This is a genomic window from Acidimicrobiales bacterium, assembly GCA_036378675.1.
GTDB lineage: Bacteria > Actinomycetota > Acidimicrobiia > Acidimicrobiales > Palsa-688 > DASUWA01.
In genome coordinates this window covers 57,672-173,014 of record DASUWA010000027.1, presented here as the reverse complement: position 1 = coordinate 173,014, position 115,343 = coordinate 57,672, and the positions used below count along the sequence as shown (strand labels likewise).

Annotated in this window: 115 protein-coding genes (2 of these 115 cut by a window edge); 51 read left to right on the top strand and 64 right to left on the bottom strand. The window is 64.6% G+C overall.

From position 1 onward, the window contains the following. The 18 genes from mftF to VFZ97_10625 all read right to left on the bottom strand — a co-directional run. Positions 1–569 carry the 5' end (the start) of a mycofactocin biosynthesis glycosyltransferase MftF gene (gene mftF / locus VFZ97_10710; protein HEX6393907.1) on the bottom strand. 853 nt of this gene lie to the left of the window's left edge, so 569 of the gene's 1,422 nt are visible here — the first part of the coding sequence; it begins with the start codon at positions 567–569; its stop codon lies off the left edge, out of view. Then, positions 566–1,369 carry a mycofactocin-coupled SDR family oxidoreductase gene (locus VFZ97_10705; GenBank protein ID HEX6393906.1) on the bottom strand — a complete coding sequence of 268 codons (804 nt, stop codon included), beginning with the start codon at positions 1,367–1,369 and terminating at the stop codon, positions 566–568. Before VFZ97_10705 ends, mftF begins: the two co-directional genes overlap by 4 nt. Next, on the bottom strand, positions 1,366–2,067 hold the full coding sequence (mftE, locus tag VFZ97_10700) for a mycofactocin biosynthesis peptidyl-dipeptidase MftE (GenBank protein HEX6393905.1): 702 nt from the start codon (positions 2,065–2,067) through the stop codon (positions 1,366–1,368). The genes VFZ97_10705 and mftE overlap by 4 nt, the downstream gene beginning before the upstream one ends. Next, entirely contained in the window at positions 2,067–3,245 is a 1,179-nt protein-coding gene (mftD, locus tag VFZ97_10695; protein ID HEX6393904.1) for a pre-mycofactocin synthase MftD, read from the bottom strand. Before mftD ends, mftE begins: the two co-directional genes overlap by 1 nt. Before the next feature lie 9 nt (positions 3,246–3,254). Further along, complete coding sequence (locus VFZ97_10690; protein ID HEX6393903.1) at positions 3,255–4,085, bottom strand: mycofactocin-coupled SDR family oxidoreductase; 831 nt, start codon at positions 4,083–4,085, stop codon at positions 3,255–3,257. A gap of 33 nt (positions 4,086–4,118) precedes the next feature. Next, positions 4,119–5,318 carry a mycofactocin radical SAM maturase gene (mftC, locus tag VFZ97_10685; protein HEX6393902.1) on the bottom strand — a complete coding sequence of 400 codons (1,200 nt, stop codon included), beginning with the start codon at positions 5,316–5,318 and terminating at the stop codon, positions 4,119–4,121. After that, complete coding sequence (gene mftB / locus VFZ97_10680) at positions 5,315–5,605, bottom strand: mycofactocin biosynthesis chaperone MftB (protein HEX6393901.1); 291 nt, start codon at positions 5,603–5,605, stop codon at positions 5,315–5,317. The genes mftC and mftB overlap by 4 nt, the downstream gene beginning before the upstream one ends. After that, positions 5,595–5,732 (bottom strand): mycofactocin precursor MftA, encoded by a 138-nt coding sequence (gene mftA / locus VFZ97_10675; protein HEX6393900.1) that lies wholly within the window; start codon positions 5,730–5,732, stop codon positions 5,595–5,597. Before mftA ends, mftB begins: the two co-directional genes overlap by 11 nt. A 181-nt stretch (positions 5,733–5,913) precedes the next feature. Further along, on the bottom strand, positions 5,914–6,084 hold the full coding sequence (locus VFZ97_10670; GenBank protein HEX6393899.1) for a hypothetical protein: 171 nt from the start codon (positions 6,082–6,084) through the stop codon (positions 5,914–5,916). Positions 6,085–6,275: 191 nt separating this feature from the next. Next, a complete protein-coding gene (locus tag VFZ97_10665) occupies positions 6,276–6,797 on the bottom strand; it encodes a hemerythrin domain-containing protein (protein ID HEX6393898.1) in 522 nt (173 codons plus the stop codon). 353 nt (positions 6,798–7,150) lie between these two features. Then, a complete protein-coding gene (locus VFZ97_10660) occupies positions 7,151–7,996 on the bottom strand; it encodes a mycofactocin-coupled SDR family oxidoreductase (protein ID HEX6393897.1) in 846 nt (281 codons plus the stop codon). Between the two features lie 35 nt (positions 7,997–8,031). Next, positions 8,032–8,628 carry a hypothetical protein gene (locus VFZ97_10655; protein ID HEX6393896.1) on the bottom strand — a complete coding sequence of 199 codons (597 nt, stop codon included), beginning with the start codon at positions 8,626–8,628 and terminating at the stop codon, positions 8,032–8,034. Beyond that, positions 8,625–8,966 carry a nuclear transport factor 2 family protein gene (locus tag VFZ97_10650; protein ID HEX6393895.1) on the bottom strand — a complete coding sequence of 114 codons (342 nt, stop codon included), beginning with the start codon at positions 8,964–8,966 and terminating at the stop codon, positions 8,625–8,627. The genes VFZ97_10655 and VFZ97_10650 overlap by 4 nt, the downstream gene beginning before the upstream one ends. Positions 8,967–9,595: 629 nt before the next feature. Next, on the bottom strand, positions 9,596–10,285 hold the full coding sequence (locus VFZ97_10645; protein HEX6393894.1) for a DUF1345 domain-containing protein: 690 nt from the start codon (positions 10,283–10,285) through the stop codon (positions 9,596–9,598). Between the two features lie 16 nt (positions 10,286–10,301). Beyond that, the gene (locus tag VFZ97_10640) at positions 10,302–10,481 is read right to left on the bottom strand and encodes a hypothetical protein (GenBank protein ID HEX6393893.1); all 180 of its coding nucleotides are present in this window, start codon (positions 10,479–10,481) and stop codon (positions 10,302–10,304) included. A gap of 65 nt (positions 10,482–10,546) precedes the next feature. Next, on the bottom strand, positions 10,547–11,416 hold the full coding sequence (locus VFZ97_10635) for a DegV family protein (protein ID HEX6393892.1): 870 nt from the start codon (positions 11,414–11,416) through the stop codon (positions 10,547–10,549). Then, complete coding sequence (locus tag VFZ97_10630) at positions 11,413–12,318, bottom strand: patatin-like phospholipase family protein (GenBank protein HEX6393891.1); 906 nt, start codon at positions 12,316–12,318, stop codon at positions 11,413–11,415. Before VFZ97_10630 ends, VFZ97_10635 begins: the two co-directional genes overlap by 4 nt. Positions 12,319–12,813: 495 nt before the next feature. Continuing rightward, a complete protein-coding gene (locus VFZ97_10625) occupies positions 12,814–13,239 on the bottom strand; it encodes a hypothetical protein (protein ID HEX6393890.1) in 426 nt (141 codons plus the stop codon). 845 nt (positions 13,240–14,084) lie between these two features. Here VFZ97_10625 and VFZ97_10620 point away from each other — a divergent pair. Continuing rightward, positions 14,085–14,996 (top strand): DMT family transporter, encoded by a 912-nt coding sequence (locus tag VFZ97_10620; protein HEX6393889.1) that lies wholly within the window; start codon positions 14,085–14,087, stop codon positions 14,994–14,996. 42 nt (positions 14,997–15,038) lie between these two features. Here the strand turns inward: VFZ97_10620 and VFZ97_10615 are convergent, their stop codons facing one another. The 4 genes from VFZ97_10615 to VFZ97_10600 form a co-directional block, all read right to left on the bottom strand. Beyond that, positions 15,039–17,276: an FUSC family protein gene (locus VFZ97_10615; protein ID HEX6393888.1), complete on the bottom strand. Its 2,238-nt coding sequence runs from the start codon at positions 17,274–17,276 to the stop codon at positions 15,039–15,041. 124 nt (positions 17,277–17,400) lie between these two features. Continuing rightward, a complete protein-coding gene (locus tag VFZ97_10610; GenBank protein HEX6393887.1) occupies positions 17,401–19,008 on the bottom strand; it encodes a GMC family oxidoreductase N-terminal domain-containing protein in 1,608 nt (535 codons plus the stop codon). Positions 19,009–19,307: 299 nt separating this feature from the next. Further along, on the bottom strand, positions 19,308–19,685 hold the full coding sequence (locus VFZ97_10605) for a hypothetical protein (protein HEX6393886.1): 378 nt from the start codon (positions 19,683–19,685) through the stop codon (positions 19,308–19,310). Positions 19,686–20,024: 339 nt separating this feature from the next. After that, the gene (locus VFZ97_10600) at positions 20,025–21,827 is read right to left on the bottom strand and encodes a multicopper oxidase family protein (GenBank protein ID HEX6393885.1); all 1,803 of its coding nucleotides are present in this window, start codon (positions 21,825–21,827) and stop codon (positions 20,025–20,027) included. Between the two features lie 287 nt (positions 21,828–22,114). Here VFZ97_10600 and VFZ97_10595 point away from each other — a divergent pair, with 287 nt between their 5' ends. Continuing rightward, positions 22,115–24,832, top strand: coding sequence for an AAA family ATPase (locus VFZ97_10595; protein HEX6393884.1), 2,718 nt, complete (start codon positions 22,115–22,117; stop codon positions 24,830–24,832). Between the two features lie 186 nt (positions 24,833–25,018). Here VFZ97_10595 and VFZ97_10590 read toward each other — a convergent pair whose 3' ends face one another. The 8 genes from VFZ97_10590 to VFZ97_10555 form a co-directional block, all read right to left on the bottom strand. Beyond that, positions 25,019–27,778: an AAA family ATPase gene (locus tag VFZ97_10590; protein HEX6393883.1), complete on the bottom strand. Its 2,760-nt coding sequence runs from the start codon at positions 27,776–27,778 to the stop codon at positions 25,019–25,021. A gap of 125 nt (positions 27,779–27,903) precedes the next feature. Beyond that, positions 27,904–28,089, bottom strand: a complete 186-nt coding sequence (locus VFZ97_10585) for a hypothetical protein (protein HEX6393882.1) — start codon at positions 28,087–28,089, stop codon at positions 27,904–27,906. Positions 28,090–28,135: 46 nt separating this feature from the next. Then, positions 28,136–29,023 (bottom strand): hypothetical protein, encoded by an 888-nt coding sequence (locus tag VFZ97_10580; protein HEX6393881.1) that lies wholly within the window; start codon positions 29,021–29,023, stop codon positions 28,136–28,138. A gap of 412 nt (positions 29,024–29,435) precedes the next feature. Beyond that, entirely contained in the window at positions 29,436–29,873 is a 438-nt protein-coding gene (locus tag VFZ97_10575) for an Hsp20/alpha crystallin family protein (protein ID HEX6393880.1), read from the bottom strand. A gap of 535 nt (positions 29,874–30,408) precedes the next feature. Next, positions 30,409–30,816: an SHOCT domain-containing protein gene (locus VFZ97_10570; protein HEX6393879.1), complete on the bottom strand. Its 408-nt coding sequence runs from the start codon at positions 30,814–30,816 to the stop codon at positions 30,409–30,411. A 179-nt stretch (positions 30,817–30,995) separates the two neighbouring features. Next, the gene (locus VFZ97_10565) at positions 30,996–31,916 is read right to left on the bottom strand and encodes a hypothetical protein (protein ID HEX6393878.1); all 921 of its coding nucleotides are present in this window, start codon (positions 31,914–31,916) and stop codon (positions 30,996–30,998) included. Positions 31,917–31,940: 24 nt separating this feature from the next. Continuing rightward, the gene (locus VFZ97_10560; GenBank protein HEX6393877.1) at positions 31,941–33,122 is read right to left on the bottom strand and encodes a cupin-like domain-containing protein; all 1,182 of its coding nucleotides are present in this window, start codon (positions 33,120–33,122) and stop codon (positions 31,941–31,943) included. Positions 33,123–33,383: 261 nt separating this feature from the next. Further along, positions 33,384–33,650 (bottom strand): hypothetical protein, encoded by a 267-nt coding sequence (locus VFZ97_10555; GenBank protein ID HEX6393876.1) that lies wholly within the window; start codon positions 33,648–33,650, stop codon positions 33,384–33,386. Positions 33,651–33,906: 256 nt separating this feature from the next. Here VFZ97_10555 and VFZ97_10550 point away from each other — a divergent pair, with 256 nt between their 5' ends. After that, positions 33,907–34,878 (top strand): alpha/beta hydrolase, encoded by a 972-nt coding sequence (locus VFZ97_10550; GenBank protein HEX6393875.1) that lies wholly within the window; start codon positions 33,907–33,909, stop codon positions 34,876–34,878. Positions 34,879–34,935: 57 nt separating this feature from the next. Here the strand turns inward: VFZ97_10550 and VFZ97_10545 are convergent, their stop codons facing one another. The 3 genes from VFZ97_10545 to VFZ97_10535 form a co-directional block, all read right to left on the bottom strand. After that, positions 34,936–35,304, bottom strand: coding sequence for an STAS domain-containing protein (locus VFZ97_10545; GenBank protein ID HEX6393874.1), 369 nt, complete (start codon positions 35,302–35,304; stop codon positions 34,936–34,938). 190 nt (positions 35,305–35,494) lie between these two features. Further along, positions 35,495–35,683, bottom strand: coding sequence for a hypothetical protein (locus tag VFZ97_10540; protein HEX6393873.1), 189 nt, complete (start codon positions 35,681–35,683; stop codon positions 35,495–35,497). A gap of 628 nt (positions 35,684–36,311) precedes the next feature. Continuing rightward, positions 36,312–39,065: an AAA family ATPase gene (locus tag VFZ97_10535; protein HEX6393872.1), complete on the bottom strand. Its 2,754-nt coding sequence runs from the start codon at positions 39,063–39,065 to the stop codon at positions 36,312–36,314. A 150-nt stretch (positions 39,066–39,215) separates the two neighbouring features. On the opposite strand from VFZ97_10535, the gene VFZ97_10530 reads away from it, so the two are divergent. The 4 genes from VFZ97_10530 (at position 39,216) to VFZ97_10515 (ending at position 42,737) form a co-directional block, all read left to right on the top strand. Beyond that, positions 39,216–39,656: a MarR family transcriptional regulator gene (locus VFZ97_10530; GenBank protein ID HEX6393871.1), complete on the top strand. Its 441-nt coding sequence runs from the start codon at positions 39,216–39,218 to the stop codon at positions 39,654–39,656. Next, positions 39,653–41,362 (top strand): MFS transporter, encoded by a 1,710-nt coding sequence (locus VFZ97_10525; protein HEX6393870.1) that lies wholly within the window; start codon positions 39,653–39,655, stop codon positions 41,360–41,362. The genes VFZ97_10530 and VFZ97_10525 overlap by 4 nt, the downstream gene beginning before the upstream one ends. A gap of 83 nt (positions 41,363–41,445) precedes the next feature. Continuing rightward, the gene (locus VFZ97_10520; GenBank protein HEX6393869.1) at positions 41,446–41,877 is read left to right on the top strand and encodes a universal stress protein; all 432 of its coding nucleotides are present in this window, start codon (positions 41,446–41,448) and stop codon (positions 41,875–41,877) included. A gap of 119 nt (positions 41,878–41,996) precedes the next feature. Beyond that, on the top strand, positions 41,997–42,737 hold the full coding sequence (locus VFZ97_10515; protein ID HEX6393868.1) for a dienelactone hydrolase family protein: 741 nt from the start codon (positions 41,997–41,999) through the stop codon (positions 42,735–42,737). Positions 42,738–42,917: 180 nt separating this feature from the next. Here the strand turns inward: VFZ97_10515 and VFZ97_10510 are convergent, their stop codons facing one another. Then, positions 42,918–43,076, bottom strand: a complete 159-nt coding sequence (locus VFZ97_10510; GenBank protein HEX6393867.1) for a hypothetical protein — start codon at positions 43,074–43,076, stop codon at positions 42,918–42,920. A gap of 89 nt (positions 43,077–43,165) precedes the next feature. Here VFZ97_10510 and VFZ97_10505 point away from each other — a divergent pair, with 89 nt between their 5' ends. The 5 genes from VFZ97_10505 (at position 43,166) to VFZ97_10485 (ending at position 45,974) form a co-directional block, all read left to right on the top strand. Further along, the gene (locus tag VFZ97_10505) at positions 43,166–43,552 is read left to right on the top strand and encodes a nuclear transport factor 2 family protein (GenBank protein ID HEX6393866.1); all 387 of its coding nucleotides are present in this window, start codon (positions 43,166–43,168) and stop codon (positions 43,550–43,552) included. Positions 43,553–43,616: 64 nt separating this feature from the next. Then, positions 43,617–44,276, top strand: a complete 660-nt coding sequence (locus tag VFZ97_10500) for an NAD(P)H-dependent oxidoreductase (protein ID HEX6393865.1) — start codon at positions 43,617–43,619, stop codon at positions 44,274–44,276. 32 nt (positions 44,277–44,308) lie between these two features. Continuing rightward, positions 44,309–45,079, top strand: coding sequence for an NAD(P)-binding domain-containing protein (locus VFZ97_10495; protein ID HEX6393864.1), 771 nt, complete (start codon positions 44,309–44,311; stop codon positions 45,077–45,079). A 332-nt stretch (positions 45,080–45,411) separates the two neighbouring features. Continuing rightward, complete coding sequence (locus VFZ97_10490) at positions 45,412–45,657, top strand: ribbon-helix-helix protein, CopG family (GenBank protein HEX6393863.1); 246 nt, start codon at positions 45,412–45,414, stop codon at positions 45,655–45,657. Further along, positions 45,651–45,974: a type II toxin-antitoxin system PemK/MazF family toxin gene (locus VFZ97_10485; protein ID HEX6393862.1), complete on the top strand. Its 324-nt coding sequence runs from the start codon at positions 45,651–45,653 to the stop codon at positions 45,972–45,974. Before VFZ97_10490 ends, VFZ97_10485 begins: the two co-directional genes overlap by 7 nt. A 153-nt stretch (positions 45,975–46,127) precedes the next feature. On the opposite strand, the gene VFZ97_10480 is transcribed toward VFZ97_10485, so the two are convergent. Beyond that, positions 46,128–47,327, bottom strand: coding sequence for a cytochrome P450 (locus VFZ97_10480; GenBank protein HEX6393861.1), 1,200 nt, complete (start codon positions 47,325–47,327; stop codon positions 46,128–46,130). A gap of 45 nt (positions 47,328–47,372) precedes the next feature. Between VFZ97_10480 and VFZ97_10475 the strand changes: the two genes are divergently transcribed. Then, positions 47,373–48,188, top strand: a complete 816-nt coding sequence (locus VFZ97_10475; GenBank protein HEX6393860.1) for an enoyl-CoA hydratase/isomerase family protein — start codon at positions 47,373–47,375, stop codon at positions 48,186–48,188. 55 nt (positions 48,189–48,243) lie between these two features. Here the strand turns inward: VFZ97_10475 and VFZ97_10470 are convergent, their stop codons facing one another. Next, positions 48,244–49,446, bottom strand: coding sequence for a CoA transferase (locus tag VFZ97_10470; GenBank protein ID HEX6393859.1), 1,203 nt, complete (start codon positions 49,444–49,446; stop codon positions 48,244–48,246). An 82-nt stretch (positions 49,447–49,528) separates the two neighbouring features. Here VFZ97_10470 and VFZ97_10465 point away from each other — a divergent pair, with 82 nt between their 5' ends. The 7 genes from VFZ97_10465 (at position 49,529) to VFZ97_10435 (ending at position 56,324) form a co-directional block, all read left to right on the top strand. Next, complete coding sequence (locus VFZ97_10465; protein HEX6393858.1) at positions 49,529–50,746, top strand: cytochrome P450; 1,218 nt, start codon at positions 49,529–49,531, stop codon at positions 50,744–50,746. 40 nt (positions 50,747–50,786) lie between these two features. Beyond that, the gene (locus tag VFZ97_10460) at positions 50,787–52,256 is read left to right on the top strand and encodes an aldehyde dehydrogenase family protein (protein ID HEX6393857.1); all 1,470 of its coding nucleotides are present in this window, start codon (positions 50,787–50,789) and stop codon (positions 52,254–52,256) included. A 115-nt stretch (positions 52,257–52,371) separates the two neighbouring features. Continuing rightward, positions 52,372–53,418 (top strand): phosphotransferase family protein, encoded by a 1,047-nt coding sequence (locus tag VFZ97_10455; protein HEX6393856.1) that lies wholly within the window; start codon positions 52,372–52,374, stop codon positions 53,416–53,418. After that, positions 53,415–53,873, top strand: coding sequence for a hypothetical protein (locus VFZ97_10450; protein HEX6393855.1), 459 nt, complete (start codon positions 53,415–53,417; stop codon positions 53,871–53,873). Before VFZ97_10455 ends, VFZ97_10450 begins: the two co-directional genes overlap by 4 nt. Then, positions 53,870–54,655, top strand: a complete 786-nt coding sequence (locus tag VFZ97_10445) for an SDR family oxidoreductase (protein ID HEX6393854.1) — start codon at positions 53,870–53,872, stop codon at positions 54,653–54,655. Before VFZ97_10450 ends, VFZ97_10445 begins: the two co-directional genes overlap by 4 nt. After that, positions 54,652–55,152, top strand: coding sequence for an OB-fold domain-containing protein (locus tag VFZ97_10440; protein ID HEX6393853.1), 501 nt, complete (start codon positions 54,652–54,654; stop codon positions 55,150–55,152). Before VFZ97_10445 ends, VFZ97_10440 begins: the two co-directional genes overlap by 4 nt. Continuing rightward, the gene (locus VFZ97_10435) at positions 55,149–56,324 is read left to right on the top strand and encodes a thiolase family protein (GenBank protein HEX6393852.1); all 1,176 of its coding nucleotides are present in this window, start codon (positions 55,149–55,151) and stop codon (positions 56,322–56,324) included. The genes VFZ97_10440 and VFZ97_10435 overlap by 4 nt, the downstream gene beginning before the upstream one ends. A gap of 66 nt (positions 56,325–56,390) precedes the next feature. Here the strand turns inward: VFZ97_10435 and VFZ97_10430 are convergent, their stop codons facing one another. From VFZ97_10430 to VFZ97_10410, 5 genes are read right to left on the bottom strand one after another with little or no spacing between them, the layout of a single operon-like run. After that, positions 56,391–57,407, bottom strand: a complete 1,017-nt coding sequence (locus tag VFZ97_10430) for a TIGR03617 family F420-dependent LLM class oxidoreductase (GenBank protein HEX6393851.1) — start codon at positions 57,405–57,407, stop codon at positions 56,391–56,393. Next, a complete protein-coding gene (locus tag VFZ97_10425) occupies positions 57,407–58,189 on the bottom strand; it encodes an SDR family oxidoreductase (GenBank protein ID HEX6393850.1) in 783 nt (260 codons plus the stop codon). Before VFZ97_10425 ends, VFZ97_10430 begins: the two co-directional genes overlap by 1 nt. Before the next feature lie 9 nt (positions 58,190–58,198). Then, positions 58,199–59,713: a class I adenylate-forming enzyme family protein gene (locus VFZ97_10420; protein HEX6393849.1), complete on the bottom strand. Its 1,515-nt coding sequence runs from the start codon at positions 59,711–59,713 to the stop codon at positions 58,199–58,201. Then, positions 59,710–61,194 (bottom strand): aldehyde dehydrogenase family protein, encoded by a 1,485-nt coding sequence (locus VFZ97_10415; protein ID HEX6393848.1) that lies wholly within the window; start codon positions 61,192–61,194, stop codon positions 59,710–59,712. The genes VFZ97_10420 and VFZ97_10415 overlap by 4 nt, the downstream gene beginning before the upstream one ends. Then, positions 61,182–62,432, bottom strand: coding sequence for a MaoC family dehydratase N-terminal domain-containing protein (locus tag VFZ97_10410; GenBank protein HEX6393847.1), 1,251 nt, complete (start codon positions 62,430–62,432; stop codon positions 61,182–61,184). Before VFZ97_10410 ends, VFZ97_10415 begins: the two co-directional genes overlap by 13 nt. 158 nt (positions 62,433–62,590) lie before the next feature. Between VFZ97_10410 and VFZ97_10405 the strand changes: the two genes are divergently transcribed. The 12 genes from VFZ97_10405 (at position 62,591) to VFZ97_10350 (ending at position 77,688) form a co-directional block, all read left to right on the top strand. Next, positions 62,591–65,299 carry a branched-chain amino acid ABC transporter permease/ATP-binding protein gene (locus VFZ97_10405; GenBank protein ID HEX6393846.1) on the top strand — a complete coding sequence of 903 codons (2,709 nt, stop codon included), beginning with the start codon at positions 62,591–62,593 and terminating at the stop codon, positions 65,297–65,299. Then, positions 65,296–66,018 (top strand): ABC transporter ATP-binding protein, encoded by a 723-nt coding sequence (locus tag VFZ97_10400; protein HEX6393845.1) that lies wholly within the window; start codon positions 65,296–65,298, stop codon positions 66,016–66,018. The genes VFZ97_10405 and VFZ97_10400 overlap by 4 nt, the downstream gene beginning before the upstream one ends. Positions 66,019–66,039: 21 nt before the next feature. Continuing rightward, the gene (locus tag VFZ97_10395) at positions 66,040–67,311 is read left to right on the top strand and encodes an ABC transporter substrate-binding protein (GenBank protein HEX6393844.1); all 1,272 of its coding nucleotides are present in this window, start codon (positions 66,040–66,042) and stop codon (positions 67,309–67,311) included. A 4-nt stretch (positions 67,312–67,315) separates the two neighbouring features. After that, entirely contained in the window at positions 67,316–68,572 is a 1,257-nt protein-coding gene (locus VFZ97_10390; protein ID HEX6393843.1) for an acyl-CoA dehydrogenase family protein, read from the top strand. After that, the gene (locus tag VFZ97_10385) at positions 68,569–70,608 is read left to right on the top strand and encodes a molybdopterin-dependent oxidoreductase (protein ID HEX6393842.1); all 2,040 of its coding nucleotides are present in this window, start codon (positions 68,569–68,571) and stop codon (positions 70,606–70,608) included. Before VFZ97_10390 ends, VFZ97_10385 begins: the two co-directional genes overlap by 4 nt. Before the next feature lie 97 nt (positions 70,609–70,705). Further along, a complete protein-coding gene (locus VFZ97_10380; GenBank protein ID HEX6393841.1) occupies positions 70,706–72,187 on the top strand; it encodes an ABC transporter substrate-binding protein in 1,482 nt (493 codons plus the stop codon). Continuing rightward, positions 72,175–73,518: a hypothetical protein gene (locus VFZ97_10375; GenBank protein HEX6393840.1), complete on the top strand. Its 1,344-nt coding sequence runs from the start codon at positions 72,175–72,177 to the stop codon at positions 73,516–73,518. The genes VFZ97_10380 and VFZ97_10375 overlap by 13 nt, the downstream gene beginning before the upstream one ends. Beyond that, on the top strand, positions 73,497–73,841 hold the full coding sequence (locus VFZ97_10370; protein ID HEX6393839.1) for a hypothetical protein: 345 nt from the start codon (positions 73,497–73,499) through the stop codon (positions 73,839–73,841). The genes VFZ97_10375 and VFZ97_10370 overlap by 22 nt, the downstream gene beginning before the upstream one ends. Further along, complete coding sequence (locus VFZ97_10365; protein ID HEX6393838.1) at positions 73,834–74,292, top strand: hypothetical protein; 459 nt, start codon at positions 73,834–73,836, stop codon at positions 74,290–74,292. The genes VFZ97_10370 and VFZ97_10365 overlap by 8 nt, the downstream gene beginning before the upstream one ends. Then, positions 74,289–76,181, top strand: a complete 1,893-nt coding sequence (locus VFZ97_10360) for an ABC transporter permease (protein HEX6393837.1) — start codon at positions 74,289–74,291, stop codon at positions 76,179–76,181. The genes VFZ97_10365 and VFZ97_10360 overlap by 4 nt, the downstream gene beginning before the upstream one ends. Continuing rightward, positions 76,178–76,960, top strand: coding sequence for an ABC transporter ATP-binding protein (locus VFZ97_10355; GenBank protein HEX6393836.1), 783 nt, complete (start codon positions 76,178–76,180; stop codon positions 76,958–76,960). Before VFZ97_10360 ends, VFZ97_10355 begins: the two co-directional genes overlap by 4 nt. Next, a complete protein-coding gene (locus VFZ97_10350; GenBank protein HEX6393835.1) occupies positions 76,957–77,688 on the top strand; it encodes an ABC transporter ATP-binding protein in 732 nt (243 codons plus the stop codon). The genes VFZ97_10355 and VFZ97_10350 overlap by 4 nt, the downstream gene beginning before the upstream one ends. On the opposite strand, the gene VFZ97_10345 is transcribed toward VFZ97_10350, so the two are convergent. Beyond that, on the bottom strand, positions 77,642–78,481 hold the full coding sequence (locus tag VFZ97_10345; GenBank protein HEX6393834.1) for a mycofactocin-coupled SDR family oxidoreductase: 840 nt from the start codon (positions 78,479–78,481) through the stop codon (positions 77,642–77,644). The genes VFZ97_10350 and VFZ97_10345 overlap by 47 nt on opposite strands. A 103-nt stretch (positions 78,482–78,584) precedes the next feature. Between VFZ97_10345 and VFZ97_10340 the strand changes: the two genes are divergently transcribed. From VFZ97_10340 to VFZ97_10330, 3 genes are all read left to right on the top strand, one after another. Continuing rightward, complete coding sequence (locus VFZ97_10340) at positions 78,585–79,766, top strand: amidohydrolase family protein (protein ID HEX6393833.1); 1,182 nt, start codon at positions 78,585–78,587, stop codon at positions 79,764–79,766. A 10-nt stretch (positions 79,767–79,776) separates the two neighbouring features. Then, a complete protein-coding gene (locus tag VFZ97_10335) occupies positions 79,777–80,580 on the top strand; it encodes an SDR family NAD(P)-dependent oxidoreductase (GenBank protein ID HEX6393832.1) in 804 nt (267 codons plus the stop codon). An 86-nt stretch (positions 80,581–80,666) separates the two neighbouring features. Beyond that, positions 80,667–81,440: a GntR family transcriptional regulator gene (locus VFZ97_10330; GenBank protein HEX6393831.1), complete on the top strand. Its 774-nt coding sequence runs from the start codon at positions 80,667–80,669 to the stop codon at positions 81,438–81,440. Here VFZ97_10330 and VFZ97_10325 read toward each other — a convergent pair. The 4 genes from VFZ97_10325 to VFZ97_10310 are packed head-to-tail and all read right to left on the bottom strand — an operon-like array spanning position 81,435 to position 84,877. Continuing rightward, positions 81,435–82,259, bottom strand: coding sequence for an enoyl-CoA hydratase-related protein (locus VFZ97_10325; GenBank protein HEX6393830.1), 825 nt, complete (start codon positions 82,257–82,259; stop codon positions 81,435–81,437). The two genes, VFZ97_10330 and VFZ97_10325, sit on opposite strands and share 6 nt — an antisense overlap. Beyond that, a complete protein-coding gene (locus VFZ97_10320; protein ID HEX6393829.1) occupies positions 82,256–83,047 on the bottom strand; it encodes an enoyl-CoA hydratase/isomerase family protein in 792 nt (263 codons plus the stop codon). Before VFZ97_10320 ends, VFZ97_10325 begins: the two co-directional genes overlap by 4 nt. Positions 83,048–83,069: 22 nt before the next feature. Further along, on the bottom strand, positions 83,070–84,266 hold the full coding sequence (locus VFZ97_10315; GenBank protein HEX6393828.1) for an acyl-CoA dehydrogenase family protein: 1,197 nt from the start codon (positions 84,264–84,266) through the stop codon (positions 83,070–83,072). Then, positions 84,263–84,877 carry an HAD family phosphatase gene (locus VFZ97_10310; GenBank protein HEX6393827.1) on the bottom strand — a complete coding sequence of 205 codons (615 nt, stop codon included), beginning with the start codon at positions 84,875–84,877 and terminating at the stop codon, positions 84,263–84,265. Before VFZ97_10310 ends, VFZ97_10315 begins: the two co-directional genes overlap by 4 nt. Positions 84,878–85,035: 158 nt before the next feature. Here VFZ97_10310 and VFZ97_10305 point away from each other — a divergent pair, with 158 nt between their 5' ends. Both VFZ97_10305 and VFZ97_10300 read left to right on the top strand, forming a co-directional pair. Further along, complete coding sequence (locus VFZ97_10305; protein HEX6393826.1) at positions 85,036–85,830, top strand: FCD domain-containing protein; 795 nt, start codon at positions 85,036–85,038, stop codon at positions 85,828–85,830. Between the two features lie 103 nt (positions 85,831–85,933). Next, entirely contained in the window at positions 85,934–86,689 is a 756-nt protein-coding gene (locus VFZ97_10300) for an SDR family NAD(P)-dependent oxidoreductase (protein HEX6393825.1), read from the top strand. Positions 86,690–86,740: 51 nt separating this feature from the next. Here the strand turns inward: VFZ97_10300 and VFZ97_10295 are convergent, their stop codons facing one another. Both VFZ97_10295 and VFZ97_10290 read right to left on the bottom strand, forming a co-directional pair. After that, on the bottom strand, positions 86,741–87,892 hold the full coding sequence (locus tag VFZ97_10295; GenBank protein ID HEX6393824.1) for a low temperature requirement protein A: 1,152 nt from the start codon (positions 87,890–87,892) through the stop codon (positions 86,741–86,743). Positions 87,893–87,946: 54 nt separating this feature from the next. After that, a complete protein-coding gene (locus tag VFZ97_10290) occupies positions 87,947–88,438 on the bottom strand; it encodes a hypothetical protein (GenBank protein ID HEX6393823.1) in 492 nt (163 codons plus the stop codon). Positions 88,439–88,575: 137 nt separating this feature from the next. On the opposite strand from VFZ97_10290, the gene VFZ97_10285 reads away from it, so the two are divergent. After that, positions 88,576–89,130, top strand: coding sequence for a hypothetical protein (locus VFZ97_10285; protein HEX6393822.1), 555 nt, complete (start codon positions 88,576–88,578; stop codon positions 89,128–89,130). A gap of 62 nt (positions 89,131–89,192) precedes the next feature. Then, the gene (locus VFZ97_10280; protein ID HEX6393821.1) at positions 89,193–90,029 is read left to right on the top strand and encodes an oxidoreductase; all 837 of its coding nucleotides are present in this window, start codon (positions 89,193–89,195) and stop codon (positions 90,027–90,029) included. A 59-nt stretch (positions 90,030–90,088) separates the two neighbouring features. Here VFZ97_10280 and VFZ97_10275 read toward each other — a convergent pair whose 3' ends face one another. Both VFZ97_10275 and VFZ97_10270 read right to left on the bottom strand, forming a co-directional pair. Beyond that, a complete protein-coding gene (locus VFZ97_10275; GenBank protein ID HEX6393820.1) occupies positions 90,089–90,739 on the bottom strand; it encodes a hypothetical protein in 651 nt (216 codons plus the stop codon). Next, positions 90,736–91,251, bottom strand: coding sequence for a sigma-70 family RNA polymerase sigma factor (locus VFZ97_10270; protein HEX6393819.1), 516 nt, complete (start codon positions 91,249–91,251; stop codon positions 90,736–90,738). The genes VFZ97_10275 and VFZ97_10270 overlap by 4 nt, the downstream gene beginning before the upstream one ends. A 252-nt stretch (positions 91,252–91,503) precedes the next feature. Between VFZ97_10270 and VFZ97_10265 the strand changes: the two genes are divergently transcribed. Continuing rightward, positions 91,504–91,740: a hypothetical protein gene (locus VFZ97_10265; protein ID HEX6393818.1), complete on the top strand. Its 237-nt coding sequence runs from the start codon at positions 91,504–91,506 to the stop codon at positions 91,738–91,740. Here the strand turns inward: VFZ97_10265 and VFZ97_10260 are convergent. The 4 genes from VFZ97_10260 to VFZ97_10245 form a co-directional block, all read right to left on the bottom strand. Then, entirely contained in the window at positions 91,737–92,459 is a 723-nt protein-coding gene (locus VFZ97_10260; protein HEX6393817.1) for a hypothetical protein, read from the bottom strand. The two genes, VFZ97_10265 and VFZ97_10260, sit on opposite strands and share 4 nt — an antisense overlap. Further along, positions 92,456–93,055 carry an RNA polymerase sigma factor gene (locus VFZ97_10255; GenBank protein ID HEX6393816.1) on the bottom strand — a complete coding sequence of 200 codons (600 nt, stop codon included), beginning with the start codon at positions 93,053–93,055 and terminating at the stop codon, positions 92,456–92,458. The genes VFZ97_10260 and VFZ97_10255 overlap by 4 nt, the downstream gene beginning before the upstream one ends. A gap of 67 nt (positions 93,056–93,122) precedes the next feature. Continuing rightward, positions 93,123–94,553, bottom strand: coding sequence for an AarF/ABC1/UbiB kinase family protein (locus tag VFZ97_10250; GenBank protein HEX6393815.1), 1,431 nt, complete (start codon positions 94,551–94,553; stop codon positions 93,123–93,125). Between the two features lie 407 nt (positions 94,554–94,960). Further along, on the bottom strand, positions 94,961–95,131 hold the full coding sequence (locus VFZ97_10245) for a hypothetical protein (GenBank protein HEX6393814.1): 171 nt from the start codon (positions 95,129–95,131) through the stop codon (positions 94,961–94,963). 191 nt (positions 95,132–95,322) lie between these two features. On the opposite strand from VFZ97_10245, the gene VFZ97_10240 reads away from it, so the two are divergent. Continuing rightward, positions 95,323–96,459, top strand: coding sequence for a TIGR03118 family protein (locus tag VFZ97_10240; GenBank protein ID HEX6393813.1), 1,137 nt, complete (start codon positions 95,323–95,325; stop codon positions 96,457–96,459). Between the two features lie 100 nt (positions 96,460–96,559). Further along, positions 96,560–97,903: a vanadium-dependent haloperoxidase gene (locus tag VFZ97_10235; protein ID HEX6393812.1), complete on the top strand. Its 1,344-nt coding sequence runs from the start codon at positions 96,560–96,562 to the stop codon at positions 97,901–97,903. 120 nt (positions 97,904–98,023) lie between these two features. Here VFZ97_10235 and VFZ97_10230 read toward each other — a convergent pair whose 3' ends face one another. From VFZ97_10230 to VFZ97_10215, 4 genes are all read right to left on the bottom strand, one after another. Next, positions 98,024–98,242 carry a hypothetical protein gene (locus VFZ97_10230; protein ID HEX6393811.1) on the bottom strand — a complete coding sequence of 73 codons (219 nt, stop codon included), beginning with the start codon at positions 98,240–98,242 and terminating at the stop codon, positions 98,024–98,026. Then, positions 98,239–98,904 carry a sigma-70 family RNA polymerase sigma factor gene (locus VFZ97_10225; protein ID HEX6393810.1) on the bottom strand — a complete coding sequence of 222 codons (666 nt, stop codon included), beginning with the start codon at positions 98,902–98,904 and terminating at the stop codon, positions 98,239–98,241. The genes VFZ97_10230 and VFZ97_10225 overlap by 4 nt, the downstream gene beginning before the upstream one ends. A gap of 169 nt (positions 98,905–99,073) precedes the next feature. Continuing rightward, positions 99,074–99,307 (bottom strand): zf-HC2 domain-containing protein, encoded by a 234-nt coding sequence (locus tag VFZ97_10220; GenBank protein HEX6393809.1) that lies wholly within the window; start codon positions 99,305–99,307, stop codon positions 99,074–99,076. Positions 99,308–99,336: 29 nt separating this feature from the next. Further along, a complete protein-coding gene (locus VFZ97_10215) occupies positions 99,337–99,993 on the bottom strand; it encodes an RNA polymerase sigma factor (GenBank protein HEX6393808.1) in 657 nt (218 codons plus the stop codon). A 295-nt stretch (positions 99,994–100,288) separates the two neighbouring features. Between VFZ97_10215 and VFZ97_10210 the strand changes: the two genes are divergently transcribed. Beyond that, a complete protein-coding gene (locus tag VFZ97_10210) occupies positions 100,289–101,656 on the top strand; it encodes a hypothetical protein (GenBank protein ID HEX6393807.1) in 1,368 nt (455 codons plus the stop codon). A gap of 260 nt (positions 101,657–101,916) precedes the next feature. Beyond that, positions 101,917–102,900, top strand: coding sequence for a hypothetical protein (locus VFZ97_10205; GenBank protein HEX6393806.1), 984 nt, complete (start codon positions 101,917–101,919; stop codon positions 102,898–102,900). A gap of 32 nt (positions 102,901–102,932) precedes the next feature. Here VFZ97_10205 and VFZ97_10200 read toward each other — a convergent pair whose 3' ends face one another. Continuing rightward, positions 102,933–103,376 (bottom strand): ester cyclase, encoded by a 444-nt coding sequence (locus VFZ97_10200; GenBank protein ID HEX6393805.1) that lies wholly within the window; start codon positions 103,374–103,376, stop codon positions 102,933–102,935. Positions 103,377–103,615: 239 nt separating this feature from the next. On the opposite strand from VFZ97_10200, the gene VFZ97_10195 reads away from it, so the two are divergent. From VFZ97_10195 to VFZ97_10180, 4 genes are all read left to right on the top strand, one after another. Further along, complete coding sequence (locus VFZ97_10195) at positions 103,616–104,212, top strand: MFS transporter (GenBank protein ID HEX6393804.1); 597 nt, start codon at positions 103,616–103,618, stop codon at positions 104,210–104,212. A gap of 286 nt (positions 104,213–104,498) precedes the next feature. Then, positions 104,499–104,801: a GNAT family N-acetyltransferase gene (locus VFZ97_10190; protein ID HEX6393803.1), complete on the top strand. Its 303-nt coding sequence runs from the start codon at positions 104,499–104,501 to the stop codon at positions 104,799–104,801. Between the two features lie 28 nt (positions 104,802–104,829). Then, positions 104,830–105,756, top strand: a complete 927-nt coding sequence (locus VFZ97_10185; protein HEX6393802.1) for a pirin family protein — start codon at positions 104,830–104,832, stop codon at positions 105,754–105,756. Positions 105,757–105,788: 32 nt separating this feature from the next. Further along, positions 105,789–105,923, top strand: a complete 135-nt coding sequence (locus VFZ97_10180) for a hypothetical protein (GenBank protein ID HEX6393801.1) — start codon at positions 105,789–105,791, stop codon at positions 105,921–105,923. Positions 105,924–105,929: 6 nt separating this feature from the next. Here the strand turns inward: VFZ97_10180 and VFZ97_10175 are convergent, their stop codons facing one another. From VFZ97_10175 to VFZ97_10160, 4 genes are all read right to left on the bottom strand, one after another. Beyond that, a complete protein-coding gene (locus tag VFZ97_10175; GenBank protein ID HEX6393800.1) occupies positions 105,930–106,301 on the bottom strand; it encodes an STAS domain-containing protein in 372 nt (123 codons plus the stop codon). A 5-nt stretch (positions 106,302–106,306) separates the two neighbouring features. Then, the gene (locus tag VFZ97_10170; GenBank protein ID HEX6393799.1) at positions 106,307–107,890 is read right to left on the bottom strand and encodes an MFS transporter; all 1,584 of its coding nucleotides are present in this window, start codon (positions 107,888–107,890) and stop codon (positions 106,307–106,309) included. A gap of 140 nt (positions 107,891–108,030) precedes the next feature. Beyond that, positions 108,031–108,237, bottom strand: a complete 207-nt coding sequence (locus VFZ97_10165; GenBank protein HEX6393798.1) for a hypothetical protein — start codon at positions 108,235–108,237, stop codon at positions 108,031–108,033. Between the two features lie 83 nt (positions 108,238–108,320). Continuing rightward, the gene (locus tag VFZ97_10160; protein ID HEX6393797.1) at positions 108,321–111,026 is read right to left on the bottom strand and encodes a LuxR C-terminal-related transcriptional regulator; all 2,706 of its coding nucleotides are present in this window, start codon (positions 111,024–111,026) and stop codon (positions 108,321–108,323) included. 818 nt (positions 111,027–111,844) lie between these two features. On the opposite strand from VFZ97_10160, the gene VFZ97_10155 reads away from it, so the two are divergent. The 3 genes from VFZ97_10155 to VFZ97_10145 all read left to right on the top strand — a co-directional run bounded on the left by VFZ97_10155 (position 111,845) and on the right by VFZ97_10145 (position 114,920). Further along, a complete protein-coding gene (locus VFZ97_10155) occupies positions 111,845–112,015 on the top strand; it encodes a hypothetical protein (GenBank protein HEX6393796.1) in 171 nt (56 codons plus the stop codon). A 155-nt stretch (positions 112,016–112,170) separates the two neighbouring features. Continuing rightward, positions 112,171–112,842: an ATP-binding protein gene (locus VFZ97_10150; GenBank protein HEX6393795.1), complete on the top strand. Its 672-nt coding sequence runs from the start codon at positions 112,171–112,173 to the stop codon at positions 112,840–112,842. Next, complete coding sequence (locus VFZ97_10145; protein HEX6393794.1) at positions 112,788–114,920, top strand: LuxR C-terminal-related transcriptional regulator; 2,133 nt, start codon at positions 112,788–112,790, stop codon at positions 114,918–114,920. The genes VFZ97_10150 and VFZ97_10145 overlap by 55 nt, the downstream gene beginning before the upstream one ends. Positions 114,921–114,945: 25 nt before the next feature. Here the strand turns inward: VFZ97_10145 and VFZ97_10140 are convergent, their stop codons facing one another. Beyond that, positions 114,946–115,343 carry the 3' portion of a limonene-1,2-epoxide hydrolase family protein gene (locus VFZ97_10140; GenBank protein ID HEX6393793.1) on the bottom strand. 4 nt of this gene lie beyond the right edge of the window, so 398 of the gene's 402 nt are visible here — the last part of the coding sequence; its start codon lies beyond the right edge, outside the window; its stop codon occupies positions 114,946–114,948.

Genomic DNA, 115,343 nt, shown 5'->3' with positions numbered 1-115,343 from the left:
ACGAGGTCGGCGAGCCAGCCGTCTGGCACCACGCAGTCGCTGTCCACGAAGGCGACCAGGTCGGTCCGGGCTGCCGCGGCGCCCGTGTTGCGCGCCGCTGCCGGGCCGCCGGAGCCCGACCGCCTGATCAACCTGGCGCCGTGGGCAATGCAAACCTGCTCGATGCCAGCAGCGTCCGCCGAATGGTCGTCGACGACGACCACATCTTTCCCTGCATCCAGCGAACGCAGGCAGTCGTCGAGATGGCGGGAACAATTGCGAGCCGGAACAACGAACGTGACACTCGGCGTTCTGTCGACGGGATGCGGCAGAGGGTGGGCGAGGCCGGCATCCGTCAGACGCCGAGCGAGGTTGGCGCCTGCAGGAGAGCACGCCGGGCCTAAGCGCAGTTCGTCGAGAGCTTCGACCCCCTTGTCACTCAGCCAAATCAGTCGCGCCGGGTTGCCGCCGAACAGGAAGTTAGGTGCGAGCTCTTTGGTCGCGTGCCCGAATGAGACCACCGTCCCCGTGGGCATCGGCAACGTCGCGGCGACGCCGAGCGCTTCGGGTGGGACAACCTTCTGGTTCATAATGAATGCCCTCCGTCAACCGCCACGCTCGTCCCCGTCATGGCGCTAACCTCGTCGCTCGCCAGAAACGCGAAGACCGTTGCGATCTCCTCGGGCTCAACGAGCCGTTCGATCGGGACTTGACGGGCGAAGGACTCGGCGTCGGTGAGACCGTAAAAGCGAGCACTCTCCTTCAAGCCAGCCGTTCGCGTGGGGCCCGGGCTGACGGTGTTGGCGGTAACGCCAGTGCCGCGCAGGTCGCTCGCCAGCGACCGCACGAAACCAGTGACGCCGGCTTTTGCCGCGCCGTACGCGGCCAGTCCCGGGAAACCGCGAGTCGCCGCGGCGGAGACTGTGGCAAGGAACCGGCCTCGCCTTGGTTCCGGACGGCGGAGCAGCGCGGGTATCGCGACTCTGGCGAGGTTAAGCACACCGCCGAGATTCACCTCGAGCACGGCGCGCTCTTGGTCGGGGGGCAGCTCCCACGCGGCCATCCCTCCGGCGATTACGCCCGCACAAGCGATCGCCGCGTCGAGTCCTCCCCAACTCCCCTCGACCTGTGCAACGGCTTCGCCGAGCGCGGCCGCGTCCCGTACATCGGCCTCGAGAGCCATGATGCGGTTAGGCTCCCTCCACACGAACGCCTCAAGGTCCTCTGCGCGTGCGAGGCTGTACGGAAGCGCTGGATCGTCGGCGTAACGGTCGACGGCGCCCACGTACCACCCCTGGTCCAGCAAGGCCGACGCCGTCGCCGCGCCGATTCCACGGGCCGCCCCCGTTACCAACGCCACCCGGCGGTCGCCCAAGCCAGGTGCCGTCATCTGATGGCTCCGAGCCACGACGAGACGGTTTGGACCAGGTCCGCGAGCAGCGAGCCCAAGAGCCGTCGTCCTTCGTCTGCCGTCGCCCCGGCGGGGTCACCGAGCACGCCGTTCTGGCTGACCGCCTTTAGCGAGGTCGCCCGGACCGTCGGCAGGATCTCCGCGAGGTCGCGGGTGTCGCCGGCTTCGGCGTCGCCAAGCCGCACGCTGTCCGGGTGGAGCGCGAGCTGCACCGACGTCTCTGTTCTTCCCGCGTGCGCGTCGCCTTGCAAGCGCGGCCGCCAGGCGAGGATCCGGCGGGATTCGTCGGACAAAGTACGCCGGGCTCGGTGAAGCGGCTCGGCGTTGCCTCCGTGCGTGCAGACCAGCACGACTCCGTCAAAGGTCAACAGCGCGGATCGGCACAGCTCCACGAGCACCGCCTCGAGCGCCTGCTGGCCGATCGACAATGTTCCGGCGAATCCTTCGTGCTCGCCGCTCGAACCGTAAGGAAGCGGCGGGGCGATGAGCACGTCGCTCCGAAACGTGGCGAGTGCCGCGCAGAGCCAGATGGCCAGGTCCGTATCGGTGGACAGCGGCAGGTGGGGGCCATGCTGCTCGGTGCTCGCCACCGGCACCGCCAGGATCGACCCTTCCTCCGCGAAGGCCGCAGTCTCGGGCCACGTCAACGCCGCGAGCGCTGGCCCGGTCCGTGGCATTACGCGGCAGAGCCGAGCTCGCGGCTGAACCCAGGCGGAATCACGAGGTCGTCGACGGTTACGTCGTGCACCGACGCTCGCCCCAGGCCGAGCAACGCCGAATCGATGCCGGAGCGCAGGATGTCGAGCACGTTCTCCACCCCGGCCTGGCCATTGGCCGCCAGGCCCCACAGATAGGGCCGGCCGATCATCACGGCCCGGGCGCCGAGGGCGAGGGCCTTGACGACGTCACCGCCGCGGCGAATCCCACCGTCGAGCAGCACCTCTGCGTCGTCGCCGACCGCGGCGGCGACCGCTGGCAGCGCTCGGATCGTGGCTGGCGTGCCGTCCAGGTCGTTGCCGCCGTGGTTGGAAACCGAGATGGCAGTCGCCCCCGCCTCGACGGCCCGTTTGGCGTCGTCCTCCCGCGTGACGCCTTTGACCATGAACGGCCCGCCCCATTGCTGACGCAGCCAGGCCACGTCCTCCCACGACGGAGGCGGCGTGGCCATCCACTGGCCGTAGGCGCCGAAGAAGGTCGGCGCGGGCAAGCCGGCGCGCACCATGTTCGGCACCGTCAGGTCCGGCGGGCGCAGCGTCCGGGCGTATCGGGCTAGCCACCGCGGCCGCACGATCGCCTGTGGCAGGTAGCGCACGATGGCCTCGAAGTTCAGCCGCTCGGGGATCCAGGGGCTACCCCAGTCGCGGCCATTGGCGAACGTCCAGTCGAGGGTGAGGATCAGCCCAGCTGCCCCCGCGGCGCGGGCCCGTTCGACCCGCGCCGCCATCTCGTCGCGGTCGCCGATCCAGTACATCTGGAACAGGGTCTTGGGGTTGGCCGCCGTGACTTCCTCGATCGGTTTGCTGCCGAACGAGCTCAACCCCACGGCCGTACCCTTGTTCGCGGCAGCCCGGGCGACGGCGACCTCCCCGTCGGGGTGCACGGCCTGCACGCCCGTCGGCGAGCACACCACGGGCATCGACACCGACAGGCCCATCACAGTGGTGGACAGGTCGCGCTTGGCTGGCTGCCCGGCTACGTGTGGGGCGAACCCCAGCTCGGTGAACGCCTCCACGTTGCCCGCCAGAGTCACCCCCTTCTCGGAACCAGCGTAAACGGCCCAGTACACCCCCCTTGGCAGTGTCTTCTTGGCCCGCCGCTCCGCTTCGGCCACCGACTCGAACCACTTGTTGCGCATTGACGCCTCCTATTTGATGTTTGCGCCGGCGTCGACGGACAGCGCCACTCCGGTCACGTAACGGGACTCATCCGAGGCCAGCCACAGGACGGCGTTGCTTATGTCTGCGGGCTCGACCCAAGGGATCGGTAGCGTGTTCGACGCTTGCGCAGCTACGGCCATGTCGTCGGCGGTCGGGTGCGCCAGGTCCGGGCGAAACAGCGCGTAAGTGGCGTCGTTCATGACCATGTCGGTGTCGACCATGGTGGGATGCACGCTGTTGACCCGAATCATGTCCGGACTCAGCTCGAGGGCAAGGGAGCGCATAAGTCCCACTACGCCGTGTTTGGCCGCCACGTAATGGCCGATGTTCTGCGCTGGCTTCAACCCCTGGAGGGAGCTGGTCAGGATCATCGACCCGCCTCCCCCGGCCCGCAGGTGCGGGATCGCCGCCTTGGCGGTATGCCAGACGCCGGTGAGATCAGTGTCGATCACGTCCTGCCAGGTCTGTTCCGGGATCTGATCGAGCGTCCCGATGCTGAAGATGCCGGCGTTGGCGCTGACGATGTCCAACCGGCCCAGTTGCGCCACGCCGTCGTCGAGCGCCTGCTTCACCGCGTTGTAGTCCCGCACGTCTGCCTTGGTGGCGACAATCCGCCGGTCGAGCGCCTCGACCTCCTTGACCGTGCGCTCCATGTCACCGGGAGCCGACATCGGATAGGGCACCGACTCGATCTGTCCCTCGATGTCGATCGCGATGATGTCGGCCCCTTCTCGCGCAAGGGTGATGGCGTGGCTGCGGCCCTGACCGCGAGCCGCCCCGGTAATGAAGGCAACCTTGCCTCCGACTCGTCCTGTCATTGTTCCTATTCCTTTCATTGAGAGATCAGATTTTCATTTGCTGTTCAGATCGAGGCCGGCGAGCGGGTTGGCGTCGCACGTGCGGGCCAGGGGTTGGCGTCGAGTCAGATTGACCGGCACCGGCTCCGACCGCCGTGGACGGCGGGAATGATCGGCGGTGGCACGCGGTACCTGAGGCGCGTCGCGGCTTCGCAACGCGGTCTCGCCGTGGCCTTGCGCGCATTCGGGGTCGGGGCCGTCCAGTGGCAACCCCGTAAAGAACTTGGCGGCCATGCACCCGCCTCGGCAAGTGCCGTAGAACTGGCAGGAGGAGCACGAGCCCCCCGTCGTGGGTTGGCGCAGTTCCTTGAACAGGTTCGCGTCGCGCCACACGCGCTCGAAGCCGCCGGGCTGGCGGACGTTGCCGGCTCGGAACTCGTGGTGGATCATGAACGGGCAGGCGTACACGTCGCCGACGGGATCGATAAGGCAGACCACTCGACCAGCCCCGCACATCCCCAGCCCGGGCAGTGGCTCGCCGTATGGGGCCAGGTGGAAGAACGAGTCCCCGGTAAGCACCTGCTCGCCGCGTGCGGCCAGCCAGTCGTACAGCTGGCGCTGCTGACTGGCCGTCGGATGCAGCTCGTGCCAGGTGTCCGCGCCGCGACCCGATGGGCGCAGCCGGGTCAGACGCAGCTGGGCGCCGTAGTGGTCGGCCAGCGCCTTGAGATCGTCCAGCTGGCCGATGTTGTGTCGGGTCATGACCACCGAGAGCTTGAAACCGGCAAAACCGGCCTCCGCCAGGTGGTCCATGGCTCGGAGCGCCGTGTCGTATGAGCCGGCGCCGCGCACGGCGTCGTTGACGGCGGCGGTCGCGCCGTCAACAGAGATCTGCACGTCGACGTAGTTGCTGTCCGCCAGCCGTTTCGCCGCGGTGGCGTCGATCCTGCTGCCGTTGGTCGAGAACTTCACTCCCACCTGGTGGCCGGTGGCGTAGTCGAGTAGCTCCCAGAAGTCGGAACGAACGGTGGGCTCGCCGCCGCCGACGTTGACGTAGAACACCTGCATTTGCTGCAGCGTGTCGATGATCTGCTTGCACTCGGCGGTATCGAGCTCGTTGGGATCACGTCGCCCAGAGCTGGACAGGCAGTGCACGCACGCCAGATTGCAGGCGTAGGTCAGTTCCCACGTCAGGCAGATGGGCGAGTTGAGGCCGAGCTCGAACAGATCGACGAGGGGCGTCGCCGCAGTCACGGCTTCGGCCCACGGGTGATGAACTTCGACGCGGCGAGCGAAGCCAGCGCCTGCTCGTAGGCAGGCAAGGCGCCGTCGGCGACGCCGACCGCCCGGCAGGCAGAACGGGCGCTGGGATGCTCGCCCATGCACTGGAGCACTGCGAGAGCGGTCGTGTCCTTCACGAAGGACAGCCGACGGGTGCCGAAGTGGTACAGCAGCCCCCCGAAGGGCTCGGGCCGAACCGCGACCTGGTTGTCAAGCCGCCAGGGATGGTCGAGGTCGAAGCCCTGCGCATCAATAGACACCGCACATCCCGTCGATCGAGATCTCTTCGACCACAAGCTCGTCGTCGACAAGTACCTCGTCCCCGTCGGCGCCCGCCTGTTCTGCCTGATCGATAGCCTCTTGGCCTTGCCGTATTTCGGAATTCACGGTGATTCCTCCGTTCACTCGGGCGTCTTCACGCTTAAGAGTGCGGCCGGAGGGGGCGCGTTCGCATCAGGGGACTGCCCAGCCCAACTGCCCAGTCCGCGCCTACCAGGGCTGGTATCTTTTGCCCGGTTACTCGCAGAGGGGCTGCATGCTGCGCCGCGTAGCGGTCGAATGGGTGGAACTAGATCGTGTGCTCCGGCCGGGCGAGCCAGGTCAGAGCGCCGCCGACGTCGTCGCGCAGGGTGAGCCCTTGAGAGGCTCCTCCGAGCGGCGGTGCTAAGAGTTCGAGACCGCGTTCGGGAAGGCGACCGGCCTTGCCGCGCTCGCCTCCCCTCGTAAGACCAAGCGGCACTGTGTTGACGACCGGGTGATCCGCCGATGAAACGGGTCAAGATGCGACTGCGGTTACCGGCATTAACTCCTGAAGCTCAAGACAGATCCAAGTTTGTCGGTGCGATTCCAGGGAGCCTCGATGAGCCCCTGAAGATCGTGCACACAGACTCCCCGGCGCTTCATGCAGCCGGTTAAGACGGCCTGTGGACTCTAGGGTCGCGCATGCTCAGCCTGTTGTACGTACTCGGCGGGATCACGATCCACGGGATCGACTCCCAGGTAGTGGCGTGTTTCGAAGCCGATGAACTCAACCGCCAGGTCATGGCGCAACTGAAGGCTGCCTGTCTGTCGCAAGGCCGTAAGACCCTCACGTTCCTCCTCCGCCATGTGGTTGCCGTTCGCCCGGTTTACCGCAAAGACAGCTTGGTGCCATCCAGGAGTCCCGACGATGTGATGTCCGACCTGCGCGATTGCATCGCGGATCTCATTGTGATCCTTGACAGCGTCAAGAGTTTCTTCCTCGGCGCTCGTCGCATGGCCGCTGCGGAGACCCATTCGTAGTAGGGCAGGGTAGAAGATCTCCTCCTCAGTTGCCGCGTGGATCTCAAGGAACGCGGACAATCGCGACCAGACGTCGCGGAGTATGACGTTGTCGGTTCCGATCTGCTCCAGGATTGCGAACAACCGACGTTGCTCGTAGTGATCATCGAGGATCAGCTGGGTGACGTCCATTTCGCCTCCAAATGGTCATGTTCGGTTTGCTTTCAACCATTGTTGGACCCCAGGGCGCGGTTTCGCATCAGGGTGTCCCCTAGCACAAGTGCTGGGTTCTCCTCGTGCATCTGTGCGCGCTGAGACACCCGGGACCACCTAAACCAGAAGGCGCGTTTCAAGCCGTGCGCCTCTCGCGGCCGATCTAGTCGCCTGTTGATGTGTGAGGACTTGCTCAACCCTCAGCCTGAGCGATGGCCCACGCCGCGTTGACCAAGCCATCACCAAACGTGAGATCAGCGTCCTTGGTCACGTCGTCGAGCCAGTACATCTGTAACAACGTGTTGGTGAGGCCAGCGGTCTTTCCCCTGCGGCTATTTGATGGCGGCGCCGGCGTCGACGGGGAGCACTGCGCCTGTGATGTAGCGGGCTTCGTCGGAAGCGAGGAATAGGACTGCGTTGCTGATGTCGACTGGTTCGACCCAGGGGATCGGTAGGACGTTTAACGCTTGGGATGGGGGGGCCATGTCTTCGGCTGTCGGGTTCTCCATGTCGGGACGGAAGAGGCGGTAGCCGGCGGGGTTCATGAGCATCGGGGTGTCGACTTGGGTGGGCGCGATTGCGTTCACGCGGATGGCGTCGTCAGCGAGTTCTAGCGCGAGGGTTCTCATCAGGCCGATGACGCCGTGCTTGGCGACCGTGTAGTGTCCGGCGTTCTGAAAGGGTTTTAGGCCGGCGTCGGAGCTGGTGAGGATCATCGACCCGCCGCCGCTAGCCCGCAGGTGGGGGATTGCCGTCTTGGCGGTGTGCCAGACGCCTGTGAGGTTGGTGTCGATCACGTCCTGCCAGGTCTGTTCCGGCAGGTCGCCGATCTGTCCGGCGCTGAAGATGCCGGCGTTGGCGCTGACGATGTCGAGCCGACCGAGCTGGGCGACGCCGTCGTCGAGCGCATGCTTCACCGAGTCGTAGTCGCGTACGTCGGCTTTGGTGGCGACGATTCGCTGGTCGAGCGCCTCGACTTCTTTGACGGTGCGTTCCATGTCTTCGGGGGTGGACATCGGGTAGGGAGCTGAGCCGATTTGTCCTTCGATGTCGATGGCGATGATGTCGGCGCCCTCTCTGGCCAGGGTGATGGCGTGGCTGCGCCCTTGGCCGCGTGCCGCCCCGGTGATGAAGGCGACCTTGCCTTCGACTCGTCCTGTCATTTTTCGTTGTGCCATTTGTCTTGAGTCCTTTCTCGCTCGGTGTGTTGCGTTCAGTGAGAGGTGTTTGTGAGTAGAGTCCTCAGCCCGCGACCGACCTGCCGATGAGGGCGTCCGACGCGGTCATGGCCGCGCCGTGTGATCCGCGTCAGTGGTTCGAAGCTGGCAAAGCTCAGGCCGAGTGTGGCGCCGTAAACCAGGTGGGCTGTCAGGTCGTCGGCGAGCGTCTTGATGTCGTATTGCCAGATCGGCTTGTACACGCCGGCGAGGGGCAAGACGATGTAGTCGGTGAGCCAAACGGCAGTCCCGAAGCCCAAAGATCTCTTCCAGTTGCTCCGCCCGGTCAGCTCAGAGATGAGCGCGTATTGGACTCCCCATCCCGCGCCGGTGGTCCAGTGCACCAGGTTCGTGATCGGGCGGGCCCACTCGTCTGGAAGGTCATGCCCGACAACCGCGTGCAGGACCTTTCGACCGATCTGGCCGGGTGCCGAGGCGTCATCCCATTTTCCGACATTCTTCGAGGTTTCCCACGCGAAGAGGCCCTCGTGGCCGCCGCCTCGCCGGTATCTGAAGAACCAGACGAGGTCCATCGCAGCGGTTCCTACAACGCCAGCGACAGCACCCTCGACGGCGGCGCGTGTGGGTTTCACTGCGCGGTCTCGTAAAGAGTGTGCCGCGTCGATCGAAGTAACCCGTCAGAGGTCCGATACAGGCTCAGTCCTCTTCCGATCGGGGTGCCCTTGACCCTGCCGGTCCAGTCGGCCGCGACCACGTCGCCGTCGACAACGAGTGCGTCGATCGTGTAGCCGATGACCTCGCCGGCGACCTTGACAGCGTTCTGATAATCGGCTCGGGCTCCGTCCGGTCCACGACCAGGTGGTGTGTGACCGTAGTCGACGTAGTCAGACGCTACGACCTCGTCGAAGTCGTCTGGACGGCCGTTGGTATAGCAGTCAAAGAACTTGCGGATAACTTCTTCGGGATTCACTTAACTGTTCCTTTCTCCTGTGGGTCACAAACTGGTCCGGCTCCCCGGCAAACGACACCCCGCTACCAACCACCCAAAATGCGATCGGGTGGCCAGCACCGAACTTGTGGCTCTGGGCCCGACGCCGATGTAGTCGAAATCTGGTTCACGACCTGGCTTCCCTATCCGGTATGGCGTTCATTGTCAGGTCGCAAAGTCGGGATCGCATCAGGGTGTCCCCTAGCGCAACTGCCGGGTCGTTGTGCGGCGCGCACGCATCCGCTAAGCCGACGTCACCGGGCTGGCTTTTCAGCGATGTCTCGGACCACAGCGCGACACGAACTAAAGGGCGGCGGTCAATACGAATCTGCGAGCCGTCTCGGAAACACCGACCTTGTTCGTCAGGAGCCAGCGTCGCAGAGGAGGAGAAGGATGTTGCCCGTATGAGATAATGGGTACTACGACGACGGAAGAGCCCGACCTGGGCCGGGTAACGCTGTCGCTGAGACGTGCACCCCCCCGCCCCCCCCGGCGAGTTGTGCCTGCCGGATTAGCGGCGCAACGAAGCGACGCGGTCGTCTCCGCGCTTGCCAGCCATGCCTCGATGAAGAAGGGGAGCTAACGACATGCACGGTGAGGCGAGCTGAGTGTCAGCCGAAGAGATTCGCGATGACGTTGACACCGGTCGCCACAATAACCACGCCGAAGAAATAGGAAAGAATGGCGTGGTAGAGGACCGTTCGGCGGAGCCGTCGGTCGCGCAGCGCAGTGTCGGAAACCTGATAGGTCATGCCGATAGTGAACGCAAGGTAGGCGAAATCCAGATAGTTGGGTGGCCCGTCCTCCGGGTCGTATCCGAAGTTGATGCCGCCCTTCCCGTCGTTGGCTGACCGGTAAAAGAGATCGGCATAGCGCAACGTGAAGACCGAGTTAACGACGGTCCACGAGAAGATTATGGTCACGATTCCGATCGTCACGATCAGGGCTCGGCGGCCCCCCGATTCGTGCCTGGCAACACCAAGTGCCAGCGCGACGGATACCAGGCTGGCAGCGCACGAGGCTTGGACAAGCAGGCTCGCCGTGTCGCGTGTCTCGTCCTCGCGCATCGCGACACGCTTGGTTCGGGCTCCGTCCGCTCGAGCGATAACGGGCAAGACAGTGACCAGGAAGGTCAGCCCCGCCGCGTCCCAACCGACGAGAAGAGCCAGCGGCCAAATGACGAAGGGCGCGATTGCCAGGGCCACGATCACACCAATCACAGCATCGGAAATCAGTCGGCGAAGCGCAGGAGCACTTGCGCTTATCCAGTGGTGGTACAGCCGATGCGGTCCGGTAGCCATGCCAATGACTTGAGTCCTACCTGGCTTTGCCTCGCTGGACGTTGACCGCAGCCACTCGCTCGAGGCGCTGCAAGACAGAGCGGAGTTCGGCAGTGTCCTTCTCAAGCGCTCCTTGCTCCATTCCTTCAGGCGAGAGGTCGTGGACTATGGCTGACAGACGCGCCTTGATCTCTTCGAGCACTCGCCGTATATCCATCCCTGAACATGTTCCGGGCTGCACTCTCGATAGCCGCCGCTTGCGTCCGCCTTCGGTCACGGTTCTTACGCGGCGAGCTTGCTGTAGCCCGAAAGATCTCTTGAATCGTCTCGCCACCAGGCCGCCCCGACGACCCCGGGGCCGGTGTGAGCCACCATGACGGAACTGAAGGGTGAGATGAACAACTCAGCTTCAATATTGGCGCTTCGAATGCGGTTTGCTAGGCGCTCGGCGACGCCGATTGCCTGCGCGTGCAACACTGCAATCCTGAGAATGCCCTCGCCGGGGCAAGGACGTTCGATGCTTCGAACGATTCTGTCCAGGGCGGCCTTCTGTCCTACCGAGGGCCGAAGCGGTAATGGTTCTCCATTCGAAAACTCGAACAAAGCGCGCATCCCAATCGTGTTCGCCGCCCAAGCGGTTACCGCGGGTACCCGTCCGCTGCGTGCGAGAAACTGGAAGTTCTCGATGGAAGCGACGAGACGTACCTTCCTGGCCGCGTACTCGGCGGCCGCGATCACTTCGTCGAGGCTCGCCCCGGATGCTGCCGCCTCAGCGGCGGCCAATATGACAAGCCCTTGTGCGCCGGCGGCGGTTCGGCTATCGACGACGTGCACCTGCCCGTCACGGAAGTACCGGCTGGCGAGCATCGCCGAGTGGTAACTGGAGCTCATTGTGGAGGCCACGGTGATGAGCACTGTTCCGTCGCCGATCCCATGGTCGTCGATCGCCTTTGCAAACTCTCCCGGACTGGGACAGGAGGTGCTCATCTGCCTATCACCGGCTGCTGCTATGACCTCGTCGGACCGCAATTCTCCATCTCGGTAGGCGACGCCGTCCAGGATTAGGTTGAACGGAACAACCGAAATCCCCAGCCGAATCACTTCACCGGATGGCAGCGAGGCGGCGGAATCGGTGACGACGGAGACTGTCATGCCACCGCCTCTTGTCGGGGTTCGGGCCTGGCTGTCGCGACGCCACCTATCCCTTGGATGGCGCGGTGAGCTTTCCGCGCTCCGTCCGTTTCCAGGCAGTTGCGGGCCAGTTCGTAGGCTTCAGATATGAGACGTCGCGTGGAGTTGAAATCGATGCCGGAGATCTGACCGGCTACTTCTGGTGCCGGTATAACGTGCACGGCCCGACGAGTGGCTGCTTCAGCAAGGACCCGACGCTGTTCTTGCTGGAACGATAGGGTCATAGCCCTCTGTAGAGTCCCAAGGGCGTTCGCCGGAGGTCCCGAGCCACGGGCGGGCATTGTGCAAAGCACGTAGATGTCTGAGGGGTTCAGTTCCTCGGCCTGGCCGACCGGTGTGTTCGCGACCATCGCACCGTCCACCAGAGTCCTTCCACCAATTTGCACGGTAGGGAAGATGCCTGGAATCGCCGAACTGGCGAGAAGAGCGGGGACGATTTCGCCCCTTCGTAGCACCACCGGCTCGCCTGTTTCGAGATCAGTGGCGATCACCCGCAGGGGAATGGGCGCCTCCTCGAGACGTTCGAAACCGAGGTTTGCGCGCGCGAGAAGATTGCGTAGACCTGTCGTCTCGACCAGAGACCTCTGATTGCCGGTCACGATACGCAGCAACGACCCCATGCCAAATGGGAACACGTCACCGCGGCGAATCGACATCCACAGGTCTCCTAGCTTCTCGACGCCGGCGAGGTCGCAATGGCCCGACAGAAATGCGCCGTTCAGTGCTCCCACCGATGTCCCGACCAGGGCATTCGGTCGCACTCCCGACTCGATAAGCGCTTGAAGCATTCCTACCTGAACGGCGCCCAAGTTTCCACCGCCGCTTAACACGAAGACCGTTCTGCTCTCCGTTAGCGAACGCACTGCTGCCTCCTTACTCATGGTGATCCCGCATGGATGCCTTGCCGAGGGCTCCGATGACAAGGGTCACGAACTCCCCCGGAGTACGTGGTGCCCGAAGGTCACCGTTAAGGAGCGCTAGTTCCAGCGGCAGTAATACGGTCCGCTGTATCAAAGCGGTCTCTTGGGCCTTCCGTTTACTGAGGCCCAGCAGTTCGATCGCCAGGTAGGCCACTGCGGCGTCCCAGCCATTCCGAGGAATATAGCCGTCGGATTTGAACAAACTCCTGAGGCGTCCCACCGAGGCGTGGGTCAAAAGGTTCAGCCGAGCCCACGCTCGCACACCCTCCCCTGATTCACGTAACAGGTCGACGGCTTCACCTCTCAAGAACCGCATTCCCGCAGTAGCGACTCGCTCACCACGCTTTCCGTGTCGCTCACGAGGCCACATAACTCCTCCTATTCGTGCAACTCGAACGGACGCAAAACGAAGTTGAATCAGGGCAGGGTTGACGCGATTTATGCTGCGAGGCTGTCGGGCCGTCGGGTCGCGTCGGAAACGGACCGCTCTTGCGGGAGCCATCGCAACGCACCGAGTTGGTGTGCGAACCGCCAGTTCGAAATCTCATGAAGCGTGAGACCAGCAAACGCCAAGCCGACGACTCCGAGCGAGAAGGCAAAGGACAGCCAGATCACGGCTCTTCCCGACGCCGCGAAGCCAAACGCCATCATGAGCCCCGCGACGGCGACGGTCGCCGCGTCGAGAGCCCGTTGAATGGCTCCCCTCGACCGGTCCAATTGCGCTAGAACGGCCACGGCAATGATCGCGATAGCGACACCGAATGCGATCCAGCCCACTGGGACCGGGTGGAATGCTCGGGTCGCGACTACGACGAAGCCACCGAGAATTACTGAGATGACTCCTGTGATGTATTGACTACTCATTGGGATTGTTCCTCCTTTTTGGGTTATGACGAAAGACTTCTAACGGGTTGGGTTCTCTCGGGGAAGGGTGGCAAACCGGTCACCGGGGGCCTTGTGCCACCGCATCGCGCGGGAAGAGCAGATGTCGCTGATGGCTCGGTCGAGCCCCCCCATAGCAGCATCGGCATCGATGGCGCCTGAATGCCAAGCACGCCGCAGCTGGCAGGCGATCAGCGCCAAACGAAGCGAATGGGAGATGACTTCACGATCATCTGCCAGCGGCTCCGCGGCCGCCGCACGTAGGGGGGCATCACAGCCAGCTGGTCCCCGCCATCTTGAGTCCGTGGTCCCTAGGGTGTCTTCGAGTTCCTTCATATATCGGTAAGCATCTTCGAGCAGTGAAGGCTGGTGTCGCATCCGGGTGTTCCCTAGTAGAGGTCCGCAGTCCCTCGGCCCACAGCCCGCGCATGGTCCCTTGGTGAGGGTGCTCTGCGGACCTTGAGGAACAGCCTGCACGGAAGGTGTCGGTGACGTGACGTGGAGCTCCACGAAAGCCGTGGCCAGATACCGCCGATGGCTCGAGAACCGCGGATACACGGGCGACCAGAGAAGTTCCTGGATCCGGTTCCGTTACCGTCTGACTCCGTCGTGGTCGAAGGGACTCGTGTGTGGGCTAGGGACATGACGGATGTGAGTCGTCGGGAGGGTCCATAGGTTGGGCTGTTGTTGGACCAGTTGCTGATTGTTGAAATGGGAGGCCAGATGGGTTCCGCTTTCTGGTCTGGCTGTCGTGCAGGATCGGTGCAGTGTGTTACCGCCTCATTTCGTCTAGTGCCTAATGGGACAATTGCTGGAGAGTCAGCCCTTTGAGCGGCAAATGGACGTTCGCGGTAGCTCTCGCATTGGGAGCCGCCCTCTGCTACGCGGGGGCCAACGTTTCGCAGGCCATATCGGTGCGCCGCCAACCCCATCGCGACCGGATCGACTTGTCGCTCGTCGTTCGCATGCTGCGCCAACCCCTGTGGTTGGCGGGGCTAGGCGCCTCCGTCGTCGGCTTTGCCCTCGAAGCGACCGCTTTGGGATTGGCCCCCGTGGTCCTTGTTCAGCCTCTGGTTGTCGCCGAACTGCTTTTTGCGCTTCCTCTGGCAGCTCTAGCTACCGGCAGTCGGCTCGGTCGGCGCGAGAGAATTGGAGCGCTTCTAGTAGGGCTTGGATTGGCCGCCTTCGCGTTGGTCGTCAACCCCACGAATCCTAAGTTCACCGCAGGATCTGGGACCTGGGTGGTCCTTCTCGGCGTAGTAGCCGCGGCTGTGGGAGTGATGTTGCTCATCGCGTTCCGCAAGCGAGGGATAGTCCGAACCAGTGCGACTGCTGTCGCGGCGGCGGTCGTATTCGGCCTTCTTGCCGTACTCACCAAAACATGCGCCCGCGATTTCGCTGCGCACGGCGTGGCCGCGCTTGCGACATGGCAGCCCTGGGCGGTAGCCGGGACCGGCATCATTGGCGAGACCCTGGCCCAAAATGCCTTCGCAGCCGGCCCGTTGGCTATTTCGTTACCGCTGATCGACATCGGCGAGCCGCTTGTCGCGTCGATCATCTCGATAGTGGTCTTCGGAGAACGGATTTCCGGGCTGACACAGTCCTCGCTTGCGGCCATTCTTATAGCCGCCGCTGCAACCACGGCGGGAGTGATCGCCCTGGACACCTCACCGCTCGTTCAGGCGGCTCAACGGGACTTCGCCAACAACAGCACAGAGACCTCCCCCATTACCGACTGATTCGACGATCATCCTGCGGCCTCGCGTCGGCTTAGCGATACGTCATAGGGTTACTTCATCGCCAGCCGTGGCGTGAGCTAGTTGGAGCATGGCAAACTGGATCTGGTTGAGATGGCGCTCCGCTAGTTCCAATCGGCGGCGCTCGGCCGGCTGGACCGGCAGCCTGGCGATGGTGCGCTCGATGTCGGCAGTGAGATCGTCTGACGGCACCAGCGACGCAGGGGCGCGCCGCTCGATGGCCTCGATGACCAAGCCGATATTGTCGAAAGTTCGGAGGGCCGCGTCTTCCAGCGCTTGGGCGGCCGCTTGGTCGCCGACGGGAATGGCGACGCGGGCGAGGCCGCGGGCGGCATGGTCGCAGATGTCAAGAACCCTAAGTACCCATCGAGCTCCGCTGCGGTATCGCAGCCCAAGAATTCCTTTGGTCAGCGGCTCGACATTGGTGCGGACAGCGACTAGCTGTAGGTCGAGCTCCCTGACAGCGCGGAGGAGGTCGTAGTGACCCTGGCCGGTTAGCTGCCGGCCCGTCATCGCGACTAGGTCAGCCAGGTGCTGAAGGAAGGACCTGATGCCGTCGCGGACGGCGGTCGTGGTCCTTATCGGTAGAATAAGGAACGCTGCGGCAATGCCAATGGCGGCTCCGACGGCGGTTTCCTCGACCCGGCTGAGAAGGAGGTCGATGCTGAAGTCCCCGACCAGCCCGAACAGCAGCGCGAGCATGGTGGTGACACAGGTGATCGCTACCGCGTAGGAGACTCTCCAGAGGTAGAAGCCTATGAAAAGGGCCACGAAGATTAGCGCAAGGGACGCGGCCACATTGCCGCCGACGAGGCTGGCGATGACTGTCCCAACGCCTACTCCGATGACGGACCCGACCACCCTCTGCCACCCTTTGGTCAGGGCTTGGGCACGGGTGCTGGTGCCTTGATAAACGACAAACGCGGCGATAAGTGCCCAGTACCAGCGTGATGGGGACAGCACATGTCCGACCACGATGGCCAGCACAGCGGCCACTGTTACCTGGACGACCTTGCGGGTGTTGGGCGACAGCCGGGGGGCAGTCACCAGCTGGGCGTCGAGAGAGCCGTTTGCGGATCGGTCCTCGCCTTGAGGTCCTGAGTTGTTGTTCCTCTGGGTGTCGTGTTGCGCGCTGGTATCGGAGCGCTCCTCGTCAATAGCCGGTGGCGGGTAATCTCTCGCAGGTTGCTCGGACGCTGAGCCCACTTCCGCTGCCCGCAGGTTCTCGATGGCGCAGGAGAGGGCGCTGACCGAACGGGCCAGCGACTGCCAGTGGGGCGGAGTAGTCGGGTTGGCGGCGACGCTGGCTGCGATGGTCTGAGCCTCGGCAAGGGCTCCGTCCGGCTGGGGTGCACGTAGTCCCACGCCGACGGCCAACAGGGCATCACGCACGCTGCTGCGTGTCTCCGGATTCGAGTCGGCCCCCTGATCGGGACCGCGCTCGCCCTCGGCCGTTCGCTCCCAGGCCGAGCTGAGGTAGTCGACCGACAATTCAACGTCGAATAAGCGTCGAGCTATCGTGTCGCGTTCGCCGCTCCGGGGTAGGTCCTGCTGGGTGACATCGTCCAACTCGCTGCCGATCATGAGCATCGTGTCGTGAACCTGGCCTACCCGCCTGGCAAGGCGGCGTTGGGCCCTGCTTGTCCACATTGGCGCGGCCAGTCCGTCGGCGACGCCGGCCACCACGAGGGCCAGCCGGGAATCCAGCGATTGGCCTATCCGATTGATCAGGCGTGACGGATGCTCGCGCAGCAGTATGCCTATCCCAAGATTGGCTGCGGTTCCTGTGGCCACCGCTGCAAGGAGCCACGGCAGAGGAGTCGTTGTGGCGCCGAGGAACACAGTAAGCAAGTAGGTCGTGAAGCTGGCCACGCCGAGGTTGGTTGCCACTAAGCCGAAACGCTGAGCGAAGATCGAAGCACCAATGATGGCCACCAAGACCAAGTCGCGCGCGACCTTGTCCGAGGTAAGCCACACACCCAAGGTGACTGAAATCCCCGTCACCACAAGCATCAAGGCCGCAGTGGCCAGCTGATGAACGGGTCGCCCGCCGCCGTAGCCTAACGAGGTAAGGCTGATTAGTAGGCCAAGCAGCGCCACGGTGAATGGCTGACCCCAAACTTTGGTGAATCCATAGAGGACGGCTAACGCCGCACCCAGGCTCAGCACCTTGGTAGAGGCACTTCTAAGCTGCACCAGTCCCGGATCAGACGCGATCAACCGGTCAGCCAAGTGCATGACGCGTTCAAACCGGGTAGCCACCTGTGGCAGCGTCCCCCCTCGGAGCGCGCTGCTAGACGTGGGGTCCTGAGTCACGAAGGTTCAAAGCCAACAGGGGCCAGAAACCCCCAGCGGAGCTCCCCGGCGAATCCGGCGGGGATCACCGCTACCAACCACCCAAAATGCGATCGGCGGCGATCCAAGCGACCGCCATTGTGGGAGCCTGACTGTTGCCGGCTACCTGTACCGGTAGGACCGAGGCGTCGACCACGCGCAAGCCGCTGACACCACGGACACGCAGTTGCGGATCGACGACATCGTCGTCGTCGGGGCCCATCGCGCAGGAGCCCGCGGCGTGAAAGATTCCGCCACCAGACTTTTGGGAGTACTCCAACACATCATCCGGACTGGAAATGGTCGGTCCAGGGAAGTCTTCACCGAGCACGTAGTCCGCGATCGGGCTCTTGGCGAAAAGTTCCCGGATGATGCCGAGTGTCGGCGCTGGGGCCTGCCGGTCGGCCTGTTCTTCGAGGAAGTGGGTGTCGATGATCGGCTTGTTCTCAGGCAGCGGGCCGCTGACGTGGACCGAGCTCTTCGTGTTTGGGCTGATCTTGTAGCCCAGAAAGGTAATTCCCGAGTGTTTTGCGAGCGCGAGGGCTCCCGGACTCGTGCCGTCGAGTGCCAGCGCGGCGAACATGCCCTGGACGTCGGGACGGTCAAGGTCGGGTGAGGACCTGAACTGGCAGACGAGAGGGTAACCGCCAGTGGCGATTGGTCCGCTGCGGGTGAACAGGTACTTAAGCCCCTCCCATCCCTGCTTGGGCAGGCTGTTGAAATGCAGAGTGGGACCGAGCTTCCCTTTTACGCGGACTTGGACCTTTACACCACGTTGTTCGACGACCCGTTCTCCGACGTTAGGACTCTCGACACAAACGTCGATGCCGGCGCGGCGCAAGGTCTCTGGATGGCCAACACCGGATCGCTCGAGCAGTAGTGGCGTCTCTACGGTCCCCGCACAGACGATCACTTCCTTGCGGGCGCGGAACTCCAGGTTTTGCGATCCTTTCCTGGCCCGTACCGCGACTACCCGGGTTCCCGACCAGACGAGGGAAGCTGCGCGGGTTCGCGTGGCTACTCTGAGGTTCGACCGTTTGCGAATTGGGTGGACGAACGCGCTAAACGCGCTATTGCGCCGGCCGTGGCTGATGGTCGAGGGCGTGTAGCCGATACGTTCCGTGTCGTGAGCGTTAGTGTCGTTGACGTGTTCCCAGCCCATGTTCTTTGCGGACGCGAGGATCGCTTGGACGAGCTCGTCGCCGTCTTCGACGACCGAAACCCCGAGCGGACCACCGGCGCCGCGCATGTCCGACGCGCCGAGATTGTGGTCTTCGATGGCGCGGTAGGCGGCTAGCGCGCCCTCCCAGTTCCATCCGGGGTTGCCGCGCGCTTCGAGGCCGTCCCAGTCTGCCGGCGCGCCGCGAGTCCACATCATGCCGTTCACGATCGTGGAGCCCCCGAGACCCTTACCCCGTATCCAAACTTCGGGAGGGCCACCATTCTCGAGGGGTTGAGTACGGTAGTGGTAGGCGTAACGGCCTCCCCGGAGGGTGAAAAAGAACCCCTCCGGAACGTAGAGAACGGGATTCCAATCGTGTGCGCCGTACTCGAGCAGCAGTACCTGGTTCGACGGGTCCTCGGAGAGCCGGTTGGCCAGTACTGAGCCGGCGGCCCCAGCTCCGACTATGACGTAGTCGAAGTCCGTTGTCACTACCATTCCTTCCTCGTCGTTGACTCTTGTGATTGTCACGTTCCGTAACGCGGATCGCATCGGGTGTTCCCTAATGCAACTGCGTAGTTGTCGGTTGGTCCTCGTGCTTGCAAACCCGATCACCGCGGATGCTGGGTTGTGTTCCGTCTCCGCGGCCGGGCTCTGACCGAAGGTCCGGGCACGACCTGTATCGCCTCGGAGACGAGACTTACAACAACGCTCGCTTCGTCCGTTGCCGGCTTCGCGCAAATTCGGAAGGTTCCTCAACGACGGATACGGTCGCCGGAGATAGGGTCGCTTCACCGCTATAGCGCCGCGAGCGTCGGATAATACGTGGCGCTGACACCAACACCTTCGAAGGCCGCGTCGAGAGCGTGGCGCGCCTGGGGTGTCGGGTTCCCGTAGACCTCGATCGCGGCAAACTTGCAGAGCTCCGGAAAGCGCGGCAGTAGCCCGCTGAGGTTCCCCGTATGGATCTCCCAGCCGGTCGAGTCTGAGTAGTGCTCCAGAATGATGGCTTCGGACCTAGCCCTGTCGAGGAAGACCGAATAGTTCAGCGTGTCCGAGTCCTTCTCACGGATAGTGCTGAGCAGATCTCCGATGAAATCCGTGAAATCCTCGATCTTGCCGTCGTAGACCGTGACAAGAGATCGCGTCCAGAGCTCATCCGTGGCGTCAGCCATATGCTCCTCCTTAGAGTCTCTAACGGCTGTCCTTGCCATTGTCCGAGGGCTAAGGCTGATCTCGCATCAGTGTGGTCCCTAGTAGTGGCCCCAGGAAAAGGCCGACTCTGGCCACATGACGGCGTTGTCGCTCATCTCACACCCGAGGACCGGAACGAGCTGTCGAGACCTCGAGGATCATCCAGGCTGAACCTCAAATTGACGGTGACAAGGACTTGACTAGCCCGATTGTCCTTATGCGCGCCGGGCTTGCCTTCACACGTCCCGAGACACGCGCCGAACGCGTTGCCGCGCTTCGCGTGGGTCTATTTCGGATGGCACGTCATACGGCGTTTGGGCTTAGCTCATGAACGGCATGAGCTCGGGGGCCATTGTCACGAAGGGGCGCATCATGTCGCGGTCCTCGTGTTCGAGGATATGACAGTGGTACATGTAGCGGCCGGCGTACGAGGTGAAGCGGACGGCGATTTCGACCATTTCGTTGGGGTTGACTCGGACAGTGTCCTTCATGCCGCGCTCGTTGTCGTCGATCGCATGGTCGAGTCCATCGTCCGGGTCGCGGTCGACTGTCAGAGAGGCGGCGATGTCGAGGTCATCGATGCCGGCGTCGGGGATCTGGTAACGGATGGGGCGTCGTGACAGGATCTGGAAGGGGTCGAGGTGGATGTGTACAGGGTGCGTGTCTCCAGTGAGATTGATTAGCTGCCAGACCTCGTACTGTCCGAGCGTCGGGAAGAAGGTCGTTGCGTCCTCGAAACGGGAGGAGACAGCACGGTAACGGCTCGTCTTCCCATCGCTATTGATCATCACAGCGGGTCCGGCATAGTCGTCAGGGGTGATGGCAAGCTCGCGCATAGTAAGCATGTTTGACTGGCCGTTGAGCTCCTGCTCGACTAAGGCGATGACTCTGCGGGTCCCGCCGGCTAGCGCCTCGGGGCCTGGGGGCGTGTAGTCTGCCGCAAGCTTGGGCGGGATCCTCCGGCGGGTGATGGGACCTCTGACCACGCGGAATAGCATGACTTGTGGATACGGCAGAAGTCGGTCCAGATCTGCGGCGTCTCGAGCACGGGTGGCCGGGAAGGAGGATCCGTCAAACATGGCGGTGGCAGTGTTGAACAGAGTGAGCTCGCTACCGGGCGGCAGGTCCGAAAAGTCGACAAGCACGTCGGCGCGCTCGGCTGGCGCGAGTACCAGGCCGTCAGAGGGCGTGCCGACGGGACTGCTCAGCAACCCTTGGTCGGTGCCGATCTGAGTGATCCGGTGGAGGTCGGGTTCGTCACCACGGAGCAGGACGAGCCGGTATGTGCGGGCGTTGGACCCGTTGACCATGCGGAACCTATAAACGCCTGGCTGCACGTCGAGGATCGGCCAGACTTTGCCGTTCACGATAGTGAATGGTCCGAAGGCCTCGGGCATCTCGGGGTCGGTCTTGTGTAAAAGCTGTCCACTCAGTCGCCCCTGCCCGTCGGCGTCGAAGTTGCGATCCTGAATTAGTACGGGTATTTCGAACGGTGGTCCCTCGGGGAGACCGAGTTGGCGATCGAGTTCGTCACGGACGATCCATAGCCCTGACAGCCCGGCGTACACATCGAACCTGGTTATGCCCATGACGTGGTCGTGGTACCAGAGCAGGGCGGCGCGCTGGTCCGTCGGGTAATGGAAGACGGCATGCTGACCGGGGGCGAATAGGTTTTCCGCCCAGCCGTCATATGACGCGGGGGTAACGCCGCCATGCAGGTGCACGACGGTATACCCCGCGAGTGCAGCCGCTTGGCTATCGGGAGTGCCGCCGCTGAGTCCCGGCAGGCACTGCACCGGCATTCCGTTGGCAGTCGCTTCGGGGGCTACTGTGACTACGACGGGGAGCGGCCGGTCGAGTTCGTTTCGCCACTCGACGATCACAGGATGGCCACGTTCGGCCTCGATTGTCGGACCGGGCACTGTCCCGTCGTATCCCCAAATCTGTGACTCGGGTAGGTCGCGATGAAACCGGTGCACACTGGCGCGGATCTTCACGGTCAGCATGCCTTTGTGCTCGCGGGCTATTAGGCGCCGCGGTATTGGGAGCGGGTCGACGAATGGGACCAGCGGTGCGGGGAGCGTCCGGATCGGGTTGGGGTCCTCGGTCTTCTCGGAGCTCAATCGACTTCCACCTCGGTCACTCTCGGTCCTTCTAGGTCGGTCGAGCCCAACCTACGGAAACACACGCTGTCTCGAATCCGTGGGTCCCCTAGTCTGATACGGGTTCGGGCCCTCACCAGTTTCATCGCGCTGATGGGTCGGATCGAAGCCCTGGCCTGCATCTATATATCCTGCCCGCCGTTGCGACAGCCCGCGCATGTCACCTGGCAACGGCGGCGAGTGAGCGAGGTAACGTTTGCGCTGTGGGGTCCTCAGGGGCATCACCAACGCGACGACGTGCCAGCCCGATGATCGACCGGGAAGCTGAATGCGCCACCTTGGACGGGGTTGTCGACTCTGTTCGCCGCGGTCAGAGTCGGGCGTTGGTAGTACACGGCGATCCGGGCGTGGGTAAGACAGCGCTTCTGGATTATTTGGCCAGGCAGGCGTCAGACTTCCGTTTACTGACCGTTGCCGGCATCGAATCGGAGATGGAGCTGGCTTTCGCTGCCCTGCATCAACTTTGTTCGTCTCTTTTAGATCGACTGGAGCGGCTGCCGCCACCGCAGCGCGACGCCCTTGAAACAACGTTCGGTATCAGATCGGCCCCGGCGCCCGATAGGTTCTTGGTCGGACTGGGCGCATTAAGTCTTTTATCCGAGGCAGCGACGGAGCGGCCGCTCCTCTGTCTGGTTGACGACGAGCAGTGGCTCGATCGCGCTTCAGCGAGTGTTCTTATATTCGTCGCCCACCGGGTTGCGGCGGAGTCAGTGGGGATCGTATTCGGGACGCGGACTCGGGGCGCTGACTTGGAGGGCTTGCCAGAGCTGGCCGTCGGTGGCCTCAGGGAAGATGATGCGCGGCGCCTGCTGCAGTCGGTGCTAGTCGGGCCCATTGATGCAAGCGTGCGAAATCAGGTTCTCGATGAGACGCTCGGCAATCCCTTGGCGATTTTGGAGTTGCCGCGGGGACTATCGCCGGCGGAGTTGGCCGGCGGGTTTGGATTGCCGTCCGCGCCGGCTCTCGCGACCCGCATCGAAGAGAGTTTCAAGCGGCGGGTCAGTGTCTTGCCAGACCAGACTCGGCGGCTTCTGCTTCTTGCAGCGGCTCATCCGGCAGGGGATGCGGATCTCGTGTGGCGTGCGGCCGATCAGCTCGGGATTAGCAGAAGGGCTGCTAGCCCGGCAGCCGACGCAGACCTTGCCTCGTTCGGAGCGACGGTGCGCTTCCGGCACCCTCTGGTGCGCTCCGCCGTGTATCACTCCGCGTCAGCCGACGAGCGGTACGCGGCGCACGAGGCCCTCGCGGCGGTGACGGACCCCGCTGCCGATCCCGATCGCCGCGCTTGGCACCTAGCGCACGCAGCGGTGGGGACGGACGAAGATGTGGCCGCTGACCTCGAGCGCTGCGCGGCTCGCGCCGAAGCACGGGGCGGCTTAGCTGCGGCCGGCGCCTTCCTAGAGAAAGCTGCGCTCCTCACGCCCGACAGGGCCCTGCGAACGCGCAGAGCGCTGGATGCCGCGGAAGCGAAGGCCGCGGGTGGCGCGTTTACCGGGGCCTTGGAGCTGCTGGCGATGGCGGAAGTCGGTCCACTCAGCGAACTCGAACAGGCGCGGGACGATCTCGTGCGGGCCAGGGTTGCCTATCTCACCCGTCGTGGAAGCGACGCCCCGCTGTTGATGCTCCAGGCCGCCACGCGGCTTGGGCCGATTGATGCCCATCTGGCCCGAGCAACCTACCTTGAGGCGCTGATGGCCGCGCAGTTCGCTGGTCGGCTCGCTGGCCGTGGCGGCGATGTCCTGACAGTCGCACGGGCAGCACGGGTCTCACCTCGGCCGCTGGGTACCCCGAGCTCTGCTGATCTGCTACTGGAGGGTCTCGCAGCAAACTTTGTTGAGGGCTACACCATCGGCATTCCGACCCTGCGCTCCGCCCTAACGGGCTTCGTTGGCGACAGCATGCCACCGCACCAGGAGTTTCGCTGGAGCGCACTCGCCTTTGCGACGGCCTTGCACCTCTGGGACGATGATTGCTGCGAGGTTATCTCGGATCGAAGTGTCCAGCTTTCGCGTGATCTCGGCGCACTGAGCGAGCTTCCCCTCGCCTTGACCACACGTGCATACATGCTCATGTTCACCGGGCACTTGACCGCCGCGGAAGCGCTCGTCGAGGACATTCGAACAGCCGTCGAAGCGACTGGGAGCCTTCTCGCTCCGTACGCGGCGATGTACATCGCTGCATTCCGAGGAGAAGAAGCCAGGCTGTCATCTCTCGTCGCGACGACGCTTCCTGACATGACAGCACGAGGTGAAGGGCTTGGACTCACAGCAGCGCACTGGGCAAGCGCCTTAATCAACAACGGCCTTGGTCGCTACAAGGAAGCGCTTGCCGCGGCTGAGCAAGCTACCGAGTACCCCTTCGAGATTGGATTATGGAACTGGGCGTTAGCTGAGTTGATCGAGGCTGGAGCCCGCTGTGGGATGACTGACACCGCTGTTGATGCGTACCGACTGCTGGCTGAAAGGGCTGACGCGAGCGGAACTAGTTGGGCGCTCGGGATCGCGGCGCGGTCGGGGGCGCTTCTTGCCGAGGGTGACGATGCCGACAGTCTCTTTCAAGAGGCGATCGAGCGTCTTGGCCGTACCCGTATTCGTACGGAACTCGCCCGCGCTCATCTGGTCTACGGCGAGTGGCTCCGCCGGCGCCGTCGCCGAGTCGAGGCACGAGCACGACTTCGTGCCGCCCTGGAGATGTTCCAGACGATGCGGATGGACGCCTTTGCCGACCGGTGTGTGCGAGAGCTGCGGGCGACAGGTGAGAAGGCCCGTAAGCGTGATGTCAGCACGTACCGCGAGCTGACCCCACAAGAGACTCAAGTAGCTCGGCTTGCCCGCGACGGATTGTCCAATCCCGAGATAGGAGCGCATCTCTTCATCAGCCCTCGGACGGTTGAGTACCACCTGAGCAAGGTCTTCGCCAAACTCGAGATCACTTCACGGGCTCAACTATTCAGAGCCTTGTCCTGAAGGCGCCGTACCCGGTCGCGGAGACCAGGTCAGAGCCCTCAAATGCTCACAGTGCATCTCTCACCATGGGACGGTCTTCGTGTCTGCGCCTCTGCCCGCCCAACCTGCGAAGACTATGGATGCCTCGAATCGCTTGTGTATCCAGCCGGAATCACTAGACGTGGACCGAAGCGACGGCGACGGGTCTCATCGTCCGAGCGGGGTCGGGCGCCGATTAATGTCGAGCCCAGCCAGGGCTCCGGCGAGTCGAGCTCGCGAGGTGATTCCCAGCTTCGTAAACACCTTCCGCAAGTGGTATTCGACTGTTCGTGGGCTCAGGAAGAGGCGGCTGGCGATCTGCGGGTTCGATAGGCCTTCGCTGGCGAGCCCCGCGATCTGGGCCTCCTGAGCGGTCAGGTCGTAGCCGGTCTCAACTGTCCGCTTGCGAGCGGTGGCACCGGTGGCCCGCAGTTCGCGTGCGGCGCGCTCGGCGAATGCCTCCATCCCCATTCCGGTGAGCATCTCGTGGGCGGTCCGCAACTGGTCGCGGGCGTCCTCACGGCGCTTGGCCCGGCGCAACCATTCGCCGTATACGAGGTGGGCCCGAGCGAGGTCAGGGCGGAAGGGAGTGCCGCTGAGGCGCTCAATGGCCTCTCGGTAGAGTTCCTCGGCGGCGGCATCTTCGCTCAACAGAGCACGGGAGCGGGCTTCGAGCCCAACGGCCCAGTCAGTGCCGCTGGCCTGGGTCGCGGCGCTGAGCCACGAGAGGGCCTCGGCGCCGATCTGGGGTCGACCGCTGCGGGCGGCCGCCTCGATCAGTTCGACGAGCGCCCAGGTGGTACTGGCGACTCCCACGTCTCGGGGTTCGGTAGTCCGCTGGGCGACGGCGAGAGCGTCTTCGTAGCGGCCGAGGCTGTTATCCAGCAGGGCGCTTGCCCAACCAGCAACCCTCTCTTCCATGCCTTCACCGCGTGACTCCGCCTCAGCCATGCTTCTCTCGATGAGCTCTCTTGCTTGGGTTTCCGGTCCCCGCCAAGTGACCAAGGCCAACGCACCGAAGGGCGGTAGTTGACTACCGATAGCCTCCGTCACTGTCGCGGCCTCCTGGACCAGGGAGGCGGCGGTGGTCAGATCGCCTTGGAAGAGGTGGACGTAGCTCCGGGAATGCAGGGCGAGCGGCAGTTCCTTCAGCGCGCCGCCTTCCCGGGCGATCGTCACATGGCGAGTGGACAACAGGTCCCATCGTTCGTCCCATAAGGCGGCGGCCACACTCGAGGCCAGCCAAAGCCAGGGGAGCCCTCTGCCTCCCGAAAGCGGCTCACTGGCAAATGAGTCGAGCGCTCGGCGGAGCGTCGACATTGCCGCGGCATGGCCGTCAGTCACAAGCAGGGCCAGGCCGTCCAGGAGCTCGTCGGCCGGGTGTGGCGGATTAGGCGCCGGCGGAGCGGCTCGAGCGGCCTGAGCCACCTCTCTCAGCCCGGTGCTGGCCGAACGTCGAGCGGTGAATAACGCCGCCAAGAACGCCTCGAGGTACGTCTCTCGAGCTTGAGCGATATCGAGGTGCTCCAGCTCTTTGGCGGCGCTCAGGAGGAGCTGGGCCGGGTCCCCGCCGCGGTGCTCCGCGAAAGCGATTTGAGCCAGCAGGAGGTGCACGTGTGCTCGCCCGAGAGCGTCGATGGGCCCGGTCTCAGCTACCACGAGCAGCTCCCGGGCAGTGTCAAAGTCGCCGCCGAGGCACGCGACCCGCGCCGCGCCAAGCGCTCGCCGGGAGCGCACCGAAGCATCAGGCGTCATCTTGGTCGACTGCTCCAACAGAGCGGCGGCTTGGGCAAAACCTCCCCGAGCCTGGGCCTGGGCGGCCGAACGTTCCAACTCGGCAGCCAGGTCCTCGTCGGGGCCCCTGCTGGCCTGGGCCCGATGCCAAGCCCGACGATCCGGGTCAGCGCCGGGGTCGCTTACCTTCGCCAGCGCACCGTGTACGGTCCGGCGAGCCTCGTCTGAGCCCGAGCGGTAGACCGCGGAGCGCACTAGGGGGTGACGGAAGCGAATACTGACCCCGAATTGGCACAGGCCGGAGGTTGCCGCCGCTGCCGCGGCCTCGCGTCGGATGCCGAGCAGTTCGGCCGCACGCCACACCAAGATCGGATCTCCGAACGGCTCGGCCGCCGCGAGCAACAAGAGCTGCTGCGTGTCGAGCGGGAGTGACGAAACCCGGCGCGCGAAACTGTCTTCGATCTTGCTGGCCACCCCACGGTCCGGCAGCACCAGCCCGGTGGCCAGTTCCACGTGCCTCAACCCCCTCGGCACCTCGAGAATGGCCAGAGGGTTGCCTCCGGTCTCGTCGATCAGCCTGTCGCGCACTTGCTTGTCCGGCAGCGCCGGGAAGACCGAACTCAGTAGAGCCTCCGCCGAGGACCGATCCAACCTTCCGACTACCATCTCAGGCAAACCCGCCAGCTCAGGGGCGTCGCTCCGCGTCCGGGTCGCGAAGAGGATTGCAACCGACTCGGCCTGCAGTCGTCGCGCCGCAAAGGCGAGCGCCTGCGCGGACGGGTGGTCCAGCCAGTGGGCGTCATCGACCACGCAAACGAGGGGTCGTTCGGCGGCTCTTTCCGAGAGCAGGGTGAGAACAGCCAGACCGACGAGGAACTGGTCTGGGGGTGGGCCCGGCTGGAGGCCGAACGCCGTGACGAGCGCGACGCGTTGCGGTTCGGGCAGACGCCCAAGGTCATCGAGCATTGGCGCACAGAGCTGCTGGAGCAGGGCATACGTCAACTCCATCTCGGACTGGATGCCCGCCACGCGGAGCACGTGGCATCCCTCCGCACGGGTGAGGAGGTCTTCGAGCAGGGCCGTCTTCCCGATGCCCGCCTCACCGCGGATGACAAGCGCTCGGCTTTCACCGCTCAGAACCGCCGCGATCTGGAGATCGAGGGTCTGGCGCTCCAGGGCCCGGCCCAGCAGCACCTCCCAAGCCTAGCGAGACTGCCCCGGCAGGCCGTTGGGGCTGCGGCCAACTGGACACCGTACAGGTCCTAATCCACTATTCGGTTCCTCTTTGCGATGGCGCCAGCAGCGGATCGCCGGTCGGATCATCGCTCTCGCCGAACCGTACGGTGCAGGCTCCTCGCTGTCGCGCCGACCACGACCAGTGGTAGCAGCCACCACGCGGGAGCGCCCGCCCGGACCAGACCCCATGTTGCCAAGAGTCCGCCGCCTACCGCCGCTGCCACGGTCCAGTCGTCACCGGTCACGAACGTGACCACCCACCATGTCACGAACCTGCGTATCCTATTCCAAAGAATCATCGGGGTTCTCTCTAGGTCAAAGGTCGGTTCGAGCGCAGTCGCCGCCCCGTGACGCGACGCGACGCCAGGACGACACCTGGCGCACCAACACGAGTGCAGACACCACGTAGAACGCCCCCGTCCACAGCAGCGCGAGGTCGCCCCCCGGCCAATTCGCGCCGAGGCCTTCGCCAGCCCAGAACGTTCCGAACGTGGTGAGAAGAGAGCCGACGAACAGCTGCAGCGCTCGCTTCGGAATCCGCGCCACGAGCCGATAGCTCGCGGCCCCGAGGGCGCCGACGAGCAGCACCGATGCTCCAGCGCCGATCACAGCCGAGGCAATCGCATGGTCCGCGGCGCCGAATGCGACGACGATTACCGCGACCTCGAGACCCTCGAGTGAGACGCCCCTGAAGGCGAGGAGGAAGCCCGTCCAGTCGAAGCCGTCGCCGACGACGTCGCTGACCTCTTTGTCGCCGATCCCCTGAGTCCAGCCATTCCGAGAGACGCTCAGGACTCCTTTGCGCACCCACTGTGACCCAAACGTGAGCAGGAGCGCGCCCACGACGACGCGAATAGGCGACAACGGCACTTGCTGCAGCGCCGTTCCAAGCGCGGCGATTAGGAGCGCCAACACCACAAGTCCGGCGAGCGTGCCTGTAAGTGCTCCGCGCCATTGCCGGGTGGCGCCAACCGCAACCACGATGGCAACCATCTCGATCACCTCGATAGACGTAGCGAGAAACGTTGAAATCAGGACGGACGTGTTCATGAGCTCGTTGTGTCCGTCGCTCGCCGACTCGATCCGTCGAAGCAGCTCGTGGATGACACACGCGTCCCCTCCCGTGGATCGACGTCTGGCCGAGACACTGGAACCCGCGGCAGCCGCAGTCCCGCCGATGTGCGCCTCACCAACTCCGCTCATTCCTCTTTTCACAGTGGCAGGTCTCGCTCTGACAGCCTCGCGGCGAAGTCGACCAAATCGCCGGGACTATCGAGGCAATCGTGGTCGGCCCGACACCGGAGGTCCGGCTGGAACAGCAAGGCTTTGACGTCCCGCGTCGTCCTGTGCGTCGCTGTGCATTCCGGCAAGAACCTCGTCGATCAGGCGAACTATCTCGTCGCAACGTTCTTTCATTTTCATTTCTGTTCCTCCGTGCATTGAGACGCTTTGCCAACCTGAAGGGAGAGCAGGCGATCAAACAGATGGCCAGGTACACCAAGCAGCCCACGTGTAATCGATCCTGGAGAGTGCACGACATCAGCTGTCGGACGCGAATCTCGTTTGCTCACGCACGCGAAGAAAACTGAACGACCCTCAAAAGTAAGAGCTCCCATCAACTCCGAGTTACTGGGACCCTTGTGACATCAGGAGCGGACGCCTCCGAAACAGGTACTCGGACCTCCAGAACACCGTCCTTGTACGATGCCTTAATGTCAGCAGCCTTCGTTCCAACCGGCAAAGGCAGGCTCCGGACGAACGAACCGTACTGAAATTCCGAACGGTAGCTGTCCTTCTTCTTATCCTCCTTCCTGTCCTCCCGGTGGGCGGCGATTGTGAGCACGTTGTCGACGACCGTCAGTTCAACGTCCTTATTCGGGTCGATGCTCGGCAGTTCGGCCCGCAGCACAAGGGTGTTGTCCTCAACAAATTCCTCGACTGGGAGCCATCCTTCGTGTATCTCCCGCGCAAAGAGTCGTCGCCACACGTCCGGGACGTCGAAGTAGTGATCATGCCTTACAAGCGCCATAGCTCTCTCTTCCTCCTTAGGCATAAAACGATCCGACCCGCGGATTGTGCGAATCTTCCCGTTAGTTCGTGATTCATGCTGCACGTCTGAATTTGCACGGTTCGTCGGCGGATCGAATCCGTGTGTGCCCTGGTCCGTTCCACAGTCCTGACGGCCAGGGCCAGTCGCGGTTACTTCAAGGGCGACCGAGAACGGGGATTATGTTCAACCTGGGCTGTCGCCGCGACGTTTTGAATCCGGCACGTAATAATCCGAACGACCCCCTGCCACTAAGGCGCTGATCCAGGGGTGTTGACCCAACCCAAACACGGTCCGAGGGCGATTTTCGGGACGGCAAGACGACCATTACCTGTGACCTTGTGGGCGTGCCCTTGTCCGGGTTGCGAACTGAGTGGTGGGGTTATCCGCGCGGGGAGGCAACTGGAGCGGCGAGTTGCCGACTGAACCCCGAGGTGCCGTACGTCGGCCGACGGCAGACTCCAAGGTCACGTAGCGTGCGGAATCGTCCAGAACTGCAGCCTCTCGCGGGCCAAGTATCCAGCCTTGGCGCTGGGCCCGATCAGTTGGCCGATCCGCTCACGACCCTTTCCTTCAGTCGGCAGAACTCCTTATCGTCGATTATCCCTCGGTCGCGCAAATCCGCCAGTTGAGCCAACTCTTCGGAGGGGCTGGGCGTTCCGGCGGCATCCCGGACGTAGGTACGAAAGACTCTCTCTTGTTGGTCGGCGGCCTGTTGGTCATGAACTCGCATGTCGTTGCCGTAGATGATCAGGTACAGCACGATGCCGAGAATCGGGGCGACGATCACGACGACCACCCATAACGCCTTGAGCCAACCCCTCATGTCTTGACGCCGGAAGATGTCGATGAAGATTGAGATCATCAGCCAGATCTCAATGAAGATCAAGAAGAACCAAACGATGTCAAGAAGAACTTGCCCTGTGCCCCAAGTGGTTGCAACAAGCACTTTGTTGGATCCCTTCCTTCAGGTGGTGCCACGACGTTAGGTTCAGATGTGGCCGCCTCAGCCAGACCAACAAAGTTGTTCATGACCTTGGTCGGATCGCGGCTTTGATAAGAACATCTTGGGCGCGCCGGGCAGACGCTTGAATCCGCGAGTTCCCTAGTCCAGCCCGGATGGGCCGGTCAAGCCCCGGCTCCTTTCACGGGCAAGAAGGTATCGGTCGCGGCTATGTCGCCTATGGCTGAAGGACTCGAGCGGGTCTCGCTCCGGTCGTCGCCGTCCCGCCTGCGGCCGAGGTAGGTTCCACTCGCGGTCGATAGGGCCAACCCGGCTATGAGTACGACGAGGTGCAGGCGGGTGACGCCGCCGACTTGCAGCCCAGCCCAGAACGCCATGAGGACTGGGAGGGGCTGGTGTATGGCGGTGAGGATCGGTTCGACGGTCGTCGCGGGGAGTCGTTGAAGGGCGCTGGTTTCCTGCAGGAACGCCAGGACACCTGAGGCGAGGATGGAGGCAAGCCAAAATGCGGAGTAGATTCGGTGATGGCCGGTCAGCTGGTGGGCCAACAGGTTGTTCGCAAAGTCCACCCATGCGTATGCAAGACCAGCGCCGACGACGAGCGAGAGCGCCGATCGGGCTCGCAGGCGGGCCACCACGTACGCGATGAGAGCGGCGATCCCTACAGTCAGGAGCGGTGCGCCCAGCCGGCCGGCACGGGTCTGGTGGGCCATGTGCTGGGGCGCGGCCCATACCACCGCGGCCAGCCCGACCACGATGGCAAACGCGCTTAACATCTTGAGCCGCCCGATGCGCTCGCCGAGCTGCAATCGCGCCACAGCTAGCAGGACGAGTTGATCCGCGATCAGCAATGGCTGCACGATCGCGATTGGGGCGATTGTCAACGCCAAGACCTGGGCCGGCCAGGCCGCCGCCATCAGGCCCGCCCCGGCCAACCAGCGAGGGCGCGAGGCGAGACCGATGAGAAGTGATGGTCGCCCGCCTCGGCTGAGGGGGGCTTGACGATCTTCTTGGGCTTGGAGTACTACTCCGAAACCGTTGGCGACCGCGGCGGCTAGAGCGACTGCGATCCCGACGCTGGTCATGAGAACCCGCGCGCTACCCGATCCTCAACGCAGAGCAAGTTCTTGTTCGTTGAACCCGCCGGCCTCTTCCAATCCACTGGTGTCGCCGCGGATCTTCCCGCCCACGACCTGAACAATGCTGCGCCAGAAGTCGGGGGAAATCATCTGTAACGCGCGGAAGTAACGGTTGCTCATTCGGGCCAAGGGGGCGAACCGCAGAGTCATTCCCAGCCCCTCATCGTCCAAATTGATGGTCTTGTGCCACATCCAGGCGGGAAACACCAACACATCTCCTGGGTGCAGGTCGACCTCGAGCCTCGGGGCGTAATCGAAGAGCGCAAACCGCTCACTGTCCTGGGGCGTGCCATCGGGGCCGGCCTTGAACTCTGAGAATCGACGCATCCCGTCACCCCGAGCTGCGGCGTACATCAACCAGGTGTGCTCCGCCTCCACAAGCGTCCACCGCTTAGATCCGCTAACCGCCATGTACCAATTGGCGCTCTCTTCGCAGTGGAACTCTGCAGCCAGTCCCTTCCCCAGCCCCAGGATTAGGAAGCTAGCCATCGGGCGGGAGGGGAGCCCCAGCACGGGAAAGTAGGTCCCGGCCCGGTCGGCGTCGAAGAAGGACCGCAACTCGTGGTCCTGGTCCAACAAGGCCTGCAGCGGCTCATACCGGAGGCCCCGGTCCCGGACCAGCTCCCGCAGACGCACGGACACGATCTTCTCTTCCGCAGTGTCGACTGCCTGGGCGACAACCTGCGGAAACTGCTCCGCGAGTGCTTCGAATCGGAACCGGCTCACGTCTCCGTTGTGGAAGCCGCGGATTACCGCGGGCACGCCGGTCTTCACGTGCTCTCGGTAGAAGGTCCGCGGATCTACGTCCCCCGCTTGGTATTCCTGCACTGCCGTCACTGTTCCGGGGCGCACCCCCCGTGCTTGCAAACGCTCGCGGATGGTCTTGTACACCTTGAACTGGTAGTCCTTGAGCGCCTCGGGTTCGCCCCGGAGCTGCTGCCAGCCCATGGTCAACTTCAGCCGCACTACGTTCCAGTACCCCAGCGGTAGACGTTGCGCCGCTGACCCGCTGATCCGCCCCACGAACACGGTGTGTAAGAAGAACTTCTGCTCGACGACTAGCTGCCACAGCGTGTATGCGGCTGCGGCTCCTAAGCCGCACACAAGAGCCAGTCCCGATCGGAAGCACCGCGCCCAAGCCGTTACGATCACACCCATATCCGATCTCTCCCCGGACAAGCCCCCAGAATCGCTATACGGTTGCCGCCGTTTTCATTCATCAGATTCCTCTTTCCCAACATCTGAGCGGGCGGATCTCGTACAGCTACAAGCAACCACCAGACCTTCATGTCCCGCCGACGACAATGTCGACCACAGTCATCAATCAATCTCTATGGAGGTCAGCCGTTCGTTCCTGGTGCTGACTGCGTTACATTCTCGACGTCGCCGGACGGGATTGCATCAGTAAGGTCCCTAGTCTCCGGTTGCCTTCGGTAGGACGATCTGCTCGTTGAAGCCAGGAGGAATGGGAGCGGCTGCAACGATCCATTGCATCCCTAGGACAGCTACACGCAGCCGTTTCGCACGACGGGACACAAGCTCCATCTGCGTACAGGCGAGTTGCAGCCATTGGTTTGACGCATCGAGCGTCTCAGTGACCGCGTAGCGATCATCATTCTCGCAGCGGCAGTGATCGAGGGCTTCCTTGAACTGACCGCCCACAGCGAGCAGAGACGGCACCTGGCGCGACCCCGTTTCGCGGCCGGAGTCGGCGCATTCACAACCGTGACTCTCTACACGGGCATGGCAGGAGTGGTCGCTAGCCGAGGGCTCTCCGACCGGACATTGACTGCCGACCCGAGACGACCGAACGGAGTATGGCTGGCGCCGGGATCACATGGGCCGGCCGAAGTCGAACCTTGCCGCCGGAAGACCCGGTACCTCCGCTGGGGAGGTCACCGATGCGAGCGGCGTCGGTGTGGTTCATGCTCCTCTCATGGGATTTGACCCAAGAGGACTCCTCGAACGGGATCAAGGACTGGCCGATCCGAGCGGACCGACGGAAGTCGTGTCTCCGGCATTCCGCCGGCAACCCGTTCGGCCGGACTCCGTCCTGCGGAACGTGGTCCTTGCCGGGAGGGGCCGTTGCCGGTTCCGTCATATCGCTGGTCCGGAGGGTGCTCCGACAGTGCTATTGCTCCACGGCTGGACGGCGACGGCAGATCTCAATTGGAGCCCGTGTTACCCCGCGCTGGCCGTCCACTATGAGGTCATCGCTCCTGACCTACGAGGCCACGGCGGCGGGGTTCGAGGCAGGTTCTCGCTCGAGGCGTGCGCTGACGATGCTGCTGCGCTCCTAGCCACCCTGGGCAGGGGACCGTCGATTGTGGTCGGCTATTCGCTCGGGGGGCCGGTCGCCACATTGATGTGGCGACGATACCCGGAGTTCGTGGCTGGCCTGGTCTTGTGCTCCACGGCTAGCTCTTTCGCCGAGACCAAACGCGAGCATGTCGTCCTCTCAGCCGTCGGGAGCCTCAGACGCGCGGCCGGCTTGGTGTCCCCGATGGGTTCGGAAGCCTGGCGGAACATGCTCGGCGAGCGATGGGTCGGTGCCGGAGGCGGTTTCGCTGAGCTTTTCGCGGGCATTCTGGGTGGCCACGACCCCGTGGCCCTGTGCCAGGCTGCCATCGCCCTTCGCGAGTACCAGGCCGATGCCTGGTTGAGCTCGATCTCGGCACCTTCGGCGGTGGTCATGACCACCCGCGACCACCTGGTTCCTCCCGCTCGCCAGTTGCAACTGGCGTTGTCCATCCCCGACTGCTCCTTGTTTCGGGTCGAGGGGGACCATGCGGTGTGCTCCTTGAGGCCCGAGCGATTTCGGAAGCCTCTGCTGGCTGCGCTTGACGATGTAGCACGCCGGAGCAACCCTTCTTCCTGTGGCGCGATTCAAGCTCCCATGGTGGCTTAACGGGGATCGCACATCTGCCTCTCAGATGTACACGGTCCCCGCCACTGTTCATCTGGGCTAGAGCGAGCGCTCTCCGTTTCTTAGTGTCACTATTCCAAGAGATGCGGCGGCGTCCTCGACGGTCTGGGTAATGGTTACTATCCCATCGAAGCCGGTTGTGCGAAGCACGCGTTCGACTGATGGGCGGTTGCAAGCGACCGCTACGTCACCACCGAGTTCCCTCACTCGACGAATCGCACCTATGACTGCGCCCAGCCCTGGTGAGTCCAGAAATCGGACTGAGGACATGTCGATGACAACGTAACTCCCGCCGGCGATCTGGGCAACCTCCTGACGGAATCGGCTTACGGTGAACGCGTCGAGTTCACCAACGGGTGTCAATACTTTTAACCCTTGTTGGGTGTCGTCTAGGTGGACCTTCAGCATCACGTTCCTTCCAGGGCCGCCAGCAACGGCTCTTCGTGGTCAACCCCCGCGGGAATGGTTCTATTTGGCCACACGATCCTGTGACCCCTTGGAGCCCGAGAAGCGTGGGAGGGCCGGGTTATATGTGACATCGGGTTAGCTGCAAAGGAGAAAGCTCGCGAGCGCTCGAACGATTGCGCCGCTCCTCGGCTCAGGGGTTAGCACCCATGATTTCGCTGAGGTGTTCCCGAGTTGCGCCGTACCGCACAAGGGTTGGAGCGTCACGCTCGAGGTCGATCGGATCGGCCAGTTGGTCGCTGATCTCGCGAATGATCTCCTCGGAATACCCAGTCCTTCTGAGTACCTGGGCCAGCTCGGTCTTGGAGACTGTTCTGCTCACGGCTCACACCATCCTGTTCTCTCGCGAGGTCGGTGAGAATGACGCCTTCCTCTTCCCGACTGTTGCCCGCGGACTTCGCATGAATCCTCCGTGTCGAAGATCGAGTGATCGATATAGCCGAGGCCAACGGTACGTGTCCGATGCTTCGCTCGAATCCGGCAGGTCCCTAGTCGCATCACTCGGTCGTTGTGTTCGTCGTGCAGATCGAGCTTTCTCAAACCACATCGTCGAGGGGCTGGATCAGGCGAGTATTCAGTCCGGTGATGCAGGCCTGAGAGATCTTCGACCACGACGACGAGATCATCGTGCGCACAACTGTGGACGGTACGTACGACAAGACCAACCTTTCCGACGAGCTCATCGTGAAAGCCACTTATCGCTCTGAGACGGCAAAATTGTCGTCCTGACCAAGATCGTGAACGACCCCTTCCCCATACTGACCGAGAGTTGATCCCGGGGTCTGGGTCCGCCTTTGCCTCCTCTTAGACGAAACGCGGCTGGGCCGACTTGCTTCCGGCGCCGACTGACTTGGATTACGCCGAGGTACTGCGTGCTCGTTCAGCCCTCCTTGCCACCGAAGGATGTCGGAGCGTCCGAAGGCGGAATCAATCGGACGATGGCTGTGCCGTTACGTTAGGACGCGCCCAAGCTGGTTACGGTTGGTGATCGCCAGCTTCTCGAACACTTTGCTGAGGTGGTACTCGACTGTGCGCGCACTGATGTACAGGCGACCCCCTATCTCAGGGTTGGACAAACCGTCGCGGGCAAGCTGGGCGACTTGGGCTTCCTGCTGAGTAAGCTCGCGTTGGGTACTGACGTCGCGCTTTCGGGCCCTCTCGCCCGTCGCGCGGAGCTCACGCCTGGCCCGCTCGGCGAACGCCTGCATGCTCATCGCGTCGAGCATGTCTTGCGCGGTGCGCAGCTGCGCCCGAGCGTCGCTGCGCCGTCGCTGGCGGCGCAGCCATTCCCCGTAGAGAAGGTGGGCGCGAGCCAAGTCGGCGCGGATCCGTGTCCGGCCAAGGTGCTCGATCGCGTCTGTGTAGAACTCCTCGGCGTCATCGTCTTGGGCTAGCAGCGCGTTCGCACGTGCCTGGATACCCAACACCCAGTCGGTGTTGCTGGCGCGTGCAAACTCGCTGAGCCTGTCGTAGGCGTCGGCTGCTGCCTCGTTCATCCCGCTGTGTACTGCGGCCTCGATCAGCTCGGCGAGCGCCCAATTTGTGAACATGAGTTCCCGGCTGTTCTCACTGGCGCGCTGGGCCGCGGCCAGCGCGTCTTGGTAGCGGCCGAGGCCATTGTTGAGCACGGCATTCGCCCATTCGGCGGCGGAAAGGCGAGCACCTTCGCCGCGGAGCAACGCATCCTTGATATTCGTTTCGATCAGTGTCGCTGCTTCGACCTCGTCGCCCCGAAACGCAGTGACTCCAAGCGCCCCGTACGCGCCGAAGTTGATCTCCGTCGCCTCTGTCGCCACGCGAACCTCCTCGACTACTGACGCCGCGCCGCCGAGGTCACCACTGAGGATAAGCACGAATGCAAGCGTGTGGAGGGCAGCGGGAAGGTCACTGAGAGCTCCGGCCTCGCGGCAAGACTTGGCCCATTCATTGCCGAGCGCCACATAGCTGCCGTCATCCCATATATGCAGAGCCGCGGCTACCGCCAACCCCATCCAGGTACCGAGGTCGCCCACGGGCATACGACCGTTGAAACCGGCCACCGCCCTGCCCAGAATAGGCAATCCCGTTGAATATCCCTGGTCGAAGTTCGCAACGAGACCTTCAAGAAGGATGTCGGCGGCTGTAGACGAGTCCGAGGGCATCGTGCTGGCCGCTCGTGCCACGTCCAGCAAGGAACCACCCGGAGCGGCCAGCCGACCTGCGAATTGCGCGGCGGTCAGCGCCTCGAGGTACGTGGCTCGGGCAAGACGGGCGTCGACTGGCTCGAGCCGCCTGGCCGCCTTGAGCAAGAGTGGCGGGGCGTCGTTTCCCCGGCTCGCCACAAACGTAACCCGAGCCCGGACCAGATCGGCGCGAGCCCGCTCGAGCTCACCGAGCGGTCCTGCGTCCGCGACGGCCAACAACTCCAGCGCCGCGTTTAAGGCGCCTGCCTGGAACTTGGCCTGGGCTGCGTCCAGCGCCCGGTGTGCCCGTTTCGCCCGGTCGGGCGTCAGCACGCTGGCTTGCTCGAGGAAGGCGGCCGCCGCGGAGAATCCGCCTCGAGCCTGGGCTCGGCCGGCCGAACCGACTAGCTCTGCGGCGACGTCTTCGTCCGGTCCGATAGCGGCTCGGGCGCGATGCCAGGCTCGGCGGTCAGGATCTATGCCCGGATCGGTAACCTCAGCCAGCGCCTGATGTGCCTGTTGCCGCTCGTGGGCTGACGCCGAGTGGTATGCAGCCGACCGGACCAGCGGGTGGCGGAAACGCACTCTTTTCCCGAACTCGGCCAGATCGTCGTCGACCGCGGGATACGCCGCCGCCGGATCGACCCCGAGCCAGGCTGCGGCTCGCCACACCAAAGCCGGATCGCCGAGAGGTTCGGCCGCGGCGAGCAGCAGCAGGCACCGGGTGTCCGCCGGCAGGACCTCGATCCGCCGTCGAAAGCTCTCTTCGACGGTGCCCGCAAGCTCCCTCGATCCGGGCATTCCGAACCCTCCCGCCAGCTCCTCCACCGAAAACCCGCGCGGCAGCTCCAAGAGGGCGAGCGGATTGCCTCTCGTCTCAGCAATGATCTCGTCCCGAACCTCTGCATCTACCGGCCCGGGCAGGACCCTTTCCAACAACGCCCGCGCCTGATCCGCCTTTAACCCGTCGATCTGCAACCTCGGCAACCCGTTCAGTTCAGCTCTCGGAACCCGGGCCCCGAAGACCAGTGCGACCGACTCCATCCCCAAACGTCGCGCCACGAACGCCAGGATCTGAGCCGAGGCTAAATCGAGCCATTGCTCGTCATCCACCAGGCACACGAGCGGTTTTTCCGCGGCTACCTCCGCGAACAGGCTCAACACGGCGAGCCCGACCAAGAAACGGTCGGGCGCTGGACCATCACTCAAGCCGAAGGTGGTCCGTAGGGCATCACCAAGCGGTTCAGGGAGCAACACCAGCTGATCAAGCATGGACGCGCATAACTGCTGCAAGGCTGCGAAGGCCAGCTCCATTTCTGACTGGACCGCGGTCACCCTCACCACGCGGCAGTCCGACGCGCGCTCCGCCAAGTAGTCCAACATCGCCGACTTTCCGACGCCAGGGTCGCCGTGCAACACCAGCGACCGGCTTTCCCCCAGCCGAACCGCTGCAAGGAGCGAGTCCAGCACAACGCATTCCATCTCTCGGCCAATGAGTTGCGTACCGGAGCCCCCCGCTGGAAATGCCGACCTTGACGGCACAAATCAAGGATAGATGCTACGTGTAGGGGGCGCACCGCCGTATCAACGGCAAGGGTAGCTCGGCCCTCCATCGTGGGGGCCCTCGATGCCTCGGATTTGGATTCAGAAATCCATAGACACTTCTATATAGAGGCGTCTATGCTTGGGGGAGTGGTAGATAAGACGCGGACCCCGATCGCCGTCGCCGAGCTTTTGCATTCCCTGGTGGTGATGGCGGTTCGCCAACCGAGGGAGGTCAGCCTCAGTGCTGCCAGCACGTTGGCGACGCTGGAGCGAGGCGGGCCGCGCCGTATCACCGAGCTAGCGGCCATCGAGGGCGTGACGCAGCCCTCGATGACTGCGATGGTGTCAGGTCTCGAGCGGTCGGGATTCGTGGCGCGGGCGTCTGATCCCGTGGACCAACGAGCCGTACTGGTCACCTTGACCGAAGGGGGCGAGAGCTATTTGCGGCTACGCAGACGGAAAGGCGCGGAGCGGTTCAGCGAATTGATCGACGAACTTCCGGACAAGGAACGCCGAACTCTGCTGGCAGCTGGGCCGGCCTTGGCTCGCATGGTCGAGCTGGCCACGGCTCGGGAGGTGGCGTCGTGAGCGGGAGCGCCCGTTCGGCGATCAGCCCTTTCCGCCAACCCAAGGCGGTCTGGGCGGTCGCTTTCGCATGTGTGGTCTCGTTCATGGGCATCGGCCTGGTCGATCCGATCCTGCCGGCGCTGTCCAAACAGCTCCGGGCTTCGCCCAGCTCGGTCGAACTTTTGTTCACCAGCTATCTGGTCGTCACAGCTCTCGCCATGCTCGTCACGGGGTGGGTGTCCACCCGGATCGGCGGTAAGCGAACCCTGGTCGCGGGATTGGTTCTCATCGTGGCCTTCAGTGCGGCCGCTGGCGCCTCCGGGACGATCGGCGGGATCATCGGGTTCAGGGCGGGCTGGGGCCTCGGCAACGCCTTGTTCATCGCGACCTCTCTAGCGGTCATCATGGGGGCGGCATCTGGTGGCTTCTCGGGGGCGATAATCCTCTACGAATCAGCACTTGGCATCGGGATCGCTCTGGGCCCGTTGGTGGGAGGCGAGCTCGGAGGGATCAGCTGGCGTGGACCTTTCTTCGGGGTCACCGTCCTAATGGCCGTCGCTCTGGTGGCCACGCTCGTGTTGGTAGAGCCGACCCCCAAACCGAGCCATCCATCGTCTCTAACCGCGCCGATCGAAGCGTTGAAGCACCGGGGTCTCGCGACGATGAGTGTCACCGCTCTGGGATACAACTGGGGGTTCTTCACGCTCCTAGCCTTCACGCCTTTCCAGATGCACCTGGGCATTCACGAGTTGGGATACGTGTTCACCGCTTGGGGAGTATTGGTGGCCATATTCGCAGTGTTCGTCGCGCCACGAGCCCAGGCGCGCCTGGGTACGCCGCTCAGCCTCTACATCAATCTGGGCCTGCTCGCTCTCGACCTGCTGGTCATCGCAGCATTCACGACCTCACGGACAACGCTGATCGTTGCGGTCATCATCTCTGGTGCGTTCGTGGGACTCAACAACACCCTCACAACACAAGCTGTCATGCTCGTGTCCCCTGTGGAGAAGCCCGTCGCCTCTGCGGCCTACGGGTTTGTCAGGTTCATCGGAGGCGGCCTTGCTCCTTACGTCGCGAGCAAGGTAGCCGCGGCCGTCAACGTACATGTCCCCTTTTACATCGGAGCAGCGACTGTGGCCGCCGCGATCGTCGTCTTGAGTACTGGCCACTCACTTTTGACAGCTGCTGAAGGTGGCGAGCAGGAAATCGATAGCTGGCTCGGAGCGAGTACCTCTGAGGCCATCAGCTCCGCTGTGGGACCAAAACCACTCGAAGCCAGACCCGTGCTGGTTGCGATCGACGTCACAGTCGACTCCACCGACGTGCTCGCCGCGGCCCGCGCCCTGGCTGAAACACTTGCCTGCCCAGTGGAAGTCGTTCACGTCATCGAAGTCGACGTGCTGGCAGAAACCGTTGATGACAGGGACGAGAACACAGACTCAGGCGCAGTGATGAATGCTGCCATTACGTCCCTGACTAATATGGGCCTTTCGGCCCAGGGGCATCTCCTCCGGGTTATCGGAACTCACGGGCAGACAGGTCGACGCATCGCCGCGTTCGCGGACAAGATCCGTGCGAGGACCATTGTGATTGGCGCGCCGCGAGACGCGGAAATTGCGGCGCTTTTCGACGCCGACTTTTCTGGCGAGCTGCTACGCCACGCCAAATGTGACGTGCACGTGATTGCCGATCAACCCGCCGGTCGGATCAGCGATCCCGCCGCATAGGGATAGACGCAAACAATGAGCCGTACTCCTGATTCCAAAGGCCAAGGTTCGAGCCGCGGGGGGCCGATGTCCTCAACCCGACGATCCTCGTCGGCTTCGACGGAAGCCAGACGTCGTGGAACGCTCTGTACTGGGCCAGTGGCGAAGCGCTCAGGTCTGCAGGCAACCTCATCGCCGCGTTTGTGTCGCCCGAGCACTCGATGGCAATCGCGGAGACAGCCTCCACCGTGGGAGGGGTTCCGTTTGACTACCACGCCATCGAGTCAGCGGATGCTGAGGAAGCTGCTGCTCGGCAGTCAGATGCGAGACGGCTGGCGAGGGAACAGAACATGCGGATCGAGTTCGTCCACGCGCACGGTGACCCTGCAACCGAGCTGGCTCTGCTCGCACATCAACTCCGCGTCGATCTCATCGTGGTCGGGAGATCCGCGAGGATTCTCCACGCTCTGATGGGATCAGTGGCTAATCGTCTAAGCCGCATCCGCAACGCTCCGGTCGTCGTAGTCGTCCCCTGAGCCTCGCCTCGTCGGAGCAACCGCGCCGGGCACCCGAGCTAGGGACCCCACTGATGCGAGACCAGCGTTTGTCGCCTGACAATAGATTGCGAGGAACGCACCAGGGAGGCGACGGAGTAATGAGCTACGAGCAGGTTTCGATCCGCACCCACGATGGCGAGTGCCCGGCGTACGTGTTGACGCCGTCCGGATCGGGCCGGAATCCGGCCGTCATCTTCTACATGGACGGCCTCGGAATTCGGCCGACAATCCTTCAGATGGGGCAGCGGCTAGCGAGTTACGGCTATGTCGTGCTAGTGCCCGATCTGTTCTATCGGGCTGGGCATTATGAGCCGTTGGATCCGAGGGCGGTCTTCGCCTCTGGCGACGCGACGGACGCGATTGGGCACCTGATCGCTTCGACCGACAATCGCCGGGCAGCCGAGGACACAGAGGGCTTCCTCGCCTACCTCGACGGCCGCGACGACGTGGCCGGCACCAAGGTGGGTACGACTGGTTACTGCATGGGCGGAGCGATATCGCTAACCGCGGCGGGAACCTTTCCTGACCGTATCGCCGCAGCGGCTAGTTTCCACTGCGGCAACCTGGCCACTGACTCCGACCTCAGCCCGCACCGACTCGCGCGCGCTATCGCCGCCCGGGTCTATGTCGCCGGAGCGGACCACGACAACTTGTACCCGCCCGAAATGGCAGCGCGACTTGAGCAGGCGCTGAACGACGCGGGCGTGGATCACCGCTGCGAGATCTACTTAGGAGCGCTGCATGGTTGGACTATGACGGACTTCCCGGTCTACAACGAGGCCTCGGCTGAGCGCCACTGGGATGAGCTGGTGGGCTTGTTCGCGGACACGCTCACCTGAGGCGCCGGCAGGCAGCAGACGTAGATCCGGTGCTCAACGATTGACCGAACGCTCTCACTGGTGCCGTAGGCGAACACCAGCCACTGATTCAGCTTTCTCGAAGATCGAATCAATGAAAGTAACCGACTGGAACGCTAGGCATCTGTTGCTTCGCTCGAATCCGGCAGGTGCCCATTTGAACTACTCGATCTCTGCTGGCATCGAAGCAATCGAGCGTCCCCAAACCGCCCGCCCGAGGCGTGACCAGGCGACTCCGCTGCCGTGACGCTGCCCAGATCCATCGTGGGCGACTGCGGTGTCGCTGACCCAGCCGGCTTGAGCTTCGACTAGGGAATACACGGATTCAATAGTCCGCCCAGTCGAGGAAGCTTCTTCCAAACGCACAAGGCGAGAGATACCTCCGTGCCGCCGAGAAAGGACCCAGCTAGATGTCGAGCCTGCCCCTGCCAACCAAAATCATCACCGAGCTGCCCCCCGTCGTCGCCGAGTACATAGACGCGGTCAATGCCTTCGACACCGACCGTATCGTGAAGACGTTCGCAGCCGATGCCTACGTCAACGACAACCGCCGGGAGATCTGGGGTGCGGACGCCATCTGGAAGCTCATGGACAAGGAGATCGTCGGCGACCACGTCACGATGCAGGTCCGAGAGATCATCGATCACTACGGCGAAATCATCGTCCGGGCAAAGTGGGACGGCACCTACGACAAGACCAACCTGCCCGACGAGCTCATAGTAACGAGCTATTTCTCGCTCCGGGAAGGCAAGATCGTCGGCCTGACCATCATGGTGAACGAGCCTTCCCCGTACTGAGCGCCCGCTGCACCGGCCTCGGTGGTATTCGGGCCTTTTGTACGACTGACCAGAGCAGGCAACCATGTCGAAACTCCAGATCATCATCGCTAGCACCCGCCCCGGTCGAGCCGCGGATCAGATCGCCACGTGGGTGATCGACCGGGCCCGGAGCCACGGCGGCTTCGACGTCGAGGTCCTGGATCTTCGCGACTGGCCCCTGCCTATGTTCGCCGAAGACCCTGGAACGATGGGGGACTTGAACGACCCCACCTACTCGACGCCGATCGTGGGGAAATGGAACCGCAAGATCAAAGAAGCCGACGCTTACCTGGTCATTACTCCCGAGTACAACCATTCCGTTCCCGGAGTGCTCAAAAACGCCATTGACAGCGTCTTCCTCTCCTTCGCCTTTCGCAACAAACCTGTAGTGGCCGTTGGCTACAGCGTCGGCATAGGCGGCGGAATCCGAGCCATCGAGCACCTCGCTCAGATAGCCGTCGAGGCGGAGATGGTCCCCCTGCGAAACGCGGTGGTCATCCCCGAGGTCGCGAGGGCGTTCGACTCACACGGCGAGCCCGTCAACCCCATAACCGAGACCGCCCTGGGCGTCGCTCTTGACGACCTCAAATGGTGGTCCGGCGCTCTCGAGGCGGCGCGAGGCAAGGGTCAATTGCCCCACGCGGTGTTTCGGATCAGTGCAGCAGCAGCGGCCGTCGACGAGGTCGAAGACGAGGCCGTATGACAAGGAGCAATCAGCATGGAGATTAGAGAGTCATGAAGATCGGAATCATTGGAACGGGGACGATAGGCGGTACGCTCATCCGTAAGCTTCGTGCGTCCGGGCACGAGGTCCGCGTCGCGAACTCGCGTGGACCGGGCTCGCTCAGCGACTTGGCAGCCGAGACGGGGGCCACGGCAGTCACCACAGCGGAAGTGGCTGCCGGTGTCGACGTTCTCATCGTGTCCGTGCCCTTCGAGCAACTGACCGCATTGAAGTCGGTCATCAACAAAATCGCGAGCGATGTCACCGTTGTGGACACGTCGAATTACTACCCCGTACCCGGCGCCGGTCCGCTGAGTGCCGCCCCAATCGAAGCGATCGACGCCGGGCAGCCGGAGACCGCCTGGCTGCAGGAAAAGTGGGGCCGGCCTGTCATTCGCGCCTGGAACCCGATCTTTGGCCCCACGCTTGCAAACAAGGGCAAGGCCCCCGGTGAGCCCGGCCGACTCGCCCTGCCAGTGTCAGGAGACTCCGCCGAGAGCAAGCATCTCGTCATGCAGCTGGTCGACGACACCGGTTTCGACGCGGTGGACGCAGGCCCGATCGCCGAGTCGTGGCGTTGCCAAGTGGGAACCCCGGCCTACTCCACCGAGCTCACCGTTGACCAACTCCGCCAGGCCCTCGGTCTGGCTGACCGTGAAGCCGCTCCGAAGCGCCGCGACGCGCTAGCGCAAATCATCTCGACCTGGCAGGGTCCCCCGAACTTCGAGGACTGGCTCAGGCTGTACCGCGCAGCCGCCCGCTTCCCCGGGACCGATCACTGAGCGCCCGTAACTATGCGACCCGACCAGTGATCGGGCACGAACGACGGCGACCGAGCGACGCGCGATTCTTCTGCATGGCTCATCCCCCGTGTCGTGTGAGACGTACCGGATCATCTTGGACGGCACCAGACGGAAAGGGGGGGAGACAGACCGCAATTAAGCAGTATCCCTTCACCTGAGTTGAACAGGTGTTCCGCGCCTCAGGTTCCTACATTTGAGGCCCATCAGATGCCCGGCAACTAGGTAAATGATTCGTCGCCCGCGGTCACGCAGCCGAGCCCGGCGGGGGCCCTGTCGTCCGAAGGAGCGACCATATGGTATAGCATATGGTGATGGGACGAAGAGAAGTGCTCGTCCAGCTCGACGACGACCTCGTTGACCGCCTTGACGGGCTGGCCGAGCGGAAAGGAACCAATCGCTCGGAACTACTCCGTCGCGGCGCCGCCGCAGTCCTCGAAGCCGCTGAACTCGCCGATGCCGACCGGGCGCTGCAGGAGTCCTACCGGAGGCTGCCACAAGATCCGGCGATCGTCTCCGCCGCTTCGCGACTGGCTTCACTGACCGCTCCCGAGTGGTAGAACGCGGCGACATCATCTGGGCCGACTTGGGGCCACCGGCTGGGCGGCGGCCCGTCTGTGTCCTCACCCGCGACGCCGCCATCGCTGTTCTCACCGCCCTCACCTGCGCGCCGATCACCCGAACGATCCGTGGTATCCGCTCGGAGGTTGAAATCGGGCCCGCCGGAGGCCTTCCCGATCAGAGCGTCATCAGCTGTGACAACCTCATAACGGTTCCCACCGCGTTTTTCGACGAGGAACGCGTCGGCCAGCTCGACCTCGAAACCCGCATCAGGCTCGACCAAGCCCTCCGCTACGCCCTCGACATCCAATACTGAGCGCTGATCCAGCGGTCGGCGGCGTTGCAACCCCGACTCGGAAGATGCATCGCTCTGACAAGTCGGGCCGGTTCTTCGTGAACCCCCATCACCGACGAGATGGTCTTGTTTCCGCCGCTATCCCTACTTATCGGAGTAGGGATCACAGAATTGTCAGGTCTGCGCCTCCCACTCGACGACAAGCCGATCGATACCGAACGAGCCACCGGCGTGGATCACGGGCTGCTCGCCGGTTGCCAGATGGAAGTCCGGGATCCGCGCGAGCACCTCCTCGACGGCGATCGCCAGCTCGAGCCGCGCCAAGTGCGAACCGACGCAGCGATGTGGGCCGGCCCCGAACGCCAAGTGGCGGTTGACCTCGCGCTCCACGACGATCGCGTCGGGCTGGTCAAACTCCTCCGGGTCTCGTGAGGCAAGCGCCGTCGACAGGAGCACACGGTCACCCGCACCCATCCTTACGCCCGCAAATGTCACGTCTTCCTTCACGACCCGCGCCGTGTTGATGATGGCGTGGGCGCGCAGAAACTCCTCAACCGCTCCGCGCACAACCTCAGGTCGGGCGACTAGTTGCTCGCGGATGTCAGGCCGGGTCGCGAGGCAGTAGAAACTGAAGCCCAACATGGCAGTGACCGTGTCCAGCCCGGCGACGAACAACATGAAGGCGTAGTCGACAAGCTCTTCGTGGTTGAGAAGTCGCCCGTCGACCTTCGAACGCATCAGCGTCGAGAGGAGGTCCTCACGGTCGCCCGTATCTTCGTTTCTGCGCGCCGAGACGACCTCGTCGAGGTGCTCGATGATGCTGCGCGCCGCCTCCTTCCGGAGCGACGGATCGTGGTAGGCGTGGGTGAGGTCGTGGTTCCAGCGCTCGAACGTCGTTGCCTCGCTCAATGGCAGGCCGAGCATGGAGACGAACACGGTCGTCGGGAACGGACGAGCCAGATCGACGACAAGGTCGGATCGGCCGGCGGTAGCGAACCTGTTCACGAGTCCGGCGCAAACGCGCCGCAGCTCAGGCTCTCGGCGGGCAACCGGTCCCGGTGCGAAGAGTGGCGCCAGCGGCTGCCGATACCGTGTGTGGTCGGGCGGGTCGAGCGCTAGTGGCCGCATGGTTCGCGGGTAGACCCCGGCGGGGATCGAGAATTGCTCGCTCGAGAAGAGATCTGGGCGCTGGAAGGCTTCGCGGATGTCTGCGGACCGCGTCAGAACCCAGTAACCGCCGTAGGACGAGGAGAAGAATGCGCGGTCGCCGCGAGTGCGGTCAAGTGCCTGGAAGGGGTCAACCAGGAACGCGGCGCCACCGTGGTAGTCGAAGTCGCGGACCAGCGCCGGATCGACGTGTTCGGCCAGCTGCACCGCTCGATCTTGCCATAAGTCGATGAATTATGCAACGATATCTCGGTGAACCCGCAGGCGCCTACGGTCCTCGTGGAGGCTCAGTCGGGCGGGGTGCGCCTCCTGACCATGCACCGCCCGGAGCGGTTGAACGCTCTCAACGTCGAGCTGATCTCGGCGCTGACAGCTGCTCTCGCCGAGGCAGATGCGGACCCGTCGGTGAGATGCGTCATCCTGACCGGCTCAGGCCGCGGTTTCTGCTCCGGGGCCGACCTGACAGGTATGGGGGACGCCCCCCACAGCGAATCGCTCGGGGACATCCCGGCCAACTTCCTCCTTCAGCAGCACATAGCCGGATTGGTGACAAGCATGCGGCGCCTGCGCAAACCGATCATCGCCGCTGTCAATGGGCCTGCTGCCGGCGGAGGGCTGGCCCTGGTGCTGGCTGCTGATGTTCGCTTGGCGGCGACCAGCGCGCGGTTCGCCGCCAGCTTCATAAAGGTCGGCGTGTCGGGTGCGGATATCTCGACGAGCTGGCTCCTGCCTCGCATCGTCGGCGCAGGCAACGCTCACCTGCTGATGCTCACCGGGAGACTGATCGACTCCCAGGCGGCACGGGAGATGCAGCTCGTGGTCGATGTCGTGCCGGACGACCAACTCATCGACGTCGCTACCGACCTTGCAGCAGAGATCGCCACCAACAGCCCCTTCGGCGTCTGGATGACGAAGGAGGTTATGTGGTCGGCGCTCGAGATACCCGGTCAGCAGGCCGCCATCGACCTCGAGAACCGGACACAAGTCCTCGCCAGCCAGCTCGAGGACGCCCGTGCGCAGCGAGCGACGGTCTTCACCAAGGAACGAGTGAGGTACCAATGGCGGTAGCACTTCAGCGCGGGTTGATGGGTCGTGCCCCCGACGCGGGTCCCGCGTCGCTGGCTTAGCCGAGAGCCCCCGTGGTGCGCAGCTCGGAGATCTCGTCCCAGGATCGCCCGAGCTCGAGGAGCACCTCTTCGGTATGCTGGCCAGCTTCCGGTGCGGGACCGGCGGGTCGCACGGGACCGCCGAACTGCATTGGCGGCGCCGGGAGGCGGTACTCGCGACCCGTGATCGTGTGACCTGTCGCGAGGTAACCGTTCGCATCGACCTGGAGGTGGCTTTGTAGTTCTATGGGCTCGAGCGCGGGAGCCCAAACGCCTGAGAAGGGGGCGAGCACGTCATCCCATTCGGACAGGGTGCGTTGTGAGAACGTCTCGTCGAGTTCGCGGATGCATTCGACAGCGTTTGTGGCGCGGTTGCGCGAATCACGGAAGCGAACGTCGTCCGCAAGGTCCTCACGCCCAATGAGCTGGCACAGCTCGCTCCAGAAACGGTCTGCTTGCAGGCAGACGAGATACAACCAACGGCCGTCTGACGTCCGGTACGAGTTGGCGATGGGGTTGCTCACTCCGCTGCGGTCGCGGTCGGGTTGAGCCCCTGCGCTCGGCGCAGCCATGAGGTCGGGACCGAGCGACCACACGCCGACGTTGAGCAGCGATACATCGACAACCGTGGCCTCTTCGGTGTGGGCGCGATGGAAGAGCGCGGTCCCGATCGCGCCGGCGAGTGTGTTGGCGCCGAGCAGGTCGTAGAACGCCGAGGGCTGCCACATCGGTTCATCCCCGCCGCGGCTCATGCGTGTCGCCATGGATGCCGTCGCCCACGCCGCGGCGAGGTCGAATCCGCCGCGCTCGGCCATCGGTCCCGTTGGGCCCCAGCCACTGCCGCGCACGTATACCAATCGGTCGTTGACGGCGCGGAGGTCATCGACGTCGATGGCGAGTTTCCGTCGTACGGGCTCCAGGTAGCTCGTCAGGAACACGTCTGCGGTCGCTGCTAGCTCGAGCAGCACGCTCCGGCCGTTCGTCGTCCCCAGGTCCAGCGTGATGCTTCGCTTTCCCCGGTTCGGGATCTCGAGGAATGGGTTCGGCGCATCGGGATCTTCGGACTGCAGGCGGTTGCGTAGCGCCCGTTGTGGGTCGCCGCTCGGCGGCTCGACCTTGATTACGTCAGCCCCGAGGTCCGCAAGGATGGCGGCGGCGGCCGGCACGAAGGTCCAGGCCGCTACCTCGATGACCCGCACGCCGTTGAAGGGTTTCGTCACGTCGGTCTCCGTGGTTGCCGTGGCGCTAAATCGATGAATAGTATAACGACTTAAGCGAGGCCCGAAAAAGGAGGGACCGTCGGTGTCGTACAAGTCGTCGGCAGGTATGGCTGTGACCACCCGGCCTTCCCACGTCCCAAGGGATCTGACGTATCCGCTGGAGCACTACAACTCAGAAGCCTTCCTCCGAAACCCGGTCGGGTTCTGGGACGAGTTGCGCGACCGCCGTCGGGTGTTCTGGAGTCCCTTCCACGGTGGGTTCTGGTGCCTGACCCGATACGAGGACATCCACGAGGCCTTCCAGCGAAGCGACCTGTTCTCCAGCCGCATGCAGGCGATCCCCGGTCGCGAGGTGCGAATGCTGCCGATCACCCTGGATCCGCCCGAGCACACGAAGTACCGCCATCTGCTCAACCGCCCGTTCGGCCCGGCGAACGTTCGGGCTTGGGAGGGCGACATTCGGTCCTTGTGCCGATCACTCATCGGGGAAGTGTGCGGCGAAGGGAGGTGCGACTTAATCGAGGATTTCGCCAGACCGCTCCCGACGAGCATCTTTCTCCGCTTCATGGGACTACCGCCCGATGACACGAAGCGATTCCTTGACTGGAATGACACGATTCTTCACGTCCAGGATGACGCAGACGGCAAGGCAGCGAAGGACCTGGCCAGCACCCAACTCACGTCGTACCTACGGCAGCACATCGCCAAGCGGAGGAACAAACCCGGCGACGACCTCATCAGCACGCTGCTCGCCGCCGAGCTGGATGGTGCACAGCTCCCCGAAGAAGACGTCCTTGCGTTCGCCGTTCTGCTGTTCATGGCGGGGCTCGATACTGTCACGTCGGCGTTGGGATTCTGCTGGGCGTTCCTTGCCAGCAATCCGGATCACCGCCGCCAGGTTGTGACAGAGCCGGGACTGATCCCGTCAGCGATCGAGGAATTGCTTCGCTATCACTCGTTCGTGGCCGACGGCAGGTACATCACGCGCGATATCGAGTTCGCCGGCGTCTCGATGAAGGCAGGGGAACGGATCATGCTTCCCACGGCTGCCGCCGGTCGCGATCCCCGGCAGTTCCCCCACTCCGACATCATCGATTTCCGCCGGACGCCGAACCGGCACCTGGCGTTCGCCGCCGGGCCACACCGCTGCCTCGGATCCCATCTGGCGCGCCTGGAAATGACTATCGCCATGGAGGAGTGGCATCGCCGAATCCCGGATTACCGGCTCGAGGACGGGGCTGCCGTTCAGTTCCACGGCGGCGGCGTGGCCGGGCCGGACCACTTGAATCTGGTCTTCTGATGGGCGCCCGGGTGCTTGCCAACGGGGCGACCTACGGCCCGTGACGATCACGCGCGATGACGCGCTTCGGCAGGTCCCGGACGGCCGGCTCTTCGTTGACGGATTGTGGCTCGAGGGCTCGACGGGTGGCGAGAGAACCCACCACGATCCGGCAACGGGGGAGGTTGTCGGCAAGCACCAATTGGCTGGCAGTGTCGAAGTTGATTTCGCAGTAAAAGCCGCGCGCGACGCGCTCCAGCGCGGTGAGCTGGCCGATCCAGTGCGGCGTCGCTTGCTCCTTTCGTCGCTGGCCGACGCGATCGTCGCAGCCGCCGGAGACCTGGCGGCCTTGCAGACGCTGGAGATGGGGCAACCGATACGGGCGACGCGTGCCGGTGTCGCTCTCGCGGCGGAGTGGTTCCGGTACTTCGCGGGGTGGGCTGACAAGCTCGACGGGACCGTGGTCCCTGCCGGGGGCGCGGTGCTCGACTACGTGGTTGCGAACCCGTACGGGGTGGTCGCCGCAATAACGCCCTGGAACGGCCCGGTCGTCTCGATTGCCTTGAAGGTGGCACCGGCCATAGCCGCTGGAAACGCGGTCGTGGTCAAGCCCTCGGAGCTGGCTCCGTTCTCCGCTCTGAGGTTCGCACGTATTTGTGAGGAAGTTGTCCCACCGGGGGTCATCAATGTCATGCCGGGCGGTCCTGGGGCAGGTCATGCCTTGTGCGCGCACCCCGGTGTCGACAAGATCAGCTTTACCGGAGGTAGTTCTGCAGCCCGCGCGGTTGCCCGTGCCGCCGCGGAGAACCACACCCCGGTTGTACTTGAACTTGGTGGCAAGTCGGCGTCGATTGTCTTCGCCGACACTGAGCCGACCGTCGTCGGAAAGCTCGGGGCTTTACTCGGCACGATCCAGAACAGCGGGCAGGGTTGCTTCTTGCCGACGCGGCTGCTGGTCGACCGCGCCATTCACGACGAGGTGGTCGCTGCGGTCGTCGCCACTGCAGAGAAGGCGCGGCTCGGCGACCCCTTCGAACCATCGACGACGATGGGCCCCCTCGCGGGCGAGGCGGCCTGCGAACGCGTCCTTTCAGTAGTGGAGGACGCCCGCCACCGCGGCGACGGGGTGCTGCTCACCGGCGGCCAACGCGCGGGCGGGGCGCTTGCGGCGGGCGCCTTCGTGCAGCCCACGGTCTTCGGCGATGTGGACCCGGCTAGTCCGCTGGCACAGGAGGAGATCTTCGGCCCGGTGCTGGCGGTGATGCCTTTCGACGATGAGGACGAGGCGTTGGCGATAGCGAACGGCACGAAGTACGGCCTGGCTGGCTACGTGTGGACGAACGACCTGCGGCGAGCCCACCGGGTGGCGGCTGCGCTTGACGCCGGCTATGTATCGGTGAACGGTATGGCGGCGCTCCCTCCTGCCGCCCCATTTGGAGGGTGGCGGGGCAGCGGGCATGGTGTCGAGGGCGGCCGGTGGGGAGTGCACGAGTTCGTGCGACTCAAGAACGTGTGCGTCTCGCTTGGATGACTCGCACGGCTCTGGCACGGTTGTTTCCGTGCGCGTGGGAGGGGTTGCTTGCCAGCGCCTGAATCGATGAATAGTATAACGACTTGATAGAGACTATCGCCCAAAGGGGGGAGGGATGGTTGACCTGGATGACCTGGGGCGCCGGTTGGAGGCGCTTCTTTCTTCCCGTGAACCTGGGCCGGTGCGGGTTGAGGACTTGTCGGTGCTCACAGGCGGTTACAGCCTGGTGACCGTAGCGTTCACGGCGACGATGGCCGGAGGGTCGCAGCGCTATGTCCTCCGAATCGACCCGCCGGGGGATGCGGCTCTCTCACGTACCGATCGTGTGGCGGAGGGCGAGCTGCTGGCTGCGCTGACAAGAGCGGGCACGGTTCCGATTCCCGCCCTGCGCTGGTCGGACCTGTCGGGCGCGGTTTTGGGTGCTCCGGCGCTGATTAGTGATTACGTAGATGGCCCGCAGTTGCTCAGCCAGCTTCGCGGGGTGGGCGAGGATGAGCAGCGAAGCCTTGCCCTCAAGTTGGCTGAGACGATTGCCGTGGTGCATGTCGAGGGGGGTGCTGCGCCGGCGTCGATGAACCGGCCGGCGTCGTGGGACGCCTACATCGATTCGTTTGTCGAGAGCTGGCGGGGTCTGGAGGCTGCCTACCCTGAGCACAACCCCTTCATCAGGTGGGTGGCGGCTTGGTTGGATTCCCACCGGCCAGTACCCGCGCCTCTGACTCTGGTGCACGGCGAGTTCCAGACCGCGAACGTGATGCTCGACGCGGCGGGCGGGATGCGCGTGATCGACTGGGAGTACGCCCATATTGGCGACCCGCGTATCGATTTGGGTTGGGTCCAGGCGGTAGCGGCGTTCTCTCCGCCCGATCCGATCGCCTTGGACCCTGTTGGTTTCTGTCATCGCTACTGCGAGGTGACCGGTCTTGGCGACGAGATCGTGAACCCGGCAACCGTCGCGTGGTTCGCGGTCGCTGCCGGATTCAAAGCCTTCGGTGGCCTGCTTGAAGGGATGGCTGCCCTGGCCGCTGGTTCCAACCATCTCGTGACGTCGGCCTATCTGGTTTCGGCGATGCCGTTTAGCCATCGGCTGTGGCGGGACAGCGTCCGCGGTCTGGAAGCAGCAATGACCGGCATCGAGTCGGGGATGGAGGTCGTGTCGTGATCACCCAGCCGACGACTGCCCGCCTGATCGAAGTGGTCCGCAAGGAGCTTTCCGAACACGTCACTCCCGCCGTCACAGACCCTCAACTGCAGACCAGCTTGCAGATGATCGATCACATCCTCTCAACGCTGGCCGTACGCGCTCAACACGAGATCGCCTGGATGGTGGAGGAGACCAAGATGCTCCGCCGGCTCGGCCGGGACATAGTGGCAGCGCACCCGGAAGCCAGTGCCGTTGCTACCGCGCTCGCCGAAGCCGAGGCTCAGAATCAAGAATCCCTGCACTACGACGACGTCGCCCGACGCTACGGCCTGGCGAGCGAGATCCTCTCATCCGCCTACGAGCACACACCTAACGACTCGCCACTGCGGCCTCAGATCGAAGAAGCATTCGATCATCGTCTCGGACACGAGCTCGAAATCATCGGCCAATTCCAGCTAGTTGGCCGAACATGACCACCCCTCGTTCCGGGCCGGATACGACCATGCCCGACCTCACCGGCCGAGTCGCGGTCGTAACCGGAGCAGGCCAGGGCATCGGCGAGGCATATGTGCGAGCGCTCGCGCGCTGCGGCGCCTCGGTTGTCGTGGCCGACATCAACGAGCCGGCCGCCAAGCAGGTTGCCGACGAGATCGCAGACGATGGTGGCATGTCGCACGCGGCGCCGGTCGACGTAAGCAGCCGTGACAGCACACTCAGTCTCGCCGAAGCCGTTCGGGCTCGGTTCGGTGCGTGCCACATCGTGGTGAACAACGCCGCGATCTACCATTCGATGCGGTTCGACCCACAGCTCACGGTCGATATCAACTACTGGCGCAAGGTCTTCTCGGTGAACCTCGACGGCCCACTGCTGGTGACTCAGGCCCTCGCGCCCATGCTGATCGATGCCGGTTGGGGACGCGTAGTTATGCAGTCCTCCACCGCGGCATACGGCAACGGCGGCGCCTACGGGACCGCCAAGCTGGCGCTGCACTCCCTGACGAGGGGATTCGCGAGGGAACTGGGCTCCGATGGCATCACGGTCAACGCCATCGCGCCGGGTCCGATCAGCACCGAGGCGACTGCCGTGACGGTTCCGAAGGACCGCATCGACGCGCTGGTGGCCACAGCGAGCATAAAGCGGGTCGGCACTGTTGACGATCTGGTCGGGACATTGCTGTTCCTCTGCTCAGACTCAGCCTCCTGGGTGACCGCCCAGACCTTCGTTGTGGACGGTGGCATCACCGTACGCGTGTGACCGCGATTGGCGGAGCCTCCGAGAGACAAGCGAGCACGCACCTCTGTCGGGCGGCGTCGCGAAACCCGAGCTCGGACGACCGGGCGGTGATCCGACCGTTTCCCGTACCGACCGATGAGGAGCGAGCCTTCTGGACCGGGGGCGCCGACGGCGTTCTGCTGATCTACCGTTGTGCCACTTGCGGCAGATGGTTCCACCCCCCGGGGCCGGTATGCCCCGCCTGCCACTCACTGGAGGTCGCGCCGCGGCCGGTCAGCGGGCGAGCGACCGTGTGGGCAGTGACTGTCAACCATCAGCAGTGGTTCGCGTCTCTTCCTCCTCCATACGTGGTCGCCATCGTGGAACTCGCGGAGCAACCGGGACTGCGGATGCTCACGAACGTCGTCGGTTGTGAACCCGAGGTGGTGCGCTCGGGGATGGTCGTGGACGTGGCTTTCGAACTGCTGGCGGACGATCTCTGGCTCCCAGTGTTCCGACCCAAGGTCTCGCGACCGTGAAACGCTTTGAAGAGGCTGTTGCGGTCACCGGCATAGGCCAGTCAGCTATCGGCAGACGTCTAGGGCGAAGCGGTCTGTCCCTCACGGTGGAGGCGGCCCTCGCATCCATCAACGACGCGGGCTTGGCCGTCTCCGAACTCGATGGTCTTGCCACCTTCCCCGGTGAGGCCGTCGACCCAGGCCTTGCCGGCTGCGGCGTGTGGGAGTTGCGAGACGCGCTCGACCTCCGGCTCCGGTGGTTTCAGGGAAGCCCTCAGACCTCGGGCCAACTCGGCCCGTTCATCGATGCGTGCATGGCAGTGGCGTGCGGGCTGGCGACACATGTGCTGTGCTTTCGTACCGTGTGCGAGGCGAGCGCACAACGTTCGGGCGGTCGTGGCGAGGTGGTTGGTAGCCAGTTTGCAGTCAGCGACTGGCGAAGGTGGCTGGCACCTTTCGGTGCGCCATCGGCGGCAAACTGGATCGCCCTGTACGCGCAGCGGCATTTTGACGATTACGGCACGACCCGCGAGCAGCTCGGTGCCATAGCGCGCAACGCGCGGGCAAACGCCATGTTGAATCCCGCGGCGGTCTTCCGGGAGCCCTTGAGCATCGAGGACTACCTTGCCTCACGGATGATCTCGACGCCGTTGTGTCTGTACGACTGTGACGTCCCCATCGACGGGTCAACCGCTGTCATCGTCTCCGCCCGCGATCGCTCTTCCGATCGACCCCACGATCCCGTGTATCTCGAAGCGGTGGGGTGCGGATTAACCGGTCCATTCTCGTGGGATCAGATCGACGGGCTTACTGGTATGGCCGCTACTGCCGCGGCAGAGACCATGTGGCGCCGGACCGCCTTGGGTCCTGGGGACGTAGACGTCGCCGAGTTGTACGACGGATTCAGCGTCCTGGCTCTGGCATGGCTGGAGGCGCTTGGATTCTGCGACTTCGGGGATGGCGGTCGGTTCGTCGAGGGCGGTGAGGCGATCGCCCTAGACGGAAAGCTGCCGTTGAACACGCAGGGCGGACAGCTCTCAGGCGGTCGTCTCCACGGCTACGGAATGCTCCACGAGGCCGTCGTGCAGCTCCGGGGTCACGGCGGGCCGCGGCAGGTGCGTCAGCGCCCAGAGGTCGCCGTCGTATCCGCCGGGGGCGGCCCCTTTGCCGGGTGCCTGTTGCTCACTCGATAAGCCCGGCAGTTGACGAGTGGAGGGCCGACCGCCGGAAGGGACCCCGTTCGCTGCCCTGACGAGCCGTCACGTCGCTGCTCTAATCGCCGCGACCACCTGTATTGCAACGTCGTGGCCGATCCGGTAGTTGGTGTACAGACTCAGGCGGTCGTAGACGTCGCCCCAGCGGGCAGCGACATCCGCGCCGACGGCTGCAGGCTCGCCGACTATTGCTAGCTCTCTCAGAAGCTCGTCGTCGATGAGCTCGGCCAGGTCGCCCCAGCGGCCCTGCTTCGTGCGGCGGGTCAATTCCGGCCCGAGCTCGCTCCGGCCGTGCAGCTCGAGGACGCCGCGGTAGGAGGGTGTCGATGCGTAGAAGGCGATCTGGTCCTTCGTGCCCTGGACGGCGCGGGCCAGTTCGTATTCGTCGCGCCCCGTGACCACGAACGTAGCTCCCGCGATGGTGAAGTCGTCGAGGTCAGCCACCCCGGCCGCCTTACGCCCGCGCATCAACGCAGGCCGGGTCACATTGTCGAAGTACGCCCTGGAGGTGAACGGATGTATGAAGAAACCGTCCGCGACCTCGCCGGCGACCTCGGTCATGCGCTCGCCGACCCCGGCGAGGTACACCCGAGGCGCTCCGTACGGATGCGTTCTGGGCGAGAAGGCCGGGGTCATCAACGTGTGTTTGTAGAACTCTCCTTCGAACTTCAGGGCAGTGTCGCCGTTCCACGCCCTCCAGATGGCCTGCAGCGCAAGAACGTACTCGCGCATGCGGGCAGCCGGGCTGGACCACGGCATACCGAACCTGCGCTCGACGTGCGGCTTAACCTGGGTGCCGAGACCGAGCACGAACCGGCCCTCGGCGTATCGTGCGAGGTCGTAGGCGCTGTGCGCCACCGTGAGAGGTGATCGGGCGAAAGCAACCGCGATCGCGGTTCCGATTGTGGGCCAGGTGGTCGCCTCGATGGCCTGGAGGGCCTGGAGGAAGGGGTCATAGCCCGTCTCGCTGACCCACAGACCGTCGTATCCGTCCACCTCCCTGGCCGCGGCCCGTGCCTTCGTGTCGGAGATGCCCTTCGGCAGCCTGGCATCGAGCAGCATCAGAAGTCCGTCCCCCCGTCGATGTTGATGAGCGCACCGTTGAGATAGCCGGCGCGCTCCGACAGCAGGAATGCGATGAGGTCACCCACCTCGTCGGGGCGACCGAGTCGGCCCAACGCCACGTCCATGTGCCACTCGCTGCTCAGCATGGACTCGAGCAGTCCCGCCTCGGGTACGCCGCGGCTGGCAGCCAGACTCACACGGCGGGCAGCGAGCTGGCCTGTCTCGATGATCCCGGGGCAGACACAGTTGGCGCGGATGCCGGCCGGACCGTACGCTTTGGCGACGTCCTTGGTGAAGGTGGCAACTGCGCTCTTGCAGGTGGCGTACGGCACCCGGTTGGCGTGCGGAGCACGAATGGAGTACGCCGCCGTGGTCACGATGGAGCCTCCGCCGTTGGTGACCAGATAGGGGAGCGCGGCGCGGACGATGCGGACGGTCGCCATGAGTTGGTGCTGAAACGTCTCCAGCCAGATCTCGTCGTTGGCCTCGTCGAGGGAGGAATGGGCGCTGCGATTGCTCCCGGCCGTGATCGCGACACCCGATAGCCCGCTAACGGCGAGTTCAGCGGCGTTGACGATGGCTTCACAGGTCGATTCGTCGGTGGCAGCGTCTCCGGGAACGGCCACCGCACCGATCGCCGCGGCGACATCGTGAGCGCGGCCGACGTCGCGCCCCGTGATAGCGACCCGTGCGCCCTCCTCGACGAGCAACCGCGCGACCTCTCGCCCGATTCCGGCGGTGCCGCCGACAACGAGGAACCCGCGGTCGCGGACACCCAAGTCCACTGCTCAACAGGGCTTGGTCAGGAGGGCCGCGCAGGCCCGCAGGTCCACCTTGCCGTTCGGCACGCGTGGAAGCGTGCCGACGACGACGACCCAGCGAGGCCGCTTGTAGGGCGCCAACATTGAGGCGACGCTCGCGAGGATCTCGTCCCCGGTGACGTCCGACTCGATGACTGCGACCGGTACCTCGCCGAGACGGTCGTCGGGTACTCCGAGGACGGCCGCCTCTCGAACGGCCGGGTGAGACATCAAAGCCGACTGCAGTTCCTCGGGGACCACGTTGAATCCCCCGCAGATGATCACGTTCTTGATCCGGCCTGTGACGTAGAGGTAGCCGTCCTCGTCGACGTAGCCGAGGTCACCTGTGCGGAGCCAGCCGTCGTCGCCTGTAGGGGAGTCGTCGCCGGTATCCCCGACGTAGCTCCGGGACGCCGACTTGGTCCGGACCTGGATCTCTCCCTGTTCGCCGGGTGGCGCATCGCGCCCATCGGCGACGATCCGCAGTTCGACACCCGGGAGCGGCCGACCAACCGAGCCAGGACGACGGCGGCCCGCAAGCACCTCCTTGACGTTCTCGATCGCAATCCCTCCGAACGCCTCCGTCTGCCCGTAGGCCTGGAGCACCGGGATCTGGAATCGGGCCTCAAACGCCTCGCGCAGCGCCTGCGGCAGCGGCGCTGTCCCGGAGGACGCGTAGCGGACCGGACCGAGGTCAGCGTCGGGTGGCAGGCCCTCGAGCAGCATGCGCATCATGGTCGGATTAATCGTGAGGTTGTCAATGCCGTGCGCGTCAATCGCAGCCTTTGCCGCGATGGCGTCAAACTTGCGCAGCAGTACGACGCTGCGTCCCACGTAGAGGGCGAACAGCAACCGTACGACGCCAGCGGTGTGCGACACGGGGTTGGCGATGAGGTTCGGCGGCTTGGGGTCGTCGGGGATCCGTGTGATGCGGGTCTCGCGTCGGAAGGCGGACACAGTGGCAGCAAGGTTCGACCAGGCGTTCCCGTGGGTAAGCACGACGCCTTTGGGCGCTCCCGTCGAGCCCGAAGTCAAGAGAACGAGAGCTTCCTCGTGGTCCGCCGCGTCTGGAACGGAGAGAGGTCCCGGCTCGCTGTGCTGCGGCACTTTTGAGACCCCAACGAACGGGGCACCCGCCTGCGAACTCGAGGGGTCGTAGGGATCACCGACGACGGCGCGAGCGTCCATTGCCTGGACTGTCCGTTTGGCGTCGCCGGCGGAGGCGGCAGGGTGCATCGCGATGGCTGACGCGCCGAGCAGCCACACGGCTGTCAGCGCAGGGAGAAACCGCTCGTCGTTGCCGAGACGGATCAATACCCGGTCCCCACTGCCGACGCCGTGGCGGTCAAGCGTGGTGCTGAGCTCGGAAGCAGCGTCGGCGAGTCCCCCAGCCGTCCAGGGTCCGAGCTGTTCGACGTACAAGAACGGGAAGTCCGGGCGTTCGGTTGCCCGCCACGCGAGCAGGTTGGCGAGCGATCCGCTCGCGCGGTGCTCAGCGGTCATCCGGCGTGGTACTTGATGGTCTTGAGTTCGGTGTAATGCTCGAGTCCCTCGTCGCCGTTCTCCCGCCCGATCCCCGATCGCTTGTAGCCGCCGAAAGGCACTCCGGGATTAGTCCAACCGGCGCCGCCGTTTATCGACACCCCCCCGGCGCGCAAGCGGCACGCGAGTTCAAAGGCGGCGCCGGTATCGCGTGACACCACCGCGGCGTCGAGGCCGTACCGCGAGTCGTTCGCGATCCGGACGGCGTGGTCGTCGTCGTCGAACGCGATGGTCACCGCGACCGGACCGAAGATCTCGTCCTGGGCCACGGGCCAGGCGTTGTCGACGTCCGCGAGCACTGTCGGTTCGAAGAAGTAGCCCTTGGACGGCTCGTTAGGTGGCTTGCCGCCGGCGAGGAGCGAGGCTCCAGCATCGAGGGCCTGATGGACGTACCGGGCCGTGCGCTCGACAGCAGCCGGCCGGATGAGCGGGCCCATCTGGGTACCGGGGTCCGCCGGGTCGCCCACCCGTACCTCTTGGGACAGAGCGGCTAGGCGGCGATGGTAATCGTCTATGACGGAACGGTGGACGAGATGCCGCGTTGTGAGCGCACACCCCTGGCCAGCGTTGAACGTGAAACTCTGGAGTCCGAGTTGTGCCGCCTGGTCGAGATCTGCGTCGGCACGGACGATCATGGCCGACTTCCCGCCTAGTTCCAGCAGCACGCGCTTCAAGGTCGGCGCCGCCTGGGCCGCGATAGCAGCCCCGACGGCGTCCGATCCCGTGAAGGTCACCAGGTCCACGTGGGGGCTCGTGGTCAACTGGTGACCGACCTCGGAGTCGCCCGTAAGCACGTTGACGACGCCGGGCGGAAGACCTGCCGCGGCCACCGCTTCGGCGATCACGAAAGCAGTGAGAGGCGTGTACGGAGAAGGCTTGAGGACAAGCGTGTTGCCGGCGGCCAGCGCCGGCCCGATCTTCATCACGGCCAGCAGGAACGGGAAGTTGTAGGCAACGATTGCGGCGGCGACCCCGATTGGCTCGCGCCGCACGACCCAGCTTCCGAGCCAGCTGCCACCACCGCTCCGGCGGGTCACCCGGGGCTCGTGCGGTATGAGATCCGGCTTCGCCGCCGCTGTGGCCCAGAAGTCAAGCTGCTCAATGGGCAGACACACCTGGTGGCTTACGGCCACGGCGTGCGTCGAGCCGACCTCCGAAATCACAAGATCGGTCAGCTGTATGGAACGGGCCGCGAGCTCGTCCCGCAGGCGGCGGAGGTGGAAGGCTCGTTCCGTACCGGACATTGCGGGCCAGGGCCCTTCATCGAAAGCCCGACGCGCGGCAGCAATCGCCGCGTTGCCATCCGCGACACCGCCGCGGGGCACGCTGGCGAGGAGCGCCTCGGTCGCGGGGTTCACGACCTCGTCCTCGCCGTCGCCGGTCGTCGCGCTCCAGTCCCCGCCGACGAACGTGTCGGTGCGGGGAAGGGTCAGCGTGCCCACGGTCCGTCCTCGGGGACGAGCATTCCCTCGAGTACGCCGTGATCATCGGGCGGGTCGGGGAACGTCGGGAGGCCGCCGGATCGTGACGGCAGGCGGACGCGCAACGAGCCGGTCGCTGTCGTCTCGTCGCGCTGGTTAGTGCAGGTGACGGTAACGGTCACCTCGGGCCAAGCGCCGTCGTGGTAGATGTCCGTTACCGACGCTGTCAGGCGGGTGAGGTCTCCGATGGTGTTGAAACCCTTGATGCGGTCGTCGACACTCACGAGGAGAGCGTCGTCGCCCATCCAGTCGGTCACGGCCTGCATCAGCCACGCGTTGCGCAGCATGCCGTAGTCGTAGGCTCGTGGCGCGCCGACAGACTGGGCAAAACCGTCGTCCCAGTGGACCCGCATGGCCGAATCCCATGCGCCGAACTCGTTGCGGGCGTAGAAGCCACCCATGCGCTGGCGGTTCTTCCAGTTGAGCCGGTAAGGAAAGATCTCGTGGCGACCGTTTCCCATGAGCCAGGCGATGACGTCGCCTACGACGAGCGGGCCACGGTAGCGTTGGCCGAGTTCGTCCCCTATTCGCACGTCCTCGACGTAGCGAGGTTCGGCGCCGCGGACGCTCTCGGCCGCATAATGCTCGTCGACGAGCCGTAGTTCGTCGTCGGTGTAAAGGTGTTGTTCCTTGGCGGCCTTGAGCGTGTCTCGTTTGGCGGCCGTGTCGCGTTCGGTGTGGACGAAGTCGGCGTCCCAGATGGCAATCAACTCGCCCCGTTGATTCCAGTAGACGCGGCGCCGAACAGAAACGGCTGACCGCCCGCCGAAGCTCGAATGCAGCTTTCCGGTGATGTTGACGTAAAAGCGCCGCACCCAGATCCGGTCACCTTCGTGGACCGCGTTGAAGAAGCGTATGTGGTCGCCCGCCCAGAACATGTGTACCCCGCTAAGCGCCCCCCGCCCTCGACCACGCAACTCGGGAGCGTCCGGAAGTCTCGGCGTGAGACCCGCCCCCTCGAGGAACCCTGGGGGGGCGATGATGCCACCCCACCGCGTACCGACGGCGTGATCGGGGTCGCAGTACAAGGGGTTGTCATCGCCGAACCCGTATGCGTAATGCCGGATCCCGTCGCGGGTGGCCTCTTCGTTCCACGTTGTCCACCTTGTATACGGCCAGTCGACACCGACCTTCTCGCGGAACCTCTCGATGCCGTCGTCGGTCAGTCGGCCGGCCTGGGGATCAGCTGCCAGCGCCATAGCTAGATCGTTTCATGATTCATCGCTATTGGCAAGAAAATCGTTGCATATTTCATCGGTTTATGCCAAGGTAACCCCGTGTTTCCGGGGGACGTCGAGTCGGACATCGTGCACTTGCTCGACGCGGAGGGGGATCCCGTCCGCGCCCGGGGGGGACCGTGGATCAATACGTCATTTTCCTGCTGCTCGGGCTAGCGAACGGCGCCGTTTTCGCGGCTCTCGCGTTGTCCCTCGTCGTGACCTACCGGAGCAGCGGCGTGGTCAACTTCGCCACCGGCGCCGTCGCCCTAGTTACCGCGTACACGTACGCGTTTCTGAGGCAGGGCAAATTGCTCGTGCTCCTGCCCGGGCTCCCTCAGTCCGTGGACGTCGGGGTCCACGGGTTCTGGCCGGCCGCGACGTTGGCGCTAGGCGCGGCCGCACTGCTCGGGTTGCTCTTGTACGTGTTGATCTTTCGGCCCCTACGTACTGCACCGGCGATGGCGCGCGCAGTGGCGTCGATCGGCGTGATGGTGATTCTCACGAGCCTCATGACCCAGCGCGTGGGCGTCAACCCGGTCACCGTCGGCCCGATCCTGCCGACACGGATCTGGACTGTCGGAGGAGTCCGCCTGTCGAGCGACCGGGTGTGGTTTGCGGCGGTGATCCTTGCTTTCGCCGCTGCTCTGGCGGCCGCCTATCGCTTCACCCCGTTCGGGTTGCGGACAAGGGCCGCGGCCGACAACGAGCGCGGGGCGTACCTGAGCGGGATCCACCCCGACCGGCTCGCCGCGGTGAACTGGATGATCAGCGCGGTAGTGGCGGGCATCTCCGGCATCTTGATTGCGCCGATCGTCCCGTTGGCCCCTTTGTCGTACACGCTCTTCATCGTCCCGGCGCTGGCGGCCGCGATCCTTGGTGGGTTCCAGCGGCTGCTGCCAGCTGTGTGTGCGGGGCTGGCGATCGGGATGCTGCAGTCGGAGGTCACCTACCTGCACAGCCGGCACAGCTGGCTCCCGTCCTCCGGGCTTCCCGAGCTCGTGCCGCTGGCGTTGATCCTGGCGGTTCTCGTGGTGCGGGCGCGGCCGCTGCCGGCCCGAGGAGCGTTGATCCAGCGCTCGCTCGGACGCGCGCCTCGGCCCCGCCGCATCACCCTCAGCGCTGTGATGTGGGCCGTCGCCGGCGCCGGCGTTCTCGCCGCCCTCCATGGCTCGTGGCGGGCCGCTCTGGTTACCAGCTTGGTCTTCAGCGTGATCTCGCTCTCGCTCGTGGTGGTCACGGGATACGCCGGGCAGATTTCGCTCGCCCAGCTCACCCTCGCAGGCGTGGCCGGGTTCCTGCTTGGCCCCCTCACCACCAGCTGGCATGTTCCGTTCCCGATCGCACCCCTGATGGCGGCGCTCGCCGCCGCCGGAATTGGCGTGATCGTCGGGCTCCCGGCGCTGAGGGTGCGCGGACTGCCGCTCGCTGTCGTCACGCTCAGTCTCGCCGTCGCGGTCGAGGCGTTGTGGTTCCACAACACCGACCTGGTGCCGGCCAACGGCAAAGACATCGCCGGCCCCACATTGCTCGGCCTGGACCTCCGAGCCCACGTGGGGACGGACTTTCCACGGTTGTCGTTCTCCCTCATCGTGCTGGGCACCCTCGTAGTCGTCGCCGTCGGCGTCGCCAAGCTCAGAACCAGCAGCCTCGGCTCGGAAATGCTGGCCGTGCGAGCAAATGAGAGATCCGCCGCAGGTTCGGGCATCAATGTCGTGCGGGTCAAGATCCTGGCGTTCGGCATCAGCGCGTTCGTAGCCGGACTCGGCGGTGCCCTGCTGGCCTACGAGCAGAGCAACGTCACCTTCGACTCCTTCACGGTCTTCGTCGGGATCGCGCTCTTCGCTGTCGCATACCTAGCCGGGATCACCTCGGTCGCGGGTGGTGTCCTCGCTGGACTCCTGGTGAGCAACGGACTCATCGACACGGCGATCCAGCGCTGGCTGTCCCTGGGCAACTGGTACACGACCTTGACCAGCGTGCTGCTCGTGTTCACCGTGATCCGCAACCCGGAGGGGATCGTGGGTCCCGTTCACTCGCTGCTCGACCGGTGGGCTCCACGGCGATCGTCCATCAGTGCATCCCGTGCGCAGCTCAAGGTCGTCCGGCCGGAGGCAGCGAGCGTCGAATCGTCGTCGCTGTCGGTGCGGAATGTCTCGGTGCACTACGGAGGCGTGGTCGCAGTCGACAACGTCAGCTTCGATGTGCGCCCGGGGGCGATAGTCGGCGTCATCGGGCCGAACGGCGCGGGCAAGACGACTCTGCTCGACGCCATCACCGGGTTCGCGCCGGCCTTGGGCTCAATCGCGTTGGGCGGAACTGCTCTGGACGGCCGCGCTCCTTACGAACGCGTCCGGTCCGGACTTGCTCGAACCTTCCAGCACGTCGAGCTGTATGACGATCTGTCTGTATCCGAAAACGTTGCCGTGGGCCGGGCCCGGCGCGGCGACCGCGAGCTCGCCTCGTTGCTCAACGTCGTCGATCTGGCCGACGTCGCCAACTGCCCCGCAGGCGAGTTGTCGCAAGGGCGCCGCCAGCTGGTCTCGATCGCCCGCGCGCTCGCATCGAACCCGGACGTGCTCCTTCTCGACGAGCCAGCCGCGGGGCTGGACAGCTCCGAGAGCGTCTGGCTGGGGACGCGCCTGCGCGGGATCCGCGACGCTGGCACGACCATCGTGCTCGTGGACCACGACATGCATCTCGTGCTGAGCCTCTGCGACGAGGTCCACGTCCTGGTCTTCGGCAAGCTCGTGGCCAGCGGACCGCCGCATGTGATCAGCGCGGACGCCGACGTCGCGGCTGCGTACCTCGGAGAGACCCATGCCGCTCAGCCGACGGGCGCGGCATGAGCACGCCGCTGCTCGAGACACGCGGCCTCGCCGCCGGGTACGGGCGTGTCACCGTCGTCCAACCGACGGACCTCTCGGTCGACGCAGGGACGGTCCTCGCCGTCCTCGGCCCGAACGGCGCCGGGAAGACCACGCTGCTTGCCACCGTCGCCGGGCTGCTGCCGAGCCGTGCCGGCTCCGTAGTCGTCGCCGGCGAGACGATCAAATCCGGCCGTCCCGATGCGGCATCCCGGGCGGGCATCGTTCTCGTTCCGGACGACCGAGCGCTCTTCGCAGGCCTTACCGTAAAGGAGAACCTCCGGGTTGCAGCCAGGCGCGGCCGAGCTATCGACACTGTCGTCGAACTTTTCCCGTCGCTCCGCGCGAGGTGGCGGCTCACCGCGGGACAGCTATCGGGCGGCGAGCAACAGATGCTCGCGATCGCCCGTGCGCTGGTGCAGGCGCCTCGGGTCCTCCTCCTTGACGAGATGAGCATGGGCCTGGCGCCAGTGATTGTCGAGAGCCTCTTGCCGGTCGTGCGCCGTGTCGCGGACGAATTCGATGCGGTCGTGATCCTCGTGGAACAGCACGTTGGCCTGGCGCTCGACCTTGCAGACCAAGCCGTCGTGCTCGTGCACGGCGAAGTGATGCTCAGGGACTCGGCGGAGAACCTGCGCGCAGACAGATCCCGTCTCGAATCCGCCTATCTCGGCGTTGCCCTATCCACCGCAGCCAACTGATCAAGCAACGAAAGGGAACCCATGTCATTCCACACCCGACTAGGTCGAGCCAGTGCAGTGCTCGTGGTGGCCGCCTTTGTCAGCACCGCGTGCGGCTCTTCGACCAAGTCATCCTCGACCGGAGTCGCCAAGTCGACGTCCGCGAGTAGCGGCGCGAGCGCGCTCGGCAGGCCGGACAAGGCCACCGGCACACCCGTCAAGGTGGGCCTCATCAGCGATGGTAAGAGCGACACCATCGACGACACGCCCGAGATCACCGCCGCGCAGGCAAGCACCACGTACATCAACGCCTACCGGGGCGGCGTCAATGGCCACCCGATCGATCTCCTCGTGTGCCAAACCCATCAGACTCCGGCCGGCGCTACCGACTGCGCTACCCAGATGGTCAACAACAAAGTCGTCGCCGTCCTGTACGGCGTGAGCGGCCAGGGTGGCAGCATCTTCAAGGGACTTCAGGGCTCGAACATCCCGCTGATCGCGCTAGGCACCATTGATCAGGACACGTTGCTCAAGCCGGGTGCATTTGCCTTGGCGAACCTCGTGTCCAGCGTCATCGCCGGTCCCGCGGGTGTTGCCCGCGCAAAAGGAGTCAAGCACGCTGCCGTCGTCGTCATCGACGTGCCCGCTGCCAGCGGTCCGGTCAAGGCACTCGGCGGGGCTTTCTACAAGAACGCCGGCGTCTCTCTAGACGTGGTCACGGTCCCCCCTGGCACAGCAGACATGACCCCCCAGATCCAGGCTGAGCTAGCCAAGAACCCTGGCCAGTTCGCCATCGTCGGCGACCAAGGCTTCTGCACCAGCGCGCTCAAAGCCATCAAGACCCTTGGATTCAGCGGTCCCATCGTCATAAACCCCGAGTGCATCGACACCAACACAGCCGCGTCGATCCCTGGTGGATACGCAGGCATCACGGTCTCATCGTGGAACACCTCTACGGACCACACGACCCCGGACTACAAGCTGTACTCGGCTGTCATGGACACCTATGCCAACGGTTCGCCAAAGGGCGGAGTCGCCCCGGGCGGGTACATGGTTGTTCGGGCATTCGCCGATGTCATGGGCCAGACGACGGGCGATGTCACGCCAGCGAACGTGATGAGCACCTTCTCGTCGATGTCCAGTCCCGTTGCGTTCCAGATGGGAGGCGGGACGACCTTCCAATGCGGGACGAAGCCCGTGGCGTTCGTCCCCAACGTGTGCGCGGCCAAGGTCCTCCAAGGAGTTCTCGACGCGCAGGGGAACAGTTCGAACTTCCAGGTCCTGGACACCTCGGATCTTACGAAGCTCGGCTAATCCGTTGAGCCCGCCGATCGAGCCCCGCTGCACCGAGGAGCTCGTTGCGCCCAACCGTCACGACGTTCGGGCATGGAGCAGGGAGGCGTGGTCGAACGCGACGACGGTGCGTGAATGGTGGCGCCGGCTGGCTGAAGCGGGCCTGTCCCAGCCCCAGTGGCCTGCACCCCACGGCCTTGGATGGTCGAGCGCCGAGGCGCGCGTCGTCATCGAGGAACTCGCTGCGTTGGGCACGATCGCGCCGCCCGAGGGAGGTGTTGCGGCGACTCTCGCTGCGCCGACCCTGCTCGCCCACGGGTCGCCCGACCAGCGGGACCGGTACCTGCCGTCCATCGCCAGGGGTCTCGAATCGTGGTGTCAGCTGTTCAGCGAGCCCGGGGCAGGGTCGGACCTGCCCAGTCTTGCGACCAGGGCGGTTCGCGACCGTCACGGCTGGGTGGTAACCGGGCAGAAGCTGTGGAGCTCGAATGCTCACCTCGCTCGACGCGGCCTGCTCCTGGCGCGGACCCTTCATCCGACGAGCGGGCGCACCGGCATCAGCTACTTCGTGTTGGACATGGGCCAACCCGGGGTCGAGGTCCGACCCATCAAGCAGATGGACGGCATCTCACGGTTCTGCGAGGTCTTCCTCGACGGCGCCCGGGTCCCCGGCGGCGATCTGATCGGCGAGCTGCACCGCGGCTGGGAGGTGGCGCGAACGACGCTGGCCTATGAACGGGCCAACGCGGCCGGCCGTTCGGCGCGTGGCCTCACCTTCGTCCCCTCGGGCGAGATCGCCGGTTTCCTGGACCGTCGCGTGAAGGAGGTGATCGCCGCGGAACGCCACAGGGCTGGGACGTTCACGGGCCGCGCGGTACCTGCCCGGCGACTGGCGCAGCTCGCTCGCGATCGAGGCTGTGCTGACGACCCCGAGATTCGTGAACGCATCGGTGGCTACCTGATACTCACCGAGGTCAATCGGTTCGGCCAGCGGCCCCGGCCGTCGCCGCACCCATCGATCACCAAGCTTCTCGTGTCCAGGATCTGCCACACCTCGCGAGAGGTCTCGTACGCGGTCCTTGGAGCTGCGGGCATGCTGGACGGTATAGACGCGCCGTTCGGGGGCGACCTTCAGCGGGTTGGACTCGGGAGCTTCGGCGTGAGCATCGGTGGCGGTACCGACGAGATCCAGCGCAACCACCTCGCGGAGCAGGTTCTAGGTCTGCCCCGCGCCGGCGGTGTTCCGGAGACGGTTGTACATCCGGGAGTGCGCGACGGATGACTCGATCCGTCCACAGCTACTGCCGCCAGTGCCTGGCGGTGTGCGGGCTCATCCTCACCGTCGAAGGTGACCAGATCGTCGCCGTGCGAGGTGACCCTGAACATCCCGTGACCCACGGCTACACGTGCGCCAAAGGCCGTGCCCTGGGCGCAATGCACCACGCACCCGACAGGCTGAACGAGCCACTGGTCCGGCATGGTGACCGGCTGATCCCGGTGTCGTGGGACGAATTCTTCGCCGATCTGGCCGCCAGGCTCTTGCGCGTCGTAGAGGAGTCCGGACCGGATGCCGTCGGCACCTACTTCGGGTCACTTTCTGGGTGGGACCCGGCTGGCCGGGCCGTAGCGGAGACACTCCACCGCGCGCTCGGGTCGCGCAGCCGCTATACGTCCACGACGACGGACTGTCCCGCGAAGCCGCTTGTGGCCCAGGCGGTGCTCGGTCACGGCGCGATCACGCCGCTACCCGACCTCGAGTCCACTGCGCTGCTCCTCCTGATCGGCACCAATCCGGTCGTTTCACATGGGCACACCTGGGCCCTGCCGGATCCTGTCGTTGCAATCCGAACAGTTCGACGACGCGGCGAGGTGTGGGTGGTCGACCCTCGCACCACCGAAACTGCGCGTCTTGCCAGCCGCCACCTCGCGTGCCGCGCCGGAACGGATCACGCCCTTCTGGGGCACCTGATGCGAGAGCTGCTAGCCAGTGGTTGCGACCGGAGCTACCTCGATGCCTACTGCATGGGGGTCGACGAGCTTCGCGCTGCGGTCGAACGGTTCGATGCTCCTTTCACGGCCGACGTGACGGGCCTGCAACCGTCCGAGCTCGCCGAGCTAGTGGCTGCGATCCGGCGCGCCGGGCGGATCTCCGTTGTTACTGGCACTGGAGCCACCATGGGCGCCAACGCGAACCTGACCGAATGGTTCGCGGCCGCGCTCACGCTCGTGACCGGTTCGTTCGATCGTCCCGGTGGGGTGTGGTGCAATCCCGGACTGCTCGCCCGCCTCGACGAGTCCGGAATCGGGACGCACAAGAGCAAACCGCCCCAGCCCGGACCGCCGAGCCGTCCCGAACTGCCTAGGCGATTCGGCCAATACCCGTGCGCGGCGATGGCGGACGAGATCGAGAGCGGACACCTCCGTGCTTTGCTCTCGCTCGCAGGCAACCCCGCCGTCGCGTTTGCCGACTCTGCCCGTGTGACTGCCGCGTTCCGCAGCCTTGAAGTCCTTGCGGTCGCCGACATCCGCCACACCGCGACCACCGACCTGGCCACACACGTCATGCCCTGCGCCGACCCGCTCGAACGAGCTGACGTGACCTCCGGCGTCGAGCTTTACCAGCCACTCGTCGCCGGGCAGTACGTCAGCGCGGTAGTGCGCCTGAAAGCGGCGCGGCGCCCGTTGTGGTGGATCATCGGTCAGCTCGGGCTGCGCCTCGGTCACGACGTGATGCCGGGGGCGCTTGATGTCGATGATCCGGCCGTGGATGACGACGCTGTTCTCGATGCCGTGGTGGGCGCCGGCGGCGTCAACACGTTGCGCGCCGTTCCGAGCGGCGTGACCGCTCCGACCCGCCGCTTCGGTTGGCTGCTCGAGCGGGCAAACCGGCCGCGCTTTCAACTCGCCCCATCGGAGCTCGTAGGGGAGCTGTCCCGTGCTGAGCCTCCCGCTCCGCTAATGCTGATACCTCGACGGCAAGGACGTCACCTCAACTCGTGGTTCCCCCCGGCTGGGCTACGCCAGGACGATCCCTTTCTGCTGATCCATCCCAGCGACGCGGCGGAAGCGGGGTTGAGCGACGGAGGCCGAGCCCGTGTAAAGAGTGCGGCTGGGACGCTGGTGGCGACCGTTTCGATCGATGGCGGGGTTGCCCGTGGGCATGTGTCGTTTCCCCACGGCTTCGATCCTCCCTCCGGTCCGCTCGTCAGCGCTCTTATCTCGTCGGTCGACGTCGACCCGCTTACCGGGATGGTTCGCCAGTCCGGCGTCCCGGTCAACCTCGAACCCCAGCTCGAGGTGCATGCCGGAGGAGCGTAGGCGGACTGGATGCGCTCCCGGGATCGAACGCTGGGCAACGAGGGTTAAATCGTAGAAATCGTTGCAGGATTAAGCGATTTGTGCCACACTAACGTGCGTGAAGCTGGGGGAATGCTTCAGGACTAGTGCTCGAACCACGATGGTGGCGGCAACAGCGGTGGTCGTCGCGTTGTCCGCGCTGACCGTGTCCGGCTGCGGTACCCGGGAGCCTTACTCGAAGTTGCTGAAGGCCCAGGCGGGCACCCCTGTGGCCGGCGGGCAGGGCGCCGCGGGACCTTCGAGTGGCGCTCCGAGCACAGATGCCGGCGGGAGCGGCGCGTCGCAGTCCCAGGCCGCGCCCGGGTCACCGGTCACGTCTGCGGGAGGAGCCGGCACGTCGCAATCAGCGTCAGGAGGTGGAGGCGGGCCTACTGCGAGCGGGGCCCGATCCGGTTCGATCGGCGCGGGACAGCCGACCGCTTCGCACGCTTGCAGTTCTTCGCAACCTACGATCGTGATCGGCAGCGTCGGCGAGCAGTCCGGAATCGCCGGAGCCGCCGTTGCGGCGGGGCCGCGGGCAGTCGCCGCATGGGTCGCTTACATCAACGCTCAAGGCGGCGTGGCCTGCCATCCGCTGAAGTACGTCATCGCCGACGACGGCGGCAGCCCTTCGCAGAACCAGGCACTCACCGAACAACTGGTCGACCAGGATCACGTCGTCGCCTTCGTTCAGAACGATGCACCCCTGGCCGCTGCCGGCAGCGAACAGTTCCTCGCGTCCCACAAGATCCCGGTCATCGGGAGCGAGGGAGCGGAGCAGTTCTACTACGACCACCCCAACTTCTTTCCCGAGTCGGCCAGTGGCGACGCGCTCGTGTACTCGGTGTTCGCAGGGATGGCGCAGGAGCTCACCCCTAGCCAGAAGGCCCACGTAGGGGTCCTCTCGTGCGTTGAAGCCGCCGAGTGCTCCGTGTACGCGCAGCAGGCCCCGGCAGACACCCAAAAGATCGGCTTGACACTCGTGTACAACGGCACCGGTTCGCTGAGTGCCCCGAACTTCACCTCGCAGTGTCAGGCGGCAGAGCAGGCCGGTGTGACCGCCCTGCTGGTGGCACTCGACCCGAACAGCATTCACCGGGCCGCATCGTCGTGTGCCGGGATCAACTTCCATCCGCAACTGGCGACCGCCGCCCAGACGACGACGCCGGACATGGCGGGTGATGCGAACCTCAACGGTCTCGACACCGAGCTGGGTTACGTGCCGTGGACGGCTACCAATATTCCGTCGGTTGCTCTGTTCCAGAAGGTGATGAGCCAGTACGGCGCCGGGGTTCCGCTCGACGGTTCGTCGATCCAGGGGTGGGTGACCGCGCAGATGTTCCTGGCGGGGGAGTCGAATCTTCCGCCCGGGAACATCACCTCGGCGCAGATCCTGGCCGGGATGGACAGCATCAAGAACAACGACCTCGGTGGGATCACCAACCCGCTGACGTTCACCGCAGGGCAGAACGCCCCGGTCGGCATCTGCTGGTTCCAGGTCAAGCTGGAGAACGGCACCTTCGTGAGCCCAAATGGCGGTCACCGCACGTGCGAGTCCTGAAGGTGATCATCCTTCCAAGTTCGCGATGGTGGGCGGCCGCGATGGCGGCGGGAGCAGTCGGGCTGGTGTTGGTGCCGGCTTCCGCGTACGCGAATAGCGGTCCGGCATCGTTTGCGGGCTCGTCGGACGCGTTCGGGGTGAACCTGACGGTCACGGTGCCCGGCGGGCCCATCACGAGCACACCGGTCAACGGCGGGGGACCGACCGCCCAGTCGGAGCTCACGTCGTTCGGCACGAGCATCGGGTACGCGGCCTTCCCCGATCCCGGCGACACCGTCGTGTCTGCGCCGACCTTGCTTCAGGGGCTGCTGAGCACCGGTTTGTCGGGGTTGCCTCCGGTCAGCATTCCTCAGCCGCCGTCGTATCCGTTCTACGCGCAGTCCGAGGCGGGCACCCAGCCGAGCGACCAGGTCGGCGCCGGCCCCTATTCGCTCCGCACGACCAGCACCGACACCGGGACTGAGTCGAGCGCGAGCGGCGGACTGCAGGACGGGCTGATCGGCAACGTTGCGCTGGTCACCTCCGCCTCTAGCGTCAAGATCCAGGACGACGGCAGCGTGGTGGCTCAGGCGACCTCGGAGATCCAGGGCCTGAAGGTGGGGCCGCTTGCCATCGGCGACGTGGTCTCAACCGCCATCGAGACGGCGTCGGCTGACGGCAGCGTGACGCCCTCGACCAAGCTGGTCATCACAGGCGTGCAAGTCGGGGGGGTGCCGGTGTCGCTTTCGGGGACTGGTCTGAACCTGGCCGGCCCGAGTGTTCCACTGCCGATAAACCCGACGCTGCACTCGATACTCGCCGGCTCCGGGCTGACCGCCACGGTCGTCGGGCCGCAGCACTACAACGGCGAAGTGCTCGCGCCGGCGGTGGAGCTCACCGGACCGGTCAACGACCTGGGCGCGGGAACCGGCCCGGGCACTTTCACGCTCATTCTCGGAGGCGCCGACGCGGCCATGCAGGTCGGAGCGGGACCTCCCGACACGACGGCTTCGACCTCGGGCGGTGCATCTGACCTGTCGGGCACCGGAACTGGCTCAGGAACGTCCGACGCGACGTCGACGAACTCGGCTGGTCCGTCGATCTCTGCTGCGGCCGGTGACGCTTCGGCGGCGCCGAGCGGCGGCCTGCTTGCTGGCGGCTCGCGTGTCAGGCAGCCGGCGCCTGTTGGCTCGTTGTCGGGGAGGTCGATCAGTCTTGTAGGGAATCCGGTTGGCTTCGACATCCGGAGCCTCTATCTGGTGTTTGCCGCCGCGGCGCTTGTTGCTGTCGTCGCCGCGCAGCTGATGCGCAGCTTGGGAGTGAGGGGACCATGGACATCTTCAAGTGGTTGAGAAACCAGTGGGACCGTTCAGCGGCGGTCGCTGTCGTGGTGTTCGGGGTGGTGGCCCTAATCCTCGGCTACTTGGGGGTCAGCCGGTCGACGCTGGCGACCCAGCAGATCCCCTATCTCGCGTCAGGAGGTCTGGCCGGCCTGTTCGCTCTGGGCCTGGGGGCGACCTTGTGGCTGTCGGCCGACCTGCGTGACGAGTGGCGAAAGCTGGATCGCATCCATCAAGAGCTGAAGCGCGACCAGGCGAACCTCACCAACGGCGCCGACCCCGTCGTCCCTGCGAAGCAAAGAGCGTCGCGGACCCGAAGCGGTTCGCATGGATGAGCTGAACCCGAGTGCCCTCGGTCGTCGTGACCAGACGAAGTGGCACCCCTGGAAAGGAGACGACGTCACGCGTGCGGTACTCGGCCAGGTGGTCGGGGCGGCGCTGATGATCGCCTCGTGGTTCGAGGCGAGCGGCCAGTTGACGGTGCGCGGAGAGCTCACCTGGCTGAACTTGGGACTGGTCGGGCTGATCGTCTGCGGGCTAAGCAACGCGTTGTGGTTGCTGCAAGGTCGACGCAACGTGGGCACTGCGCGAGTCCTCCTACTTCCGGACCGCGCTACACCGTCCGCGGAGCGGCTCCGCACGTCAGCTTCGGATGTCCGAGTGGCTGTCAAGGCCCCCGGGGTGACGATGTTCCACCGTCCCGGATGCCCGCTGGTCAAAGGTAAGCCGACCGTCGCGAGCGGCGCCCGCAAGGATCGGGTGCCCTGTCAGGTGTGCCAGGCGTGAGCTCGCTTCTTCCGTTCCTCGTCGTCGGCGTTGTCACCGGATCGCTCTACGGCCTGGCCGGAGTTGGCCTCGTGCTGACATACCGGACTTCGGGGGTTTTCAACTTCGGGCACGGCGCCCTGGCTGCGGCGGCCGCGTTCGTCTTCTACGAGCTCCACGTTCTCGACGGCTGGCCTTGGCCGGTGGCAGCCGTGGTAGTGCTAGCCGGGTTTGCGCTGTTGGGTGCGACGGTCCTCGAGCCGTTGACAAGGGTGGTCATGGACGCCCCGCCCAGCCTCGTCGTCGCTCTCACCGTCGGCTTGTTTCTAGCTGTCGACGGCCTGCTCTTGGTGGTGTTCGGAGACGTGACCCGGAACTTCCCGTCGTTTCTGCCTCAGACCGGGTTCAACGTCGACGGCGTCCTGATCAGCTGGGGCGAGGTCATCACCGCCGGCTTGGTGCTGGCGCTGTCCGTTGGGTTGTACCTGTTCATGCGGCTAAGCCGCCTCGGCGTTGCTATGCGGGCCGCGGTGGACGTGCCGTCGTTGGTGGGCCTGACCGGGGAGCGACCCAACCGGGTACGTGCAGCCGCGTGGAGCTTGGGCTCGGTGTTCGCCGCGCTCTCCGGGATGTTGCTGGCCCCGACGCTCGGCCTGGACGCGACCCTGCTCACACTGTTGGTCATTCAGGCGTTCGGGGCGTGCGCGATCGGACTTTTTTCGAGTCTGCCACTCACCTATCTCGGCGGGATCCTGGTCGGGGTTCTCGCTTCGGTCGCCACGAAATACGCGACTCACGGGCCGCTCGGCGGCCTTCCCCCTGCAATACCGTTCCTCGTTTTAATAGCGGTTCTCCTGGTGGTCCCGCCCCGCCGGCTGCCGGGCGGCCCGTCGATCGTGCGAGGTATCGCCCAACCGGCCCGCCCCTTCAACCCCAGGCACGCAGCGGTGGTCTGGGTGCCGGCCGCGGCCTTACTGTTGGCGATGCCGCGGCTGGTCGGCGCCCACCTGCCGGTGTGGACGGCGGCGCTGACCTACGCGGTGATCTTCGGGTCTCTCGGCCTGCTCACCTGGACGTCGGGGCAGGTCTCGCTGTGTCAGATGGCATTCGTGGCGATCGGGTCCACCACCATGGGACACCTCACGTCCGACGGGGTGCCTTGGCTGATCGCCCTGCTCGTGGCCGGGCTGGTGACCGTCCCGGTCGGGGCGCTGATCGTCCTTCCCGCGATGCGCGTATCTGGGATCTATCTGGCTTTGGCAACACTCGGTTTCGGGGTGCTGATGCAAGAAGTGGTGTTCCCGTCGTTCCTGATGTTCGGTGGCGGCCTCACGGTCAGAGCGACCCGGCCCCGACTGTGGTTCGTGCACGGAGCGAGCGACACGTGGTTCTTCTACGCGTGCCTCGCCATCGCGGCCGCATCGTTGGCGGCGATGGTCGCCGTCCAGCGCAGCCGGCTGGGGCGTCTGCTGCGCGGGCTGTCCGAGACGCCGACGATGCTGGCGACCCACGGGCTCGAGGTGAACCTCACCCGTCTGATCGTGTTCTGCATTTCGTCGTTCTTCGCCGGGATCGGCGGGGCACTGATGATCTCGCAGTTCTCGGCGGCGAGCGGCTCCGCGTACGGGCCCGTCCAATCGCTCGTGTTGGTCGCAGTCCTCGCTGTCTGCGGGACGCGACTGTTCCGCTCCAGCGTGCTGGCCGCACTTCTCATTGCGGTGGTGCCCGGGTATCTCACCAAGTTCACGAGTGACCAGCAAACCCTGCTGTTCGGGCTCGCCGCGGTGATCGCCTCGCTGGTCTTGGCGTCGCGCTCCGAGCTTGCCTCCTGGGTCGCCCGCCTCGCCGCAGAGTCGTCCTGGCGGTGGCAGCACAGCCCGCTGCGATCCAGGGTGGAGACCTACGGATGAAAGAGCGGCCGACTCCGTTGGAAGACGGTTTGGTCGTGCACGATATCTCGGTTGCGTACCAGGGTGTCCCGGCGGCTGCGGGCGTTCAACTAGCCGCCCCGCTCGGCTGCATCACCGGCCTCATCGGACCCAACGGTGCCGGCAAGACCACCGTGTTCAACGCGGTCAGCGGCCTGGTCCGCCCCTCCGCCGGCTCGATAACGGTGTTCGGTGTCGACGCCACCCACCTCTCTCCCTCCCGTCGGGCCCGGTTGGGTCTGGGCAGGACGTTTCAGATCGTCGAGGTTTGCAACCAGATGACCGTCCGCGAGAACGTCGCCCTCGGCGTCGAAGCGCTACTGGTCGGGAGCAGCGCCATCCGTCACCTGAGGGTAAGCCGTTCAGAACGCCGGGCTCTCGAGGAGAAGACCCGGCAAGCCTTGGATACCTGCGGGATAACCGATTTGGAATCGCAGCCCGTGGCTTCATTGAGCACCGGTCAGAGGCGACTGGTGGAACTGGCGCGAGTCGTGGCGGGGGGCTTCCGGCTCTTGCTCCTCGACGAGCCCACCAGCGGGCTCGACAGCGCCGAGAGCGAGAGGATCGGGGACATCCTCTGCGAGATCGTCGCCCAGCGCGGGGTCGGGGTGCTGCTGGTCGAACACGACATGCAGCTGGTGATGCGCATCTGTTCCTACATCTACGTGCTGGACTTCGGGCAGCCGATATTCGAGGGAACCCCCGGTGAAGTGCGGGCCAGCCCGGAGGTCCGTGACGCCTACCTGGGGGTCCACACGTGAGGCTCGACCTCGAAGACGTCAGTGCTGCATACGGGTCGGCCGTCGTACTCAGAGACCTGTCCATGTCGGTCCCCGCAGGCCAGGTCGTCGCGCTCCTGGGTGCCAACGGAGCCGGGAAGACCTCGTTGCTGAAGGTGGTGTCCGGGCTGCTCCGCCCGCGCGCCGGACGCGTCCTTCTGGATGATCAGGATGTGTCGGCACTGGGGTCGGACTCCCGCGCCCGCATGGGCGTGTGCCACATCACCGAGGGACGCAGCGTCTTCCCGGACCTGACGGTCCGCGACAACGTCCGCCTCTTCACCCCGCGAGGCAAGCCCGCGGCGTCAGTCGAGGAGGCTCTCGACTGTTTTCCCGCCCTGCGCCCGTGCATGCCGCGCCCGGCAGGCTCTCTGAGTGGCGGCCAACAGCAGATGCTCGCACTGCTCCGCGCCTATCTCAGCGATGCCCCACTTGTGCTCTTCGACGAAATATCGATGGGCCTAGCCCCGGTTGTCGTCGACCAGATATTCGAGTTCCTCGACCATCTACGGACCTTCGGACGCAGCCTGCTCGTCGTGGAGCAATACGTCGCCAAAGCGCTCGCCATAGCCGACGTGGTCTACATCCTGGCCAAGGGCCGAATCGTCTACGCCGGGGAGCCGGCCGAGCTGCGCGGCTCCACCCAGATCATGGACCACTACTTCAACGCAGAAGGAACCCGGCGTCGACCGGAAGAGATATCCCGGTAACAAACCGGGATTCGTCGGACGCCAACCAGGCCACCGCGTCGGACACGTCAGACGGTTCGACCCACGGAGTCGGCATGGAGTTGACGAAATGGAAACCGTCCATGGCGTCCTCCAGCGTGGCGTGCTCGAATCCGGGACGGAAGACGTTGTAGGTCGCCTCGTTGTGCAGCATGTCGGTGTTGACCGACGTGGGGTGCACGCAGTTCACCCGGATCCCCTGCGTTGCCAGTTCGGCGGCGAAGACCTTCATCAGCCCGACCACGCCGTGCTTGGCGGCGGTGTAGTGAGCCGTGTTGGCCAGTCCCTTCAGCCCTGCCATGGAGCTGGTGATCACGATCGACCCGCCGTGGCCCGCGGACAGCATGTGCGGAACGCAAGCCTTGAGGGTGTGCCAGACCCCCGTCAAGTTGACGCCGATGACGTCCGACCACGCCTGCTCGCTCAACGCTTGGCCCGACGCGTACGAGATGATGCCGGCGTTGGCGCAGACGATGTCCAACCGACCGAACCGTTCCGCAGCCTCGGCGGCGACTGCATCAACTTCATCGAAATCCCGGACATCGGCCCGGGAGCACAAGACCTTCCCCCCGGCCTCCTCAACCAGCCGGGCCGTCTCGTCGAGATCGGCTTTTGTCGCCAGGCGGTAGGGCACCGAGGCGATGTCCTCCAGGAGGTCGATCGCAACGACGTCCGCTCCCTCCGCGGCGAGGCGAACCGCATGCGAACGCCCTTGGCCTCGGGCGGCCCCGGTGACCATGGCCACCCTGCCGGCGAGGCGCCCCGGGTGAGTCATCCGCGACCACCGCCTTCCCACGGTCCTTCGATTCGCCGGACCTCGTCAGCGTCCATTCGTTCTAATCGTTGCATAATTCGTCTATATATGGCAAGCTCTATTTGTGCCCCTCCAAGACCACATGAAGTTGATCTCTACTGACGACCACGTCATCGAGCACCCCAGAGTCTGGGAGGATCGCCTGCCCCGCGACGACCGTGAGGCGGGCCCGCGCATAGTCGAGATGGTGCCCGCCGGCGCCCCCGAAGGGGCGCGCGCCGCCCACATCTGGCTGTTCGAGGGGCGCCTCTATCCCCAGATCGCTCTCAACGCGGTGGCCGGGCGCAAACGGGAGGAGTTCGGGCTGGAACCTAATCGGTTCGACGACATCCTTCCCGGCAGTTACGACCCCAAGGCCCGGGTGGCGGACATGGATGCCGACGGAGTGCAGGCCCAGCTCTGCTTCCCGTCGTTCCCGAAGTTCGCCGGCACCGTCTTCTTGGGAGCCGACGACAAGAGACTCGCGGGCCTCTGCGTTCGGGCGTACAACGACTTCATGCTCGACGAATGGTGTGCCTACGCCCCGGACCGTCTGATACCGCTTGTCATCGTTCCGCTCTGGGATCCCGCTTTGGCAGCGGCCGAGATCGAGCGGTGCGCGGCGAAAGGTGCCAGGGCGGTGTCCTTTCCGGAGAACACCGCAGCGCTCGGGATGCCGTCGTTCCACACCGACCACTGGGACCCGGTGTTCGCCGCCGCCCAGGAGACGGGTCTGCCTTTGTGCATGCACTTCGGTAGCTCCGGTCAGCCGCCGTCGACCGCCCCCGACGCCCCGTTCGCCGTAGCGATATCCCTCTTCGGGTGCAACTCGATGTCTGCCACGGCCGACCTCCTTTTTTCCCGGGTATTCCACAAGTTCGACCGCTTGAAGGTGGCACTGGCCGAAGGAGGGATCGGTTGGATTCCCTACATGCTCGAACGGATCGACTACACCTGGGAGCGTCACCGCTACTACACGGGAATCGACATCGATACGCGCCCGTCCGACCTGTTCCGCCGCAACATGTGGGGATGCTTCATCGACGACGTGGCAGGGCTGCAAAATCGGCACGAAATCGGTATCGACCGAATCACGTGGGAGAGCGACTACCCCCACTCCGACTCCAACTGGCCCAAGAGCCGGAAGCGCGCCGCTGAGGTCCTGGCGGACGTACCCGACGAGGAAGTCCACCAGATGGTGGAGTTGAACGCTCGGAAGCTGCTCCGCTTCACGGCCGACTTGGACCGTCAGCAGATAGGCGCATGAGCAGGGACGCATGATGCGCCCGGCGCTCCTGTCAATTGAGGGCGCTCATTGCATCGTGACCGGCGCATCACGAGGCATCGGTCGGGCCATGGTCATCAACTTGGCCAGTCGTGGAGCGAGGGTGACCGGGGTAGCACGCCAGTCCGACGCCCTGGCCGAGGTCGCCGACCTGACCGGGGCGAGGGCGTTTCCCGCCGATCTGGCCGACCCGTCGCAGGTCGCGGGCCTGATTGACCGGATCGAGGCGGAGGCCGGCCCGGTCGACGTCCTCGTCAACAACGCCGGCGTCGCACTGGTCGACCGTCTGGTGGACCAGCCCGCCGACGGTATCCGGTCCAGTTTCGCCGTCAACTGCGTCGCTCCGATAGAGCTGTGCCGGCAGGCGGTCGAGGGGATGGTCGCGCGCGGCACCGGCCGCATCGCCAACGTGTCATCGCTCGCGGCCATCACCGCCTTTCCGACGCTCGCGACCTACGGGGCGACCAAGGCGGCGCTGGTGCACTTCTCGGCAGCGCTCCAGCGGGAGCTGCGGCGCACCCCGGTGAGGGTGACCATCGTGCAACTCGGTGAGGTCGCGGGGACCGACATGATGGAACAGGCCCGCCGGTCGCCCACGGTCGCGGCGGTGTCGCGGCGCCTGGCGCGCACCCACGCACTGCCGAAGCTCACCCCGGACTCTGTGGCCGCCAAGGTGATCGACTCCGTGGCCTCGGGCCGATCTCACGTCGTGGTGCCCGCCCGGCTCGGCGGCTTGCACCTGCTGCGAGAGTTGCCGAGCCGAATGAACGACGCGTTGCTCGCCGGGATCGGCTGACCTTGGCGGGTTCCCCGTGAATCGGTCGAGATCCTTCTGGATCGGGCTTGGTCGATCTATAATTGGCCTATTCAGGACATGATGCGATGAGCGACCTCCGCGCCGCCACCGATGAGCGGATCCGGATCCCAAAAGCAGCGGAGCTGGTCGCCAACACCCTGCGCCGCCGGATCATCACCGGCGAGTACAAACCCGACGAGCTGCTGCCTCCCGAGGGAGCACTGATGTCGAGCTTCAACGTCGCCCGCACGACGGTCCGGGACGCTTTCCGGGTGCTGGAATCCGAGGGACTGGTGGTTGTCCGGCGTGGCGCCAACGGCGGTGGAAGGGTGCGGGTGCCTTCGGTGAGCATGGTGTCCGACAACGCCAGCGTGCTGCTGCAGTATCGGGGTGCCACTCTCGAAGATGTCCACCAGGGCCGCTTGATGGTCGAGGTACCCGTGGCGGGGATGCTGGCCTCGAGGAAGGCCAGGAAGAGGATCGTGCGGGAGCTGAGGGAGGCGCTCGCCGAGGAGGAGGCGTCTATAGCCGATCCCGTCGAACTTCCTCGCGCCGAAGGACGGTTTCACCTCCGCCTGATCGAACTGGCAGACAGCCCGACCATCTCGATGCTGAGCGCGGTGACAAACCGGATAATCGCCCAACAGGTGGTCAAGAACGCGGCCACTCGCCAGACGGGAGACGAGACGATCGCCCGCCACCGGGAGGCTCACGCAGCGCACGAGCGGTTGGTGGACCTGATCGATGCTGGATCCGCTGCGCAAGCCGAAGCGTTGTGGCGGCGACACTTGGAGGGCGCTCTCCAGCAGTTGCTGAGTTCCCCGGGAACAGCCCGTACCGTTATCGAGCTCCTGTCATAGGAAGTTCGGCAGCACCCGGCCCGCCTGGGCATCGAGCCCGCGCCGGAAGTCCGGGTGGCGCAGCGCCTCCTCCATGTCTTGCACCGACTTCCTGTAGGCAGTGTCGAGGCTTCCTGCCGCATCAACGACCAACGCCCGCTTCATCGAACGGAGCGACTGCGGCGAGCTGTGCAGGGCGAGTCGCCGGGCGTAACTCTTCGCGTTCTCGAGGACTTCGCCGGCCGGTCCGGTCCTCTGCGCCCACCCCAGCCTCAGCGAGTTAGGACCGTCGACCACATCGGCGCTGTACAGGAGTTGCATGGCGTTGGAAAGGCCGACCTGCCGGGCGAGCAACCAGGCTGTGCCGTACTCGGCCGGCAAACCGAGCCGGGCGAAGGCGCTGGTCACCTTGGCGTCGTCGGCCACCCAGCGAAGGTCCGAGTACGTCGCCAGGACGAAGCCGGCTCCCGCGCACGCGCCCGTGACCACGGCGATGACCGGCACGCCGATCGCGAGTGTTGCGCAGTGGTTGTGGCGCAGCCATTCCGGGGTCCCATCGGGGTAGGGCGGCAGGGGAGCGGACGCCCGGGTGTAGCTGCCGCCATCAACGCTGATCTCGCGCAACGACCCCGGCTCGGCCCCGACACAGAAGTCGCGACCCTCCCCGGCGAGGATCACCACCCGGACACCCGGATCGACATCGGCGTGGTGCAAGGCCCAGCGGTATTCGACCGCCATAGAACCGGTCCATGCGTTGCGCCGGTCCGGGCGGTTCAGGGTGATGATGCCCACACCAGAGTCGACTTCGTAGCGGATATCTCGGAACTGAGAAGGGTTCATCTGATCTCGAAGGAGGGAACTTCGACCTCGTCCATCTCCAGTTTCGAAACCGGGTTCGCCAGCCGCGGGTACAACAAGGGGACCTCCCGTTGGCCCTGCACGGTCATGTGATAGCCATCCCAGATCGACTTGACGGTCCCCTGGACTGCAAGCGGGGGCTTCGCCGCCAGGCGCTCGGCGAGGACTCGGGCGCGGGGCCGAAGCTCCGCGCGGGGGAGGACCTCGCTCACCAGGCCGATCTGAAGCGCCCTCGGCGAAGACATGCGCTCGTCGAGCCCGAATAGAGCCAGTCGGAGGACTTCGCCCATCGGAATCCGTCGGAGAAGGCCGAGCGGTTCGAGCGCCGAGGTCATCCCGTAGGTCGTGTGGGGATCGAAGAACGTGGCGTCGTCCGAACAGATGATCACGTCTGCCTCGTTCAGCCAGTAGAACGCGCCGCCGGCCACCATCCCGTGCACGGCGCACACCAGCGGCTTCCAGACCCGATTCTGCTTTGCCCCCAGGAAAAAGCCCGGGTCGTCCTCGCTCCAGGGGTTCGGGTGTCGGAACCGGCCTTGCTTGCGGTCGACCCCGGTCGAGAACGCCGTGTCGCCCTCAGCCTGGAGAACCACGACCCTGATGTCGTCCTCCATCCGGCAGGTACGCCAAAGCCGCGCGAACTCGTCGAGCATGGTCTGGTTGAACGCGTTGAGCGCCTCCGGGCGGTTCAGCGTGATCGTCGCGATGTGCGCGTCCACCTCGACACAAATCGTCCGGTACGGCTCGCTAGTCGATCCCGACTCCGTCATCGTGACGCCTTCGGCAGGGCGGTCATGACGCCCTCGGCAGGTGGAGCACCTTCTCCGCAAGCATCGTTTTCAGCACCTCGTCCGTGCCGCCCCCCAAGCGATAGCCGGTTGCACCCAGGATCCAACTGCTCCAAGCGAACGTTCCCCATTCTCCGATGTCGGCCGCGACCCGCGGTCCCAGAACGAGCGCCGCCGCTTCTCCTATCGCTTGCAGGTTGCCCGACAGCATGAGTTTGTCCGCTGCCCGCCGGGGCCCGTCGGCGCCACCTTCTGCTGAGGACTGGACTCGCAGCTGGTGGAACCGGGCAACTTCGAGTCTGGCGTGTATCTCGGCGAGCGATTGCCTGACGAGAGCATCGTCACTCTTGCCGTACTGGCGCGCGATCGCGATCAGCAGCCGCAGAGCCCGGCTGGTCATGCCGTGGCTGCGATCGCCGGTCGCAGCCCGCTCGGCGGACAACGTGCTGAGGGCGACCCGCCAACCGTCGCCGGCGGCACCCACCCGAAGGTGATCCGGAACCTCGACGCCGTCGAGAAACACTTCGTTGAAACTGGCCCCACCGGTGAGTTGGCGGATGGGCCTTACTTCGACGCCGGGGGAATGCATTGGCACCACGAACGCAGTCAGGCCCCGGTGCTTCGGGGACTCGGGGTCGGTTCGCGTCAAGGCCAGACCGATATCGGCGAACTGCGCGTTCGACGTCCACACCTTCTGCCCACTCAAGATCCACGTGTCTCCGTCGCGCACGGCTCGGGTCTTGACGTTCGCGAGGTCCGATCCTGCGTCGGGTTCTGAGAACAGCTGGCAGGCGACGATCTCGCCGGCTTGGATTCCGACCGCGAATCGGCGAACTTGGGCCTCGCTCCCGTTCGCCACCAGGGAGGGACCAACCGTGGATATCCCGATTCGAAGCGGGCCGAGGTCCGGGACTGTGTAGCCCGCTTCGAGCCGACGGTAGAGCCGGTCGAAGGACGCCGGGAGCCCCCTTCCGCCGTATTTGGTCGGCCCGCAGATCCAACCGAACCCGGCGCCCCAACGGGTGGCCTGCCATCGCTTCGCATCCGCGACCTCGCGCTGCTCCTCCGGCCCGCTCGTTTCGTGGAAGATGGCGAGCTCCTCGGGACCCTCACCCCATCGCACAACCTCGGGCGGCCGGGTTTCGCTGTGGCGGCTCAGGAAGCAGATCGCCTCACGTGAGAACGTCACCTCGTCGATCACGCCGGCCGTTCCAGCACGCCTAGTTCGCTCAGTTGAGCGCGGCAATCGGCCACGTTGGTGAAGACGAACGCCTGGATTCCGAGGTGGAGCGCCGCCTCCACGTTCTCCTCGAAGTCGTCGAAGAAGACGATTGCATCCGGGTCGATGGCCAGCGCTTCGACTAGATGCCGGTAGATCGCCGGATTCGGCTTGCGGACCCCCACCTGCGATGAGTCGACGACCACATCGAACTCGTCGAAGGGGAAGCTCTCCCGCCATCCCGCGGTCTTGACGTTGTTGGTGAGCAGTGCCGTCTTAACCCGACGGTGCACCTCCGCCACCAAGCGCAGGGTTGCTGGCTGGAGGCGCTCGCCCATTTCTGCGGCCCTTGCAAGCTCGTGGATGTCGACGCGTACGCCGTATCGGTCCCGGCAGGAGACGCAGACGTACTTGAAGAACTCTCGGGAGCTGATGGTCCCGGTCTCGAACCGAGCCATCGTGGGGTCGCCCCGAAAGAACTGTTTCAGTGCATCGGGGGGCAGACCCAGGCGCCCGGCGTAGTGCTCCAAGCCGAGGAACGGCGGATCGGTGAGGACCCCTCCCATGTCGAAGACCACTGCGGCCACGGCCACCCCCGAAGGGTAGACGTCCCGCCCCAAATCGTCAATACTTTAATCGGATTCATCGAATCTACCTCGAGGCGGGATCCGGCGACCAGACCGGCGCTCGCCACGGAAGCGGATATCCCGGTTCGGGCCCAGGCAGAGGAGGAGAGACCGTGGTCAACTTGGTGCCAACCTCTAGGATCGTCGGTATCGACGCGATGCCTGTATCCGACGACGAAGAGGAAACGATCGCGCAGGTGCCGAAGGCGGCGCAGTTGATCGCCAGGCAGCTGCGGGGCGCCATCCTGCGCGGAGAGTTGCCGGTGGGCGAGCCTCTCGCTCCTCCTCCGGAGATGATGAAGCGCTTCGGTGTCTCGCTTCCCACGTTAAGGGCGGCCCTGCACATACTCGAGACCGAAGCTCTCGTAGAGATGCGACGCGGTTCTCGGGGGGGCACCATCGTGAGGGAGCCTTCCGTCGACGTAACCGCTCAGCGGGCGGGGGCCTTCCTCCAGTACCACCGCGCCACGGTCGATGACGTGCACCGTGCGCGTATCCTCATCGAACCGCCGGCGGTGGCCGTCCTGGCCGAGCGTCGGGATCCAGCCGACATCGCCGCCCTCAGGCAGACCGTGGCCGAGCACCAGGCGGCGATGGACGACGCGGAGCTGGTGAGGTCCATCGGTGAGCGGTTCCACTCCCAGATAGTCGAGTTGGCTGGCAACCAAACGGTGATCGTGTTTTCAGCCATGCTCCACGACATAATCGATCGTCACACAGCTCGATCCCAGATCGACAGAGCTGAGCGTGGCGGCGAACGGCAAACACCGAGGATGCTCGCCGAGCACGAGAAGGCCCTGAGCCTGATCGAGGCTGGCGATGCGGTCGAAGCCGAGCGGTTCTGGCGAGCACACCTCGAGCACGTGCGGCAGGTGACAGTCGCAAGGACGGACGCGACCGTTCTCGACTTGATGATCTGAGCGCATGAATCGATCTATTCGATTATAGTATTGACGGTTTATTCGTGACCCCACTACGATGGCTGGGTGGTGACCCCGGCCGGTTCGAACCGGTAGACCGAACATGCCCAATTCCGAACTAACCGACCGAGTCGCCCTCGTAACCGCAGCCTCGTCGGGACTCGGACGCCGCTTCGCGATCACGTTGGCGACGGCAGGAGCGAGGGTCGCAGCGATGGGTCGCCGGACGGATCGGCTGAAGGAACTGGCGGCCGAGGTCGAGGCATCCGGGGGGATATGTTCGCCCGTCCCTTTGGACGTAACCGATGCGACGGCCATAAGAAGCGCGGTCGACGTCGCTGAGACCGAGCTGGGGCCGATCGACATCCTCGTGAACAACGCCGGCGTACCTGATGCTAAGTACGCCACGAAGATGTCGTTAGAGCTCATCGATTCGGTTTTGGCCACGAATCTCAGAGCGCCTTTCCTGCTCTCATGCGAAGTGGCCCGGCGCTGGATCGACCGTAAGTCCCCTGGGCATATCGTGAACATCTCGTCGATGGCCGCCTACTGCTACGTGGTCAGCGGCTCGGCGCTGTATTCAATCACCAAGGCGGGACTCAATCGGATGACGGAAACCCTGGCGGTGGAATGGGCTCCGTTCGGTATCAATGTGAATGCAATTGCGCCTGGCTCGTTCAAGTCGGAGATGATGGACGGGATGATAAGCCGTCAGGGGGATATGACCGCCATGTTCCCCCGGGGACGGATGGGGAGTCCCGAGCAGCTTGACAGCACTTTGCTGTACCTGTTGTCGCCCAACTCGGAGTTTGTCACGGGAACCATCATCAAAGTCGATGACTGTCAAATACCGCGCTGAGGGCGAGTCGACGAACACCCGCAACTTCAACGGGAACCGAGTCGAAGGTCGCTAGCTGGGCGCTTCGAGCGACCTTCTTAGCGCGCGAGCTTCCCGCCAATGGACGAGTTCATAGGCGTGAAGCCCCAGCCACACGGAGGCGATAAGTCCAAGTCCAGCGACTGCGGGGAGAAACCTTGCCGCCGGCGTGACCAAAACAAAGGTAACGGCCGCGATCGGGCGACCTATGCCAAGCCTTCGGGACGCCCGCCACCGAAGCCCTACGAAGGCAAGCAGGTAGAGTGCACTGCCGCAACAAAGCGCCACGGCGGGGACGATTTCGAGGTCTGAGCCGGGATGCACAAGCGCGGTGCGCACGGCAAAGGCGAACAGAAGGATGCCTGCCACCATCGGTAGGTGCATGTAGGTATACGCGTCCCGAGCCAAGGCGACCCGCTCGGTTCCGTGGCTCTTTTCGAGAAGGCTGCGGATCCCGCCCGAGGCGAAATCGAAGTAGGCCAGCCAGAACGCCGCGGCCACAGCCAGGCCGAGGACAGCGGCTCCGACCTCAGCAGCGTCGAGATGCGTCCCCCGCGCCGCGAAGCCGACCGCGGACAGCGACTCCCCAATGGCGATGATCAGAATCAAACCGTGCCGTTCGGCGAAGTGAGCCGGAAAGATCCGCCAGCCGCCGAGCCCGCCCTGGTTCGGACCGACGAACCCGACGACGATGGCGACCCCCCAAAGAGCGGATCGAACACCTGTTGGAACAAATGCCGCGCCGAGGATCAGGGCGGCAGCTGGCAGCGCAGTGCGGGCCATCCGCAACACGGCCGCGAGTTGGTCTGGAAGCCCCCTGCTCACCTCGGCGTAGAGTCCGACGAAGGCGACGAGCACCGCGAGAATCGAGATACCGAAGATGAGGCGGTGCCCGGTAAAAGTCTCGGGGACGGCAAGGGCGGCCACGAACACGCCGGCGGTGGCCACGACGACCACGGCCAAGACAAGGTCCGCCTCCGTGTTGGCAGTGTTTGTCAGCCAGGCGAAACTCGCCCACACCCACCACAGTGTGGCGAGGACCAACAAACCTTGGCCCACCCCTGACCATGAGTCATGCTCAACCCAGAAGGTCGTCACCTGCGTGAAGGCGAACCCGAAGACCAGATCGAAAAACAGCTCGACCGGAGATACCCGCTGCTCCGCCTGGATGAAAACGTCGCTCACGAAGCGACGCTAGTTCGTGCATTGCGCTACCCACTGAAGCGGCCGGTCGCCGACTCAGGCGGCGTTCGGGTCTCCACGGGTTGCGCGCCTTCGTTGACTACGTTGACTGCGTGGGAGCTCGGCTACTGCGGTGAGCACCAGTCGTTGGGCTCTGGCCCTGTAAACGCTGAGACCGAGGAGGGTCGTCTCCACGAAGAGGGCAGCCATACCAAGCATGCATGACCAGTTGCCGACGTCTTGGTTGTCGATGGGCGTGCTGAAAATGCGGGTAAAGGCGTAGCCCCCTATCGCTGCAGCGCAGACCGTCGCGCCAGCGGTCCACACGAGGCGGCTCCCCTGGTGGGCTAGCCACACGGCGACGGCGAGGGAAGCTGCGATGATCCCCAAGAACGCCACGCCGAGTAGCGGTGTCTGCTCTGTCGTCGGAACGATCTGCAAGAAGTGGATCGTGCCGATAGCGAGGAGCATTAGTACCCCCGTGGCGCGCAGCACGGCGTCGTTCGTGTCGATCGACTGGGCGGCGGGGTTGCCAGCAGCATTTCTCACGGTTACCTCCGTGTTCTGTCTTCTTGGCTGATCGATACGACGCCGGGTTACGTCAAGGTGTCTCTCCGCCGCTGCCCCTTGATCCCTGTAACTGATCGGCGTAATTCCACCCGACAGTTAGTAGAGGAGTATCAACGATGAGAACGAGAGACCTGTTGGCAGCTGGGTCGGTTGCATCAGCACACCACAGAAAGATCCGAGCTCGAGGTGACGCCGTTGAGGTTGGCGTCCTGGTCATCCGACTAGTTTCCGTCGGGCTCCTGGCCGCTGTTGGATGGATTCATCTGCATTTGTGGGAGGTCGGCTACCGCCACATCGCCACCATCGGGCCTTTGTTCCTTGCCACAACCATAGGTGCCTTCGTCCTTGCAGCCGGCCTGCTGCTTCGGCCCAGCCGTCTGCTCGGCTTCCTGGGGATCGCTTTGCTCGCGGGAATACTCGGGGGGCTGGTCGTGAGCGTCAACGCCGGCCTGTTCGGGTTCACCGAGTCGTTAAGCGCCCCTTTCGCCGTCGAATCAATCGTTCTGGAGGCGGTCGGCGCTCTCAGTCTGGCAGCGTGGATCGGGCTGGATCTGTTCCAGGAGTCGCGACTGTGGCGCCGCTTTTGGGAGGACCCGCGCACATCGCCTGACGTAGGAGGGCGCGTGATCACCACCTTCGTCAGCCGCCCGCACGCCAACATTGAGAACTAGCCATGCGCCCATCTCGTTCCACAGCAACTGAACAATTCGAAGTTCACGGGGATCAGCGCGCGTTGGGCCCGTTCTCGGTCTCGCCTCTCGGTCTCGGCGCAATGCGGCTCGCGGGGCCGAACGCGTTCGGACCACCCAGGGATCGCCGAGAGGCGCTCGCAGTGCTGCGAGAAGCGGTCCGCGCGGGTGTGAATCACATCGACACCGCCCAGTTCTACGGGCCGGATATCGTGAACGAGCTCATTCGTGAGGCCCTGTATCCCTACCCCGAGGACCTCGTCCTGGTCACCAAGGTCGGGGCGCGACGAGACCGCCACGGGGGCTTCCTCGCCGACGATGATCCCAGAGACCTGCGCCGGAGCATCGAGGACAACCTCCGAAAGCTCGGGGTGGACGCCCTGGGTGTCGTCAACCTCCAGGTGATGCGGCGGGGGGAACCGAACCTGTTCTTCGACGATCAGCTTGACGCGATGGTGTCAGCCCGTGACGACGGATTGGTCAAATCGATTGGGCTCAGCAATGTCACACTTCCCCAGCTGCTCCACGCCCTCCAGTTCACGGACCTGGCCTGCGTACAGAACGCCTTCCACTTGGGGAACCGCCGGTCCCAGCCGCAGTTGAACGAATGCGCCCGACGGCACATCGCGTTCGTGCCGTCCGCGCCGCTCGGATCGGGTGGCTCCGATCCTCGGTCTGTACTCGGAAGGCCCGAGGTGCTCCGCGAGGCCGCGCGCCTGAGCATCACGGCGGCGCAGGTGGTCCTGGCCTGGACCCTGCGCATTTCTCCGAACGTGCTGCTGATTCCTGGCACGTCGTCGCTCAGCCACCTCGTGGAGAATGTCGCTGTATCCGAGGTTCACCTGGACTGGGAGGCCATCAGGCGGCTTTCGCTCATCTGAGGGCTGGCGGGATGCGGCCGGTTGGCCGAGTTCCACGCCCTGTCCGGCCGCCCTCAGGCCTACGAAAAGGTCGCCGTCGCGAGGGTGATGCCGGTCGAAGTGACGATGCTCGCGGACCTGACGTCGGTGAGGTTGACCTTGATCGTTCGCGCAAACTCGCCTTCGCCGCCCGTGAGCTGGAAGGCGCCGGCAACCTCGACGTTCCCATTGGCACCTCTGAGCTGACAGACGACGGTCCCGTCATGTCCGGGGTCGTTCAGGTTCATGAACACCCAGGCGGGACTGCCACCGTAGAGGTTGACACGGCCGACCGCCCGATGGTCGACGTCGAGAAGCACAGAGCTGTGAATGCCGCCCTTGGCGACGGCGGCCGGCGCCGACCTGCCGTGATTCACCGCCTCTGTCACCCCGAAGGTCCCGCCGATAAGAACCGCCGCCGCGGCCGCCGAAACGATCGCCGCACGTCTCGGCCGATGGAACATTGCAACCGACGTGTCGGGCGGCTCTCCATGTTCGCCGTGGACAGCAGCCAACTCGTCGAAGAGTCCCGACATGAACTCATCGCGAGGTGCCGCCAGATCACCACGGGCGGCGCGCAGGGTAATCGCAGTGCGGATGAACTCGGCGTCGTCAGGATCGGCGTCGAACCGAGGTGGCCGCCGGTCTTCGAGCAACGAGTCGACATACTTCTCACGGTGGCGCTTGGTCATGAGTCCATCTCCATCGCCACGCTACTGGCCATCTGCAGTGCCCGGTGCTGGAGGACTTTGGCGTTACCTACAGACACGTTCATAACTTCGGCCGCCTCCTTGAGCGAGGATGCATGCAAGAAGCGAAGCTCCAGGATCTGACGGTAACGGTCAGGCAGGGCGGAAAGGATTTGTCCCACCCGCTCCGTTGACTCGGTGGTCGGGTTTCCTTCTGGAGGGGGATCGGAAAGCCACTCGACGTCTACGTCGGGATCGATCATGGTCACCGGCTGGCCGAGGGTCCGCCGCCAATGCGAGGCCAGGACCGTCCGGGCGGTCACCAGCAGGTAGGAACGGACCTCCCCCTTGGAAGCGGCGAGACGTAGAGGTTTCAATGCTGCACGGAACACCTCGGCAGTCAGGTCTTCGGCGTCGGCGCGGTTACCCACGCGGGAGTACATGAGCCCATAAAGGCGGCTCACGTTGTCTCGGTAGACCGCTTCCCAGTCGGGATAGGTGTTGGCGTCCAGCAAGTGAAGGTGCGCTCTCGTCCGGGGGCGCTCGGATTCTGATCCAGACAGGGGGGTCAGTGCATATGAAGAACCCATAGTCGGATGTAGATACGCAGAGGGGTTACAGAGCCGCCGTTTCGCCCGTCTCCGTCACAGGCGGCGCGCCAGTCGGCTCGGAGTTGTTTAGTCAAGCGAACAATAGGCGCCTCTCGGCCGTAACTCGGCGCGTATCTCCTTTGGGAGAGCCTATGCAGGCAACACAAGGAGAATGAGATGGCAACACGCCTCGACACGGAAACCGAAACGAATCGGTGGCCGAGAGTGGGCGTCGACCGGCGCTCCGCGGAGCACCTGTCGATCGTTCAAGAGGAGTGCCACCCGCTCTCGCTGTGCGAAAGGTGGAGGCTCGGCTTTGCCCTTGTGGTGGCCTCGATCGTCATAGACGTGGCAGAGCGCCTGCCCCGCTGGGACCACTTCTCGCGGCCTGGGGCCCAGCGCTACGTGCCCTAGGAGAACGTAGCCCGGGCCATGATGGAGCCGTTTGGAGCCACCAGGGTCGCCTCTCGCAGCTGGGCCGCCGGAACCTTGATGGTGTGGGCCCAATCGCCGGTCCCGTTGTGGACGGTGAGCACCCCGGCGAGGATGGTGCTGCTGTCTGCCAATTGCAGGCGGCACACGTAGAGGCCGCTCAGGCCGCTGGTATGGACGTCCATGAACACCCACGACGGGTCCCCCGTGTAGGCGTATGCCCGTCCCAGGGTTCGACCATCGGCGCCAACCAGCACCCCGGAGCGAACCCCGCCGGCGTTGACGGCGCTTTGCGCCACGGGCACGGGCGAGTGACTATCTGTCAGACGTGTGGCGGTAAACGTTCCTGCCACCAGAAGCGCCGCCGCTGCCGCCTTGGCAGCTCCCCGGAACTTCCGGGAGATACGCCCGGCCGAAGCAGGGTCTGTGCCGAGGCGTGCTGTCATCGGACGACGTTCACCCCTGTACAGACCGCTGCTATCAAGCGGGAGGATCTTCGCCCCGCCTCTGAGAGCGGACGCCAAATGTAGATGCAGCTGCTCGACGAACGACGGTTCGGGGCTGATGCGTTCGGTCTGCCGGGTTCGCAACTCAATTGCTATCCGCAATATGTCGCGGTCCTCCCGGGTGGCCGGGAACCGTTTGGGAGTCTGGTCGTTCAGGAGAGCGTCCACGAATGTATCGACCTCGTGGTCGGTCATCGGTCCGGCTCCTCTTCCATTCGAGCCGCCATCCGCAGGGCTCGGTGCTGGAGGACTTTGGTGTTGTTCACACTGATGCCCAACGCACTAGCTGCCTCCTTGATCGAGCAGCCCTGCAAGAACCGCAACTCGAGGACTCGCCGGTAATGCTCCGGCAGTCCGGCGAGGATCGTCGCGACACGCGGACCGGCATCAGTATCGGGGGCGGGGGAGACCTCGTAGGCGAGGTTGGCATAGGGGTCGATTTGCGTTATCTCGAGCCCATATCGGCGGCGCCAGTGTGATGCCAGGACAGTCCGAGCCGTGGCGAGCAGGTATGAGCGCACCTCCCCTTTCGACGCCGACAATCGCAGGGGACCGAGCGCCGCGCGGAACACTTCAGCAGTCAGATCTTCAGCGTCGGCGCGGTTCCCGACTTTGGAGTACATCAGGCGATATAGGAGGCCGACGTTGTCCAGGTAAGCCGAATCCCAGTCCGGATAGACGGAATCCTCCAACCGGGTCAAAGGAACGAAGGTGGCATGATCCGATTCGCGTTCCCGCTCGTATGACGCCGGGCGCCGGTACACACCTCGTATCCAGGGCGAGGAGCTCATTGCGCCGGCGGCAGACGAACGTTCGCTGTCATCACACAAGGAGATACGGGCTCGAGTTACAACTGGCTTAGGCTGTTTCCCGGACTCCCTGACTATCCATTCGACGGGCGCGCCAGTTGGCTTCTGCGCGGCCGAGGCTGGTGGCCGGCGGGCCCCCGTGACGAATCTCGTGGTCGATCGCTCGCCAGTCGGCGGTGGCGTAGAGGTGCCCGAGTACGGAGCTGGCTCCGATCAGGATCCGATTGAGGTACAGCAGCTGCTTGGGCATGCGGAGTCGTCGAGTGACGTCGTACCACGGACCGAGCGGCTGGTAGGTGTGAGCGACGATCTCACCGGCCCATTGCGGCGTGAACGTGAACGGCTGTGGCGATACCCGGTCGGCGAGCACGGCGCGATAGAAGTCGAGGAGGCGCTCGTGGTCGAGCGCGCTGGCGTCGTCACCGCTGAGCATTCCCAGACATTTCAACGCCCTGGTGACGTCCGTCGCACTGGATGCAAAGGTGGCGTCCAGTAGGGCGGACATCGCCTTCAACTGCTCGTCGTCGAACCTTTGTACGGAGCCGAAGTCGAGAAAAGTCACTCCACCGTCCTCGTGGAACAGGAAGTTGCCGGGGTGCGGGTCGGCGTTGAACAGGCCGTGGCGGTACAAGCTGGTGTACACGAACCGGAAGATGCCCTCCCCCCACCGGGAGCGAACGTCGGGTGGAGCGGTGATGGCTGAGGTCCAGCGTTGTCCGTGAACGTAATCGCTGACCAGAACCCTGCCGGTCGACAGTTCTCCGTACACCCGGGGGACGTGAATGTACGGGTGGCCCTCGTAGAGGGCGTGGAACGTCTCTTGGCTGGCGGCCTCCAACCGGTAGTCCAGTTCGTCGGTGACACGGTCTCGTATCTCCTCCGCCAATACCCTTGGATCGATTCTGGGGGCTCGGGGACCGAGGAACCTCAGCGCGGTGCCTATCGCCCCTGCGAACAATTCCGTGTTCGCCAGATCAGCCCGGACCGCTTCGGCGACTCCTGGATACTGGACCTTGACCGCTACTTCTGTCCCGTCACCCAGTCGAGCGAGATGTACCTGACCGATGGAGGCCGCGGCAACGGGCTCGGCGGAGAAGAAGGCGAAGAGCCTCTCCGGTGGAGCTCCGAGCTCGCTGTGGATCACTCCTGAGATCTCTTCGAGCGCCAGTGGCGGCACATCATCTTGCAGGCCGGTCAACGCGGACTGAAACATGTCGCGCTGCGAAGCCGGGATCAGGGCATCCATGTCCACGAAGGAGAGGATCTGGCCGGCCTTCATGGTGGCGCCCTTCATGTCGCCCATGACCCGCCGGTAGCGCTCTGCGAGCCGGGCCTGGCGGGCCCGCTCGGCCGCCTGTGCTCTCTCGCCTCCAAATCGACGACCGACGCGGGTCTCGGCCCGGTTGACCACGGTCCGCCCGGCGAGCCCGGCCAAACGTGCGGAGCGACTGAAACGGCCGGTGGGCAGTCGACTTCGCATCCCTTTTTCCTCCCTGTCACTAGAGCACCGAGAACCCCCCGGACATGCGCTGCAGAGGTCGTCACCAACCTGTCTCAGTGGCAAGCAATTCGGGTGAGTCCGTCATCAAACAGATACGGGGATGGTTACCGCGGCCGACGACCGGACGATTGTCTTGCTGCGGGTAACCCGCCTGCGTATCAGATACCGAAGCGTCCACCCAGAGACGACCGATTTTGGGCCGGCATCATCGCGCTGGTCGCGAAAGGAACATCATGATCAAGACTGAGACTTACCCTGATGGAGCGGTGTGCATCCGTCCAATTGGGGACCTCGACTGGTGCAGCGCAACCGCCTTGAGGCACGCAGTACACGAGGTACTCAGGCCGTTCGTTCGTGTCGACCTCGATCTTCGGGATGTGGTGTCGTTAGACGCTGTAGGGATAAGTGCCCTTCTTGGTTCGGCACGTCTCATCCGGAGCATTCATGGTGATCTTCGAGTCTCCAACATGCCGCCACCAGTTCGAACACGCCTGCAGCTGCTCGGACTCGAGCGTCAATTCGTCGGTGCCGATACCAGCGACGCTGCCTAACGTCATTCAGTCCCTCTCTCTAATCTGCAGGATTCAGTCGGAGCCGCGTAACCCGGCGTCCTATCTGATGACGTTGCCGGGTTACGCCATGGCGTCCCATCGTCTAGCGGCTCCGGCTTAATCCGACGTTCGGCCTGGATGTCGCCGAGCGCGGTTCATACGCCGACTCCCCCCGACCCTGACAAGAGAGAGATCTGATGAAGAAAATTGCAAAACGTGCCGCGGTGTTTGCGGCGCTCGCCGCCACGTCCACGACCGTCGGGTTGACAGTGAGCGCGCCAGGCGCGCTTGCCAACTCGACCAGCCGTTCCTACGCGCAGACCAACCTCGTTTCCGACATTCCCGGCCTGGCTACACATACCGATCCCAACCTGAAGAACTCGTGGGGAACCTCGACAGGGCCTGGACTGCCGATATGGGTTTCCGACAACGCAGCCGGTGTGTCGACCCTCTACGACGGTCAAGGCAATCCCCAACCAGGGTCTGGAAATCAACAACTCGTCGTGTCCATCCCCCCTCCCGCTTCGGCTGGCGCTGGCGCGGCCGGCACCCCGGATGGGACCGTTTTCAATCCGACCACGGGATTCGCCGTCTCCAATGGTGTGGCGTCCGGCCCGAGCAAGTTCCTCTGGGCGACCGAAGACGGCGTCATCGCCGGCTGGAACCCTGGCGTCGATCCGACTCATGCGGTGAGGGCGGTCGACAGCTCCAGGGCCCGAGACGCAGCGGGGGACGTCGGGGCGGTCTACAAGGGACTGGCGCTCGTTAGCACGCCGACGGCGAGCTTCATCTACGCGACCAACTTCCGGTTCGGGACAGTCGAGGTGTTCAACTCCAAGTTCGAGCCGGTCAACACCTTCACCGACCCGACCATCCCGGCCGGATTCGCACCGTTTGGTATTCACAACATAGGGGGCAAGCTGTTTGTGACCTTTGCCAAGCAGGACGCCTTCAAGCACGATGACGACGCCGGCCCTGGTAACGGTTTCGTCGACGTGTTCGCTCCGAACGGAGATCTGCTGCGGCGCTTCGCCAGTGAAGGCAAGCTGGACTCTCCCTGGGCCGTAACACTTGCGCCGTCCACATTCGGGCAGTTCGCCGGCGACATCCTCGTCGGTAACTTCGGAGACGGCCGCATCAACGCCTTCAACCCTGTCACCGGTCAGTTTCTCGGGCAGCTCGAAAGCAGCCACGGTCCTCTCACGATCGACGGCCTTTGGGGTCTGCGCTTTCCGGCAGGCTCCCTGAACGTCGTCGCAGGCGCTCTGTACTTCACTGCGGGCCCGAACCACGAAGCCGACGGGATCTTCGGCGACATAGTCCCCAACTCCTAGGCCGGATGGAGCGCTGGGTGCGGTTCCTTCCCTACCAGCACCCTGCGCCCGTCCTTATATGCCGACACAACAAACGCAACAACGAAGGAGCTATTCGAACATGAAGAGGAAAATGATTACGCTCGCCGCGCTCGGCACGGCTCTCATCGCCGCTGGCGCGTTTGCGGCTCCCGGGCCGGCCAACGGCGACACGACGACGTCAGCGAACTTCAACGCCGATCGAGGCGGCCCCCTAGCGGCCTTCAAGCCCGGGAGCGGGCAGATCGCCGTCGATTGGAACAAAGAGCTGCTCAGGATCGAGCTGACCCCGGGAGCGCAGCCCGCCACCATCCACCCCACTCGAAGTTTCGCGCTCCTGAACACCGCCGTATATGACGCCGTCGTGTCGATCACCCGCGCCGACAACCCCTATCAGTTCAGCGTGGTCGCACCACATTCCGCACGACCAGATGCCGCGGCCGACCAGGCCGCCCACGACACCCTGCTCGCTCTCTTCCCCAGTTTCGCCCCCGAGCTCAATCAACTGCTGGCAACGCAGCTCGCCGCGATACCCGAGTCGGCGGCCAAGCACTCCGGGATAGTCGTAGGAAGTCGGGCAGCAACCATCCTTCTCGCCTTGCGAGCGAACGATGGTTCGGCAACCGCTCCAAATCCTTTCGTCCCCTCCAACCCCCCGCAGCCAGGTGGCTACCAGCTCACCCCACCGAACTTCGCTCCCGCGGTGTTCACGAACTGGGGCACCATCACGCCCTGGGTGCTCGAAGCCGGCAACCGGTTCAGGCCCCCGTCACCGCCCCCTCTCACGAGTCCCCAGTGGGCGGATGCAATCAACCAGGTCCAGAGCCTCGGACAGAACACAAGCACCACGCGTACACCCGACGAAACGACGATTGCGAAGTTCTGGGCACCGCCGATCTGGAACACGTGGAACGAGATCGCCGACAACCAGATCACCGAGAACAGAACCAGCCTCGAGGAATCGTCTCACCTGCTGGCCGATCTGAACCTGACCTTCGCCGACAGCGCCATCGCGTTCTACGACGCCAAGTACCACTATCAGCTGTGGAGGCCCGTAACAGCCATACGCGCCGGCACCCCCGGCAACCCGGCCGTCGATCCCGCCAATACCACCTGGCTGCCCCAGGCCGGGAACACCGCAGCGGACCCGTCCTACCCTGCTGCGCACAGCACCATAAGCGGAGCTGCAGCCACGGTCCTGTCAGCCTTCTTCGGACCTGACCGCCCAGTTACGGTCAGCTCGGATGCTCTAGCGGGCGTGACCCGGAACTTCGCCGGCTTCCAGGCCGCCGCCGACGAAGCCGGTATGAGCCGCATCTTCGCCGGTCAGCACACGAGCATCGACGTCAACGCCGGAAGCGCTCTTGGGCAGCAGGTCGCCCAGTTCGTTCTCGACCAGCCGTTTGGAGCAAATGTCCGCCGCTAAAGCGGGAGGCGACACCCCTCGTTCGCGTGACCGGTTGCCGCCGAAACCGCCGTAGCACATCGGACCGCCGACGAGCGTGCGTTGTTCCAACCGAACGGGCGATCTTCGATGCAAGAGGTATCAGGATGTCGAACGGATGGCTTCGAGCAATCCCTGAAGGTCTTCCGCGCACGGGCCGCACGCGCGAAGGTGAGCAGTGACGCCCGGATACAGCACGTCGGGGTCTTCGCCGTTGGCAACGATCTCGGCATAAATGTGCAGGACTGCCATCGCCTCGTCGCACCCGACATCCTCGGGATCAGTGTTGAGGAACCGCTCGAATGCGGGCAGCCCGGTCATTGCATCTCCCTCAGGTCGATGAAGCCACGGGCCGTGAGCTCTTGCCGAAGCTTCTGCCTGGCGTCGAACATGAGCTTGTAGATGGCGTTGCGGTTGGTGTCCATCCTGAGCACGAGAGCATCCAACGGGATGCCTTGCACCACTATGGCGGTGAACACGTCTCGCTGCTTGTCAGTGAGGCAGTTCTCCACCCCGGCGCGCACGGCGGCCACGAGCTCGCGGGATTCGGCCACTTCCGCCGGGAGCGCCCCGAATCGCTCGGGCAGTCGGTCCCAATCGAGGTCGTCACCGCCCGCCCGCCGGTTGGTCCAGAAGTGGCGTCCCAGTTTGCTGGATACTTCGAAGATCACGAACTTGCAGGCCCATGTGGTGAAGCGGCTCTCGCCTCGGAAGTCATCGATCCGCCGGGTGATATGGAGTACGGCGTCGGCCGCCGCCTGATGGGCCAGGTCGTCGAGTTCGGGCCCGGTGATCTGTCTGGAAGAGTTGCGCCGGCTGAGTTCACTGCGGGCTACACGGAGGAGCAAGTCATGCAGCCGGGTGATGGCTTCCTCCGGCTCCTGGCCGCGGAGCGATGCGAGCCACTCGGCGGTCTCTGCATCGACTGCTCGCCCTTCCTTGACTCCCGGTCCTACCGAGGCGGCACGGTCGGCGGTGCTCACAGACTGTGATCGTACCTTGACTACCGCGTAACCGGCACGGTCGAGCAGAGTTGGCACGGCGACTATTTCATGGCAACGATCGTGCCCTCATCTACAACCGGTTGGGCTGACAGGAGATCCGAGGCAACCTTCCCGAGCGCGATGAGGCACCTGGTGGGACTACTGGCGCTCACCGATCAACGCGCTCCGATCTCCAGTACCGAAACAGCGCCATGAAATCCTGTTGCAGTTCGGGGCTGAGATCATCAACCCTCAGTTCTCCGGTGATGGCGATCGTCATCTGCATCTGCCTGAGAAACTCGCCGCAATGAGGACATCCGGACAGGTGAACTTCGAAGCGGCGCCGATCAACTCGGGACAACGCGCCCTCCAGATACTCTGTGACCAGTTCAACGACCTCCACGCAGGTGAGCGGTCGGCGTCGTGAGAGCCTCAAGTGTCGCTCTGCCAGAACTGGGCTTCGAGGGCGTTGCGGAGGCGGCTCCTCGCGCGGTGCAGCAGCACTCGTTGGTGGCTGTCGCACAAGTCCAGGATGCGGCAGGCTTCGGCCGCGGTCATGCCCTGCACATCCCGCAGGGTCAGCACATCTCGTTGGGCAGCAGGAAGGTCGTCTATCGCAGTGCGTATGGACTTTGCCAGTCTCTCCGCACGAACCCGGTCCTCTACCTCGTCAACCCATGGAGCCGGCGCCGATGACCATGATCCGTTGGTGTTGAAGCGGTTTGATTGAACCGCGCGCTCCAGGTTGCTGATCGGGAGGTGCTTGTGCTCTCTCTCCCTTACGCTTCGAGCCCGATTTATCAGAATCCGATAAAGCCAGGTCTTGACCGAGGAACGTCCCTCGAAGCCAGGAAGCGCGCGGAGTGCGGCGAGCCAAGTCTCCTGAACCACGTCCTCGGCGATCTGCTCGCTACACACATACGAACGAGCCAACCGGATCATTGCCGCATGATGCCGGCCGACCAGCTCCATGAACGCCAGTTGGTTCCCGTCGAGCAACATTGTGACCAGTTCAACGTCACTGAGGCCGCCCGCTTGGCCAATCGTGGTCATGTTCTGTCGAATGGCCCCACGCTGGTGCTTCAGCATCAAACGTCGCCTGAGTCGCGCGGGTGGCGCCGTTCGCGCTTTTCTCGCAGGGTCCATTTTGACGACGGACAGGACTGCTCGTTCACGAAAGATTAGTGACCCGAACCCTTGTCAAATTTCGGGAAAAGTCTGTGCGGATTCTCAGAAAGTCTGTAGCGGGTCGTCTCGCTCCGAGGACTATACGCCGGCACAAGGAGCTGGAGAGAGTCTGCCAAATGCCCGCTCTCGCAGGAGTCGGCACGCCGCGCTCAATCTCGCGTGCCCTCTGCATCGCCCCACCCGAACAGGAGAGAACATGAGACGACCTACCGTCCGCCGATCCCGACTCATCGCCGCTTTGCTCACGTTGGGCGGATCGGCCGGGATCATTCTGAGCCAGATCGCGTACGCGCCTGTGAGTCACGCCTCTGACCGTCCCGGCGCCGCGGAGGGACTCGGCCAACTCAGTGGTCTGCTGCCCAGAGACCACCTGACCGAAGAGAGCGCCATCCAGGTTGACCTGACCCACGAGACGGTCCGGCTGCCGCTCTACCCCGGAACGGCACCCGTGCCGACCAACCCCTCCAGGACCGAGAAGGTGTGGTTCGTCCTCCTGGACGCCTCCGACCAGGGACTCGCGCACGACCTCGGCGTCAACTTCGCACCCAAACTGGCGAACATCGCTATCAGCGACCCGGCAGCGGTGCAGACAGTGACTCTCGACAGCCCGACCCCCACCGAGAACAAGTTCGGTCCCGCTGTCGTGCACTTCGCGGGCGCTCCGGACTTCACCCCCACCCGGATCGCAGTACCCGGCCCCAACGGCTTCCCTCTCGCCAAGTTCCAGCCCGGCTCCGTCGCAGGCCCGGGGTACAGCCCCTTCATCAAGATCGCCGGGTCGGACGTCGTGTACAACGCGCCGATCGTCGCGGCGGGTGACGGTCCGTTCGACGTGACCACGCACACGAACACCGAAGACCGCGTCCTCGGCGTGCACATCGCGCCGCCGTCGCCGCCGGGCCAGTTCCTGCAGTCGTTCGCGGACCTGCTGTTCGTCAAGGGATTCGACGCCGGCCAGCCGATCGTCTACCTGAGCACGGACGCCGGCCAACGCCTGACCGCCGTGCTGGAGCGCTCGACGTACGTTCCCGCCCTCGACACCGCCGCATACAACGGCGGCGATGACTTCCTCGGCTCGGCCAGGGAGCGCCTGTTCGGGTTCATCAACGGCCAGACGGGCGAGGACAATCCCCAGGCCCAGGGTTTCCGGAACCTCATAGTTGACGGGCACGGCGCCGAGGACGCGTCCGCAGCGAACACGGGTTTGATCAACGACCTTCGCAACGGAGGGGACCTGCTCAACGTGTTCGGCGACTTCCCGACCCTGACCGATCCTCGCCACGCCGACGCATACAGCCCCCTGTGGGACGCCCAGCTCGGCCTGTGGACTCAGAAGGCGATCGATGAGGGCCTGAACAAGCGCCAGATCGACGAGAACCAGGTGTTCAACCTGGCTGCCACCCGACCCGACCTGATCACCGGCGTCGATCCCGCCACCGGTCAGCCGGCTGCGTATGGTGCGTCAGGTGTCGACATCAACTGTGCGGTGATCGGCTTCACCCACGACGCTCCGACCGCCAACCTGGCGGCGCCGGTGCCGAACTCTCAGTTCCCTCCCCTGTAGAGGGATCCAGCCGTCCGGTTTGTCGGCCCCGGAGCTAGCACTGAGCGAGCGCGGGGCCGACAACCAATTCCGGCCAGGCCGGAGTCGCCGACGCGAGAATCGGCACCGTCGTCTGATAGCCCCAAGGCTCGGGGACAGGAGCCGGGCTCGTCACGGGCGGGCGCGGGACAGAATGTCCGGCATGGACCTGCGCGATTGGTCAGCTGCACGGTGACCACAAGGTGACGAGCGTATTGGGGCGAGTTCGGGGAGCCGGCGTCGTGGCTGTGACAGCCGCATTCCTCCTCGTGGGTGCGTTCGCGCTCGGCTGCGCGTCGCGGAGTCAAGCCCCCGCGACGCCGACGCTAAGGTTCGGCGTGATCACCAAGACGACGCAGAAGTTGGACAGCCTCGTCTGGACCGGCACTCAGTTCTTATACGTCGAGAACACCACGAATACGGTCTGGGCCGCACCGCCCTCCGGACACCCACTTGCGCGGTTCGCGACGATGCCAAGTCTGGTCGAGGAGACCCGCTGCGTCCTCTCGCCCGGCATCCAGGGGTTCCCGCCCGACACGATCTTTTGCCATTCGCCGGACAACAAGATTTATGAGATCAGCCCTGACGGCTCGAGCGTGACCCTGTTCGCGAGCCTTCCCGCTCCTTTCCCCCCGGCTTCGGACGGAGCGCTGGCATTCGATACGGTCGGCCGCTTCGGCTACCGGCTGGTCGCGGCGACCGGGCGCTCCGGCGGCTCTCAACCAGCCGGAGGCCTGGTGTACACGATCGACCCGCACGGACAGGTCCAGCGAGTCGGCAGCTACGCCGTGCCGGGGGGCGCCGACGAGCTCGTGATCGCCCCTCCTGGCTTCGGTTCGGCCGCCGGGGACGCGCTCCTCACGGTCGACGCTGGCGCGAGCGGCGCCGTCGTCGCGGTCGACCCCGGCGGGAGGACACGGACGATCGCAACTTTCGCCGAAGGCCCGAATCCGATCGCCGCGATCCCGAACCCTCCCGGGAGCACCAAGGGAGCTCGCGCACCGCTTTCGGGCCTATACCTGAATGACGACGCGACGGGCTACACCTACCTTGCGCCGGCGGCCTCCCTCGCCAGATACGCGGGCGATGTGATCGTCGGCACCGAGGCCCGCCCCGACTTCTGGATTCTCCAGCCCAGGGGCAACGGTTTCGCGAAGGTACCGTTGCGGAACAACCTGCCCGCCGGTACCTACAGCCTCGAGCAGGCGATCTTCGTCAGTAGCTGACAGTTCTGGACCATTCAAGAGCGGGGGGGGGATTACCCGGCCCAGGGAAGTGATATCGCCCCGAGCTGGCTGGCGAATGAGGCCATATCGTCGAGCGCCCACTCTTCGCTGATCTTGCCGTCGTCGTTCACCCTGTAGATGTCGACGGCGTCCCATTGCACGCGGCGACCGGTGTTGGGTATTCCCAACAGGTCGGCGCTGTGTGTAGCGGTTACGACCAGTCGCATGGCAACCAGATCTCCGCTGGCGATCAGATCCTGTTCAGCGGCGTTCAGATCCGGAAGTGCACCGATGAAAGCTCGGAGCAGGTTGACCACGTTGTCGACACCGGCGATCTTCCCCAAGGAACCGCCGTGCCATACGACATCATCGGTGAAGTAGTCGCAAGCCCGATCTGGCTGGTGCTCGTTGAACACCCGGGCAACGAATTCCCGCGCCACCTCGACCTTTCTTTCGATCGGCAGTGTGTCACTCATGGAACGGCTCACTCCTTTGTGGTTGATGCTTGTGCAACAAGCGGTGCGATCCCGAGCATGTTCTGGCGGCCATCCGCGAACTGGTCAGATGTCCAAGGCCGACCCGTCCAGACTCGGGAGTGCGGCTGTCACCGATCAATGGCCGCATCACCTCCTGCACCATTCTCTGAAATGTTGGCCCAAAGATCATCTAGGAAACCCCTAGTCCTCGCCGGAGCCCTCGCAGAACTCTGTTGGTCGTGGCTCGCCGTCGCGTCTCCGTCTCCCGCCGGGCGATGTGGCGCCTGCCCTGGCGCCGGGACCGGCGCTGGCTGATCCTGGGCGTCATCGGGCTGGCCCAGTTGATGGTGGTCCTCGATCTCACTGTGATGAACGTCGCCCTGCCGTCGGCGCAGAGAGCCCTCCACTTCAGCACCGCCGGCCGCCAATGGGTGGTCACCGCCTACGGGCTGGCGTTCGGGAGCCTGCTGCTTCTCGGTGGCCGGCTCGCCGACCTTCTGGGCCGGAAGGTCACCTTCTTGATCGGCCTGGTGGGCTTCGCCGGAGTGTCCGCCATCGGTGGCGCTTCAGTGAACTTCGCCATGCTGATAACCGCGCGGGCCTGCCAGGGTGCGTTCGCGGCGCTGCTGGTGCCCTCAGCTCTGTCGCTTTTGACCACCAACTTCACCGAGCCAGCCGACCGCGGTAAGGCGTTCGGCATCTTCGGGGCGATCGTCGGGGCCGGCGGAGCGGTCGGTTTGCTGCTCGGCGGGGTTCTGACCGAATTCCTGTCGTGGCGCTGGACCATGTATGTCAACCTGATCTTCGCCCGGGTGGCGTTCACGGCGCTGTCGTAGGCGGCGTCTTGCTCCGCCCCGGCCCAATGAATCAGAAGGGTGTCGCTGCCTTCCCCGATGACCAAATCGCCGCGGCACGGACCGAAGGCGCCGCGCTCGGCAGCTAGGGCGACCGGGTCTTCCCATGGCAGCTCATTTTTGAGGACCTCTGTTGTTCGACGCCCGGCCATCTCACTCCTCGCCGCTCTAAGAGGAGCCTGTAGTGCGCACCCATCCCGCGCTTGCGACGAGTCGACGCATTGCTTCGGTCTTCTGGTTTCCGGTGGTCTTGCCGGTACGATGCGCCATGGCACGGTCAGTGATCGATGACACCGCTGCTGAAAGGTTCGCTGTCACGATGGACGGGGCCACCGCCAAGCTGGAGTACGAGGTGGACGGTGGCCGCTTGTTGCTACTTCACACCGAAGTCCCGGAGGTGTTTCGTGGGCAAGGCGTGGCCGCCCGGCTGGTCGAAGCGGCGCTGGCGAATGCGGGTGAGGACAAGCTGACGATCGTGCCGTGGTGCCCATACGCCCGGCGGTGGCTGAAAGAGCATCCAGAGCGAATCGGCGATGCCTTCGTGGACTTCAAGACGCCGCCCCCTGGGTGATGGCGGAGCCGATAGAGAGGTTGCAGGTGTGAGTGGACCTGTCACAGATCTTGACGCTGACACGGTGCCTGCTGCCGGTGACCCGGTGGGCGACATCGAGATCATGGAGAGCAGGTCGGCCACGGTCGGCGCGATGGCAGTGCGGCGTGCGCTGCCCCAACGTGGCCGGCGGACCGTCGGCGCTTGGTGTTTTTTCGATCACGCTGGACCGGTCGATGCCGCAAGCGGTGAGTCCGGGATCGGGCCGCATCCCCATATCGGGCTTCAGACGGTCACCTGGGTGCTCGCAGGTGAGCTGGTGCATCGCGACAGCCTCGGCAGCGAGCAGCCGATCAGGCCTGGGGAGCTGAACCTGATGACCGCCGGCCGTGGGATCGTTCACGCCGAGGAGCATCCCGTCGGCGGCCCTGTGCATATCGCCCAGCTGTGGGTGGCCCAGCCCGAGGCGACCCGGAACGCCCCTCCCGAGTTCGAGCATCACGGTGAGCTTCCCAGACTCGATTTGGGAGGCGGATCCACCGCGACGGTTCTCGTCGGCGAGGTTGGTGGCGCCCGCTCGAGCGCTCGGCGGGACAGCGATCACGTTGGGGTCGATCTTGAGCTGAGCTCGGATGTCGAGCTCCCGGCCGAGCGATCCTTCGAGTACGCGGTCGTTCCGCTCGAGGGCGTTGTGCAGGTTGAGGGACGTGTCGCCGAGCCAGGCCATCTGGTCTATCTCGGGCTTGGCCGTGATGAGATCCGACTGCGAACCCCGGACCGGGCGAGAGCTGTGCTGGTCGGTGGGGTGCCATTCGAAGAGCCGATCTTGATGTGGTGGAACTACGTGGCCCGCACCCGAGAGGAGATCTCGGCGGCCCATCAGGAGTGGACATCTCGAAGCGAACGCTTCACTGTTCCAACCTCGTCGCTGGCACCGATCGACGTGGACGGTCCGCCCTGGGCGCCTTCGGACTGACCCACGCTCGTTGGTGCAAATAATTGGCGTTCGTGTTCGACCCGACGATGCGGGAGCCAGGCAGCGTCGCCGAGCTGGTAGTGCGCTGCGTCGAGGCGGAGGGCGTCACCCACGTCACGCGCGCTACGGGATCCTCGGCGTCTGTGTCGGATCAGGCCAGGGCGTAGCTCTGCTCATCGAAAACCTTCAGTGAGGAGCAGAGCGCCGACATCGTCGTCGAGCTCGGCGAGCGCCTGATCGATTGTCTCCAAGACGCTGACGATCGCGTCCAAGCCGGCTTCGTCAAGCACGTCCCGGATGCTTCCTGTCGGGGCAACCACCGCAACTTGAGTTCGCTGATCTTGGGCTCGCCTAATGGCACCGACCAGAGCAGTCAGCCCAGAGCCGTCAATGAAGCGCATCTCTGAAAGGTCGATGATCAGTCCAGGTCCACCAAGGCACAATGCGATGGCTCCTCGGAAGGTCGTCGCGGTGCTCGCGTCGAGGTTTCCTTTCGCGGCACAGACGACTGTGGCTTTCCCGGTGACCATCTCTACCTGAAGCATCGTCTTCACCCGTGGCACCCGCTCTGTACCATCACCCGAACCACGGAGCCCGGGCTCGAAGCAGCAACCGGCTGGATCGCCGACGTGGCCGGCACTAGAGCCTTCTCCGCTGGACGGTCTGTAGCCTCGTCGCGGGCGGTCAGCTCCTCCGGATGCGATTTGGCAGGGATGGGGCGAAGCAGCCATCCGCCGATGATGGCCGCGCTGAAGAGGAGCAGGGCAGCGACAACGAAGGCATAAGCCCAGGAGCTGGTGCTAGCGGCGGCGAGGGTCTCGGGGGATGGTTGAACGGGGCGGACGGCGTCGAAACGAGCCGTCGCAACTGCCGTCAGCACCGCGAGACCCAGCGACCCGCCTATCTGCTGGACTGCGTTGAGGAGAGCCGACGCAACCCCAGCGTCCTCCTGGGGTACCCCGGAAACCGCCGCCGAAGTGACGCTCACGAAGGCGCCACCCATGCCTGCTCCGATTAACAGGAGAGACGGCAACACGTCGAGGTAACCCGTCGTGGGCGAAATGCGCGCCAGCAACGCCAGACCGCCGGCTCCTAGGAGGAACCCGGTCACGAGTATGGGACGGGGGCCGAGGCGACCGAGGATTCTCGAGCCAACGCCGGCGCTGATGACGAGCGTGACCGTCAGGGGGAGGTAGGCGACGCCCGTCTTCAGAGCCGAGTAGTGCAGGACGTTCTGCATATACAGGGTCAGGAAGAAGAACACGCCGAACAGCCCGGCACCTGCGATGAGCATCCCAACGTCGGCCCCGACCAGTGTTCGGTTGCGAAACAGCCGCGGCGGCACGAGCGGATGGCGGCCCCTCAACTGGAGGACGACAAAGACGGCCAGAAGTACAACCGCGGCCGCAAGGACCAAGATCGTCGTCGCCGATCCCCAGCCCCACACGTTCGCTCGCACGAGTCCGAAGACCAGCGCCCCCAACCCGGCCGTGGCCGCTACGGCGCCGGGTACGTCGAACCCACCAGCGACGGGGTCGCGGCTCTCGTCGATCAGCCGGAACGGAGCCACGGCGGCGAAAGCAGCGATCGGCAGGTTCACGAAAAATACCCACCGCCACGACAGTTGCGTCGTTAGTAGGCCCCCCGCTAACAGCCCAATAGCGCCTCCAGCACCGGCGATAGCCGCCCATACCCCGAGTGCCCGGTTGCGCTCTTCTCCCTCGATGAAGATGACAGTCAGCAGGCTGAGCGCGGCAGGGGCCATGAACGCTGCCCCTAGTCCCTGGACCGCCCGTGAGGCCACCAGCAGGCCCGAGGAGTTGGCTAGGCCGCAGGCCAGGCTGGCCATGGCGAAGACTACGACGCCCGACACGAAGACCAGGCGCCGGCCATAGCGGTCGGCGACGCGGCCCCCGAGGAGGAGGAAACCTCCGAATGTGAGGACGTAGGCGTTGACGACCCACTGGAGATCGGCCGCCGAGGAGAAGTGAAGGGCGCGCTGCATGGATGGCAGGGCCACGTTCACGATGGTCGTGTCGAGGACCACCATGAGCTGTGCCAGGGCCAAGACGGCCAGAGCAGCCCACTTGGATCGGCTATCGGGGCTGGTCGGGTTGGGCTCCAACTCGGTCATGTTCGTCACGTCCATTTCCTCGGTTTCGAACCAGCCGCCAACACCATTTTCCGCCCTCTTTGAGCATCATGACGATCGTTTGTACCGATGGCATCCATGAAAACCCCAGTCGTGGCCTGGGCCTCGAAACTGGCGCTCCGTTAGGGCTCACGGACGGTCGACGGTCCGACTTGGCGGAGTTCGAGAATCTCGAGCCCAAGCGCTTCGATCTTTGCTAGAACCCCGTACACCGCTGACCGATCCTCGAGCGGACCCGTGAGCACGGTCTCGCCGGCCCGCGCCTCCGAACCCATGGTCGGAAAAGCCGACAGAGCAGTGGCTCCGAGTCGCCCCTTTATCCGGATCATGTACTGACACCCCGAATTTGTGGCCACCCGATGATCTTGGGTCCCGATCCAGTGAGCGGTCGCCACCGGAATCCGGTGATTCCTTAGCAGGGGGAGGCGGAATTCACCTGCGGCCGTGATTCAGCGCGCCCGATCGCAAGGAGCCGCAGCTCGCGTGCTTGTTGCACGGCCGAAGTGCGGTCGGTCGCGCCGAGCTTGGAGTAGATACTGCGGATGTGCGTGTTGACCGTGTTGACCGAGACGTGGAGAGATCGTGCTATCTCGGGCCGGGTGAGGTTCGTCGGCAGAAAGCGGAGCACCCGCAGCTCGCTCGGGCTGAGTTCCTCCGTTGGCGATAGACGCTCCCTGTCAATGCGTGGCATCGGTCCGCCTCGTACGAGGTCAACGACGTCCGCCAGCAAAGCGCTATGCGCCGTTTGGTGACGTGGAAGGACGTCGAGGAGGTCGCGAGCTCTGAACAGAGCAAACGGGAAGACCAGTCGATCTGGTTCGGCAGCAGCGAGCGCAGCCTCGGTTGCGGCAGCGGCGGCGTTCCGATCGCCGAGGGCCAGGTGGGCGAGGCCTGCGATCACATGCGCTTCCACGAGAGCGTACGCCGGAAAGCCAGGCGGTAGCGTCATGCGCTGGACATCGCCAAGCGACGCTAGCGCCGTGGCCGGGTCTCCCTCCGCCAGGCTAATTGCGGCTCGCGCGAGGTCAACTGCGTCAATCCATTCGTGTTTGGTGGAGAACCCATCGACGGTTGCGCGCGCTTCGTCTGGCATCCCGAGGCAAGCGAGCCATTCGGCGATCACTGGTGCCGCTATGTGCACACCGGTGAGAAGTGACTGCGCCCTTACCGCGCCGGTCAACGCCTCCCGTGCCCGTTGATGCTCGCCGCGACCGGCATGCAACATGCCGGTCACCATGTGCAGCAGCACTTCGGGAGCAGGGTCGACGTCTGGCTGCAGGACTTGCCAACCGCGCCGAAGGTAACGTTCGCCCTCCTCGAAGTCGCCAGTCCACACCTCTATTGAGGCAACCGCCGCGAACGCGGGCGCCAACACGGGGCGATCACTCAGGCCATAGCGCTCGGCCAGAGCTATCGCGTGACGACCGCGTTGGCGCGCGGTCGTCAACGAGACGAGCGGCGAGGGAAAGGCTTGATAGGCGCGACACGCGACCTCTATATAGGGTCGCCCGATGGCCTCCGCGAGCGTCGCTCCTTCGGTTACGTGCCGGTGGGCATCGGCGAATTGCCCCGACCATGTCTCGACGATCCCGAGGTTCATGAGCGCGACTGCGCGCAACTCGGCGTCCATCCCGATCAGGCCGCTCGACTCATCCGCGGTCGTCGCATCGAGCAGATTCACCTGCTCGACAACTTTCGCGAACTGGCCGCTGCGCTGTGCGATTGACAATCGCAGGGACGCGGTGGCTATCGCCAAGCGACGGCGGCGGGCAGGAGGAGCTGACTCGAGGTGGGACTCGGCCACCGCCAGTTGAGCCGAAGCGTCCTCCAGCCGCCCCCGGGTTAGCTGAGTTGCTGCTTGAGCCAATGCCAACTCAGGGTGGTTGGCTGATGCCCCGGGGGGGAACGACCGTAAGAGCGCGGCGATGCTGCCTTCCTGACCGTCGAGGGTCAGGCCGAACAAATGGTCGCCGAGTAGCCGGGCAGCATCGGGCCAGTCGCCGGCCTCGAGTGTATGGCGAATGGGCTCGACGAGCTCACCGTGGTCAGCGAACCATGCTGCGGCCTTGCGGTGCAGGTCAGGAACTTCCTGCGCCAACTTCCGGCGCAGTTCCAACCGGAGGAAATCCGCCAGGAGCTGGTGGTAGCGGAACCAGGTGCGCTGGGGGTCAAGCGAAACTACGAACGCGTTGGCGTCCTCCAGTGCCAGCAGCGCCTGTTCACAGCCCGGGCGGCCAGCCAGGAGGTCGGCCAGCTCGCCATTCAACCGATCGGCCACCGAGGTCCGCAAGAGCATGCTCTGAACCTCGACTGGCTGGCGCTCGAACATCTCAGCCATCAGGTATTCCCCGATCGCCCTGTCGGTCCCGGAGAACTCATCGACGAAGCGGTCAGGTTCCGGGTGACCGATGAGTGAGATAACGGCCAGTCGCAGTCCCGCGGCCCAGCCCTCCGTACGTTCGTACAACGCTGCCGCTCCAGAATCCGACAAACTGATCCGAGAAGCGGCGAGCAGTTCGCGTGTCTCGCTCACCGTGAACCGCAGATCCGCGGCGCGAAGCTCGGCGACCTGGTCACCCAGCCTGAGCCGGTGCAATCTGATCGGCGGGTCGCGGCGGGACGACAGCACCAGACGCGCAGATTCCGGAAGAACGCTGAGCAGGTGTTCGAGTTGGGAGACGGCTTCAGCTGAACTCAGCTCGTGGAGATCGTCTATGACCAAGACGATGACTCCCGCCGCGTTGGTGAGCTCCGATACGACCGTGTCGACCAACACATCGACGTCAGGAACAGGGGTAGGGACCGGGCCTCGTGACCTATCGGTGGAATCCGTTTGGCGGATCGCGCCCAAGACGGCGAGCCAGAACTGCTGGGCATCCTGTTGGTCAGAGGATACCGACACGAAGGCGACCCGGCGATCCCCGATGGCTCGGTCAGACCACGCACGCAGAAGGGACGTCTTCCCGCTCCCCGGAGGCGCCGAGATGACGGTCACCTTCTTCAGGGAGGCGCGATCTAGCGCCGCCAAGAGATGATCACGACGAAGCAAACCCGCAGCGCCCTGGGGTTCCGCCAAGGCCGCCCCGCTACGAGGCCCGGCCTGCGGAATCGTCCCCACGCGGGTCATCCTCGCGCGTCTAGGAGATGTACTCAACCGGCCAACTTTGACAATTACGAGGCCAACTTTGACAATTACAATTACAATTAGCGGCCCTTTGACCTCAGGGTCCGTCAAGCTCTGCGTCGCCGGCGAATCACTGGTATCCGGTGATGGCGACTCACCTGGATCGGGTCCATCGTCCCTATCGATGGATGGCGCCCGCAGGCCTGACCAGTTCTCCGCCGGGTGTTTGCGCGCGACTGAGGATTTCCTGGGTGCGACATAGCAGGGAGGAACACCACCATGGCGCCAGGCCGCCTACGAGTGGCCGAGCGTCAAAGCTTGACCTTACGAGGGGAGACAGAAATGTCCGCTGACACTGTTGACGCGACCACCGAGGCCTTCGCAAACACGCGCCCGAGCCGAGCGGCAGACCTTTCGGACTACGCGCCGATCCCACATGCAGCGTTGGGGCCAGCGCTCAACGAGCAGGGCTACTACGTGAAGCGTGTGGAGCGGAACCTTTACTGGGTCACCGACGGCACCTACCAAGCAGCATTCCTGACGACGCCGGACGGCGTTGTTCTGCTCGACGCGCCGCCCACCATCGGTCACAACATCCAGCGAGCCGTGAACGAGATCGCCTCCGCGAACGGCGTAACTAATGAGGTCACCCACCTCATCTACTCGCACCATCATGCCGATCACGCTGGCGCGTCCTCACTGTTCGGTAAGAACGTCGCACGATCGGGCACGAGGAGACCCGGAAGCTCCTGCTTCGTGATGACGACCCGACCAGGCCGCCGCCCGAAGAGACGTTCCAGGATCGCCGCACGTTGGAGATCGGGGGCGAGCGGATCGAGCTGGTGTGGCACGGCTACAGCCACTCGCCGGACAACGTCTTCATTCACCTGCCCGACCACGAAACGCTGATGCTGATCGACATCGTCAACCCGGGTTGGGCCCCCGTGTACCAAAGCAACCTCACCGAAGACGTCCCGGGGTAAGCCGTATGACAGGGCGGGGGCTGTTGGACGCTTTGGTCTCGAGCGCTTCGTGGGACGCCAACCGACTCCAACATTCCCTTGATCATGTCCCGGTGCCATGATGGGCACGCATGCATCCAACTCGGCCACCGCATGTCGATACGAGGTCACGGAGGGTGCAACTGGTCGGCCGTGTACGTGAGCGCGAGCTGCTAGACCGGCTGCTCGCAACGGCTCTCAGCGGGCGAGGCGGGTCACTGGTGCTCCTCGGTGAGCCTGGGATCGGCAAGACAGCGTTGCTCGACTACGCGGCGCAGGCGGGTGAAGAATTCCAGGTCGTCCGTACAGCCGGAATTGAGGGCGAAATGGACTTTCCCTATTCCGGACTTCACCGGCTCTGCAAGCCCAGTCTGGCCTTCCTGGAGCATCTGCCGCTCCCCCAGAGGGAGGCCCTTGCCGTCTCTTTGGGGCTGAGCGTCGGCCAAGCACCGGAGCTCTTCTTGGTCGCGCTGGCGGTCCTTGGCCTTTTGTCCGAGGCGGCGAATGAATGGCCAGTCCTGTGCATCATCGATGACGCACAGTGGCTCGACCGCGAATCGGCGCGAGCGCTTGCCTTCATCGCTCGGCGCCTCTTGGCGGAGAGGATCGCCCTCGTGTTCGCGATGCGCGAACCAGGCAACTTGCTCGCCGGGCTACCCGAGCTTCACCTCGGACCCTGGGTAATCGTGACGCCCGAGCCCTCTTGGAGTCGGCCCTACCGGCTCGCCTCGATGACACCGTCCTGGAGAGGATCGTGGTTGAGACGCGTGGGAACCCGCTCGCGTTGCTGGAATTGCCGAAGAGCCTAACTCCCGCGCAGCTAGCGGGCGGATTCGGGCCGCCCGCAGCGGTTCCCCTTTCGACCGCAATCGAGGACAGCTTCACGCGGCGCCTAGCCGCCCTTCCATATGACGCCCGTCGCTTGCTGACGCTCGCGGCGGCCGATCCGGTCGGCGATCCAGCTCTGGTGTGGAGGGCAGCAGAACGACTCCGAATCCCGGAGTCAGCCGCCGAAGTGGTTGAGTCGAAGGACTTGTTGGTTCTCAGCCCGCAGGTGGTGTTTCCTCACCCGCTGGCGCGCTCGGCCGCGTATCGCTCAGCCAGTCCCAACGAGCGGCGGGAGGCTCATAGAGCTCTGGCTCAGGCGACCGATGCGAAAGTAGATCCCGATCGCCGCGCCTGGCATCGGGCGCAGGCGGCATGGAAGCCGGATGAGGATGTTGCAGCCGAGCTCGAGGAGTCAGCAACCCGAGCGCAAGCGCGCGGTGGGTTCGCAGCGGCAGCGGCCTTTTTGGAGCGAGCGACGGCCTTGACTCCTGTGAAGGCGCGACAGTCCCGGCGCGCGCTCGCGGCGGCACAGGCGAAGTTACATTCCGGAGCGCTCGATGATGCGTTGCGATTAGTCGCCATAGCCGAAGCGGGAAGCCTCGGTAATCTCGAACTCGCAAAGGCCGCGTTACTACGCGGCCAAGTTTCATTCCTGCAGACGCGCAGCAGCGAGGCCACAGCACTGCTGCTTGGCGCCGCCGAACGGCTGCGTAATGTCGATCCCGAGTTGGCACGCTCGACATACTTGGAGGCGCTGACGTCGGCCATATTCGCGGGGTCGACGGCCCGACCCGGCGCCAGCGCGCGCGACGTAGCAGAGGATGCGAAGGCGGCACCCCAATCACCGAAGCCACGCGTCCCGGACCTGCTTCTCGATGGTCTAGTTGCACTTCTCGGTGACAGTTATGGTGCTTCTGTGCCGATCCTCCGTCAGGCGCAGCGCGAACTCCGCGCCGAGACGTCGAAGACCGAGCACCTTCGTTGGATGTGGGGAGCAACCGTCTCGACACTTCTGCTGTGGGACGACGAAGGTTGGGAGAGTTTCGCGGACCTACACCTTGAGCTGGTCCGCGAGACCGGAGCGCTGAGCGACCTGGCGATAGCCCTCAGTCACCGCGGGCAGATGCATGTCTTCGCGGGCGAGCTGACGTCGGCCGCATCGCTCCAAGATGCCATTGAAGAGGCAACGGAGCTGACGGGCAGCCCCCTGGCTCCGTACCATGGAGCGGCGCTGATGGCCATGCGCGGCCGCGAAGTTGAAGCTAGGAAGTTCATAAGTGCAGCTCGCGCCGAAGTGATCAGGCGAGGCGAGGGGGCAGGCCTTTCCTTCATGGATTGGGCCGAGTCGGTGATGTTCAACGGGCTTGGACGCTACGCGGATGCGCTGGAGGCAGCGCGACGGGTAGTCGACCATTCGGAACTTGTCGAGCTGAACTGGGCCATGCCTGAACTAATTGAAGCAGCCTTACGGGTCGGGGACCTTGACCTTGCGGTCGAAACCGATCGGCGTCTATCCGAGAGGACCAGGGCGAGCGGGACGGATTGGGCTCTGGGAATTGCCGCCCGGTCGCACGCATTGCTATCTGAGGGCAGGCGCGCCGATGAACTGTATTCAGAATCCCTTGAGCGATTGGGGCGCACTCGACTCGCTGTCGACCTAGCACGCGCCCACCTTCTCTACGGCGAATGGCTCAGGCGGGAGCAGCGACAGCGTGACGCGCGTGAACATTTGAGAGTCGCCCACCAGCTCTTCTCGGAATTCGGAATGGAAGCATTCGCGCAACGCTCAGAGAACGAGCTCAATGCGACCGGGGAAAGGGCGCGCCGGCGAACCGTTGACACTCGATACGACCTGACCCCCCAGGAACGACGGATCACGCAGCTTGCTGCGAACGGTTCGACCAACAAGGAGATCGCCGCCGAGCTTTACATCAGTGCCGCGACGGTCGAGTACCACCTCCACAAGGTCTTTCGCAAGCTCGGTGTTATGTCCAGGACCCAGCTCGCCCGGAAGTGGATCGAGTCGGGTGCGGGATCGCGGGCTCCCGGGCAGCCTTAACGCATGTTGGCCCCCTGCTTCGACCTCAACCTGCAGTGAGGCGGTCGCCCATTTGCCTTGTGAACTGGTTCAGGTCGAAATAGTCCCGCCAAGCTCTGATCTTGCCGTCGACGACCTCGAATGTCCCCATGACCGGCAACCCGAACGACTCGTCGGACAGCTTGAAGACGTCCACCCGCTCGGTCATCACAACCGGACCATCGCTCGCGATATTGACCACCTGGAAGTCGATACCCTCGACGCCTGGGGGGCCAGGGCGGATGAACGAGTCGATATATTCTGCGATGTTCTCTCTGCCGACGACGGGCTCTGCCGGAATGTTGTGGTAGACGGCGTCGTCGCTGAAGAATGCCGCCAAGTCATCGGTTGCGACGTTGTCGGACCAAGCGGCGCAGAACCTGCGTACAACCTCTCGCGGGCTCT

Bases quoted from the DNA above. Each gene is read 5' to 3' on its own strand.
- VFZ97_10705 (HEX6393906.1), bottom strand. From the start codon at position 1,369: ATGACGGCACCTGGCTTGGGCGACCGCCGGGTGGCGTTGGTAACGGGG.
- mftE (HEX6393905.1), bottom strand. From the start codon at position 2,067: ATGCCACGGACCGGGCCAGCGCTCGCGGCGTTGACGTGGCCCGAGACT.
- mftD (HEX6393904.1), bottom strand. From the start codon at position 3,245: ATGCGCAACAAGTGGTTCGAGTCGGTGGCCGAAGCGGAGCGGCGGGCC.
- VFZ97_10690 (HEX6393903.1), bottom strand. From the start codon at position 4,085: ATGACAGGACGAGTCGGAGGCAAGGTTGCCTTCATTACCGGGGCGGCT.
- VFZ97_10665 (HEX6393898.1), bottom strand. From the start codon at position 6,797: ATGGACGTCACCCAGCTGATCCTCGATGATCACTACGAGCAACGTCGG.
- VFZ97_10660 (HEX6393897.1), bottom strand. From the start codon at position 7,996: ATGGCACAACGAAAAATGACAGGACGAGTCGAAGGCAAGGTCGCCTTC.
- VFZ97_10645 (HEX6393894.1), bottom strand. From the start codon at position 10,285: ATGGCTACCGGACCGCATCGGCTGTACCACCACTGGATAAGCGCAAGT.
- VFZ97_10640 (HEX6393893.1), bottom strand. From the start codon at position 10,481: ATGGATATACGGCGAGTGCTCGAAGAGATCAAGGCGCGTCTGTCAGCC.
- VFZ97_10635 (HEX6393892.1), bottom strand. From the start codon at position 11,416: ATGACAGTCTCCGTCGTCACCGATTCCGCCGCCTCGCTGCCATCCGGT.
- VFZ97_10625 (HEX6393890.1), bottom strand. From the start codon at position 13,239: ATGAGTAGTCAATACATCACAGGAGTCATCTCAGTAATTCTCGGTGGC.
- VFZ97_10610 (HEX6393887.1), bottom strand. From the start codon at position 19,008: ATGGTAGTGACAACGGACTTCGACTACGTCATAGTCGGAGCTGGGGCC.
- VFZ97_10605 (HEX6393886.1), bottom strand. From the start codon at position 19,685: ATGGCTGACGCCACGGATGAGCTCTGGACGCGATCTCTTGTCACGGTC.
- VFZ97_10595 (HEX6393884.1), top strand. From the start codon at position 22,115: ATGATCGACCGGGAAGCTGAATGCGCCACCTTGGACGGGGTTGTCGAC.
- VFZ97_10580 (HEX6393881.1), bottom strand. From the start codon at position 29,023: ATGAGCGGAGTTGGTGAGGCGCACATCGGCGGGACTGCGGCTGCCGCG.
- VFZ97_10575 (HEX6393880.1), bottom strand. From the start codon at position 29,873: ATGCCTAAGGAGGAAGAGAGAGCTATGGCGCTTGTAAGGCATGATCAC.
- VFZ97_10565 (HEX6393878.1), bottom strand. From the start codon at position 31,916: ATGACCAGCGTCGGGATCGCAGTCGCTCTAGCCGCCGCGGTCGCCAAC.
- VFZ97_10550 (HEX6393875.1), top strand. From the start codon at position 33,907: ATGGGATTTGACCCAAGAGGACTCCTCGAACGGGATCAAGGACTGGCC.
- VFZ97_10545 (HEX6393874.1), bottom strand. From the start codon at position 35,304: ATGCTGAAGGTCCACCTAGACGACACCCAACAAGGGTTAAAAGTATTG.
- VFZ97_10515 (HEX6393868.1), top strand. From the start codon at position 41,997: ATGAGCTACGAGCAGGTTTCGATCCGCACCCACGATGGCGAGTGCCCG.
- VFZ97_10505 (HEX6393866.1), top strand. From the start codon at position 43,166: ATGTCGAGCCTGCCCCTGCCAACCAAAATCATCACCGAGCTGCCCCCC.
- VFZ97_10500 (HEX6393865.1), top strand. From the start codon at position 43,617: ATGTCGAAACTCCAGATCATCATCGCTAGCACCCGCCCCGGTCGAGCC.
- VFZ97_10495 (HEX6393864.1), top strand. From the start codon at position 44,309: ATGAAGATCGGAATCATTGGAACGGGGACGATAGGCGGTACGCTCATC.
- VFZ97_10490 (HEX6393863.1), top strand. From the start codon at position 45,412: ATGGGACGAAGAGAAGTGCTCGTCCAGCTCGACGACGACCTCGTTGAC.
- VFZ97_10455 (HEX6393856.1), top strand. From the start codon at position 52,372: ATGGTTGACCTGGATGACCTGGGGCGCCGGTTGGAGGCGCTTCTTTCT.
- VFZ97_10445 (HEX6393854.1), top strand. From the start codon at position 53,870: ATGACCACCCCTCGTTCCGGGCCGGATACGACCATGCCCGACCTCACC.
- VFZ97_10430 (HEX6393851.1), bottom strand. From the start codon at position 57,407: ATGCTGCTCGATGCCAGGCTGCCGAAGGGCATCTCCGACACGAAGGCA.
- VFZ97_10420 (HEX6393849.1), bottom strand. From the start codon at position 59,713: ATGACCGCTGAGCACCGCGCGAGCGGATCGCTCGCCAACCTGCTCGCG.
- VFZ97_10410 (HEX6393847.1), bottom strand. From the start codon at position 62,432: ATGGCGCTGGCAGCTGATCCCCAGGCCGGCCGACTGACCGACGACGGC.
- VFZ97_10400 (HEX6393845.1), top strand. From the start codon at position 65,296: ATGAGCACGCCGCTGCTCGAGACACGCGGCCTCGCCGCCGGGTACGGG.
- VFZ97_10395 (HEX6393844.1), top strand. From the start codon at position 66,040: ATGTCATTCCACACCCGACTAGGTCGAGCCAGTGCAGTGCTCGTGGTG.
- VFZ97_10385 (HEX6393842.1), top strand. From the start codon at position 68,569: ATGACTCGATCCGTCCACAGCTACTGCCGCCAGTGCCTGGCGGTGTGC.
- VFZ97_10370 (HEX6393839.1), top strand. From the start codon at position 73,497: ATGGACATCTTCAAGTGGTTGAGAAACCAGTGGGACCGTTCAGCGGCG.
- VFZ97_10365 (HEX6393838.1), top strand. From the start codon at position 73,834: ATGGATGAGCTGAACCCGAGTGCCCTCGGTCGTCGTGACCAGACGAAG.
- VFZ97_10355 (HEX6393836.1), top strand. From the start codon at position 76,178: ATGAAAGAGCGGCCGACTCCGTTGGAAGACGGTTTGGTCGTGCACGAT.
- VFZ97_10345 (HEX6393834.1), bottom strand. From the start codon at position 78,481: ATGACTCACCCGGGGCGCCTCGCCGGCAGGGTGGCCATGGTCACCGGG.
- VFZ97_10335 (HEX6393832.1), top strand. From the start codon at position 79,777: ATGATGCGCCCGGCGCTCCTGTCAATTGAGGGCGCTCATTGCATCGTG.
- VFZ97_10330 (HEX6393831.1), top strand. From the start codon at position 80,667: ATGAGCGACCTCCGCGCCGCCACCGATGAGCGGATCCGGATCCCAAAA.
- VFZ97_10325 (HEX6393830.1), bottom strand. From the start codon at position 82,259: ATGAACCCTTCTCAGTTCCGAGATATCCGCTACGAAGTCGACTCTGGT.
- VFZ97_10320 (HEX6393829.1), bottom strand. From the start codon at position 83,047: ATGACGGAGTCGGGATCGACTAGCGAGCCGTACCGGACGATTTGTGTC.
- VFZ97_10300 (HEX6393825.1), top strand. From the start codon at position 85,934: ATGCCCAATTCCGAACTAACCGACCGAGTCGCCCTCGTAACCGCAGCC.
- VFZ97_10285 (HEX6393822.1), top strand. From the start codon at position 88,576: ATGAGAACGAGAGACCTGTTGGCAGCTGGGTCGGTTGCATCAGCACAC.
- VFZ97_10275 (HEX6393820.1), bottom strand. From the start codon at position 90,739: ATGACCAAGCGCCACCGTGAGAAGTATGTCGACTCGTTGCTCGAAGAC.
- VFZ97_10265 (HEX6393818.1), top strand. From the start codon at position 91,504: ATGGCAACACGCCTCGACACGGAAACCGAAACGAATCGGTGGCCGAGA.
- VFZ97_10260 (HEX6393817.1), bottom strand. From the start codon at position 92,459: ATGACCGACCACGAGGTCGATACATTCGTGGACGCTCTCCTGAACGAC.
- VFZ97_10255 (HEX6393816.1), bottom strand. From the start codon at position 93,055: ATGAGCTCCTCGCCCTGGATACGAGGTGTGTACCGGCGCCCGGCGTCA.
- VFZ97_10250 (HEX6393815.1), bottom strand. From the start codon at position 94,553: ATGCGAAGTCGACTGCCCACCGGCCGTTTCAGTCGCTCCGCACGTTTG.
- VFZ97_10245 (HEX6393814.1), bottom strand. From the start codon at position 95,131: ATGACGTTAGGCAGCGTCGCTGGTATCGGCACCGACGAATTGACGCTC.
- VFZ97_10240 (HEX6393813.1), top strand. From the start codon at position 95,323: ATGAAGAAAATTGCAAAACGTGCCGCGGTGTTTGCGGCGCTCGCCGCC.
- VFZ97_10235 (HEX6393812.1), top strand. From the start codon at position 96,560: ATGAAGAGGAAAATGATTACGCTCGCCGCGCTCGGCACGGCTCTCATC.
- VFZ97_10230 (HEX6393811.1), bottom strand. From the start codon at position 98,242: ATGACCGGGCTGCCCGCATTCGAGCGGTTCCTCAACACTGATCCCGAG.
- VFZ97_10215 (HEX6393808.1), bottom strand. From the start codon at position 99,993: ATGCTGAAGCACCAGCGTGGGGCCATTCGACAGAACATGACCACGATT.
- VFZ97_10210 (HEX6393807.1), top strand. From the start codon at position 100,289: ATGAGACGACCTACCGTCCGCCGATCCCGACTCATCGCCGCTTTGCTC.
- VFZ97_10200 (HEX6393805.1), bottom strand. From the start codon at position 103,376: ATGAGTGACACACTGCCGATCGAAAGAAAGGTCGAGGTGGCGCGGGAA.
- VFZ97_10190 (HEX6393803.1), top strand. From the start codon at position 104,499: ATGGCACGGTCAGTGATCGATGACACCGCTGCTGAAAGGTTCGCTGTC.
- VFZ97_10175 (HEX6393800.1), bottom strand. From the start codon at position 106,301: ATGCTTCAGGTAGAGATGGTCACCGGGAAAGCCACAGTCGTCTGTGCC.
- VFZ97_10170 (HEX6393799.1), bottom strand. From the start codon at position 107,890: ATGACCGAGTTGGAGCCCAACCCGACCAGCCCCGATAGCCGATCCAAG.
- VFZ97_10165 (HEX6393798.1), bottom strand. From the start codon at position 108,237: ATGATCCGGATAAAGGGGCGACTCGGAGCCACTGCTCTGTCGGCTTTT.